This is a genomic window from Flavisolibacter tropicus, assembly GCF_001644645.1.
GTDB lineage: Bacteria > Bacteroidota > Bacteroidia > Chitinophagales > Chitinophagaceae > Flavisolibacter > Flavisolibacter tropicus.
Map to the genome: position 1 here is coordinate 2,191,516 of NZ_CP011390.1, position 93,485 is coordinate 2,285,000.

86 protein-coding genes, 1 tRNA gene, 2 rRNA genes, 1 pseudogene and 1 riboswitch (2 of these 91 only partly in view) are annotated in these 93,485 nt (G+C 40.3%); of the genes and pseudogenes, 34 read left to right on the top strand and 56 right to left on the bottom strand.

All coding sequences use genetic code 11. The features are described 5' to 3' along the window. The 13 genes from SY85_RS09150 to SY85_RS09205 form a co-directional block, all read right to left on the bottom strand. Positions 1-3,818 carry the 5' portion of an AAA domain-containing protein gene (locus tag SY85_RS09150; protein WP_066403794.1) on the bottom strand. It extends 3,112 nt beyond the left edge of the window, so the window shows 3,818 of its 6,930 coding nt (coding positions 1-3,818); the start codon lies at positions 3,816-3,818; its stop codon lies off the left edge, out of view. A 104-nt stretch (positions 3,819-3,922) separates the two neighbouring features. Further along, positions 3,923-4,762 (bottom strand): hypothetical protein, encoded by an 840-nt coding sequence (locus SY85_RS09155; RefSeq protein ID WP_066403795.1) that lies wholly within the window; start codon positions 4,760-4,762, stop codon positions 3,923-3,925. Positions 4,763-4,844: 82 nt separating this feature from the next. After that, the gene (locus SY85_RS09160) at positions 4,845-5,558 is read right to left on the bottom strand and encodes a hypothetical protein (RefSeq protein WP_066403796.1); all 714 of its coding nucleotides are present in this window, start codon (positions 5,556-5,558) and stop codon (positions 4,845-4,847) included. A 4-nt stretch (positions 5,559-5,562) separates the two neighbouring features. Then, complete coding sequence (locus tag SY85_RS09165) at positions 5,563-6,402, bottom strand: hypothetical protein (protein ID WP_066403797.1); 840 nt, start codon at positions 6,400-6,402, stop codon at positions 5,563-5,565. A gap of 11 nt (positions 6,403-6,413) precedes the next feature. Beyond that, a complete protein-coding gene (locus SY85_RS09170) occupies positions 6,414-10,295 on the bottom strand; it encodes an Eco57I restriction-modification methylase domain-containing protein (protein WP_066403798.1) in 3,882 nt (1,293 codons plus the stop codon). Positions 10,296-10,298: 3 nt separating this feature from the next. Further along, complete coding sequence (locus SY85_RS09175; protein WP_066403800.1) at positions 10,299-13,139, bottom strand: helicase-related protein; 2,841 nt, start codon at positions 13,137-13,139, stop codon at positions 10,299-10,301. 4 nt (positions 13,140-13,143) lie between these two features. Then, the gene (locus SY85_RS09180) at positions 13,144-18,300 is read right to left on the bottom strand and encodes a DEAD/DEAH box helicase (protein ID WP_066403802.1); all 5,157 of its coding nucleotides are present in this window, start codon (positions 18,298-18,300) and stop codon (positions 13,144-13,146) included. Between the two features lie 71 nt (positions 18,301-18,371). Next, entirely contained in the window at positions 18,372-18,548 is a 177-nt protein-coding gene (locus tag SY85_RS25615; protein WP_158512956.1) for a hypothetical protein, read from the bottom strand. 570 nt (positions 18,549-19,118) lie between these two features. Then, a complete protein-coding gene (locus tag SY85_RS09185) occupies positions 19,119-20,159 on the bottom strand; it encodes a 3'-5' exonuclease (RefSeq protein ID WP_066403803.1) in 1,041 nt (346 codons plus the stop codon). 217 nt (positions 20,160-20,376) lie between these two features. Continuing rightward, positions 20,377-21,444 (bottom strand): site-specific integrase, encoded by a 1,068-nt coding sequence (locus tag SY85_RS09190; protein WP_066403804.1) that lies wholly within the window; start codon positions 21,442-21,444, stop codon positions 20,377-20,379. A gap of 303 nt (positions 21,445-21,747) precedes the next feature. Continuing rightward, positions 21,748-22,302, bottom strand: coding sequence for a hypothetical protein (locus tag SY85_RS09195; RefSeq protein WP_066403805.1), 555 nt, complete (start codon positions 22,300-22,302; stop codon positions 21,748-21,750). Positions 22,303-22,528: 226 nt separating this feature from the next. Beyond that, complete coding sequence (locus SY85_RS09200) at positions 22,529-22,795, bottom strand: HIRAN domain-containing protein (protein WP_066403807.1); 267 nt, start codon at positions 22,793-22,795, stop codon at positions 22,529-22,531. Positions 22,796-23,024: 229 nt separating this feature from the next. Next, positions 23,025-23,657: a hypothetical protein gene (locus SY85_RS09205; RefSeq protein ID WP_066403809.1), complete on the bottom strand. Its 633-nt coding sequence runs from the start codon at positions 23,655-23,657 to the stop codon at positions 23,025-23,027. A gap of 523 nt (positions 23,658-24,180) precedes the next feature. Here SY85_RS09205 and SY85_RS09215 point away from each other — a divergent pair. The 4 genes and pseudogenes from SY85_RS09215 to SY85_RS26205 all read left to right on the top strand — a co-directional run. Further along, entirely contained in the window at positions 24,181-24,504 is a 324-nt protein-coding gene (locus tag SY85_RS09215) for a hypothetical protein (protein WP_066403812.1), read from the top strand. A 53-nt stretch (positions 24,505-24,557) separates the two neighbouring features. Continuing rightward, positions 24,558-25,517, top strand: a complete 960-nt coding sequence (locus SY85_RS09220) for a helix-turn-helix domain-containing protein (RefSeq protein WP_066403814.1) — start codon at positions 24,558-24,560, stop codon at positions 25,515-25,517. A 90-nt stretch (positions 25,518-25,607) separates the two neighbouring features. Continuing rightward, positions 25,608-25,763: a hypothetical protein gene (locus SY85_RS25620; protein ID WP_158512957.1), complete on the top strand. Its 156-nt coding sequence runs from the start codon at positions 25,608-25,610 to the stop codon at positions 25,761-25,763. Between the two features lie 13 nt (positions 25,764-25,776). Beyond that, positions 25,777-26,694: pseudogene (locus tag SY85_RS26205) on the top strand (recombinase family protein); the annotation flags it as partial. A gap of 571 nt (positions 26,695-27,265) precedes the next feature. On the opposite strand, the gene SY85_RS09225 reads toward SY85_RS26205, so the two are convergent. Beyond that, positions 27,266-27,339, bottom strand: a tRNA-Ala gene (locus tag SY85_RS09225). 75 nt (positions 27,340-27,414) lie between these two features. On the opposite strand from SY85_RS09225, the gene SY85_RS09230 reads away from it, so the two are divergent. The 4 genes from SY85_RS09230 (at position 27,415) to SY85_RS09245 (ending at position 30,274) form a co-directional block, all read left to right on the top strand. After that, on the top strand, positions 27,415-28,278 hold the full coding sequence (locus tag SY85_RS09230) for an SDR family oxidoreductase (RefSeq protein WP_066403816.1): 864 nt from the start codon (positions 27,415-27,417) through the stop codon (positions 28,276-28,278). 101 nt (positions 28,279-28,379) lie between these two features. Then, positions 28,380-28,476: riboswitch (TPP riboswitch) on the top strand. Positions 28,477-28,888: 412 nt separating this feature from the next. After that, the gene (locus SY85_RS09235) at positions 28,889-29,308 is read left to right on the top strand and encodes a VOC family protein (protein ID WP_066403818.1); all 420 of its coding nucleotides are present in this window, start codon (positions 28,889-28,891) and stop codon (positions 29,306-29,308) included. 7 nt (positions 29,309-29,315) lie between these two features. Next, complete coding sequence (gene nudK, locus SY85_RS09240; protein WP_066403820.1) at positions 29,316-29,894, top strand: GDP-mannose pyrophosphatase NudK; 579 nt, start codon at positions 29,316-29,318, stop codon at positions 29,892-29,894. Then, positions 29,894-30,274, top strand: coding sequence for a DUF4406 domain-containing protein (locus SY85_RS09245; RefSeq protein ID WP_066403822.1), 381 nt, complete (start codon positions 29,894-29,896; stop codon positions 30,272-30,274). The genes nudK and SY85_RS09245 overlap by 1 nt, the downstream gene beginning before the upstream one ends. Positions 30,275-30,381: 107 nt before the next feature. On the opposite strand, the gene SY85_RS09250 is transcribed toward SY85_RS09245, so the two are convergent. The 6 genes from SY85_RS09250 to SY85_RS09275 all read right to left on the bottom strand — a co-directional run bounded on the left by SY85_RS09250 (position 30,382) and on the right by SY85_RS09275 (position 36,812). Then, a complete protein-coding gene (locus SY85_RS09250; RefSeq protein ID WP_082886349.1) occupies positions 30,382-31,602 on the bottom strand; it encodes an AI-2E family transporter in 1,221 nt (406 codons plus the stop codon). Between the two features lie 56 nt (positions 31,603-31,658). Then, positions 31,659-32,552, bottom strand: coding sequence for an SMP-30/gluconolactonase/LRE family protein (locus tag SY85_RS09255; protein ID WP_066403824.1), 894 nt, complete (start codon positions 32,550-32,552; stop codon positions 31,659-31,661). Between the two features lie 22 nt (positions 32,553-32,574). Then, entirely contained in the window at positions 32,575-35,298 is a 2,724-nt protein-coding gene (gene ligD, locus SY85_RS09260) for a DNA ligase D (protein WP_066403828.1), read from the bottom strand. Between the two features lie 226 nt (positions 35,299-35,524). Beyond that, a complete protein-coding gene (gene ku / locus SY85_RS09265) occupies positions 35,525-36,298 on the bottom strand; it encodes a non-homologous end joining protein Ku (RefSeq protein ID WP_066403830.1) in 774 nt (257 codons plus the stop codon). Positions 36,299-36,309: 11 nt separating this feature from the next. Further along, the gene (locus SY85_RS09270; protein WP_148661143.1) at positions 36,310-36,558 is read right to left on the bottom strand and encodes a hypothetical protein; all 249 of its coding nucleotides are present in this window, start codon (positions 36,556-36,558) and stop codon (positions 36,310-36,312) included. Beyond that, positions 36,555-36,812: a hypothetical protein gene (locus SY85_RS09275; protein WP_066403833.1), complete on the bottom strand. Its 258-nt coding sequence runs from the start codon at positions 36,810-36,812 to the stop codon at positions 36,555-36,557. The genes SY85_RS09270 and SY85_RS09275 overlap by 4 nt, the downstream gene beginning before the upstream one ends. Positions 36,813-37,009: 197 nt before the next feature. Between SY85_RS09275 and SY85_RS09280 the strand changes: the two genes are divergently transcribed. The 3 genes from SY85_RS09280 to SY85_RS09290 all read left to right on the top strand — a co-directional run bounded on the left by SY85_RS09280 (position 37,010) and on the right by SY85_RS09290 (position 39,231). Continuing rightward, a complete protein-coding gene (locus tag SY85_RS09280) occupies positions 37,010-37,573 on the top strand; it encodes a YciE/YciF ferroxidase family protein (RefSeq protein WP_226999056.1) in 564 nt (187 codons plus the stop codon). A gap of 68 nt (positions 37,574-37,641) precedes the next feature. Further along, on the top strand, positions 37,642-38,148 hold the full coding sequence (locus SY85_RS09285; protein WP_066403836.1) for a low affinity iron permease family protein: 507 nt from the start codon (positions 37,642-37,644) through the stop codon (positions 38,146-38,148). 3 nt (positions 38,149-38,151) lie between these two features. Further along, on the top strand, positions 38,152-39,231 hold the full coding sequence (locus tag SY85_RS09290; RefSeq protein ID WP_066403838.1) for a DNA topoisomerase IB: 1,080 nt from the start codon (positions 38,152-38,154) through the stop codon (positions 39,229-39,231). A 96-nt stretch (positions 39,232-39,327) separates the two neighbouring features. Here the strand turns inward: SY85_RS09290 and SY85_RS09295 are convergent, their stop codons facing one another. Together SY85_RS09295 and SY85_RS09300 are read right to left on the bottom strand one after the other, a co-directional pair. Next, entirely contained in the window at positions 39,328-39,573 is a 246-nt protein-coding gene (locus SY85_RS09295; RefSeq protein WP_148661144.1) for a hypothetical protein, read from the bottom strand. Between the two features lie 25 nt (positions 39,574-39,598). Next, positions 39,599-39,979, bottom strand: coding sequence for a DUF6496 domain-containing protein (locus SY85_RS09300; RefSeq protein WP_066403843.1), 381 nt, complete (start codon positions 39,977-39,979; stop codon positions 39,599-39,601). A gap of 143 nt (positions 39,980-40,122) precedes the next feature. Here SY85_RS09300 and SY85_RS09305 point away from each other — a divergent pair, with 143 nt between their 5' ends. The 3 genes from SY85_RS09305 (at position 40,123) to SY85_RS26250 (ending at position 41,550) form a co-directional block, all read left to right on the top strand. Beyond that, the gene (locus SY85_RS09305) at positions 40,123-40,593 is read left to right on the top strand and encodes a ferritin-like domain-containing protein (protein ID WP_066403845.1); all 471 of its coding nucleotides are present in this window, start codon (positions 40,123-40,125) and stop codon (positions 40,591-40,593) included. Positions 40,594-40,876: 283 nt separating this feature from the next. Then, positions 40,877-41,227 (top strand): hypothetical protein, encoded by a 351-nt coding sequence (locus SY85_RS09310; protein ID WP_082886351.1) that lies wholly within the window; start codon positions 40,877-40,879, stop codon positions 41,225-41,227. Between the two features lie 29 nt (positions 41,228-41,256). Then, a complete protein-coding gene (locus SY85_RS26250) occupies positions 41,257-41,550 on the top strand; it encodes a four-helix bundle copper-binding protein (protein ID WP_472342636.1) in 294 nt (97 codons plus the stop codon). Between the two features lie 243 nt (positions 41,551-41,793). Here the strand turns inward: SY85_RS26250 and SY85_RS25420 are convergent, their stop codons facing one another. Then, a complete protein-coding gene (locus tag SY85_RS25420) occupies positions 41,794-41,940 on the bottom strand; it encodes a lmo0937 family membrane protein (protein ID WP_148661145.1) in 147 nt (48 codons plus the stop codon). A 193-nt stretch (positions 41,941-42,133) separates the two neighbouring features. Between SY85_RS25420 and SY85_RS09320 the strand changes: the two genes are divergently transcribed. Then, complete coding sequence (locus tag SY85_RS09320; RefSeq protein ID WP_066403848.1) at positions 42,134-43,057, top strand: YihY/virulence factor BrkB family protein; 924 nt, start codon at positions 42,134-42,136, stop codon at positions 43,055-43,057. A 236-nt stretch (positions 43,058-43,293) separates the two neighbouring features. Here SY85_RS09320 and SY85_RS09325 read toward each other — a convergent pair whose 3' ends face one another. From SY85_RS09325 to SY85_RS25425, 6 genes are all read right to left on the bottom strand, one after another. Next, complete coding sequence (locus SY85_RS09325; RefSeq protein ID WP_066403850.1) at positions 43,294-44,742, bottom strand: hybrid sensor histidine kinase/response regulator; 1,449 nt, start codon at positions 44,740-44,742, stop codon at positions 43,294-43,296. 2 nt (positions 44,743-44,744) lie between these two features. Then, on the bottom strand, positions 44,745-45,269 hold the full coding sequence (locus tag SY85_RS09330) for a hypothetical protein (RefSeq protein WP_066403852.1): 525 nt from the start codon (positions 45,267-45,269) through the stop codon (positions 44,745-44,747). A gap of 2 nt (positions 45,270-45,271) precedes the next feature. Beyond that, positions 45,272-46,339 (bottom strand): sigma-54 interaction domain-containing protein, encoded by a 1,068-nt coding sequence (locus SY85_RS09335; RefSeq protein WP_226999057.1) that lies wholly within the window; start codon positions 46,337-46,339, stop codon positions 45,272-45,274. 98 nt (positions 46,340-46,437) lie between these two features. Further along, a complete protein-coding gene (locus SY85_RS25945) occupies positions 46,438-46,776 on the bottom strand; it encodes a response regulator (protein ID WP_226999058.1) in 339 nt (112 codons plus the stop codon). A 43-nt stretch (positions 46,777-46,819) separates the two neighbouring features. Next, a complete protein-coding gene (gene rpoN, locus SY85_RS09340) occupies positions 46,820-48,241 on the bottom strand; it encodes an RNA polymerase factor sigma-54 (protein WP_066403854.1) in 1,422 nt (473 codons plus the stop codon). A gap of 260 nt (positions 48,242-48,501) precedes the next feature. After that, positions 48,502-48,699: a hypothetical protein gene (locus SY85_RS25425; RefSeq protein ID WP_148661146.1), complete on the bottom strand. Its 198-nt coding sequence runs from the start codon at positions 48,697-48,699 to the stop codon at positions 48,502-48,504. Positions 48,700-48,932: 233 nt separating this feature from the next. Here SY85_RS25425 and SY85_RS09345 point away from each other — a divergent pair, with 233 nt between their 5' ends. After that, positions 48,933-49,100: a DUF1328 domain-containing protein gene (locus SY85_RS09345; RefSeq protein WP_066403855.1), complete on the top strand. Its 168-nt coding sequence runs from the start codon at positions 48,933-48,935 to the stop codon at positions 49,098-49,100. A 260-nt stretch (positions 49,101-49,360) separates the two neighbouring features. Here the strand turns inward: SY85_RS09345 and SY85_RS09350 are convergent, their stop codons facing one another. The 4 genes from SY85_RS09350 to SY85_RS09365 form a co-directional block, all read right to left on the bottom strand. Continuing rightward, positions 49,361-49,606: a hypothetical protein gene (locus tag SY85_RS09350; RefSeq protein ID WP_066403857.1), complete on the bottom strand. Its 246-nt coding sequence runs from the start codon at positions 49,604-49,606 to the stop codon at positions 49,361-49,363. 230 nt (positions 49,607-49,836) lie between these two features. Then, positions 49,837-50,250 (bottom strand): hypothetical protein, encoded by a 414-nt coding sequence (locus SY85_RS09355; RefSeq protein ID WP_066403858.1) that lies wholly within the window; start codon positions 50,248-50,250, stop codon positions 49,837-49,839. Next, positions 50,243-50,584, bottom strand: a complete 342-nt coding sequence (locus SY85_RS09360) for a phage holin family protein (RefSeq protein ID WP_066403860.1) — start codon at positions 50,582-50,584, stop codon at positions 50,243-50,245. The genes SY85_RS09355 and SY85_RS09360 overlap by 8 nt, the downstream gene beginning before the upstream one ends. A gap of 52 nt (positions 50,585-50,636) precedes the next feature. Next, positions 50,637-50,873, bottom strand: coding sequence for a YtxH domain-containing protein (locus tag SY85_RS09365; RefSeq protein WP_066403862.1), 237 nt, complete (start codon positions 50,871-50,873; stop codon positions 50,637-50,639). 203 nt (positions 50,874-51,076) lie between these two features. On the opposite strand from SY85_RS09365, the gene SY85_RS09370 reads away from it, so the two are divergent. Beyond that, the gene (locus SY85_RS09370; RefSeq protein ID WP_066403864.1) at positions 51,077-51,421 is read left to right on the top strand and encodes a response regulator; all 345 of its coding nucleotides are present in this window, start codon (positions 51,077-51,079) and stop codon (positions 51,419-51,421) included. A 183-nt stretch (positions 51,422-51,604) separates the two neighbouring features. Here the strand turns inward: SY85_RS09370 and SY85_RS09375 are convergent, their stop codons facing one another. Both SY85_RS09375 and SY85_RS09380 read right to left on the bottom strand, forming a co-directional pair. Beyond that, on the bottom strand, positions 51,605-52,930 hold the full coding sequence (locus tag SY85_RS09375) for a citrate (Si)-synthase, eukaryotic (protein WP_066403866.1): 1,326 nt from the start codon (positions 52,928-52,930) through the stop codon (positions 51,605-51,607). A gap of 113 nt (positions 52,931-53,043) precedes the next feature. Then, on the bottom strand, positions 53,044-54,135 hold the full coding sequence (locus SY85_RS09380) for an LptF/LptG family permease (protein WP_066403868.1): 1,092 nt from the start codon (positions 54,133-54,135) through the stop codon (positions 53,044-53,046). Positions 54,136-54,893: 758 nt separating this feature from the next. Here SY85_RS09380 and trpS point away from each other — a divergent pair. Beyond that, positions 54,894-55,895: a tryptophan--tRNA ligase gene (gene trpS, locus SY85_RS09385; RefSeq protein WP_066403870.1), complete on the top strand. Its 1,002-nt coding sequence runs from the start codon at positions 54,894-54,896 to the stop codon at positions 55,893-55,895. Positions 55,896-55,964: 69 nt separating this feature from the next. After that, complete coding sequence (locus tag SY85_RS09390; RefSeq protein WP_066403873.1) at positions 55,965-56,597, top strand: deoxynucleoside kinase; 633 nt, start codon at positions 55,965-55,967, stop codon at positions 56,595-56,597. Positions 56,598-56,761: 164 nt separating this feature from the next. On the opposite strand, the gene SY85_RS09395 is transcribed toward SY85_RS09390, so the two are convergent. The 3 genes from SY85_RS09395 to pckA all read right to left on the bottom strand — a co-directional run bounded on the left by SY85_RS09395 (position 56,762) and on the right by pckA (position 59,154). Then, positions 56,762-57,055 (bottom strand): DUF922 domain-containing protein, encoded by a 294-nt coding sequence (locus SY85_RS09395; RefSeq protein ID WP_066403874.1) that lies wholly within the window; start codon positions 57,053-57,055, stop codon positions 56,762-56,764. After that, positions 57,043-57,369, bottom strand: coding sequence for a hypothetical protein (locus SY85_RS09400; protein WP_066403876.1), 327 nt, complete (start codon positions 57,367-57,369; stop codon positions 57,043-57,045). The genes SY85_RS09395 and SY85_RS09400 overlap by 13 nt, the downstream gene beginning before the upstream one ends. 180 nt (positions 57,370-57,549) lie before the next feature. Next, entirely contained in the window at positions 57,550-59,154 is a 1,605-nt protein-coding gene (pckA, locus tag SY85_RS09405) for a phosphoenolpyruvate carboxykinase (ATP) (RefSeq protein WP_066403878.1), read from the bottom strand. A gap of 620 nt (positions 59,155-59,774) precedes the next feature. On the opposite strand from pckA, the gene SY85_RS09410 reads away from it, so the two are divergent. From SY85_RS09410 to SY85_RS09440, 7 genes are all read left to right on the top strand, one after another. Further along, positions 59,775-61,064 carry an aminopeptidase P N-terminal domain-containing protein gene (locus SY85_RS09410; RefSeq protein WP_066403884.1) on the top strand — a complete coding sequence of 430 codons (1,290 nt, stop codon included), beginning with the start codon at positions 59,775-59,777 and terminating at the stop codon, positions 61,062-61,064. 69 nt (positions 61,065-61,133) lie between these two features. After that, a complete protein-coding gene (locus SY85_RS09415) occupies positions 61,134-61,919 on the top strand; it encodes a CDP-alcohol phosphatidyltransferase family protein (protein WP_066403886.1) in 786 nt (261 codons plus the stop codon). Between the two features lie 64 nt (positions 61,920-61,983). Further along, positions 61,984-62,229 (top strand): phosphoribosylformylglycinamidine synthase subunit PurS, encoded by a 246-nt coding sequence (purS, locus tag SY85_RS09420; protein ID WP_066403887.1) that lies wholly within the window; start codon positions 61,984-61,986, stop codon positions 62,227-62,229. A 103-nt stretch (positions 62,230-62,332) separates the two neighbouring features. Then, positions 62,333-63,064 carry a 16S rRNA (cytidine(1402)-2'-O)-methyltransferase gene (gene rsmI / locus SY85_RS09425; RefSeq protein WP_082886352.1) on the top strand — a complete coding sequence of 244 codons (732 nt, stop codon included), beginning with the start codon at positions 62,333-62,335 and terminating at the stop codon, positions 63,062-63,064. Between the two features lie 81 nt (positions 63,065-63,145). Continuing rightward, on the top strand, positions 63,146-63,469 hold the full coding sequence (locus SY85_RS09430; RefSeq protein ID WP_066403889.1) for a DUF3592 domain-containing protein: 324 nt from the start codon (positions 63,146-63,148) through the stop codon (positions 63,467-63,469). Between the two features lie 245 nt (positions 63,470-63,714). Next, positions 63,715-64,989 (top strand): PQQ-dependent sugar dehydrogenase, encoded by a 1,275-nt coding sequence (locus tag SY85_RS09435; RefSeq protein WP_066403891.1) that lies wholly within the window; start codon positions 63,715-63,717, stop codon positions 64,987-64,989. A 5-nt stretch (positions 64,990-64,994) separates the two neighbouring features. Then, entirely contained in the window at positions 64,995-65,918 is a 924-nt protein-coding gene (locus SY85_RS09440; protein ID WP_066403894.1) for a c-type cytochrome, read from the top strand. Between the two features lie 151 nt (positions 65,919-66,069). On the opposite strand, the gene SY85_RS09445 is transcribed toward SY85_RS09440, so the two are convergent. Continuing rightward, positions 66,070-66,621, bottom strand: coding sequence for a M23 family metallopeptidase (locus SY85_RS09445; protein WP_066403898.1), 552 nt, complete (start codon positions 66,619-66,621; stop codon positions 66,070-66,072). Between the two features lie 279 nt (positions 66,622-66,900). On the opposite strand from SY85_RS09445, the gene SY85_RS09450 reads away from it, so the two are divergent. From SY85_RS09450 to SY85_RS09465, 4 genes are all read left to right on the top strand, one after another. Beyond that, entirely contained in the window at positions 66,901-67,902 is a 1,002-nt protein-coding gene (locus SY85_RS09450; RefSeq protein ID WP_082886353.1) for a T9SS type A sorting domain-containing protein, read from the top strand. Positions 67,903-67,937: 35 nt separating this feature from the next. Continuing rightward, positions 67,938-69,407 (top strand): tail fiber domain-containing protein, encoded by a 1,470-nt coding sequence (locus tag SY85_RS09455; RefSeq protein ID WP_066403902.1) that lies wholly within the window; start codon positions 67,938-67,940, stop codon positions 69,405-69,407. A 112-nt stretch (positions 69,408-69,519) separates the two neighbouring features. Continuing rightward, positions 69,520-69,966, top strand: coding sequence for a hypothetical protein (locus tag SY85_RS09460; protein ID WP_066403905.1), 447 nt, complete (start codon positions 69,520-69,522; stop codon positions 69,964-69,966). A 219-nt stretch (positions 69,967-70,185) separates the two neighbouring features. Beyond that, positions 70,186-72,189: a M1 family metallopeptidase gene (locus SY85_RS09465; protein WP_066403907.1), complete on the top strand. Its 2,004-nt coding sequence runs from the start codon at positions 70,186-70,188 to the stop codon at positions 72,187-72,189. A gap of 203 nt (positions 72,190-72,392) precedes the next feature. On the opposite strand, the gene SY85_RS09470 is transcribed toward SY85_RS09465, so the two are convergent. From SY85_RS09470 to SY85_RS09490, 4 genes are all read right to left on the bottom strand, one after another. Next, positions 72,393-72,950 (bottom strand): cob(I)yrinic acid a,c-diamide adenosyltransferase, encoded by a 558-nt coding sequence (locus SY85_RS09470; protein ID WP_066403908.1) that lies wholly within the window; start codon positions 72,948-72,950, stop codon positions 72,393-72,395. A gap of 33 nt (positions 72,951-72,983) precedes the next feature. Then, positions 72,984-73,685, bottom strand: a complete 702-nt coding sequence (locus SY85_RS09475; protein WP_066403909.1) for an ABC transporter ATP-binding protein — start codon at positions 73,683-73,685, stop codon at positions 72,984-72,986. Positions 73,686-74,109: 424 nt separating this feature from the next. Continuing rightward, positions 74,110-74,661, bottom strand: a complete 552-nt coding sequence (locus SY85_RS09485; RefSeq protein WP_066403916.1) for a DUF1003 domain-containing protein — start codon at positions 74,659-74,661, stop codon at positions 74,110-74,112. A gap of 60 nt (positions 74,662-74,721) precedes the next feature. Further along, positions 74,722-76,485 carry an ABC transporter ATP-binding protein gene (locus tag SY85_RS09490; protein ID WP_066403917.1) on the bottom strand — a complete coding sequence of 588 codons (1,764 nt, stop codon included), beginning with the start codon at positions 76,483-76,485 and terminating at the stop codon, positions 74,722-74,724. A 113-nt stretch (positions 76,486-76,598) separates the two neighbouring features. On the opposite strand from SY85_RS09490, the gene SY85_RS25625 reads away from it, so the two are divergent. Continuing rightward, positions 76,599-76,751 (top strand): hypothetical protein, encoded by a 153-nt coding sequence (locus SY85_RS25625; RefSeq protein WP_158512958.1) that lies wholly within the window; start codon positions 76,599-76,601, stop codon positions 76,749-76,751. Between the two features lie 50 nt (positions 76,752-76,801). Here SY85_RS25625 and SY85_RS09500 read toward each other — a convergent pair whose 3' ends face one another. Further along, a complete protein-coding gene (locus SY85_RS09500; RefSeq protein WP_066403919.1) occupies positions 76,802-77,569 on the bottom strand; it encodes a HEAT repeat domain-containing protein in 768 nt (255 codons plus the stop codon). 208 nt (positions 77,570-77,777) lie between these two features. Beyond that, a complete protein-coding gene (tgt, locus tag SY85_RS09505; RefSeq protein WP_226999059.1) occupies positions 77,778-78,941 on the bottom strand; it encodes a tRNA guanosine(34) transglycosylase Tgt in 1,164 nt (387 codons plus the stop codon). Positions 78,942-79,012: 71 nt separating this feature from the next. Between tgt and SY85_RS09510 the strand changes: the two genes are divergently transcribed. Then, positions 79,013-80,137, top strand: coding sequence for a glycosyltransferase (locus SY85_RS09510; protein ID WP_066403920.1), 1,125 nt, complete (start codon positions 79,013-79,015; stop codon positions 80,135-80,137). Between the two features lie 81 nt (positions 80,138-80,218). Here SY85_RS09510 and SY85_RS09515 read toward each other — a convergent pair whose 3' ends face one another. Then, positions 80,219-80,773: a YciE/YciF ferroxidase family protein gene (locus tag SY85_RS09515; RefSeq protein ID WP_066403924.1), complete on the bottom strand. Its 555-nt coding sequence runs from the start codon at positions 80,771-80,773 to the stop codon at positions 80,219-80,221. Positions 80,774-81,005: 232 nt separating this feature from the next. Between SY85_RS09515 and rsmG the strand changes: the two genes are divergently transcribed. Further along, positions 81,006-81,668 (top strand): 16S rRNA (guanine(527)-N(7))-methyltransferase RsmG, encoded by a 663-nt coding sequence (gene rsmG, locus SY85_RS09520; protein ID WP_066403925.1) that lies wholly within the window; start codon positions 81,006-81,008, stop codon positions 81,666-81,668. 307 nt (positions 81,669-81,975) lie between these two features. Here rsmG and SY85_RS09525 read toward each other — a convergent pair whose 3' ends face one another. Continuing rightward, positions 81,976-82,650, bottom strand: a complete 675-nt coding sequence (locus tag SY85_RS09525; RefSeq protein WP_066403926.1) for an ABC transporter ATP-binding protein — start codon at positions 82,648-82,650, stop codon at positions 81,976-81,978. A gap of 206 nt (positions 82,651-82,856) precedes the next feature. Between SY85_RS09525 and SY85_RS09535 the strand changes: the two genes are divergently transcribed. Beyond that, on the top strand, positions 82,857-83,078 hold the full coding sequence (locus SY85_RS09535; RefSeq protein ID WP_066403929.1) for a DUF2795 domain-containing protein: 222 nt from the start codon (positions 82,857-82,859) through the stop codon (positions 83,076-83,078). 290 nt (positions 83,079-83,368) lie between these two features. On the opposite strand, the gene SY85_RS09540 is transcribed toward SY85_RS09535, so the two are convergent. The 9 genes from SY85_RS09540 to SY85_RS09580 form a co-directional block, all read right to left on the bottom strand. Beyond that, a complete protein-coding gene (locus tag SY85_RS09540) occupies positions 83,369-84,184 on the bottom strand; it encodes an enoyl-ACP reductase FabI (RefSeq protein ID WP_066403931.1) in 816 nt (271 codons plus the stop codon). A 60-nt stretch (positions 84,185-84,244) separates the two neighbouring features. After that, positions 84,245-84,451 carry a hypothetical protein gene (locus tag SY85_RS09545; protein WP_148661147.1) on the bottom strand — a complete coding sequence of 69 codons (207 nt, stop codon included), beginning with the start codon at positions 84,449-84,451 and terminating at the stop codon, positions 84,245-84,247. A gap of 27 nt (positions 84,452-84,478) precedes the next feature. Next, positions 84,479-85,735, bottom strand: coding sequence for a tetratricopeptide repeat protein (locus SY85_RS09550; protein ID WP_066403935.1), 1,257 nt, complete (start codon positions 85,733-85,735; stop codon positions 84,479-84,481). Beyond that, positions 85,735-87,039, bottom strand: coding sequence for an ATP-binding protein (locus SY85_RS09555; protein WP_066403937.1), 1,305 nt, complete (start codon positions 87,037-87,039; stop codon positions 85,735-85,737). The genes SY85_RS09550 and SY85_RS09555 overlap by 1 nt, the downstream gene beginning before the upstream one ends. A gap of 55 nt (positions 87,040-87,094) precedes the next feature. Beyond that, complete coding sequence (gene recN / locus SY85_RS09560; protein WP_066403939.1) at positions 87,095-88,753, bottom strand: DNA repair protein RecN; 1,659 nt, start codon at positions 88,751-88,753, stop codon at positions 87,095-87,097. 589 nt (positions 88,754-89,342) lie between these two features. After that, positions 89,343-90,098, bottom strand: a complete 756-nt coding sequence (locus SY85_RS09565) for a zinc ribbon domain-containing protein (RefSeq protein ID WP_066403941.1) — start codon at positions 90,096-90,098, stop codon at positions 89,343-89,345. A gap of 100 nt (positions 90,099-90,198) precedes the next feature. Further along, the gene (locus SY85_RS09570; protein ID WP_066403943.1) at positions 90,199-91,299 is read right to left on the bottom strand and encodes a Nif3-like dinuclear metal center hexameric protein; all 1,101 of its coding nucleotides are present in this window, start codon (positions 91,297-91,299) and stop codon (positions 90,199-90,201) included. A gap of 136 nt (positions 91,300-91,435) precedes the next feature. Then, positions 91,436-91,547: ribosomal RNA gene (gene rrf, locus SY85_RS09575) — 5S ribosomal RNA — on the bottom strand. Positions 91,548-91,622: 75 nt separating this feature from the next. Then, positions 91,623-93,485, bottom strand: a 23S ribosomal RNA gene (locus SY85_RS09580); it runs 1,019 nt beyond the window's last position.

Below are 93,485 nucleotides of genomic sequence, written 5' to 3' on the forward strand. Positions count from 1 at the left end.
CAACCTTTTACAAATAAAAATCTGGGAGCTATTATATCATCTTCACCTTCCCCATAATTAAACACTTCCAAATCATTAAGCTGTAATAAGGATTGCAAATCATTATATTCTCTATTTAGTAAGTAAGAGCCATGTATATAACTTTGATTTTCTTCTGAAAAAATTATTATTGGTTTCTCTATAGTATACCATTCATCATTATGGGACTTAAGCTTATAATCCTTAAAATTTTCCTTTTCAAATCTACCAGACAATAAAACAAAGAGCAATTGATGTGAGTTTACCAATTGATTATCGCTTAAGTTAGCAGTAAACCGAGATACTAGCTCATCAGTAATACCCACATCAGACAACTTGAAAAGCTTATCTGCACTTGTTTGACTAATTAAATCCCTCTTTTTAGCTTCATCATGAAAAGCTTGAATTAACTTAATATTCTCAGCACTTTCAAGATTCAAGATTTGGGACTGGGACAATATTATTTCTTTATCCTCTCTAAACACTTTTATTGAGTCATGAGCACTATCTATGTCTCCTATTATAATTTGTTGGTCATCTTTATTAATTACTATTTTATTATGGATTTGAGACAGTTCTTCTGAAGAGATGTCACCCTCTACAACTTCTTTTAAAAGTTTTATATACAGCTCATTTTCTCTTACCTCCTGCCAATTGGCATCTAAAGTTGTATATGTAAGTTTCTGAAGCAATTCCTTTTTATCATCAAAGCGCTCCGGTAGAACAATTTCAACTAAATCCAACTCTTGCTCTAGATTATCATCCTCACTAAAAATGTCAATCAAATGAGATATTAATTTGCTACCCGATAACTCTATTTGCGATTTATAACTTTCAAAGCTGTTAGGTATAAGTATAAAATCATCAGAATAATACGTTTTAATATATTTTTTTACTGCTGGTTTGGATGTAGCTATTTGTACCTTTCCAGAAGAGCTTACATAGTATTTACCATCAGAAAGACTAATATGGTTAGATGCAAAAAAGTCAAGGTTACAAACTTTAGAGAACAGCAATAAATCATTTATCTCTTCTAAGCTGCTAACTGTCTCCTCGATATCTAATTGAATGCTATATGGGGTATAAGAAAGAGGTAACTTATCCAGATAAGGCAATACATACTTATCCGGTATATGGCAATCAAAATATTTAAGTACTGATAATTGAATATTTTTAAAATCTTCATCAGTAAGATTTAGCAAGTCATTATTGTAGTATATCTTTTCTGATTCAAGGACCTCAGCGTTAAATATTGCCAGTTTAGAATTATGAAGTAGAAAATTTGACTTTTCTTGCCAAGTACTTTTCTCATATGCATCAATAATAGATTCTAAAACTTCTTTGGCCATTTTATGATTAGAAGCTATGTAATTAGCTATCTGATCCCAAAATGGTAGTATAATGCCTTGGTATAACGACTCTGGCTTGTCAAGAAGGTAGCTTTTATAACTAGCATTATCTTCAGAACTATTGATACAAAACTTCTGTAACCAAGGGGCAGTAGACTTGGCATACAAATTCTTGAACCGTACATGAACATTATTGTTGTTTCTAAACAACTTCAGTTCTCCCATCCTATCGCCTGGCGAATCATTTAAAGTCCTGAAGGCTTCGAAAATTCTATGCTTCTCACCAATAGTCAACTTTGCCAACTGATCATCATCGACTACTTGACTGAACAACTTTGTTAATATCGTATAACTCTTAACCTGAGACTCGTTAGCGAAAAAACCGAAATATTTTGGATTGAAATTGTAGTCATCAAAGTTATCTTTCGTATAAAACAAACCGAGCTTTTGTAGTAAATCCCGAATATCATTGAGCTTATTAAAGATAATGAAGTACCCATCTTTTTCTTTTTCTTGAAATTCTGTTATAGCGAGAATCTCCTCATTATTGAACTTCAACAACTTTGTAGCAAAAAGATTTTTTTTGAACGTTTGATCTTTAATTAGCTCGCCATCCAGAAATTTAATTTCCGATAAGATAGCTTTGGCTTTAGCATGATCATTACCTATCCAATTATTCAAGTGAGTGCTTATAGTGTCATTGGAAGTAAGTAAATTATAAATTGCAAAACCTTGCACACCAAGCTTCAAATCTGCATTAATTCGTATTGATGGCTCTGCATCTTCTCCCCAATAAAACCAATTAACATCTTTTAAGCCCCACTCATCAGTATCAATATCAACGTTCGTTTTCTTTATAAAAACACTCTCGGGATTATCAGTTATTTCAAAATCAGTTGATCCATTTGATGACTTAATAGGGATATACTTCTTAATTACTTTGTCTATCTGGTTTATATATGGGTCTTCGATCCATTTCCTGTCCTGGTTTAAGCTACTACCAGATGTTAGCAACGCAGCATAGAAATCAAGGAACAATTCTCTTTCATCCGGGATTGTAGAAGTGGAAAGACGATTTAGTTCACTATCTATCTTTTCTACAATAGTTTTTAACAAACGCTCGTTTATACCGTCTTCCTTGCTACTGCCCTTATGCAGGAAAGTACGAGAGCTGCCTTTATAGAATGCATTAGAATGTAGTATATAGTTAAAATTGTGGACCTCCTCTGACAAAGGAAAATAGAGGTATAAATTAGGTGCTCCTTGAAAGTAGTCATGTATTTCATTATGCCTCCTAAATCCAAACAGCGCTTCAATATTTGCTTCTTCTTTAATTTCTTTCCTTTGTTCTTCTGTTAGTTCTTCAAAATTCTGAACACCAAAACGCACATATGCATACGTATCTTTTTCCGTCTCTTTATCAACCGTAAGCTTTATAAACTTCAAATCAGGGTAAGTAATTGGATCTTCGTTATTTAACTGTACAGTTCGAAGAACTTTGTCTTTTCTCATCTCTACATCTGCCGTTTCCCTCAGAATGGCTAAAGCAAACCTTACTCCCCCTTTTAAATTTTTCTCAGCCAGTTCTGTTTCCTTACCAGTACCTAACTTGATAAAAAATAAAGACCCCTCATTATAAACTTCTTTATTTAAAATGTGGCTATTGTTCTTGACCCAACGAGATAAAACTTCATATTCCGATTTACTAAAAGGAGACAGTTGCGCTTTTTCGCCAGTTACCATTTTAGGTAAGTCTTGTATTAATGGGTTTTCCGGCAAACAGGGAAAGCAAGTGATTAATATCTTAAAAAGCCAGGGATTTTCGTCTTTAATAAGAATTTCTCCTTTTTCGTTTTTAGCTATGCTCAATTCTTTTGGAATTGGATTAGAGCCCGCTGCCAACTTTGCTAACTCATAATTTTTCCAACTAAACAACAAGGGGCCTGAGCTTTCATTGATCAACTCGTGCAGACCATTGTCTTTACCCACTAATCTATGTGCTAGCTTGAAGCCAATTCCAAACTTACCAATGGTTCTACTGTCGGCACTTTTAGTAGATGAACCAACATTTAGTATAGAACGAATGCTATTCGGGCTAAACATTTCACCGTTATTAGCAACAAGCAAATAGTAATTACCATCTATTTCATCTTTGCCCCAAACCATAGTATAATGGGTACTGCCGGCATCTACAGCATTTTGCAGAAATTCATAAACAGCTTGTCCATCCTTAGCCATATCCAAGAAACTTTGCAAAAAGTTTTTAATACCTGCTTCAGGAGTGCTAAAGCCATCTCTATCCCCATGATACATGGTAAACCAACCAAAGTTCTTTTCACTAGTGGCTTCTTCAATATAGTAGTTACCTATAAAGTCTTCTTCCAGTGAAGTAGAAACTGGACGCGTTGTTTTATAAAAGCTCCGATACTGTTTAATGTTTTTGATTTCCATGGCAGTTATGTTTTGATAGATGCTTTTGAATTATTTAGTCGTTTTCTTTAAGATTGTGCGAATTGGCTCTCCCCATTTATGTTTTTACAACTTACTTTTTATATCTAGGATGAAACATTGTTTGCAAATGAGAACCTTAATGCATTTTCAAGTTCCTCTATTTTAACAGTAGCCTTCCATAAGTCATTTAACGCACCGCGACTTTTTACTAAACTTTTATTTGGATGCGCAATGCCATTTCTAAGTGCTTTTAATTTACCAGAGCTCCTCTCAAATGTTTCTTTTGTTTTGTAGCCTAATTTTTTATACAACTGGAGCTCTGATATCAAAAGGAAAAGATCACTTAAGTACAAGTATTCAATAATGCTGCTGTCCATGCCCTTTTTGGCATCTTCCTTAAATCTTCTTGCTGAATCCAATGCAGATGGAATATCTTTTTCCTTTCCCCAAAGTTCCAATGAATCTAAAATCTGACTTGTCTCCAAGCTATCACACACAAACTTTCCTAGCTCTCGTTCTAAGGAGCAGATAAGATTATAATAATAGATAGCAACATGCTTACAGTTCAAATTGCCTATGGTAATCAGTCCAATTACAGTTGAATGATTGGTAAGGAAATAAAAGTCCCTATCATTGTCACTCATCAGCCTAATTACATCTTTTATGTGCGTCAGGTAATATAAGCAGTCTTCTTGCTTTATTCTGCTCCATTTGATGTCCTGAACAGAATACTTACCCCACTCTTCTGTATGATAAAAGGTATTTACGGTTCCGTCTTTATTTATTTTAGGCAGAATATCAAAGCCATATTCTACCATCTTTTCATAAGCATCAGATAAGGTTTCATTTGACTGAGTACATATCCACTCTTTTTGCGAAATGCCTACAATAGCCGCATGAATTTCAGGAGTACTACCCTGACTGAAATAGTGATATTCCATCATTTTTACTCTCGTTTAACAAGCTTATTAGTTCACCATCAATTGTCCTTTCCCTTGTTCCTAGTGTGCACAGGCACCAAAAGCATTATGGTATCACATTAAAAGTTTTACCAACAATAAATTCCCCTACCTGCTTTATACAATCAACCTTGCAAGCATCTTTATGTTTATCTAAAACAGAGGCATTTGACAATAAAGCATTTGCGTTCAAGTCTTTAAATGAACCAAAGTTCAACTTTACATTTTGCGACTTCCTGGCTCTTAGTAAAACTTCAACAATGTGACTAAATTCATTTATTTGTGATACCGAAATTTTTCCTGGCTCTTTTGGCTTTCCATTCTTTCTTTTAGGATATACATATTTTGCGTCTAGCAATAACACAACATCATCACCAGCAGGATCATCATTTTTGGGAGCGGATGGCTTTTGAAAAGAAATGTCAGGATGATGTATGGTGTCAGGCGCATCTTTTCGCTTAATGCCAGTTCCGGCACAGACTAAATATAATGGCTTGCCTTTATTATCCGTAATTTCATAATAGGCCCAATTTTTCTTTTTAGAGGAAGGTGCCGCCGGGAACTTCCGAGATCCTCTTAGATGGACCTTCTGATTTGGAACATTATTGATTTCGCAAAGTATTTTTAAATAACACCAAAACTCATAGACGTAATTTTCCTTTGTAGTCTTAACTATATGACCAAAAGGTTTCTTAGAACCTTTCCATGATGATACATTTTCAATGCTTTTCGCAAAGGAATCTATTTCTTTAAGCAAAGTAGTCCTAGTAGAGGCCGGCATATATTTAATTTAGTGATATGGGTAATGGAATTGAATTGAAAGACGCACCAAATGATGCCTCATCGCTTGCAACAGTTTGTATCTCATTTAATAGCGCTGTCAAATAGTTTTCGCCAAATTCTGATCCCAAGAAAGTATTGCAGATACTTACCTGTTGCATAATATTATCGTTCCTCTCTCTTTTCCCATGCTCAGAGAACTCCAGAGTATGGGCACTATTTTCATCAAGCCTTAATAAATAGTCACCTATCTCGCGCATCATTTCAATATCAGGATATATATAATCCTCAATATATTCCTTGAGCATCTGAAATGCCTCTATATAATTATTACCTCTTCTAAATAGCTGAGTATTATCTTGTATAATCTGCTGAAGAAAAGACTTTCGATGTTCCAAATGCAGGCCATTCACGACTTTCCCAAAAGCTGTTCGCGAGATGAAGATCTGGCTATTCGTTATCGCTTCATAATCATGGTCAGGTAAGTGGCTGTATGGCTCTCTAAAGTGCTTAATTGGGTCATTAAACCATTTATTAATTTTCAAAAGCGTATAACTAAAATCTTTTAAGCTGTTTGGCTCAGACAATGCTTTGATATCAGTAACAGTTACTTCAAAAAGGATTTTTGTGTTTCTAACACCTTCAGAGTTTGATCTTCTGATTTTAGAAATAGTTCCCTTATGTGAAAACCTCCACCTACTATTATCCAATAAAAAGACAACTTGGTCGCCTTCAGCACCACCGAAGTTTCTTTTTTGTAAGAACGAATAAACAAGTTCAGGTCTATTACTGTTTAATGTTTGAATTATATTAGGGTCTGTCGTTTTAAAAGCCCAATATTTCATAAGTACGAATTTTAAAATAGTTCTTCCTGCCCTTCTATTTCTTTCGCCTTCTTTTTTGATTTCTTCTTATCCCATAACCCTGCCTTTACTTCCTCTTCATGTATTTTATGGTTTAGCTCAAGCAACCGCTTTAACACTTCTTTGCGGGCATCAGGGTGGATAGTAAAGCGAACGCGATCATTTTCAGGTAGATAATCCACTTCATAGAAGTCATGGCGAAGCTGTATATCACTCCAGCCATAGGCATCCAGTACGGAATTGTCCATTTGCACATGTAATTCACGAAGTTTTTCTATATTAATGATCGCTTCTTCTAGTGTGCAAGTGCCTAATGAATTGTGCAAATGATTCCAAAGATTCCACACTTCTTTGCCGTACTTTTTTTCTATATCCTTTTTAGTCAAAGACTTCAATTCATTAGATGTGACCTTATAATGAACCTCCTGTGCATGAAAAGCATTATAAGTTTTAGTCAGCCCCAATTGCATAGATAACATAAGTTGACGACGATGTTCATCATACTGTCGCCCAATATTTTCTAAAACTTCCCCTATTGTAATTAGTTCTTTTTGAGGGAACGGGAATGTTTCAAATACATCAGAAGGTGTATATCTTATATCTGACTTCAAAGCCGAAGCATATTTATGTACCCACTCCTTATGTATAGTTGACTGCAGATAAGAAAGCCATAAGTTGCTCTCAAAAGTTAGAGCTATACACATCATTGATATGACTTGATTGGTAGGAACAAACACAAATCCAAGAGTTTTGCTTACTTGTGCTACTACCAAAACCCTTTGCATTGGTTTCAAAGCACTATAAAGAGCGGGTCTTTTCTCACCATAAATCCACCATTTTTCAGGAAGGGGCTTCCTCAATGCATACTCCCCAACAATTTCATTTCCATCTTTATCTTTTGCCCAGCGTTGTCTTTCTGGCTTAACTAACTTCTCAACAATACTATAACAGGCTTCATATTCTTGAGCTTTTTCTTCCGTCCAATCAAAATAATTAATTACCCATCGACTCGCGCTTTGATCTGGACTATTGTTCAAATCCTCACCGCTTAAATAAGGCATTAATACCTCCTTATTAGTCTGATCCTGATTAATAAGATTGCTCGCTTCATCTGGCTCTAATAAAAACCCTTTCCCAAGAACTATACTCCCTTGGAAACTTTTTCCTTGATTTTTAATTAGGGTGAAGGGATTACCAATTGTTTCTGAATCATCTAAATAAGGTGTAATAGTAGTTACTCGTCTACTTGAAAGAAAAAGTTCGCCTTTCCAAGATTTTTTAGTGATAGTGACCAATGAAACTTCAACAGCCGCCTGCCCAGGCCATTTCATACTTCTAACAGCATGGTTAATTTTACCTCCACTTTTTACAATTATATCTAAACCATCTTCGCGAGCCTTTCCCTGACTTATGGTATTTGTTGAAATCAACGATTGAAAACCATTATTATTTATTATTGAGAATATCCTTCTGAAGAAATATGTAACTAAATCAACCGCACCAATAGGCTCAAACTGTTTTTTTATACATTCTAAATAATTATCTCCGAATGTTCCAGACAACTTCTGGCCACCTAAAAATGGAGGATTTCCTAAAATGCAATCAAACCCACCTTGTTCAAATACTTCCGGGAACTCTAAAAACCAATGAAAAAACCTCTTATCATTAGATACTTGCTCAGCTTTTGCCAGCTTAGAACTTTGTAATATTCCTAAATGTTTGTTTACTTGTCGTAAGAAGCTGCGATATTCAGTATCCGTTATTAAATAATGTTTATTACTATCTGTTTTAGTAATAAAGAACTGTGCTATTTGTGCATCTGCTAGTTGACGTAATCGTATCCTATGATAATCATGCTCAAACTTTCGATATTGTTTTTCTTTGTTTGCGACTTCATCTGGTGTACGTTCAGGTAATTTTTTAAACAAATTATATTGTTCAATGATCGCCTCGACTTCGGCGTTAACATCTACACCAAAACCTAGCTCTGTCTGTTCCTTTTGTTTGCGTTCAGCTTTGTTACGTCTCAAATAGGCAGCTGCGATCCCCTTATCATCACCAGGCAATGTTTTAAAGGCCTCATCAGCAATACCTCTTTCTAGCTCCTCCCTGTGCGCTAAACCTATAATAGCATCCCCACATTTAATGTGATGATCCAAAAAGTTAAGTGGTTCACCAGGATTATGAGCTTCCAGCCACATTGCTACTTTACATAGCTCTACTGCCAATGGATTCTGATCAACCCCATATATACAGTTATTTATCACATCTCTTATGGCTAGCCTCAATACTGTTGGCGAAGGTTGATCTTCCTTACTGCGTAGCTTGGCTAATTCAAAGCCAATGCGTCTAGCAGCAGAAAGCAAAATATGACCACTACCACAAGCTACATCGCAAACCTTCAAAGAGAGTAAGGCCGCTTCTGGATCTTTCTCCTTCAACTTGTCTACAATTAAGTGATCCAACGAGTGTTGGATTAGTGGCTTTACCAATTCTTCTGGTGTATAATGGCTACCGCTTTTGCTACGTTCATTTCCTTCTTTAAATATAAAATGTGGCTCTCCTCCTAAATCTACTAGCTGTGGTTCATACTCCAACAACCCTTCGTATACCGAACCAAACTCTTCTACATCTAGATCAGCATAGTTTACGCGTACACGCTGGCCTGTTTCACTTTCAAAGGTTACAAGATTGCGCAGGACTTTTAGTACCGTTTCATTGTCCAGCATCTGCTTGCCCATAATACCTAACGCATCTGGTGCAAACAATCCCGAGCCAAGTGGTGCAATGCCAAGTTGTGCGCTGTACTTACTGTGCTCAAATAAAGCAAAGCAGGTTACCAACGACTGCCATAAATCTGTTTTCTTAGGATCTACATAAACTGTTTTTTCCACTAGCTTGCTTAAGCGCTGTACGCTATAGTAGTTATAATAAATAGCCCTTTGCTGTTCCAGCTTTTCATTACGCTCTGCCGGAAAAATGAGCTTACGCTCTTCGATCACCATTAAAAAGAGCACCCGGTAAATAATACGCAGGTTGTATAGGTAATAGTCTTTAGCATCTAAATGATTGGCTATTGCTGTACGCAGGCTTTCATTAGCAGTATGATGCAGGAATCCATTTGCCAGTTCTTTTATAGATGTTTCTACCGCTATGCTCAATCGCTCCCTAATACGTGATCCCGAAGCCAAGGCTTCCTGATGGTAAAACTCCAATATACTATCCGGGCCCGCATCCATCTTTTGTGGCATGCGGCTGGCATGCAATACGCGGTATAGCAAAGCAAATTCAGCATAGAGGCTTTCCTCCATCATTTGCTCCAGGTTAAACTCAATATAGCTTAAGCGGCTAAGCCGGGTAGCATCGCGCAACAGACGCAAAAACTTACCATTGCTTACTAAGGCATACATGTGCTCTTGGTTATTAAGGTATTCTTGCGCCAGCGCATGCGGAGAAAGGCGGGGCCCGCCAGACTCTGCCCTGGCATCCAGTGACTGGTTGATACCTACCACATGTACGGGATAGTTCCCCAGGTTAGTAGCACGGAAGGAAATAGCGTAGCTTTTTCCATTAATGATTTCCGCAGTGGCAGCCGATAATTCATACCCAAGAATACCCATCAGGGGTTTCATCCAATAGTTGCGGGTTTCCGTTGTACCGGTATCCGTTGTAAAGAGTTTATCTCTTTTTTGCTTAAAGGCCTTCCAGTGCGAAAGGGCCAGCGACCAAGCCAAACTGATCTCATCACGCACAGATGCTTGGGGATCAAGGCCAAAGTCTTTGGCGTTTTGAAAGCGAATATCTTCGGTACGGATCTTTTCCAACACCTCGCTACTGAGGATATTGCCTTGTATGTTGATAGCAGAATAATTCATGGTTTACAGGTCTTTTGGTTTTGGCATCAGCATATACACACCTATTACATCGGGCGGCAGTACGGGCGTTGCTTTTTCATAACGTCGTCCGCCTATTAACTCTTTGAAGCGGCTGTGCGCTGCTACGAGTTCGTCGGCTCGTATGCTAGCCAGTTCTAAGAACTGGTGCTTCAGGTCCTCAAAGCGGGCCATTTCATTTTGTATATCGGCTTGTTGCCGCTCTACTGATAAGTTGGATAAGCTCTTGGAATGCAGCAGCAGTTCTTTTGCTTCTTTAAAGTCCAGGGTTTCTGTTTTACCACCTACAGATCGGTAGCCCCATAGATACATTTCTTCAGCAATGCTTTCCTTTTTGGATGCTACTTCTTTGATCACATTTCGTACCCGGAAAACAACTAGTACCGTCTTAGTAGAGACTGTATTGGTTTGTACCTCACACACTCTAGCTATTCGGCCATGCTCACTTCTAGGCTCAAACGATAAGGCAATTAAAAACTGACATAGTAGCTCCGTAAACTTATGGTTGCGGCCTATGTAAGTGTAACCTTTTGGAGTAGGAGAGTCAAAGCTTACTTTAATGCTAGCTGCATTGTTGAAACACCGACTGATATGCGGCGGCAAATTTTGTAAGCGGAAGATATAGCCACCATTACTATCCTCTTCACAAGAGCCGCCCAACTGCTGTACAGCACTGCACACAAAATGCTCAACCGTTTGTATATCACCTATGGCTTCATCCACTGCTTCTAAATCAGCTTTAATGGCATCTGGATTAATAGACTCATGAGCAAATATGCTACGGATGTTTTCCCCTTTTTTACGGGCTAACTCCAGTTCATTAGTGATGGTCTCGTTGGTATCTCTAAATAGCTCTTGCTGAACCGCATCCTTTTTGGCATCAAATAGTAAGCGTTGTGCCGCCTCACTCATGATGGACTTACTGTTTTCACCAATACTGATAGAGACTCCGGTTGAGCGTTGAATATCCCTTACTTTACGAATTAGTACTTCCAGGATAAACATATCCATATCATTGTTCTCGCCATAAAGCAAATAGGTTTTTACGGTTGGAGCCGCTTGTCCGAAGCGGTCAACACGTCCTTCCCGTTGTTCGATACGGTTTGGATTCCAAGGAAGATCATAATGCAGTACGGCCGTGAAATGCTCCTGCAGGTTAATACCTTCACTCAAACAGTCGGTAGCTACCAATACCCTCTTCTCACTTTTCCCCATCAGATCTATCTTCTCCTTCCGTTGTTCATCGGCCAGATCGGAAGTAATGGCCTCTATATGAATACCTTTTGGCAAGGCTTCTCTTAATCTTTCCGCTACATAATTAGCAGTAGGTATATAATGACAAAAAATGATAGGAGCAAAGCCCTCTTTAATCCACTCTTTAATCAACTTGATGGTAGTTTCAATCTTTTGATCAGCGTTATTTTTTAGAATAGATTGTGCTTCATCATGCAGTTGTTCCAGATCTCTTAACTCATTCCGGGCAAATTCCAGGCTTTCAATTAAATCCTGGCGTGGCACATCCGACACTTGATCCAGTTCCTCAAACAAGGTATTTTCAATTTCACTATCACCATTTACATCTATTTCTGCACTTTCTATTTTCTCTTTTCTTCGAGTAAGCATCTCCATGGCCATAGCTGGACTAGACATGGCGCCTTTGATCAACGAAATGGCTGCCCATGAACGCAACAATTGTGTATGCGTGCTTATTGATTCACTAGCCGTAGAAATTCCTTTTGCGAAATGGAGCAGATTGTTGTAAAAAAGTAGGTATTCGTTGGTTAACGAGAACCCTAGCTCTCGTGAGTCCCTATCTGGAAACTCTGTATTTTCTTCAACTCCTGTACTTTCATATATCCAGCGTTTTATATTATCTCGCTTTCTCTGCACAAAATGACGGGCTAATTTTTTCTTTTCTGCACCATCAATCTTTTCAAAGTTTAAGCGCTCAAACTCTGGCTTTAATAATCCTAGTAAAGAGGCAAACTCACTATCCTTTCCACTGTGTGGCGTAGCCGTTAGTAAAACAATTTGACGCTGGCCATCTTTTGCCAGATCATGAAGCAAGGAATAGCGTTGTTGTTGTGATTTACTTTTTGATCCTGCTGGCAAGGTACAGGTATGCGCCTCATCTACGATAATAAACTCTGGACAATCATTGATAAAAATCCCTCGACGCTTATCAGCCTTTACATAATCTATGGATACTACCTGGAAAGGCACGTGATGGAAAACACTCTGATCATCCGGCAGTTGGCGGTCAAGCTTTGCGGCCGTACTGGAGCGGATAATTTCAGCATCAATATCCAGTTTATTCTTTAGCTCTTGCTGCCATTGCTCACATAGATGCGGTGGACAGATAATGGCAAAACGTTTTACTTCTCCGCGCTCCATTAACTCTTTCAGAATAATAAGGGCTTCCACCGTTTTACCGATACCCACATCATCTGCTATTAATAAACGCGCAGCATCTAGCTTTAAAGCCATTACTAATGGAACTAACTGGTAAGCTCTTGGACGGAAAGATAACTTACCCATACAGCGGAAAGGGCCAGATGCATTTCGAAACGAAAGACGAAACGCATCATATAGAAGCCTTGCTGTTTCAAAAGAGCCAACTTGTGTAGGATCAGGCTCTGGAAATTGAGCCGATCTAATCTTTTCAAATGGAATTGCTAGTGGGAGAAAGACAGCTGTCTCCTCTTCTTCTGATCCACCCAATGGCTTTATGCGTAATAAATCTGGGTTTTCAGAGGGCAGCACCATCCAATCGCGCTGGCGGTAATGAACCAATGTTCCCGGTTTATGTTGTGTAGTTCCTGACATGTTATTATCCTAATATTTTAAAAACGTCTTTTCTGCTATTAACCAATTCCTCTAGTGGTGTTTTGTAATGCCATACGATGACATCGTATCCTGCTTCATTCAACAAGGCTCTTTTGTGTTGATCATCTACTTGTACCGACTCCAGATCATGTACTGATCCATCACAAAAGACTAACACAGGCCCATGGCCATTGTTATAAACAAAGTCGGCACTGATATAAAAATCATCCAGCCGCACCTGCGCTTTGTGTGGCAAGGCCAGTTTGTTTTGATACAGGTATTTTAAAAAGGGCAACTCTGAGTTACTGTTTTTATCGTAGTTGTCAAGCAGGTATTGGTATTGCTGGTCATAATCTTTTCCTTGCGTCATGGTAGAAACATTGCAGTCCATTAAGAACTCCAATGCTTCTTTTATACTCTTACGATCTAGTATCGTGTGATGGCGCTGGTTATAATAGGAAAGCAGGTCTTCATAAGAGGCTTTCGGCAGTGTCTTTCCATAGTCTGTTTCCTGCCTTGTATCTGGATCGAAGTGGAGGGCCTTGTAAGCGGTAACAAAGAGCTCTCTCAACTTAAGTGGCTCGTCTATCAGCTGCGACAAGATGCCTAGGCTTCCTTGTGCGGCTTCATAAATGAGGATATTGGGTGCATCTTTTTTCCCTAAAACACTTACACCAATTTCACTGCTCTCTACCTGGAACTGAATTTCAATAGCACGCTTTAATGCATAACTCAGTGTAATAACCTGATCACCGCTAAGGCGCAAGGACTCCAATGGCTGCAGATAAAGCGTATCAGCCGTTTCTCTTACAAAAAGCAGTACATCCCTTTTATTGTTGAAAGTTTCTTGATTTTCCAGCTCTTTTTGTGTGAGCCATTTGCCATTGCGTGTATCCAAAGCAAAGCCTTCCGTTTCAACATCTGCACGACGAGCCCTTCTATTTAGCTTGATCAACTCAGTGGCCTGACCGTATACCAGTTTCAATAGATCGGAATCCGCTCTTTTTATTATGGCATTTTTGGTATGATCAATACCCGATGGGTACCGGAAATACTCTTCGATTATATATCCTTTCGATGATCGTTCTTCTTCTATACAAGAAATCCGTTCTCTGGGCCGGGCTTCTGTTTCACTCAGCTCAATCAGGTTGGTTTTGAATTCTACATTGGCACCTCTTAATTCTGTTAATGTAATTGGGTCATTATTCGCTGCCTCTGCTTCATCATCAAGAAAAGCATAGCCTGAATTCGTAGATATCTTTATTTTACGTTGTAGCTCTTCAGAGTTTAGAATGCTCATCCGGTTCACTTCATATTTGCTACCATTGTGATATAAAACATTATGAGGACCGAATTCACTTAATGCCACAGAACGGGAGCGGGAGATATACTCGCCCTGATCTGCATGTTTGTATCCAACAAAAGTGCGTACTGGAAGGCGCGTAAAGTTGTAGCCAGGCAAGAAACCTTCGGAGGCAAGGTAGCGGAATACATAGAACTCTGACTCATTACCAATTTCTCTTTGAGCATCGTTCAATAAAAGTTCAACCTGCTTTAAACCAGCAACATGCCTTCTTTTGGCATCCTTTTTCATGTCGCTATCTTGCTTGATTGTAACATCATCCAGTATGGCTCTTGAAGCCTGAATCATCTTCCTGGCAGACTTGTACAAATGGATCCAACGGGTAAAGGATGCTTCAAAGTGGCCTTCAAAAGAATTAATTCGCTGTTCAATCCAGTTATCGTTATACCACCAGGCCCTGCTCAAATCTGGTAAGATAGATGCAATAATTTCTTTGAAGTGTGCAATCCATGTTTGTTTTTGCGTTCTGATGCCATTGGCTATCGCATCTCGGATATTTTGCCTTACAGTAATATTGTTTTCATTGCTTAAATCCAGCAGGTCCGCCACTGACTTACTTAAATCCCTAAGAGATAACTCCATTAGGATATAAGCATTCAAGTGTCCTGTTAATAGCTCTTCATTGATCAAATCAATACGTGGAGGAATAACTGAGCCTGCTACCATTTTAGCAGCAGCATGGAAATAGTTCTGATCGTGTGGTGACCATGCCGAACAATAGGTGACAACGACTGCCGTTTGTCCGCCCCGTCCTGCACGACCACTGCGCTGTGCATAGTTAGCAGGACTAGGGGGCACATTGCGCATGTGCACGATGTTAAGGTTAGCTATATCGATTCCCAATTCCATGGTAGGCGAACAAAACAAACTAGCCAGCTTGCCTTCCCGAAAATCATCTTCCCGTTGAATTCTATCATCAGAACTTAACTGGCCAGTATGTTCTCGGCCAATCAGCTCTCGTTGATATTGTTGAAAATCTGTTTGATATAGCTCTTTAAAGAAAGGGTTTGGCCTTAAGTTTAATGCCTTATAAGAGTTTATGCGCGTTTGATCAACTACAACGGTTTGTCCATCACCAGGCATCCAACGGATACAATCGCTTCGTAGTAAATAACCGTCAACTGTACCTCGCTCACCTCGTAATCCCTCTTTCTTAATTAAGAACCCAGTGTTGGCTAATAGGTCACATAAGGTTTCAATATAAGTTCTGAAGTTATCCTGACTTAATGGATTAAGACCTACTGCGCTAAACTCTCTTTTCAAGTATCTTCCAAAACCAGATCTAGCTCCCATTGTCGCAAAGTAGACGCCTCTTTGCTCACTCCTTCCAGGCCGCACTGAAACCATGTAGGTAGGGCGATCCAACTTTTCACTATGGTCAAGTGACCACAGCTTATTTTCGTCAAGTCGGTTTCGCAAAAGGTTCTCGGTTTCTGCAATATCCTCCACTAAGTAGCGGTGATAGATGGCATAGTTGGTTCGGAAATAATTTAGTAATTGGGTGAGTATCTCTTTTCGCTTCTCAGCTGAAGCCTGATTCAACAATGCTAAACCTTGAAAACGGTCATCAAGATTTGAAAGCTTATCTAACCGGAAATAGTCAACTTTTAAAAGGGCAGTTTGCTCCAGGTTTGGTAAGGTATATCGCCAGCCCCTTTTTAGATCTTGGAATATCCGGATCAAAATATAGCTCTTGATCGCTTTTTCATTCTCCAACTCCGGAAAGTCTGGATCTTTACTCATGAAGTTTGGATTGGCATAGTCAGTCTCTTTTAACTTCAATTCATCCAATACCCGTTCAGCAATGTTATTAATCTCTAGACCAGCCGCATTTTTTACAACGGCAGCATACAAGCCAGCTCTCAGTCTTACTGAGGCAATAAAATCATTGAAGTGACCGGCTTGTAATGCCGCATCTTGTCGGTTATCAGTAAAGCTTAACAGCTTTTGATTCTTTATTTCTTCCTTTTGTTCCAACAAAGATTGAACGACAGCATACGAAAGAATGGTTGTAGCTGTACTTCTACCTTCATGGCCTAGGCTCATTAGCTTGGTCCCCTCATTGGTCTTTGAGTCTTCATAGAAAACACCTGCTGTAGGATCCACTCTCAGTTTAACCGGTAGGTAGTAGCCTTTTAGCGGATAGATAGGCTCGCTTGAGTATTTACCTTCCGAATTAAAGTAAATACGTTTTGGCATGTGCCAATCATAATACGGTCTGAATGCTGTTTCTGCATTATTTAACCAAGCCTCGGGAGCTAGATCGAGTAAGTCATCATTCCAAAAAGCTTCACCTTCATCCAATACCAGATAACCAAACCTTAGATTATGTTCATTTAAATTATCCCCTGTCAACTCTTGTTGGCTACGTGTGGGTACAGGCTCTTCCGGATTTCTTGGAAGTAAGACTTGTTCGTTTGTGTTCTTCTCCACACAAATAAAGTCAACACCTGAATAGCGGCTGAATAAAACCGGGTATAATGTTTTTTCACCCTTTTCGTCTTTTACGTAACGGCCAGCTTTAATAGTTATGACCCTGTCTTTTCTAGACTCTAAGGTGACAGAAACAGTACTTGTTTGAGAGATAAACTGATGAAACCGGAAAGGCAGAAAGCTTTTACGCGTTCTTGCTAATCTATTTTTCTCATTCAGCTTTTCTGTCCATTTTAGTAAAGCAACAACTGTTTCGTAGGCCTGTTTAAAATTTACCTCCGTTTCTGTCCTTAGCTTTTCTGCAATGTCTTTTATGGATAAGGGCTTACCTCTTTCCAGCTTTCCTTCATTGTTTCTGAGTGCTATTTTCAGCTCTAGCCAGTTACTCAATTTGTGATCAACGAAAGTTTGCTCGGCAGCCTCTGAATCAATAGGAGTAGTAACCGCTTGTCGTAATTCTACAGCATTGGGCAATACACCGTTTGTACAAGCCTTTAAGTATTCATCAACAATTTGATCTTGTGTATATAGCTGGCCAAAAATCTTTGTAGCCACATCTGCCACTGCTTGTTTCTTTTCGGCAGGCGTGCCGCTGGATGCCATCGTTGCCGAGGTACCAATGCAAATCAAATCCTGTTTACAATGGCTCTTGATCCGGCGGATCAGCATACTTACATCAGCGCCTTGCCTTCCTTTATACGTATGCAATTCATCAAAGACAAGAAACTTTAAATGATGCTTCATGGAATCTCTTAACCAAGATTCAGATGCTCTGGTCATTATTAATTCCAGCATCATGTAATTGGTAAGAATGATATCAGGCTGTAGCTCACGGATACTTTCTCTTACATCCTGCTTTTCCTGACCTGTATACTTTTTATAGGTTATTGGAAAGTTGGGACCAAAGTTTTCCTCAAACTTTTTTATCTCTTCTTCTTGTGAGTTAATCAGGGCGTTCATTGGGTAAACCAAGATGGCTTTTACCCCTTTAGTCTTATTCTGACCCTGATTAAAAATATCATTGAATATGGTAGATAGGTATGTCAACGACTTACCAGAACCGGTACCGGAAGTAACAACAAACCCTTTTCCCTGAAGGCCAATCTTTAAAGCTTCAACCTGATGCTTATATAAGTTATAAGAGCCAAATGCCTTTGACAAGTTAGAGTGTACATTCAACTCACTTAATGATTCTCCGGTCTCGTATGCCGGATTGAATTGTACTAATGGCTCTGGAATGAAGCCATCACTTTCAAACGCTTTATTTACCTCTTCTTTTATTCTTTCGTCATCAATGGAAAGAAAGGACTTTAGATAGTTGCGGTAGTTTGAAACTATATGATTATGTGTTACAAATGCATCCATGTTAACTGAAGATTGGATTTATTGTTTGCCGTAAGTAAATTTTATCTATTAACCATTTTCATCTATGTTTCTTAAGAAGTAACTATAAACGTATTAGTTGAGGAATGCAGCCGAAAATATGTTTGAGGGAACACGCCAGCACCATGGCATGTAGTTACTTTAATGCTATTTCCTTCATTTAATAAAACGCTTCCTTGACGAGCCTTGTATTGGCGCAAAGAAGAAATATGAACAAGAAATACTTTCATTACTAGTTAGTTTGGTGAAATTAAAGAAGCCGTAAAGTAATATTATTATTAAAACCCAGCAAATCTAACAGTATGATTTTCATTAGGAAAGGCTTAAATACTAAATAAGTTACCAATCAACGATATGTACGACAATTGAGCTTCAAATACATTAACATAAACTTATTCTAGTAAAATCAACCGGCACAATCTGGAATATTCCGATTGTACCTCTTGTTATAACCAATAGATTATCTGGAACTTGTCAGAATATTCCAGATAATTTGAAAATATTCGTGGAAACCAACGTTTTTAGAGCAAAAAGAAAACACTTTTCTTATACACTTGAATAATATAACTCTTTTGCATTTCCTACCTTTTCCTATCTTGAAAATGCTAGCTGATACTTATTATATTCCATGTATTCATACAAAAGCAATATTATTTTGAAATAATATGCTTTACACGTAATAATTGGGGCATTACACTTGCTTTTTCAGTTGACAGCAATTAAGAATTGCTACAACAAAAAGCTATCCCAAGAAAAGAAAACTTTATTTGGAAGTGGTAATAGTTAAATCAAAACAGCAATTACTGATGACTTTTATTACCACTTAAAATATCTTCCAAATGGTTTAGAAGTAATTTTATAGCATCAGGATGAGAAAGAATATAAGCGGAAGGGGGCTCTGTCAGATAAGTAACCGTTACCTTTTCCCCCTCACTATTTGTAGCAAATGGGAACATGTCTCTTCCAAATTTTATCGTAGTATACAAAGCGGAGGCTACCGCTTCATTCTGTAAGATCTTATTTGCTTGCAGCCACATTTTGATCTCAGTTTCCCATACACAATTCATATAGACTTTCTTTGCTACCATTTTGGTGTCAATAGGAAAATCACCACTTAACATCCACTTCAAATATTCAAGTTCAGTACAAGCCAGCTTACCTCTGTGCATCCCAAAGTTGAATACAACTTCACCGTTTTCATCACGCACGAACTTTCCGCTAAAGTCTACCAGACTCCCACCACTGAGATAATCATGCAGAAAGCTTGTATTAGGCTCCAAATCCTCATATCTGAGAAGTTGGTGCTTTAAAATATCAATGGTGGCCAGCACATCGGCCTTGGCAGAGTGCGCGTCCTCATGTTCTCGTTCACAATAAAATCGTACAGCAGAAGACAAGTCTCGCTTTTCCTTGCTATGATAGATTACCATGGCATCTACTAACTTCACCTCTGTGTATATAATAGGATATTTTTTAAAACGGTGAAACTCCTGCATCAACATCGGCACATCAAAACGTTTAATGTTGTATCCCCCGAGGTCACACCCTTCAAAAAAAGTAGTTAATTCATCTGCCAAGTCACCAAAAGTTGGCTTATCAACCACCATTTCATCCGTAAAACCATGGACTGCTGATGCTTCCGGTGCTATTGGGACAGTTGGATTTAGTAATTGATACAGCTCTACTTGACTGCCATCTGGCAGCAATTTAATGGCGCAAATTTCAATGACCCGATCGTATGATGTATTAGTTCCGGTTGTTTCGAGGTCAAAAAATATGATGGGTCTGGTAAGCTTTAAGAAATGGTTTTGGGTCTGAGGAATATAATAGGGCTGCTCCATGGATTAATAAATACCGGCTTGATTAAAGGTCGGTTTTCATTTTAAATATAATTAATCCATTATTTAATGTTATGAAATTTATAGATGACGTGTAGTAACGGTATTACCAACAGAAGTATAAAGGCCTATTTTTCTCCTTACAATCTTGTAAGTACGTTGGTTCAAAAAAGCAAGTTTGATGTACTCTTTATTTAACTGTGTTTCATAACTTTTATAACTAAGCAAGTTCTGGCAAAGCAACTGTAACTTTCTCTTTGTGGTAATAGTTGGCTATTACTGTCTGTAGGTTATCGCCCATCAAATACGCCACTTCATGGGCTTTTATTCCAGCCAAAACTGCTCTAGTAGCAAACGTATGCCGACAGGCGTATAAATCGCGTTCCTGAATTTTCAGCTCTTTCAGTAAGGGCTTAAACGTTCGGCGTTGAAACATGCGGTCATCGATCATTCGCCCTTGTTCGGTTGTAAAGACCAAGTCGGTCCCCTTTTTATCAATACAAAGTGGTTTCAGCAAATCCGTTAAAAAGGCGTTCATTGGAATAAAGCGAACATTATTGGTCTTCGTACCTTTTTCTTTACGCGCTGCTTCATTGGTGCCCTTACTCGTACGAGCAAGTGCCCGGCAAATCGTTATTTCGCCTGTAGACCACAATACATCTCTAACCTGTAACCCTATAGCCTCCGCATTGCGAACACCGGTTTGAATCATAAAGGCCACAAAAGGATAATACTGGGCATGGGAATACCGGGAATATTTCTTACGGAACCGATCCGTTTTTAACGCCTCTAAAATCACAGCTACTTCCCGTTCGGTAAAAGGTTTGCGTTGCTCCGCATTTCGCTGGCGCTTTTTAGCGCTCACATCAGCCAGGGGATTGTCCGACAACTTTCCTTTTCGCACTAGCCAGTCAAAAAACTTAAAAAGGCAATTCCTTCGGTCATTAAACGTTTTAGGACCAAAGCGCTCTCTACTTAGCAAAATCGATGTATCGTTAGGATCAAAAGAACCCCACTTTTGCAACATGGACCTGGTCTGGGTATAGTAACTGGACAATTCTTCTGAATGTGGATCCATGGATTTAGCAGCTAAATAACGATTAAAATATTCCAGAAGAGGGATTGGTGGTTCAGGTGAAGCTAGGGCCACTTTATGTAAAGTTTGATTAACAGGAATATTGATGAGACCATCTTTGCAGGAATGCTGTTGTGACAACTGCGCTACCAACGCTTTGTACTGCTCGAAGCTTTCATTGAGGGTTTTAGTCACCATATTATTTGCAATCATTAGGACAATCGGTTCTGAGAGAAATAAATTGGTCTTCCTATATAGAAATAACGATATAAGTACTTTTTATACTGAATGCTGTCTCACTTGTTATGTGCTTAATCGTTACTGAGCCTAATAGATATAACCCATAGCCCATCCCTTTTACATGGCATTGAAGATAAAATAGGACTTCACCTGCACACGCATTGAGTTTGTGTAAGATAATACAATAAAAGGCCATTTAAAGTTGAGCCCCTAATTCAATACTACGTCAGCTTTAGTGGATGAAGTTGGTTACAATTATTTCCATAAAACCACAGATTATTTACAACTGGATATTAAATCGCTTAACTCATTCATAGTCGTGCGGTTACTTTTGAGTAAAGCAAAATCTATTTTATGATTAAATCCGGTTTTAAGTAGTGCCAGCGCAAACAGCATGGCTTCAACATTTACGACATCTTTCACCACTTCTTTTCTATTGCAACTGGGATGAGCAAAACACCAGGGACCAGCAATGTTGGTAGTGCATAAAAATTCACCTCCCCAGTCAAACAAAAAATAATTCACCACGTCACTTAAGAGCTCTGTTTCGGCTTGAGTAAATTGGCAATAGCCAGAATACTGTAGCGATAGCTTCGTGAGTAAAGTGTAACAATGATTGGATCGTTGTTGTATATCAAACACCCACTCACCTTCTCTTACCAATCGATGGATCGCATCTTCGTTTACTGCATTGCCTTCTGCATCTACCATTTCATAAGTCTCCAAACCGGCTAATGCTAACATCTCTTCCTTTTTTCCATTGGCAATGTCATACATCAGCAGAGAAACCAAAAAGGCATTTTCTCGTTCATCAAAATATATTTCAATCATAAGAGTAAGGTTTTTACGTGGCGAAGTGGTAAATGTAGACGGACTACAATTGAAAAAAATTTTCCAACTGGATTTTTATACTAACGCTAGTGCTTATAGTAGGCTATATCTTTAGTAAGTAGGTGTTTGTTCAACTAACAATTGTGCTTTTTAATTCCTGAAGGAACACTGCTTTTTGCCATTTTATAGAAGGCACAAACTTGGAGTTCTATTACTATCCGAACCTTTAGGCCAGCTCGATATAAACGATCATCATACCACCCAATACTGTTACTACTGTAGCTGATACTTTTTGTTTACGTAAAAGGTTAAACACCTTACCGTTTACATCATAACTTTTAGAGACATAACCCACCTTTTCACTTTGCTGGTTATACACTGCAACGGCTTTGGAATCATAAGGGTTGCTAGGCTCTCTTTTTAATATAACCGTTTCGTTTGATTGGGGCTCTTTAAAAGTATAATACCTCAGGCCCATTACACCTACAGTCATTTGCTTAGGTTTTGAAGTGAATTAAAGTTTTTAGGCTTTGCGCTTACTTTTATTAGGAAAAGGATATTTACTATCTATTCCAGGAACTTCGTTTGCTACGATTTTTAGACATAGAATCGTTACATTTTATAAGTTGATCGGATTATAATATTGGGCACTCTAATTCATGCTTACTGTTATACAATAGTAGGCCACTCCCTACTGAAAAGTAAAATCAACTTTCCAAGTATTATTCAATACCATTTTGCCTGTTATATTCCTTGATTATTTTCAGCAACTCCTCAATGCGGTTATTATAATTAGCTATGGATTGAAGCAGGTTATTTCTTTTATAATACGATTGTAAGAAAGAGTAAAGATCTTCTGCTGCTTTATATTCCTGGTTAATGAAGTCCGAATCCATATTGCTTTTAATAAAGCCATCCCACACGCCATTGCTATTGGCTTGTTTTAAAAAAGGGATATATTCATAAATATTAAAGTCTTCACCTTCATCCGGTAATATCGATATTAGGGAATCCAAAAACTCGGCTATATACATGTGTACCACATTATGTAGACATTCCACTTCAGCTACTGTCAATTCTATATATCCGGATGATATAGTGCCGACTTTGCTTGCAATTAACCTTGTTTGCTGTACCATTTCTTCAATTACCGATAAAGCGATTCCGTGCTGAATGGCCCTATCGATTGCATCTGATGAGTCATCATAGTCTATATATCTTAACAATACACTCTCGAAGCCTTGGATATCACCATCATAAATCATTGCATAATCTGTCATTACCAGATCTAACACACTAACAAGGGCTCTATTTAGAAGCAATACATTGCTATAATGGAAGAATATTTTTACCATATAATATCTTTTTATTTAGTGCATCAAATATGAAGTATCCACCCTTGGAAAAAAATTTTCCGTTATCCACATTCGCTGTAAAAACCTGCTATCTTAGCACCAGTAAGCATTTCAAAGGCTTAACTTTTTTTTCGCCTTCTTTTAATTTATTATTTCAACGTAATAAAATTTCAAGCACCTTTTTCTGGAATATCAGTTATGCATGCATCATCGACAGCCTTAATTGCCTATACTTTTTTTTAAAAAGAAGCAATGAAGCCAAAGTGTTTAAAGGACTGTTAACTCCGTAACGCCTTCGGCTGTTTAACATATCCAACAATATCTCATACGGCCACAACAATAAGTGTATGAATACCAATATGAACAGAGATTGCAAATTTCAGTAAGAGTATCTAAAGATGAACTGCAACAACTGTATACGATTGTGGCAAATAATAGTTTAAACTCCTCATTTTCTGTGCTTTACTTCGTAAGTGAAAGATGTATACACCAACCGTATACTTTAACTATCAACCCAATTTGTATGCAATCAAAAGTCGTTTCGTTTCGCTTACCAGTTAAAGACTACGCACAGTTATTATCTAAAGCTGCGGATCAAAACATGGCTTTGTCGGACTATGTACTCACCAAGCTGTATAAGCCAGAAACCACCACAATCCATACCACAGTGCCCAGGCCCTCCTATTATTTCCAATACAAAGAATTGCTGCAGCGGCTTATTCAAGCAACAGAAACCAACAAAGACATCTTGAGAATTGAAGCGCAGTATGGAAAAGGTACCCGCGTAGTTGTAATGAACGCTGAAATTGTCCAGGAACTAAAGGAGGCATTAAAAAATATTAAATAAGGTTTCTCATATTTAACCAAAAGTGTACCTTTAGGTACGTTTTTTTCAAAACAATGAACATTCAAACCATACAACTCGATAAATTAACCGGTAAAAGCTTTGAGGAGTTATATAGTAATCACCTAATTGATTTACTGGAAATGCAGCGAAACCTAAGGGTATCACAATTTGCTATTAAGGATACAGATATAGAGCACCGCACTATTTTACATTGGGAACAGGAAGGACTCATTGAAAAACGAGAAGCCAAAGAGGGTACCTGGCGAAAATTCTCTTTCGAAGAGTATGTATGGCTCAGGATTATCAAAGAGCTGCGAGTTTTCGGCACCCCCATTCCCTTGATTAAAGAAATAAAAGCCTACTTATTTTCTTCAGCTGATTTTACTAGTATATCAACCATTGTTAATGAAGACCTATTAGAGCATCTAAAAGCGTCCTTTAAAGACCAAGAAAATATTGACCAGGACCAACTGGCGGCATTAGATATAAAGCAGCTAAAAGAATCTCTTAAGGAAAAATCTTCTATAACCAACTTTTTTGCTCTTCTGGTTGAGATTATTTACAGCCGTCCACCGGCATACTTACTGGTCAATGCCAAGGGAGAATTTGCTCCAATTTTATTAAATAAAGTGAAGACTGAAGAAAAACTGCATATCCTGTTAGAAGAAATGCAAAAAAGCAGTCTATTAAGCATCAACATTACCCAAATCATAGAAGCCTTTTTTTCTACTACCCATTTTAGCGGCAGTGTGTATTACAATCTGTCTCCATTAAGCAGAAAGGAAAAGGAAGTGCTGGATATAATCCGGTTGCAACGGGTACACCGAATTGAAATTGACATAAAAGAAGAAGGTCCTTACAAAGTAGAATTTAAACGCTACAGGCCTACTAAAGGCACCATTGACCAAATAGAAAAAATAATTGCTAAAGGCAAGTATGGCAACATTTCCTTGCATATGGCAGAGGGAAACATTTTGCAATTTGTTGAAACCGAAAAACGAATAATTAAATGACAAATAAACAACAACTGGAAATCCCAGCTTGCATTGTTCATCCGTCTGCTGACCTGAGAACCAGGATGCTGACACTACAACTGCTGTTGTATGATCGACGCTGCAATCTGTCGAAAACTCCTGGAAGAAGATGGAAACCATTATAGTGAGCAGGAACTTTTAGAAATCACCAATTTGTTATGGCAATTAGCCCAATTAACTACTGAACACAATTTAAATAGCAAAAGCAATGGTAACGCAGAATAAACGCGCAATTTTAATGGCGAGGGTCAGCTCAGATGAACAAGCTAAAGGTTATAGCCTGGATATTCAGGAAGAAAAGCTGATCAACTATTGTAAACGCCATAATATTGAAATTGTAAATATTTATAGAGAAGACCATTCGGCGAAAGATTTTAACCGTCCCAAATACAAACAGATTCTACAGTTTATTAAATCTAATAAAGGATTAGTAGACTTATTATTGGTTGTTTCTCCTGATCGTTTTTCTAGGGACATGATGGAGGCCTTTGTAGAAATTAAAAGATTAAAAAATTATGGAGTAGAACTTCAAACAACCGATCAGCCACTTGACTATAACTCCCCTCAGGGAGTATTTTCATTTGCTATTGGTTTTGCCACTCCGGACTCGGATAATCGACTAAGAAAAATAAAGATCACCGAAGGGGTAAGAAAAGCAAAATCCACTGGCCGATATTTAGGCATTGCACCGTTTGGCTACAAAAATGCTAGAGACACGGAAAACAAACCCGTTATTATTCCTAATGAAAAAGCTTCTGTTGTTCAGCATATCTTCCGGTCCATTGCAGGAGGTAAGAGCCAGGCTGAACTTCGTGCGGAATTAAAACGCCAAGGTTATAATTTTTCAACCAGTACGTTATCCGACTTGCTTCGAAAAAAAGTATATATCGGTAAGATATTTATAAAGGAAGATGACGGTTGTGGGTATTTTGTCAAAGGACTACACGAAGCTATAATAGACACCAATACCTTTGAAAAAGTTCAAGCCATATTTGAGCAATACAAACGAAAGAAAAACTTTGTAAAAGCAAAAAGCTTTTCTGAGGCATTTCAACTACGGGGTCTGCTTTTATGTGATACTTGTGGCCGCAAAGTGACTGGAAGCAAATCTAAAAGCAGAAACGGCAGCCTTCACTCCTACTACCATTGCAACCACTGTAAACAAGTACGGTTGAAGACGGCTGAAGTTCACCAAAAGGTAGAAACTATTTTAGAAGAAATCAAAGTATCCAAGGGTGCTAAAAAGCTCTTTGATCTGATGGTCAAAAAACTCTTTGAAAAAGAATCTATCAAGAAAAGACCTGTAAAAAAAATCGAAGAAGAGATAGAGCTATACAAAAAAAGGATTGTAAAAATCCAGGATGATTATGCTGATGGTTTAATCACAGCAAAAGCATTTAATGAGAGTTTAGAAAGATTTGAAGCCATTAGTGAGAAACTAAGGAAAGAACTTTCGGATAATAACAGCCATTTAAGCGAGCACCAGCATTATTTAAAAGAAGGGATTAATGCATTAGAACAACTACCCCTATTTTACAAAACAAGTTCTATAGAAGTTAAAAGACAAATTTTTGGTTCGATCTTTTCAGAAAACTTAATTATTGGTAAAGAGAAATGTCGAACCACTAAAATCAATGAAGCACTTTGGCTGATAATGGCTACAGATAAGGATTTAAACAAAAAAGAAACCGGACAACCCTTCAAAAATTTAGAGTTGTCCGGTGAGGTGGAGAATACCGGAGTCGAACCGGTGACCTCTTGCATGCCATGCAAGCGCTCTAGCCAGCTGAGCTAATTCCCCGAGCGAGGTGCAAAAATAGGATTTGAAACAATACGGACGGCATAATAATTTCTCTCTTTCCTTAAATTTTTGGTTATGCAGAAAGGTGGAGAAAAAAAGCAGGTAAAACCGGCCCAGAAACAAACTATGCCGGGCTCAGAACAAGAAATGAAACCAAAGCCCAAATCTGAACGCCCCAAGGAACCTCTCAAGTTGGAAGGCAAGGTTGCTCTCATTACCGGTGGCGATAGTGGGATAGGAAAAGCAGTAGCGATCCTTTTTGCCAAGGAGGGCGCTGATGTTGCTATTTCGTACCTCAGCGAGCATAAAGATGCTGAGGAAGTAAAACGCATAATAGAAGAAGACCATGGTCGCAAATGCATACTGATGCCTGGCAATATTCGTAAGGAAGACTTTTGCAAGAAGATTGTAGAAGAAACAGTAAAGAAGCTAGGAAAACTGGATATATTGGTAAATAATGCCGCAACCCAAACAGAACAAAAATCGCTGGAAGATATTTCTACCGAGCAGCTGTATGAGACTTTTGAGACAAACATTTTTGCCATGTTTTGGATCACCAAACAGGCTTTGAAACATTTGAAAAAAGGTGCTTCTATTATTAATACAACTTCCGTTACGGCCTACCGCGGCAGTGGAGGTTTACTGGATTATTCCTCTACTAAAGGAGCAATCGTATCCTTTACACGCAGTCTGTCGGCCAACCTGGTAGAGAAAGGCATTCGTGTAAATGGTGTAGCCCCCGGCCCTATCTGGACGCCATTGATTGTTGGTTCTTTTAATGAAGAGAAAGTCAAAACATTTGGTTCCGATGTACCTATGAAACGCCCCGGCGAAACGGCTGAAGTAGCGCCATGCTATTTGTTCCTGGCCAGTGAAGATGCCTCTTATATGTCAGGACAGGTGCTACATCCTAACGGTGGTGAAATTATTAATGGGTAATAGAACTTTGATTTAAAAGATTTAAAAGATTGAGAGGAAGGATTAAAAAGATAACTTATACGATTAGAAGGGTTGGCATTATTTCTGTTTTTACTACCACTTATAACTCTCTGGGGTGGTTTAGCAATAAACCTGAGATCATACCCATACTACCTGATCTGGGTAATGCCAGCGCAGGGATGAGAGAAAAAGGTTCAGGTATTATTACTTGAACCTTTTACATTATAACTACAAGCAATGTATTTCTGTTTCACTTTCACCTCTTTTTCTTATCAACCTCCTCTACCATATTACAAACACTAATCATTACTACTATACCCATCTATTTGCTTACCCCACTCTTGAGCCTAGGTTTGTTCTGACCAACTCCGTAACGTTACGGAGTTGAGTAAACTTTCGGCAAATAGTAACCAAGCTTTACATAAGACATTTGGAAGGCAAAGGCATGCCTTCCATACACTTTGAGTAGGGTAAGGCATCAACCTTTCTCAAGGAGCACGTACGGCTACATATTTAATAATAAGGAACTGTGAAAATTGTTTATAATCAAACTTGCTGTTGGGAAAAACCACACCTTTAAGCTTGAACCACCAACACTAAAGATTAAAAAATGACTTTAGAGCATGTAGCCATTTGGACAAACCAGTTGGAAGAACTAAAGACTTATTATCAAACCTACTTCAATGGTGTGCCTAATGACAAGTACACCAACGCTACCTCCCAATTTCAGAGTTACTTTCTAACGTTTAAATCTGGCGCGCGTTTGGAATTAATGTCTAAGCCAGATGTACCGGTAAACCGGAATGATACCATTCACCAACAATACCTGGGAATTATTCACCTGGCGTTTGGTGTTAATACTATGGAAGAGGTAGATCTGAAAGCAAAAGAATTGGCAGCAGCCGGCTATCCTATCCTGCGTGGTCCGCGCCGGACGGGTGATGGTTATTATGAGTTTGAAACACTGGACCCCGATAACAACCGCTTAGAGGTAACGACAAAATATATAATGCCTGACGGGCTCAAATAAAAAGAGTATGAAAGACAAAATAAAAAATGTAAAGACAGATGTGCTTTCTGACAACTGGTATAAGTTGGAAAAAGTAACATTTGATTACAAGAAGAATGATGGCAACTGGCAAACACAAAGCCGTGAAGTATATGATAGAGGCAACGGTGCTACCATACTCCTATATAACAAAAAGAAACAAACGGTTGTACTTACCCGCCAGTTTCGTCTTCCAAGCTATCTTAATGGCAACCAGGAAGGCTATTTAATAGAAACCTGTGCCGGCCTGCTGGATGAAGACGATCCTGTAGCCTGCATACGCAGGGAGGCTGAAGAAGAAACCGGTTACCAACTGGAAGAAGTGCATAAAGTGTTTGAGGCCTATATGACGCCGGGGGCAGTTACAGAGATCCTTTATTTTTTTGTAGGTGAATATGCACCCTACATGAAAGTAGCAGAAGGCGGTGGAGTGCCCCACGAGCATGAAGAAATAGAAGTACTGGAAATGCCCTTTCAAAAAGCTTACGACATGATTGCATCTGGCGAGATAAAGGATGCTAAAACAATTATGCTTCTTCAATACGCTAAACTTAATAATCTCTTCTAATGACAACCAAAACTTCGCTTATGATTTTAGTGGCTGGCCCCTATCGCTCTGGCACTAATGACGATCCGCATCTTATTGAAGCCAACGTAAAAAACATGACTGACACAGCGTTGCTGTTGTATCGCAAAGGGCACTTGCCAGTATTGGGCGAATGGTTCGCCTTACCCTTGATAGAAGCGGCTGGTTCAAAACAGATCGGTGATGCTGTTTTCAATGAAATCTTTCATCCTGTAGCTGTACAGCTCATTGATCACTGCGATGGTGTATTACGCATTGGTGGACCATCCTCTGGCGCTGATGAGATGGTAAATACAGGTAAAGCGAAAGGCAAACAGATCTTTTATAGCCTAGAGGAAATACCTGCAGCAGCAACGGTTTAAAAGTTTAAAGTTTAAAGTCTACTATTTAAGGTTATTGTAAGAACTAGTCGACAATTCAATTGTCTGCTTACGATAACCTTAAACTTTACTTCTTAAACAAATAAACATTAAAGCTTTTTGTCGTCATTATCAGTTTTATTGCTTTCATCCGTTTTCTTTCCAGCCTCTTCATTTTCATTAGTTGGCTCTATTTTATTTTGTACTTCCAGTTGTTCCTGAACTTCCTTGCTTTTAGAGCGCAATATGGGAAAAGCCAACGGGCTATGAGCAGGACGTTCATCACCTAACAATACGCCCCACTGTTTCATATTATCCGTACGATCAAAAATGATTTTCATAACGGCTATAACGGGCAGAGAAAGAAACATACCCGATACGCCAGCCACTGCGCCTGCTACTATAACACCTACGATAGTGGCCAGTGCATTTATTTTCACCTTAGATCCAACAATACGCGGCATCAAAATATTATTGTCGAGAAACTGTACAAAAGCAATAGTACCCAAGACAGCAAAGATGGGCCAGATCTCTTGGGAAGAAGTAAGCGTTAGTAAAACACCAATGATATTTCCAATTAAAGCACCTATATAGGGTATAAGGTTTAGAAAAGCAAAGATGACTCCGATAAGAATGGCATGTTTAATACCAATAAAGAATAGTATACCTCCAAGCAAAACTGTGATATAGGTAATCTGAATGGCCAACCCAACTAAATAACTCTTGATGATCGTTTGGCTCTCACGCACTGCTTCTTCAACCTTCTCATGTGATTGTTTAGGAAACCAGAGGAATACAAAACGCAACAGCAGGTTTCGATAAAAGAGCATCAAAAAAATATAGATCGGCAACAACGCCACAAATACAAACACCGATGTTATAGAACCAAAAGCACCTGAAACCATTCCACCGGCATAGTTCATCAACTTGTCACTTTGCTCATTGATTATTTGAACTTGTTTAGCCGTCGTATAATTGGTCTTAGAACTGATCCAAGCACTGATCGAATTCAGATGAGCCGTTACATTTTGCTTAATTACAGGAAAGTCGTTTACCAAGCTACTGATCTGTGCTGAAAAAAACCATACAAGTGCAGCCATTACTATAATAAGTAACAACAACGTCAAAAGGATTGAAAACACCTCTGGTAGCTTCTTCCTATGAAAAAAGCGGAATACAGGCAGCAGCATGATAGCCAGGAAAAAGGCCATTAGCAGCGGCATGATAATGTCTTTACCCACAAGAATAATTGCGAATAAATAATAAATACCTACCAACTCAATAGCGCGCCTTACTGTTACCGGCAATTTTGCATACTGTTCTTGTATCATGGTATAAATATAATCTCTCTAACGGCTCAATAAAACTGAGCCTTGCGAACGCTACATTAGCGGGACTTTAAAAGTTGGCGAATCAGGAAGATGTTTTGACGGGCAGTAATAAGAAGATCGTTTCCTTCAGCCCCACCCCAACAGGCATTGGCTGGGATAGTAGGCAACTCTATTTTCCCCAACCGGTTACCTTCACGATCTAAAATAAGAATTCCTTCTTTGCTGCATAAATAAAGATTTCCATTAGGATCGCATTTTATACCATCACTGTTTTCTTGGGCTGCAATCTTTAAGAACTTCCAACTATGCGCATCAAATGCTAGTACTAGTTTTTCAAATGGCTTATTGGAGCAACAATACAGCACATCTTGATTGGGGGACAAACAAACGCCATTGGGATAATGCAGGTTATCTTCTATCAAAACCACTTCTCCATTGCGCCAGACATAAACCCCAGCCAATGGCTGAAATGAAGCCGGCACTAGCTTTTGATCTTTTAATCCATACGGAGGATCAGTAAAGAAAACGGTTCCATCATTATGCGCCACAATATCATTCGGGCTGTTAAAGCGTTTGTCATTATACGATGCAATTAAGGGCTGCACCTCTTTACCATCATATCTACCTATAGCACCATTGCCGTGCTGACACACCAGCAGGTTACCTTCCCTATCATAAGTCAAACCATTCGAGCCAATTTGCTCTGAAAGAAAAGAAGTATCCAGCAACGTACACCCACTAGCTACTATATATTTTTGTTTAGGCTGATCGGGTGACACTTTATAAATTGAGTTTAAAGGAATATCACTGAATAAATAATAGCCTTCCGTATTCCACACTGGCCCTTCAGAAAACGAACAGCTATCATCCAGCAGTTCTATTTCAAAGGCTGTATTTATAAAGTCCGTTAGTTCTGGTCTATAAATGGTCAATGCTGGATGTGTGGCCACTTTAAATGTTTTTGTTATTATGTTACAGAATCGTAATCAATTGCTGGATCACTTTTTCCAAGTTAATACCTCTTCCTAAAACTGGCTTAAATAAATCACCTTCAGCCTTCACCCTTTCATAAATATTTTTGATAGTATAGTCAGTAGGTGCAAGTCCTTTTTTTACTTCATCCCAATGTAAGGGGGTAGAAACAGAAGCCCCCTGCCTAGGACGGATAGAGTATGGGGCAGCAGCTGTTTGCGTTTCCTTATTTTGCAGAAAATCCAGATACACTTTTTCTTTGCGCTTAGCAGGACTGCGCTCCATGCTGGTACTATTGGGCATCTCCTGTTGCACTAATTTACAGATCAATTCTGCCAACTGCTTGCTTTGGTCAAAATCATACTTTGCGCCCAATGGAATATAAATATGCATACCTGTGGCGCCCGATGTTTTACAATAGCCTTTTGCGCCACTTGCATCCAGAATCTTCTTAATTACCTGTGCCACTTCAATTACCGTATTAAAACTTACGCCTTCAGGATCCAGGTCAATGAGACACCAATCTGGATACTGCCAGCTATTAACTCTGGAATGCCAAGGATTCATTTCAATACAGCCCAAATTAGCCATATAGATCAGCGACGCTTCGTTTGTACATACCAGGTATTCTACATTAGTCTTAGTAGACTCGCTATAGTCTGTATAGGTTTCCAACCATTGAGGCTGCTTACCTTTCATATCTTTTTGAAAGAAATTCGGAGCCCCAATACCGTTAGGATGACGATTTAACGAGTGGGGCCGGTCTAGCAAAAAAGGCAAGATATATGGCGCCATTCGCAGGTAATGATTAATTGAGTCGATCTTTTGAAAACCTTCATTTGGCCAATAGATCTTATCTAAATTGGTTAATGATAAGTCTATTTTATTTATTGTTACTGTTTGGTTAGCGCCATTCTCAAGCTGTAATTGCAAGCCAGATATTTTCTTAGAATTTTTAGATAAAGAAGACTTCTTTTTAGTCGTCCTTTTAACAGGTGTCTTGGTTTCCTTTTTTCCAGCCGCTTTTTTTACTATAGTGCTTCGCTTTTCTTCTTTTTCTACACGGACATCTTTAGCCTTCTTATCTGTACGCAGTCCCATAAAAATGGGATGCCGGGCAATATGTTCTTTGGTCCACTCAGTAAACTTGATCTCACAAACCAATTGCGGTTTTACCCAAGTGGCAGGCATATTAGTCTTAGGCACTTTTTTAAATGGGCTTTTATTCGTTACCAAGGGCTGTAAGCGGTCATAGATCTCTTTCAGGCTTTTGGTATTAAAACCGCTGCCTGTATGGCCTACATACACGAATTCATCATCTTCGTATACACCAAGCAGTAAGGCTCCAAAGAACTTACGGGTTTTGCGTGGCACTGTAAATCCTGCAATTACGACCTCTTGTCTTTTATTCACTTTAATCTTCAACCAATCAGCTGTACGTTTTCCTGCTTCATAAATACTATCGGCGCGCTTAGCCATTATCCCTTCTAATCCTTGTTTCAAAGCCGCTTTATAAAAAGCACTTCCATTCCCAATTACATGATCGCTATAGCGCAAAATCAAATCTTTTGGAGGTATTAACTCGCACAAGATCTTTTTACGTTCTATTAAAGGCAGCCGCGTAAGATCATATCCATTGAGCCAGAGAATATCGAATACATAAAACTGCAATTGCACCGGCGCATTTTGCCAGTTTTGTAAAAGCTGAAAGTTTGCTAATCCATTTTTATCAATAGCCACGATCTCTCCATCAAACACAGCGTTTATCCCTAATTCTTTCAATGCCGCTGTTACCGGCGCATACTTATCGGTAAAAGGCTTATTATTTCTTGAGATTAACTTCACTTTAGTATTATTCAAATACGCTAAAGCTCTATAACCGTCCCATTTGATTTCATATAGCCATTGGGGATCACTAAAAGGTTCATCCACCAAAGTAGCAAATGCAGGTTTTATATTAGCAGGCATTGGTTGTGCCTGAATGAGATCTTTATACGATTTTAATAGTGGAGATAGTACCCCAGCTCTCTTCGTTAGGCTTATCTTCTTTGCACCGGCAGCTGTCTTCACCGCAGTAATAGCTTTCTTTGCCCCCTTCTGTTGAGTGGCATTTTGTTCTTTGGGGTGATTCAGTTTTACGCCTTTTTTCGCTGCTATATCGGCCAATGTTTTTCCTGACTTCACCGAAGCCTCTTGCGCTGTAACATCATCATCAGTAGCATATTCGTCTTTACTCTTTATTAATAACCAAGCCTTCTCCTCTCCTTTTCTCATCCTTCTCAACGTGTACACACCGTTCAATTTCTTTCCATAAAGAATGAATTTCAGGCTACCCATCTCTAGCTCCTTCAACAGAATTTGCTCCTGCTCTTTCCTACTTAGCTGCTCGCCGGCCACTGGTGTATAATATCCCTCATCCCACACGATTACAGTACCAGCACCATAATTTCCTTCAGGGATTACGCCTTCGAAATTTCTATAGTCATATGGATGATCTTCTACCATCATTGCTAACCGTTTATCAGCAGGGTTCAATGAAGGTCCTTTGGGAATAGCCCAGCTTTTTAGCACCCCATCCATCTCTAAGCGGAAATCGTAATGCAGGCTAGAAGCGTCGTGCTTTTGTATCACAAAGCGTAACGTAGACTTTGAAGTTTTTGTCTTTCCAGAAGGCTCTGGCGTCTGTGAAAAATTGCGCTTTTTATTGTATAAAGAAAGGCCCATGCTTTTTACAAAATGGGCTAAAATTGTGTGCCAGAAAGAATTGCATAAGAGAGCTATAAGCTGAACGCTTCACGCCGTAAGCCGTTAGCTGTGAAAGGATGATTTTTCAGTCGGTCTTTCTTTGCGTGTAGCGTGAGGCGTATAGCTTGCAGCGTACTTAACATCTTACAAAATAAAAGTGTGGCATTAACCACACTTTATTTCAAACTGTATAACAAAACAAACGCTAAGCTCTTTTCTTGCCTTTTTCCAGGCTTCGTTTTAATATATCCATTAAATCTTTTACAGTGGCCGTTGGCCTTTCTTCTGGTTCGGCTATACGTATATGTTTGCCAGCAGCCTTTGCTTTAATTACCTTTTTCAGTTCTGCGATATAGGTATCCTTAAAGGCTGTGGGGTCAAATGTTTCTGTTAAATTGGTTATCAGTTTTTTAGCCAACTCTAGTTCTTGCGCAGTCACTTTTGTACTCTTGGCAGCTTCAGGCACTTCTTTAATTTCCTCCTGATAACGCATTTGATCTAGCAAAAGCACGTTCTTGTAGGGCTTAATAGCACATACATGCTCACGATTACGTAGCATAAATTCAGCAATCCCTACGGATTCGGTTTCTTCTAAAGCTTTTACTAAAAGACGGTAGGATTTTTCACCTCCCTTTGCGGGGACGATGTAATAAGGTTTTTCGAAATAGATTGGATCTATTTCATCGCTTTTGGCGAACTGGAGAATATCTATAGAGCGTGATTTTTGTGGACTTGCTTTTTCAAAGTCCTCTTCGTCAACTACCACATATTTGCCTTTAGCATACTGGTAGCCCTTCACAATATCTTTCCACTCGACCTCGTTTCCTGTTGCTGTATCAATACGGGCGTAGCGTACCGGCGCCAGGTCATCTCTAGACAACATATCAAAATCAATAGCTTCTGATTGAACAGCGCTTACAAGCTTTACTGGTATATTCACTAATCCAAAACCCAACGTACCCGACCAGATCGCACGCATGTCACAAGAATTTATGAAGCAGGGAAGTAAGTGCTGGTGCCCACATGATTGGGGTTACGAAACCAAGCGGTCATTGCCCCCATAGCACTGTGCCACCAGGAGTTCTTTGTACGCAACTGGGTTTCGTAATATTCCGCTTTCAGCATTTTTACTTTTACCAACACCATATCTTCCAGCTGGTTTGACTGAATATCATTAAACATTTCTAAAAAGGTGCTTTGCTCTTCTGGGTCAGTAACTACCCAGCCCTTTCCATTCACCTGCAAAAAGTAATCAACCCCTTTTTAAAGAAATCCATACGCACAGGAAATTCATTATCAAACTCTTGTAAGTTCTGTTTAGGCTTTTGTACAAAAAACCACATGTATCCGAAATCGTCTACCTTGATGTTGGATACTAAAGAAGTGGGAAGCTTTAGCACAGACTCACTTTGGTTAAAGAAGATGGCGCTTCCAATTTGTTCGATTTTCTCTTGGAGGAAAGTTAATTGTTGCGTTTGTTGACTTGCTGACATAATGTAAGTTTTGATGAGTAATCAAAGGAACTTATAGGAACAACTCCAAATTAAATACCACAAAAAACAAAGGCCAAAATGCCGTTTCCGTCTATTGCATGGGTAAATTCATCCACAAGCCAATTGAATTAACAGCCTAGGGACTGGCACCATTTTCGGGTAGTATTGGTATTACTCACTGATAAACCACAATCTTTATGGCAAAGTCGATATTGGCTACACCTACTAGGTCACAGCCTGCCACTAAGGTAAAAGACGACAGGACACTGCTAAAAGAATTGCTCATAGACGAGTTACGAGACATTTATTGGGCGGAAAAATACTTGACTAAAACAATGCCCCGCCTATTAAAGGCCGCAACGTCTCCCCAATTGGCCCATGCATTTGAAAATCATCTGATGCAGTCGCTGGACCAGATTACCCGCCTCGAGTTGGCATTTGAAATGATGGAGCTACATCCCCGCGCCCGTAAATGTGAAGCCATGGAAGGATTAGTAAAAGAATGCCAGCAAATGCTGCAGGATATGCCCAAAGGCAGTTCAGCACTAGATGCCGGGTTGATCATTTGTGTGCAAAAGATTGAACATTATGAAATTGCAGCTTACGGCAGCCTGGTGCAACTAGCAAAAACAATGGGAAGAAAGGATGTAGCAGACATTTTACACTTAACATTGGTAGAAGAAAAAGAGACTGATGAATTGCTTACAGAGTTAGCAGTAAGTGGCATCAACCTGGATGCTGTACATGAAGAAGGGCAATAAACGCCTGTATTCGTTAAGGGGAAAGGTCAGATTTTTGGTCTGACTTTTTCTTTTGACAAAAGAAAACAATGACTAGTTCATTAAACACCTCTAGGAAAACGGGCTTTTCTGCAAAGTTTGAAACAATAGCCAACAAAGTAACCCGTCTTGCCGGAAGCTCTTATGCCTTTTTAATTGCGTTTGCATTAATCCTGCTATGGGGTATAACGGGACCTTTTTTTCATTTTTCAGATACCTGGCAGCTCGTTATAAATACCTCCACCACTATTGTCACGTTTTTAATGGTATTTATCATTCAGCAGTCACAAAACAAAGACTCAATTGCGCTACAACTAAAGCTCAATGAACTTATTGCCTGTAATGAAGCGGCCAGTAACCGGCTGATAGACGTTGAAGACATTACCCAGGAAGAGCTGGATACTTTAAAGAACTTCTATGTTAAGCTGGCTACATTGGCAAAAAAAGAAAATGAGCTATTTAGCTCTCACTCCATTGATGAAGCAGCAGATATTCATAATCAGAAAAGCCAATTTGCGAAAAACCGTGTAGCTAACCGGAATATAAAACCAGAATAACCTATGGAAGTAGTACAACTCACGCATAAAGAATTTTTAAAGATCGATAAGGATTATAGCCAAGCAGCTAAGATCGCCGACCTCCATTACGTAAATGACAAACAGGCTGGTATACAACGTATCAAAAAAGGGCAAGGCTTTAGCTATATCTATAACGATCAACTGCTAACTGATGAAGCGGAGCTGGAGCGAATTAAAAAGCTGGCTATTCCGCCAGCCTGGACTAACGTTTGGATCTGTCCTAAGTCCAATGGTCATATACAGGCTACCGGGTTTGATACCCGTAGTCGGAAACAGTATCGTTACCACGAGCAATGGCAAACATTACGCAACGAAACAAAGTTTCACCGCCTTTATGAATTTGGAAAGCTTTTACCCTCTTTACGCCTAAAATTGGAAGAGGACTTTTCAAACAAGGAGTTAAGTGAAGAAAAGGTTATTGCAACAGTTATTAGTCTTATGGAGCGCACCTATATACGAATTGGCAATAATGAATACGAAAAAATAAATGGGTCGTATGGATTAACCACCTTAAAAGACAAACACGTCAAAATTGAAGGTGATAAAATCCGCTTCTCTTTTAAAGGAAAGAAGGGTATTGACCATGACATTAGCCTTCGTAGTCGTAAACTAGCAAAGGCCGTTCAAGCTTGTCGAGATATTCCGGGCAAAGAACTGTTCCAGTACTACGACGTAGAGGGCAACAAAAAACCTATTGACTCTGGATGCGTGAACAATTATATAAAAGACGCTACAGGAGGTGATTTTACAGCAAAGGATTTCCGCACATGGGCAGGCACTTTAAATATCCTAAGAGCTTTTAGAACTTTGGGGGAAGCCCCATCTGAGACCGAGTGCAAAAAGAATGTGATTAGTGCCCTGGACGAAGTAAGCAAGAAACTAGGTAATACTCGAACAGTTTGCAAAAAGTACTATGTACACCCCGGCATTATAAAACTTTATGAAGGCAATAGCCTTAATAAATACCTGAAAGAGCTGGATGAAATTGAAAAGGCAGATTTTCTTACTGGTCTTACTTCAGAGGAAAGAGTATTAATGAAGATTCTCCAACAGTTGGTTTAAATGAACTTTACCGCCTTAAAAGTTTACAAGCTCACGTTTGGAGTATTTACTAAAAAGAAAAGGTGAACTTGTAAACTCATAAACTTTAAAATCTCATCACTTACCTTTTCTTTCTGGTACTCCAGATCTTCCTGGAGCCTTGTTTGAACTTCCCTTACTATCCGCACTACGGCTACTACCGCCACCACGACTAGTACTGGTACCGGCACCGCTTCCTCGTCCTCTAACACCCGACGTAGCAGGCGTTTTACTACTTCCGCCACTTGCCTCTTTTCTTCCCTCACTGGAAGTTCTATCAGTCCCGCCATCAGTGCGCCCTGAAGCATTTGAACGTATTGCCATATTATGTTTTTTACGTTACAATGAATTACGCTTTTTTAGCTGTACGCTTTCGAGGAGCGGCTTTTGAACCTCGCTTAGTTGCTGTTTTACGTGCTGTAGTCTTTGTAGCGGTTTTACCTCTTGATGACTTCGCAGCTGTTTTACGTGCAGTGCTTTTGGCAGCAGTTTTACGGCCAGTACGCTTAGTTGCTGTTTTAGATGCAGTTTTACGTCCAGTACTTTTTGAAGCGCTCTTTTTCGCAGGCACTTTTGCGCCGCGTTCTCTGGCTTCAGAAAGTCCAATAGCAATAGCCTGCTTACGTGAGGTTACTTTTTTGCCACTGCGACCACTTTTCAGTTTACCTTCCTTCATTTCATGCATGGCATCTTTTACCTTTTTACCGGCAGTTCTTGAATATTTTGCCATATGTCAGAATTTTAAATGAACAATAAAATAGTACTGTAATTATCGGACCAGTTTGCATCAGAACTAAATGCAAAGAGCCTTTTATCACATAAACAATTCCGTTTGGGTACGATTTTTTAATTCAATTCCTGAAATAAACAGCTATGGAAAGAAATGAAAAAGTAGTAGACATCTTAAATGACCTGATCCGCATTAATCATGACCGTATTGTAGGTTATGAAAAAGGTATTGAAGAACTTAAAGATGGTGATGCTGATTTAAAAACATTGTTTAACCGTTATATACAGGAAAGCAAACAATACGCGGGGGAACTTACACACGAAGTAAACCGCTTAGGTGGCACCCCTTCCGACGGCACTACAAACTCCGGAAAGATCTATCGTGTTTGGATGGATTTAAAAGCAGTGGTTGCAGGTCATGATCGCAAAACAGTTCTTGAAAATTGTGAATTTGGAGAAGATGCGGCTCAAAAGGCGTACGATCTTGCACTAAACAATGAAGATGCTCATTATGAGGCTCCGCTGCGTGATATTATCGTTCGCCAGAAAGCCCAATTAAAAGTAGGACATGATGAAGTAAAACGATTACGTGATATGTACAAGGCATCTCATTAATTAGAAGAACTGAAATAATTCTCATGCTATACTGTTGCGCTATTATAACAATAATAAAGCGATCATTTTATAGCACCGATTAGGTACAGCATGAGATTTCAAAAAAAGTAAAGAAGGCAAGCACTGATAAGTAAAATTTACAGTTGCTTACATTCCAACACTAATTGAGGCTGACTTATTTGTCAGCCTCATTCTTTTGGGGAAAGTGATACTCAGCGAACGGTCTTTTAAGCACTACTATTTTGGCAAACTATTTTATTTATATGCCTTATAAAAAATAGTTATGCTGGTAAATGAAAACAACAGCATGCCTTATATGAAGAGCTTGGTTACTTGCTTAAACCGGATGATAACCGACGGGTATACAGAAGACTTTAAAGTAACAGACAATGGCTTAGAGGCATTACAGGCAGGTAAAATATATAAAGCAGATGAGGTGTCTGTTATTAATTTCTTCCGGTTCGAGGGAGCCTCTGACCCGGAAGACAATGCTATTTTATATGTACTTCTAACAAAAGATGGATTAAAAGGCACTCTCATTGACGCCTATGGATTATACAATGATCAACAAATTAGTCGTTTTATAAGTCAGGTAACATCGATTGCAAAGAAATCGACAAAAGCCAACTTATGATTATAACCAACTACCATAAACAGGCATGTATGGAGGCTTGGCTAAATTGTGAAAACCTCCTGATTTCGATCACACAAAAACCGACATCCTACTCACAATACACCTTAAGGGTAATAAATGAATGCGCGGACATTTGCCTGGCCGCACAGGAAGCTTTAAAATTTAAGTACGCGAACATTGGTGAATTAGCCTTGCTTTGTATAGGTATTTGTGAAGAATGCGCAGATATATGCGAACGGTATAGCGGTGTCCAATTTAAAACATGTGCATCTACCTGCCGCTACTGCTCTAATGTATTTGCTTCACTGGCTTTGAACGCTTAATAAGGCCAATTGTACCAGCAGCTTCCGTAGCCATAAATATGCATACATGGTACTAGCTTGTTGAAAAGTTTAAATTTTGGTTTCTAGGCTAATTACTAATTGTTAGTTGCGGCTAGTAGACCTATCAAACCACCCCAAAAAGCGAATCCATTAACACCAATCCGTTAATCAGTAATAAAAAAATGGCCACAGTAGATACTGCAGCCTTGCTGATAGAATGGACCGTGTATATGAGAAAGAGATTTATGCTCTTCGTATTATGGCTAATAAAATAGATATGATAGCCAGTATTATCAATATATGTATTAGCCCTGTAGCACTCCAGTAAAACACTCCCAATAACCAACCTATAATGCAGATCACAGCTAATATGTAAAGTAGACTACGCATAAGCTTTATTCACTTAAATATGTATTAAAAAAACATTGCCAACCAGTTATAAGCAGAAAAGTAGTAGCGTTTATGTAGAAGCGCTTATATGGCGGCGGTGTTGTGTGTAGCAATTTCCACAAGCAGAGTTTACTTCAGTTTTATAAAATCAAGCGTGGCACAGCTTTCTATATGTATTTACAAACAATTCGAAATGAAAAGGGCACATTCCATTTGGAAGGCTTTTAAAATGGCAGGTGCTGGTTTTTTTGAAGACAATGCCTTTAAACTCAGTGCCTCGTTAAGTTATTATACGGTCTTTGCATTAGGCCCCTTGATTATTATGATCATTTCTTTAGCAGGCCTTTTCTTTGGACAGGAAGCTGTACAAGGCAGGGTTTATATGCAGTTAAATGGCTTAGTAGGAAGTACAGCGGCTTTACAGATTCAGGATATCATTCGAAATATTCAATCATCAAGACTAGGAACGGCAGGAGCCATCTTTGGTGGTATCGTATTATTTATAGGGGCAACCGGAGTGTTTACTGAAATGCAGGACTCTATTAATTACATATGGTCTGTAAAAGCCAAACCTAAAAAGGGATGGCTAAAGTATTTATCAAACCGCCTGCTATCCTTTTCACTTATTGTCGGGATCAGCTTTGTATTGCTTGTATCATTGACTATTAATGCCCTGCTAAACTTATTGAGTGATAAATTAGCCCGCCTTTTACCAGCCTATACCTTCCAGTTATTTCACATCATCAACTCACTGATTATTATACTTGTAATAAGTGGATTATTTACCGTTATATTTAAGATACTTCCCGATGCAGTCATTAGCTGGAAAGACGCCCTTTTAGGAGCCGTATTCACCGCTCTACTCTTTTTATTAGGGAAATTTCTTATCAACTATTATATAGGCACTTCTAACTTAGGCGTAACTTATGGTACGGCAGCTTCTATTGTAATTATTCTAACCTGGGTCTATTACTCCTCTATCATTCTTTACTTTGGTGCGGAGTTTACAAAAATGTATGCAATACAATCTGGCTCAGGCATACATCCAAAAGAAACAGCAGTCTTTATTATTAAGAAAGAAGCCAAAGAGATTCCTCCTTCCCATTTAGATACCTAGAGTATGACTCTATAATTTAAAAACTCCTGCTTACTATACTTTTATGGTCTCTTTTGATTTTAGAATATTGCCGCCAAATTGTTCAACAAAGCCATTAGCTCTATTATTAACTACAAAATAAACCGTTTTAGGAGTCGGTAACAGCTCACTATCAAAAACAATTTCACAGTACCTACCCCTATTACCAGAATTATTAATTCAAATACAATAGAGATAGGCCTAATAGTGATAATTAATTACAGGGAAGGAAAACTTATTAAAAATGTGGTACCGCTGTTTACAACGGAAGTAACATCTACCTGCGCTTTGTGTGACTGCAGGATATTTAATGTAGCTGCTAAACCTAACCCCATTCCGTTTCGCTTGGAGGTAAAATAAGGTTCAAATAAGCGAGATATATGTTCTTCAGGAATACCACACCCATTGTCTTTTACTTTTACGGAGTGCATGCTTCCTGTAGAATCTATTTCAATATCCAACTCACCACTGCCATCATTAGGCATAGCTTCTACTGCATTTATGATGATATTCAGAAAAGCGATCTTCAGCTTTTCCTTATTAGCCATAATATAGCAAGGCTCATTGTAATATTTGATCTGCATATTAATGCGCTGTAGGGTAATACGATCCAACGCATCGGCAATACTATCATCCATTACAGATTGTAGGGTGCATCTTTCAAAGCTAAGCTCACTTGGACGGCTGGTATCTAACAACTCGGTAATCAAATCACCTATCCGTTTACTATTACGCTGAATAATATCAAGGTAAAGTGCGTTTTCATCATTCTCTGCTTCTGTGCCGATCAGCTGCTCTACCGACATATTAATGTTGTTCAAGGGGTTCCGCACTTCATGCGCCAGTGTACGTACTAAACGGCCTGTTGCACCTAGCTTTTCAACCATCAGGTTGGCCTTTTCAGCACGACGCAGATTAGTGATATCATGCATCAACCCCTGATAGTAAATATGCCCGGTTGCATCTAATGGAGCTGTCAAAGAAAAAATACAGATCTTCTTTTCACCTAATTGAGTCTGCACCTCTAACTCCAGATCATTCACTTCACCCTCTTCATACAAGAGTTTTTCCAACAGCTTCTTATCTACATCTTCTGAAATTACATCATAGATGCTTAGCTGTTGCATTTCCTCTCTTGCATAACCTAATAAGTCTTGTGTAGCAGCATTAAAGTCACGAAACAATAATGCTTTATCAGCTATAAAAACAGCATCTTTAGACAGTTCAAATATGCTCCGGTATTTACGTTCATTAGCACGCAAAGCCTTCAGGTAAGAAGTTCTCTCCAATGCATATCGCAAACACCGCTCAAGCTTATCGGCATTTAATTCCGTTTTTACAAGATAGTCTGTAGCACCTATCTGCATCGCTTCAATGTCAATCTCTTTGTTTCCCTTACCTGTTAATAGCACGATTGGCTCTTCACAGCCTAAACGAATAGCTTCCTTTAAGAAGTCCAAACCAGTTTTTGCACCTAAGCGATAGTCTACGAAATAAATATCATAACCACGACTCTTTACATGCTCTATTGCATCAGAATATTTATAACTCCACTCAATGGTAAGCGAATATTCTTCAATTTGACGTAAGTACTCTGAAGTGATAAAATAATCATCCTCATCATCATCAATAATTAAAATACGAATGGCGGGTTTATCCAATGGCATGGCTAAAATAGTTTACCAGGCAGTGTAAGCTTAAAAAGGCAATCAGAACTACCAGATGCAGAAACTAGCGTTCCAGAATATCGATTACAAATACGATTACATTCTGTCAACACGCGCTCGTGGGTAGCTTGCCATGAAACATCATTACAACTGTTGGTATGGAAACAGATATCATAGAAATGTAGCCGGCAGGAAGCGATTGCTGGCAACACTTCTTTTTCTAATGAATTGCACTTTATATAAATAAACAACTTGCTTTTCTTTGGCGAACGAGGCAATAACAAATGGATCAAGAGTTCGCACAACCGTCGCATGTCATTTTCACTTGCATACACATGTGGCAATGCATCACAACGGATGATAGCGTTCAACCGATCCAAACGCGCTCTTTCCTCATTTAAGAAATCCTGTATGATACCATTAAAATCTACAAACCGATAACCACCATCCACATCTATTGCCTGTGCAGCAATAGATGTGGTGTTTAAAGGTTTCGGTTGTTCAGGCGCCTGAAAAACGTTTATCATGGTTACTGATTATTGAACTCCTGGTACTGCTTCATTTTGTTATAAAGCGTTTTGCGGTCAATGTTCAAAAGCTTAGCGGCTTTACTCTTATTAAAATTCACTTTTTTCAATGCCCGTAAAATCATTTCATATTCGGCATCAATACTTGCGCCTTTCAGAGTAGTTTCAGAAATGGTACGAGGTGTTTCTGTTAGATCATCAATGGTATTTGGCACGGTATGTACAGCGGCAGGCTCCGGTTGTTTATCAAACTGCAGTTTATTAAAGTGCGAAATCTCAAAAGGTAAAGAGCTTGCTTCTACCTGCTCACCATCAGTTAATAAAGTGGCCCGCTTGATCACATTCTTTAATTCACGTAAGTTTCCGTACCATACATAACTTTTAAATATACTCTCAACCTCAGCACTATAGCGAGTCACGTACTTGCCTAATTCAGCATTAGTTTGCTGCAGAAAATGGTTAGCAAATAGCATAATATCATCAGGGCGCTGACGAAGCGGTGGCACATCTATGCTGAATTCATTAAAGCGATGGTATAAATCTTCCCGGAACTTTCCTTTGCGAGTAGCATCCCAAAGCTTTTCGTTAGACGCTATAATAATTCGCACATCCAGTTCAATATCTTTCGTTCCACCCACCCTGCGCATTTTACGTTCCTGCACTACACGTAATAAAGAAACTTGAATGTCATATGATAGGTTTGCTACCTCGTCCAGGAATATAGTACCAGAATTGGCCAGTTCAAAACTTCCTATTTTCTGATTCAGAGCACCTGTAAATGAACCTTTTTCATGTCCAAAAAGCTCACTACCAGCCAACTCTTTAGATAAAGCACCGCAGTCGATTGCTACAAACGGTTTTCCTTTTCGCTTGCTACGCTTGTGTATTTCCTGTGCAATGGCCTCTTTACCACTTCCACTTTCACCATAAATTATAACTGAGTAGTTAGTAGGGGCCACTAAGTCAATCTGCTGTAAGATTTGACGGAATGTAGGAGTATCGCCAAATATGTATTCACCAGATTGAACCAATGGAGGTTTTACACCAGTAGAAAGTGCTGGAGCAGACATAGGAGGCGCTGACGCAGCAGGAGTTGGACGCTCTTGAGCAGCGGGCTTTTCATGTACTACACCAGTATCATGTGTAGTAGCAGCTTCTAACGCCTTCTTTATAGTAACAAGTATTTCATCTGGAAACAGTGGCTTAGTGATATAATCATAAGCCCCATCTTCATTACTTCCACAGCTATTTTAATATCACTGTAGCCCGTAATTATGATCACCGGCACCGGCGGATACTTTTCTTTTATCTTACCTAGCAACACATTACCTTCCATGTCTTCAAGGCGGAAATCGCACATTACCAAATCTGGCTCTACAGTTTCCAATAACTCCAGCGCTTTTTTGCCACTGTAAGCTTCAAGTACTTCAAATCCATGACGAGTTAAAAACCTTTTCAATAAAAGGCACATATCTCTGTCATCATCAATAATTAAGATTTTCTGCATGAGTAGGGTTTCTATTTATTAGTTCGAAATTAATTGTTTGCTATTATGCCCACAACCCACGTACATGGGAAACGGGAATTTGTAGCTGTTCTCTATATTTAGCAACTGTACGTCGAGCAACAGAAAAACCTTTCTGAGAAAGGATATTAACTAATTGCTGATCTGTATAGGGATTATGCTTGTCTTCGTTTTGAATTACATCCTCAATGGCCGATTGTATAACCTTGTTACTGATCACTTGTCCTTTTTCATTGGCTATACCTTCCGTAAACAGGTCTTTCAACAATAATAAACCAAATGGTGTCTCAATATACTTATTACAAGTAATTCGTGAAACAGTAGAAATATCTACACCAACCATTTCTGCCACATTCTTCAGGATCATGGGCTTCAGCAAATTAATATCTCCCGTCAGGAAGTATTCATATTGCAAATGCAAGATAGCTCTCATGATCTTCAGCATAGTAGCTTCCCGCTGTTGAACAGCATTTATAAACCACTGTGCCGATTGCAACTTATTCTTTAAATATTGTAGGGCTGACTTATCAGTAGTAACCTGTGTGCTACCCTCAGCCATTTGTTTCCATGAAGCGTTGATATTCAAGCTTTCTGAACGATACTTATACAATTGCACCTCTAGTAAATCCCCATTTTGCACGAGAATAAAATCAGGTATAATGGTATTAGTAACATTTACGCCATCTTGTTGCTCACATACAGGCTTCATCTTTAAAGAAGCTATCAAGCGCAGCACAATCTTAAGCTCTTCATCATCAAGCTTAAGCTGATGCTTGATCTTATCCATATTCCGGTTGTGCAGATCCGTAAAATGATTCTCTAACAACCGTACAGCTAAAATTACATCCGGGCGCTTCTGATTAAACTGTTTCAGCTGTATTAAAAGACATTCTCTAATATTACGAGCCCCAATACCAATAGGTTCTAATAGTTGAATCTTTTCTAATACCAGTCCTACTTCGTTGGGTTCTACCCACTTGTTATACTTAAAAGAGATATCCTCTGCCAGGTCTTCCAGGCTTTGATCCATTAAGCCATGATCATTGAGCGAATCAATAATGTATTCCGCTAATTCAATTTCACGCTCATCCGCATAGTTGACTTTAAACTGTTCTTTCAACAAGATCCGGTAATCATAACCACTAGCTATTGGCCGCTCCGGTAGCTTATCATTATGCAAATAATTGCCATACTCCAACTTATAATCAGGTACATCATCATAGCCATGCTCTTCCCAATCCTGGTAATCCTGCACAGCATCCTTATTATATTTTTCTACTAACGGCTCAAACTCGCTTTTTTGATCTTCTAACAAAGGGTTTTCTTCCAGCTCTTGTTGTATACGCTGCTCTAATTCTAATGTGTTCAGATGAAAAAAGTTCAGCAACTGAATCTGCTGAGGCAGAATTTTCAAACGCTGCTTCTGTGCTAAACGCTGATTGATCATGGTGATGATTTTGGCGTGCTGTTACTAAAACAACCTTAGCACCAAAAATCACAATTACTAAAATTTCATTTAGCAATTGATTTTCAACCACTTATAAAACATGCTCTTTTCCCAAGAAGTGAGTAATAAAAGCGCTCTGCAGTAAAGTATATGAAATTGGGGAAAACATTCCCCATCAGCCCTCAAAAAGATGAGCTTTAGAGGTCCAAAAACTGAAAAAACGCGGTGACCCGCGTTCCTTGCTAATGAGCTTCTATTTTTTATAATTGGTTATAACCGATGCCTCTAACCCGATAATCAAAAAAACCTGGTCGTGGGTATCGATTCCCCAACGATGTTGAAGAAGGATCACTTCGTTTCCATACTCCCAATTGTTGACGACCAATTATTGGAGCAGTTGGCTGAGCACTACCCCGCTGTTGAGATGATTGTGTCGTTGTCAACTTTAAACTACCCATCTTTCTGTTGATTTAATTAACTGATTACTTTGCTTTTCAAGGCTATAGTGTTAGAAAATCGTACCAAACCAACATAGCCTAAAAATCGCTGAAACCCGCTACAGCAGTGGATTATTTTCCTCATCCTTTTAAATCAAGGGAAAAATTGGCGAAATTCAATAGATTGGTATTTATGGTACGGTTCTTTAATATTAATCTATAGGAAAATTTGTTAACCTATAAAACTTATAGTTATGTTACGTTGGACAGTTATCTTTTTAGTAGTAGCTATCATTGCAGCTATTTTTGGTTTTGGTGGCATAGCTTCAGGTGCTGCCTCTATTGCTAAGATTTTGTTCTTCATTTTCTTAGTATTATTTGTACTAAGCTTAGTTGCTGGTGGCTTTAGAAGGGTTGACTAACCACAAATTGCTTTTCTCTTTTTAGGCAAAGGTGTAGTGTTATCTACACCTTTTTTGAGCCTGACTAACATATACAAACGAAAAAGCCCTGTCTATAGACAGGGCTTTTTACTAAACCCTACTGATGACAAAAAAACAATTAATAAGAAAACCTCCCGGCTAATTCCATCTCACATCCGCCTTTCATCTTACACTACACCAGGAGGTTATACTCTTACAGCCTGTCTATTGTTCATTGCCTACCCAAACCTTCCAACTGCTTAAAACACTTCTTCATCACTACTTTCCGTCTCACTTGTATGTGCTGCAGTTTGAGAAGGTGCATTTACCGTCTTTTGTCCTCGCTGTTCATTTACAATTACTTTTTCATCTGCACGACTGGCTGTTGCATCTGTCTCTGCTAACGCATCATCACCGCCTTCACGGCGAGGCGTTTGATCGGCAGGATTTTCAGTTGATGGCCCTGCTTGTCTACCAGGCTTATTTCGAGGATCTATATTTTCCATTAGTTGCTGTTTAGGTGTTATGTATTTTCTCTATAGTTAGAAAAAACCGTACCCATTCCTACTAGAGCTAGGCGACTTCGGTAAGTACGAAACATTTTCCTCACTAACCACTCTTCAATGGAATTCCTTCCACACGCACACCGACAAATCCCATTTAAACAATTGATTACCAAATAGTTTATCGTAGAGCTCTGACAACGAAAAAGAGACAATGAATGCCTCTTTTATACTTATTGATCTGTGGCCATTGGATCCGGCCTTGGTTGAGAAGAGGGACGCATTTTCTTAAATAAGTTCTTCAACTTTTTAATAATAAACTCCCTTTTCTCCTCTCCCAATATATGAGAAGTATAATTCTTTACTACAAATGGAATAATGATCTTGGTAAACCAACCTGCTTTTGATAAGAGTAGTTTGCGCATCAATAAATCAATACCCATTTCCAATCCAATATTTAGTACAGGCACTCGGTTATCGCGGGTAGTTAATTTATTGATGGTATCCATTGCTGCCCCTAAAGGCTTTAGGTTTTCTTTTAATCCGGCAATGTCTGTTCTGATTGTACTCTCCTGAGTTTTCAAAAGGCTTAGTAAACGTAACTTTTCTTCTTCCAGGTCTTCGTATGTCTTAATCTTTTTATTCATATACTTTACTGATAATCATATTACGTATCATTGGTACAATTACTTTTTTCCTCAACGCAAATAATAGAATAAGTATCAGGAGAAAAAAACCAGCTACAATAAAGAAGCCGCCGGCCCGGCTTTCCAGCAATGATCCAAGCCAAAGAGCGATACCACAAAAAAGAAAGATCATAAAGAAAAGGCTAAAAACCAATGCTGTCACTCCAATTGCCACACCAGATGCAGCAGTCGATGCATTCTGTGTAACTTTAGCCTTAGTAAGTTGTATATATGTATTTACGTAGTCGCCTACGTGGGTTTTTAAATCTTGCGCGTTTGCTTTTAGTCCTTCCATGAGCAGGGGTTTAAATAGAAAAGCAGGCTTGCATTACAAACCTGCTTCTTAATTAGCTGTATCTGTTCGCTGTGTCTGAGGCAACATTAGAGCCTTTTTTTGCCATGTTTTTAAGCTCGCCTTTTGCATTTGCCAGAACATCAGTCAGCTGATCAGCCCAGCCGCCAGTTTTTTTGGAAATGCGGGTTCTCAAATCTGCACCTTTTTCAGGGGCTAACAACAAAGCAATAGCTGCACCTGCAGCAGCAGCTCCTACAATTCCTAATATCACCTTTGTTCTACTAGTCATAATTCACCGGTTTTAATGTTAAAAACTTAATACCCATGGAGTTTAAATAATCGTACCAAGCAAATGGTCTAACAGCTATAAATACCCCTTCTTCCCTCCGTGTAAAAAAATCTACACGCAATGCTTTATATTCATGCCTTGATACTGAAGTGTAGCACTAGAGTTTGGTATAATAATTACTGTATTAAAGCGGAATTACTTATATGGAAATGAGGAAGAAGGTGTTGATCATTGACGATGAAGTCGACTTATGTTTGCTCATGAAATCATACTTCCTTCGTAAAAATTACGAGGTTTATATTGCGCACACACTATCCGACGGCTTACATAGACTCAATGAAGTAGCACCAGACTATTTATTTATTGATTATAACTTACCCGATGGATTGGGCTGGGATAAATTACCCGAAATGTACCGGAAACATCCCAACATACACTTCCATCTCATAAGTGCTTTTCGCCCTACGATGCCAGCCGACCTTGACGGCTCTAAATTGACTATTTGGGAAAAACCCATTAGCCTAAAGGCGTTGGATCATTTTTTCTAAGGCCCCCAGTTCCCCGAAGGGAGAACTTAGATCTGGGCTGTCCTTTTATCTAAAACATTCTTTACTTATTATATTGAAATAAGAAAGCCTCCCACTGGGAGGCTTTCTTATTTGTCTTCTAAAATGATAGTTGTAAACAAGAGAAATATGAGACCTATGTTCCCCCTTCGGGGACAGGGGGCCTTATTCTCCCCAAATCTCATCTTCCCCTTTCAGCCATTTTTTCACGGCATCGTGGGTTACAGATTTCGGACGCTCCAGCGGGAAGCCAAGGGCTCTATCCCAGCTAAGGCTGGCTAATACACCCAACGCACGGCTCACGGCAAATAATACAGTATAAAACTCATATTCAACCATACCATAGTGTACCAATAAAGCACCACTATGTGCATCTACGTTAGGCCAAGGGTTCTTGATTTTACCTAGTGACTGCAATACCGGTGGTACAGCATCATAGATATTCCAAACGGTCTGTACCAATGGATCATTCGGCATATGTTTCTTACCAAACTCCATTTGCGCAGTAAAGCGTGGGTCTGTTTTGCGCAATACAGCATGACCATAACCTGGAACTACCTTACCAGAATTCAATGTTTTTTGAACATATTCAGTAATCTGTTCTTTGCTTGGCAATTCTGTTTTCAACTCCTCGCGCATTTCAAAGATCCACTTGATTACTTCCTGGTTAGCCAAGCCATGTAAAGGACCAGCCAAGCCGTTCATACCTGCTGCATAGCTTAAATAAGGATCGCTTAATGCTGAACCCACCAGGTGTGTGGTATGCGCAGACACGTTACCACCTTCATGGTCAGCGTGAATGGTCATATATAAACGCATCAATTCTTTAAACCCATTATCGCCATAACCCAACATATGGGCAAAGTTACCAGCCCAGTCCAGCAAGCCATTTGGTTGAATATGCTCACCATTTTTGTATTTACGACGATAGATATAGGCAGCAATGCGTGGCAGACGTGCTATCAGATCCATAGCATCGTCAAACACAGCATCCCAGTAATCTTTTTTATTCATGCCAGCAGCATAACGCTTTGCAAACTGACTTTCAGTTTGCAGGGCCATTACACCTACTACAAATTGGGTCATAGGATGAGCCGAAACCGGTAAGGCTTCAATAGTAGCAAATACATGATTAGGTACATGGCTACGACGCTGCCATACAGAAGTTACGTGTTGAACATCCTCATCAGTTGGTAATTCGCCAACCAGCATTAAGTAAAACAAACCTTCAGGCAACGGCTCAGAACCGCCATCAGCTTTAGGCAAACGCTCTTGTAGCTCAGGAATAGAATAACCGCGGAAACGGATACCTTCCTGTGCATCTAACAACGAAGTCTCAGTTACCAAACCAGTCATACCACGCATCCCTTGGTAAATCTGCGCCAGTTGCACTTCACCAATTTTTTTGGTGCCATGGTCTTTTAAAACATCTTTTATGTCAGCTGCTACTTCATCAGCCTTCCCTTTGAACCGTTCTTTAATGATTCCCATTTTCTAATTATTTCGAGTATAATGAAGGAATTGAGTTAATACCGGTAAAGGTATGGATTGAGCGTTGAGCAGCAAAAAAATCGCCGTTTCAACACCGGTATATTACAAAGGGATTACTTTGGAGCCTTCTTATACAGGTAGATAGCTACAAATATGAAGATGAAATTGGGTATCCATGCCGCAATAAAAGGAGGCAGGTTTCCCTTTGTAGAAAAAACAGTAGAAAAGCGATCCAGGATAATAAATATGGCCGCCGTAACAATACCAATTGCCAAATGCACCCCACTACCACCGCGGGTTTTACGACCAGCTATTATAGCTCCAATAATGGTTAATAATAATACAGATACGGGGGTGGCCGTTCGGCGGTAGCGCTCTACACGCAGGGTGTTTAATCCTTCTGTACCACGCAACTCTTCCATTTGTATGTTTTTAACCAATGCCGGCGTGCTCAGCTTATCTTTTAAGTAGGAGTCTTTATGCAGATCGTCTGGAGTAAAATTGAGGTTAATCGCCATGCTATCCATTTGGCGAATCTGTTCCCGGCTGCTATCCAAGTCACGTACCGTTACATTCGTTAGTTTCCATATTTTCTTTTTAGCATCCCACCGAATATTATCTGAACGTACATTGTACACCAGACGGTCACCTTTCAGTCGGTTTAGGAAAAAGCTGGTGCCTATCTTAGTACTGGTATCAAAATACCGCATACCGACATAGGTGTTTAGGTCTGTACGTTTGTAATGCGCCGCGGAATAATTCGTTTCGCCTTTTGACGCATCCCCTTTTTCTAAATAGGTAGTTTCAAACTTACTCCGGATCTCATTGGCCTTAGGTATACCATACCGGGCAGCAAACCAAAGGACTATACCAAAAAATAACCCTCCTACTACATAAGTGGCTAACCAACGGTTATAGGTGATCCCTGTTGCATAAATGGCTATCACTTCAGAGCGGGAGGCCATGCGGCTGGTAAAAAATATAACGGCAATAAAAACGAACAAAGGATAAAGAATACCCCAGATGTTGGGAATAAAGCCTGCATAATATTGCTTTAGAATTTCCCAGGTACTCAACCCCGATTTTACAAAGTCGTCCGTCTTTTCACTACTATCTACAGCTACAGCAATAACCGTAAACAGCATCATACAGAAAATAAATGTGACCACAAATTGTCGCAGTATGTACCAATCTAGCTTTTTCATCTTGCCGTCGCGAAGTACGGAATTTCTTTGTTATGGTTTTTAAAAAGCCCTGACAAGAAAGTTTCGGGTTTCAAGTAACAGATTTCCAAGGGTGTAATTCAGCTTTTCCCTGTATCTTTTTTAGCCCCGATGACCAAGCCTGTTCAAAGGGAGTTTAAAGAACTATAAACCAGCAGCTAAGAGTGATTTGGGATTAAGCTTGAGAAAAGAACAATTGCAGCCGTTCGCTATTTAATGAAAGTCAAGACTCACAATACAAGCTTTTGGTTGTGGCGTTTTATGGCAGACTTTCTTGACCAGGTAAGACACAGGAGTCCTTTTATCCTTTGCAGGGGTTTTGCTGTGCCCACCTTCGACCCTTCTTCGAAAATGCTTCGGGATTTCTTCGGGGCGCTTCGAAGAAGACTCGAACAATACCCGAAGAAATCCCGAAGCCGTCACGGAGATAAGTCTAGGAAAAGGTTATACTGTAGGATTCTAACAGGATGCTTTACGCTACAGTTGTAAGGTAAATAATTATGCTGGCTGCTGTTTGGAGCAGACTGTGTCAGCTAGTATAAAGCACCTATAGGCGTCAGAGATAGGCTTTCGCTTATAGCTATCGTTTATTAGCGCCAATCCTGCTGGCTCCTGACTATAGTTTTGAATCAAATGCCAGGCATCTTGCTTTTTCCAACAAGTAATAGCCGCTTTTCTGCAAGAAAAATTTTAATCCAACCCCTCTCAAACTCTTTTGGACAAGCTATCTTCGCCCCCTTATGCCACAACACAAGGAAATCGTAGTAAGCGGTATCAGACCTACCGGCTTTTTACATTTGGGAAACTACTTTGGAGCCATACGTAATTATATACGTATGCAGGAAGATTTTGATTGCTATTTTTTTGTAGCCGATTGGCATTCCCTGACTACACACCCCGATACCAGAGAGTTACAGGATAGTGTGCTGCGCGTATTGGCTGAAAATATTGCTGCTGGCTTAGACCCCGAAAAGGCTTGCCTGTACGTACAAAGCACTGTGCCAGAGATCGCTGAACTTTACCTACACATAAACATGATGGCCTATAAAGGTGAGCTGGAAAAAACAGCCACTTTTAAAGAAAAAGTGCGCCAACATCCGGATAACGTTAATGCCGGCTTGCTGACCTACCCTGTTCTGATGGCTACAGACATCATTATTCACCGGGCGAAATATGTACCTGTTGGAAAAGACCAGGAACAACACCTGGAAATGACCCGCAACTTTGCCCAGCGTTTCAATCACCGTTATGGTGAACTATTTCCAGAACCACAGGCCTTTAACTTTGGTGCCGAACTGGTAAAAGTACCTAGCCTGGACGGTGCCGGTAAAATGAGTAAAAGCGAGAACCAGATGGCTACTCTTTACCTAGCCGATGACGACGACATGATCCGCAAGAAGGTAATGAAGGCTAAAACGGATAGTGGCCCTACAGAGCCCAATAGCGAAATGCCTGATTATATTCAGAACCTGTTTCAGCTAATGAGTTTTGTAAGCGAAGAGAGCACAATCCAGAAGTTCCGTGACGACTTTAATGGTGCTAATATTCGCTATGGCGATATGAAAAAGCAGTTGGCAGAAGATATGGTGAAGTTTATTTCGCCTATCCGTGCAAAAGCAGAAGGCATCTATAACGACCGTGCTTATTTAAAGCAAGTAATTGAAAAAGGTGCTGAAAAAGCCAGGGTGAGCGCCAAGGCAACCATTGAAAAAGTAAGAGAATTGGTAGGGCTGAACTATTAAGCCTTACGCTGGGAATCTGATAATATCCTAAATTTAAACACTAAAAATCCAACCCCTGTGGGGGCTGTTATGAAGAATAATAAACCAAAACACATTGCTATAGCTGGTAATATCGGCGCTGGCAAAACCACGTTAACAGAGTTATTAGCCAAGCACTATAAATGGATACCTCAGTTTGAGGACGTAGAACACAATCCTTACCTGAACGACTTTTATGAGGACATGCCCCGTTGGAGCTTTCAGCTACAGATTTACTTCTTAAATAGCCGCTTACGCCAATTACAGGATATTGCCAGCGGTACGGAGACTGTTATTCAAGACCGCACAATATATGAGGATGCGCACATCTTTGCTCCTAACCTGCATGAGATGAACCTGATGACGCAGCGTGACTTTGATAACTATTTTGTGTTTTTTGAAACGCTGAAGAAGATGGTACAGCCACCGGATTTATTGATCTACTTGCAAGCTTCTGTACCTACCCTTGTAGGCCAGATTCAGAAAAGAGGCCGTGAATATGAAGAAAATATACGCCTGGATTACCTGAAGCGCCTGAATGAATATTACAATAAATGGATAGATGGCTATACCGAAGGCCCGCTATTAATTATTAATGTAGACGAGAACAAGTTTGGTGAGCGAGAAGAAGATTTTGGAAAGATCATCTCTAAGATCGATGCACAGCTTTATGGTTTATTCTAAACAGTAACATGCTTTATAAAAGAAAACCGCTTCTCAAACAGAAGCGGTTTTCTTTTATAAGTTGATCAATTCCTTTTTCTCTTTATCCCCCTTTCAATTAGCAGGAAATAATCAAAATTGGATTTCGATAGCTTAATTTTTCAAATTTGCTAAACAGAAAGCTATTATGGGTACGCAGCGTAAGGTGCTGTTTCTGCCAGTAGCTTATTGATTTTATCTAACCATTCCGTCTGCAGCTTGCGCTTGCGGCTGTGATCAGTTTCGCCATCATAAGCCTTCTGCATAGCTTCTTTACCTTCTACAATATTGTTATAAATCTTACCAATATCACGTTGGTAATTCAAACGGTCCAGCTTATAAGTTGATAAAGCCAGGTTTAGCTTACGGGCATAGATCTCGGTAATATCAAAATGCGCTTGCTCATGGGCCAGTATATAATCTGTTCTTAAAGAACCCAAGAGTTGGGCTTAGAAAAGGTACAGGTGATCTGGTAAACCAGCTTGCCATCCAAAATCTGGTAAGAAATGCCTAGAGAGGTATTGGTAGAGGCCACAGCATCTGTATTTTGTTTAATGCCTCCCTGGAAATCGTCCCAAGATAAAAGGCGCTCCTGTTGCCAAGGAATATATTCTGCTGTTTCTTCTTTTGAATGCACAGGACTGGCAACAGGAGCAGCACTTACTGGAGTTATTGGTTTTTTCACAGGTGCAGCTATTCCAAATAGGGTAGCAGCAAATATCATTAGAATAGGAAACTGGTACAGGTTAAGCATATACTCTTCAATAACGGTATTGGATGTTGAAAATTATCGCTGCTTTAATAGCTGATCGTTAATGTTTTTCTAAAGCTGATCAGCAACTAAAGCAATGAATATTAACTACTTAAAAATAAAAACTCCTCTGCTATTTTTAGCAGAGGAGTCGATAAAATGAAGAGTATAATCGGTGAACGACTATGCTTTGGGGGCAGCAGCTAAAATCTCAGCAGATACACCAGTAGCATACTTCTCGAAATTCTTTACAAACAAGCCAGCAAGGTATTTAGCCTTCTCATCATAAGCCGCTTGATCAGCCCATGTATTGCGTGGCGTCAATACTTCTGTTGGCACGCCAGGTACTGCTGTAGGAATAGCCATACCAAAGATTGGATCTGTAGTGGTTTCTACATTATCCAGTTGGCCATCTAAAGCTGCTGTAATCATAGAACGAGTATAAGACAGCTTCATACGATTACCTACACCATAAGGACCGCCAGTCCAGCCGGTATTGATAAGCCATACGTTTACATCATGTTGCTGCATTTTCTGACCCAGCATTTCTGCGTATTTACCAGGATGCAGAGGTAGGAATGGAGCACCAAAGCAAGCACTGAATGTAGGCTTAGGTTCAGTTACACCTGCTTCTGTACCAGCTACCTTAGCTGTATAACCAGAGATGAATTGGTACATGGCCTGTCCTGGAGTCAACTTAGAAATAGGAGGCAATACACCAAAGGCATCGCAAGTAAGGAAGAAGATATTTTTAGGAATACCACCAATAGAAGGTTCTTGTGCGTTAGAGATAAAATCCAACGGATAAGAAACGCGGGTATTTTCTGTAATAGTACTGTCGTCAAAATTGATCTGGTTAGTACCAGGGAAGAACTGAACGTTTTCTACAATGGCACCCGGACGGATAGCATGGAAGATTTCTGGCTCTTTCTCTTCCGTTAAACCAATCAATTTAGCATAACAGCCGCCTTCAAAATTGAAGATACCATCAGCTGTCCAACCGTGCTCGTCGTCACCAATCAGTTTGCGATTAGGATCAGCACTTAAAGTAGTTTTACCAGTACCGCTTAATCCAAAGAAAATAGCAGTATCACCATCTTCACCCATGTTGGCTGAGCAGTGCATGCTCAATACGTTTTTCTCGTGTGGAAGAATATAGTTCAGGATGGTAAAAATGCCTTTCTTGGTTTCACCTGTATAGGCAGATCCAGCAATTAAAATGGTTTTATGCTTAAAGCTTACTACAGCTGCATTGTGCTGCCGTGTACCGCATTCAGTTGGGTCTAAATGCAATCCAGGTGCTGATAACACTTGCCACTCAGGTTTGAAGTTTTCCAACTCTTCTTCTTCTGGGCGCAAGAACATGTTATAGGCAAACAGGTTGGTCCAAGGCTTTTCAGTTACCACCCGGATATTTAAACGATAACGAGGATCTGCACATGCAAAGCAATCACGTACCCAGATCTCTGGCTGCTCATTTAAATAATCAAGGATTTTCTTTTGAATAATGTGAAAATACTTTTCTTCAATGGGAATGTTGAAGTTGTTCCAATGTACGGAGTTTTCAGTGGTCTCGTCTTTTACAGTGAATTTGTCGTTTGGAGAACGGCCTGTAAACTCACCGGTCCTGATAGCCAACGCGCCGGTGTCTGTCAAAACACCTTCGCCTAAACGCAAAGTGTCTTGAATTAATTCCTCTGGTGTGGATTGATAGTGTATGCTTTCTGTATTCCTTAATCCAATCTGCACGAGGTTCCCTGTAGGGATAGAAATTGTTGGTACTGACATAAAAAGCAATCGTTTAAAATTAGGCTGCAAAGTTACAGCAATAAAGGAAATGGTATTTTAGCTAGTGTGTTTAATACACATTGTTTTGAAATCAAGTATCAGCGCATGTTTCTAAAATAATCATACCAAGTTTTAACACGTTAAATTCTCTACTAGTATAGTAGGGAATCGTGAAATTTTTCCTGCTTTTTCTATAACGTCTCAACCATATAAAACGTATACAAACCTTTAATCAAAGCTTTGTTTAACTTAAAGAAACACTCCGTTTATTAAATTACACCCCTTCTTAATTATTTCCTACTATCGGTTAAACTATTATCAACCATAACAACTATACATATCATATATAGTATGTACTAGAATAAAGACAAGTTGTAGATAAGAGAGATATTGAAGAAATTGCCAGTTAAAAGTAGCCATGGGCCACCATTTTAGTAGTCAATTTCTTACCACTCCCCGTTTGTTAATAATCCAAAATAACCATGCAGTTTATAATTCACCAATTTGATTATAGGAAACTTTTACTGTTACCGGCCAAATGTTAAATACTAAACTTCAACCTAAAGCTGTATCACCACCATTATAAAATTGTTTACTTTGCTGACTTACAATTTTTCATCATGAAACATCTTCCTATAAACTCGGAGTTATTTAAGACGAACAGACAACGGTTTGTTGAACGTATGAAGCCAAATAGCATAGCCATTTTCGTAAGCAACGACGAAGTGCCGCGCAATGGAGATGCCATCTATACTTTTCAACAAAACAGCGACTTGTATTGGTTAAGTGGTGTTATGCAGGAAGACAGCATGGTCATTTTATTTCCCGACAACCCAGATCCTAAATTCCGCGAAGTCTTGGTACTGGTACGCCCCAATGAAATGAAAGAAAAATGGGATGGCAAGCGTCTGCGTCGAGAAGAAGCAACAGCTATTAGTGGCATTTCTACAATTGTATGGCTAGACAGCCTAGAGGCAGTACTTCAAACCTGGATTCACCTAGCCGACAATATTTATTTAGACACAAATGAAAACGATCGGAAAGCCAGCCTGGTGCGTACCCGCGACTACCGCTTTGTAGACGAAATGAAGGAGCGCTACCCCCTACACCAATATGAAAGAGCTGCCAAATTGATGAAGGAATTGCGCGGCATCAAAACTCCTTATGAAATTGAGGTGGTTAGGAAAGCCATAGAGATTACTGGCAAAACGTTTGACCGCGTTATGAAGTTTGTGAAACCAGGGGTAATGGAATATGAAGTGGAAGCTGAAATTGTCCATTCTTTCCTTAGCCAGCGGGCAAGTGGCGAAGCCTATGGTAGCATTATTGCCAGCGGCGACCGCGCCCGTACGCTACACTATGTTAGCAATAACGAAGAGTGTAAAGATGGTGAGTTATTGTTAATGGACTTTGGCGCTTTGTATGGAGGCTACGCGGCCGATTTAACACGTACCATCCCAGTAAACGGCAAGTTTACAGAACGTCAAAAAGAGGTGTATAATTCTTGTTTGCACTTGCACAACTATGCTAAAAGCATTTTGAAACCAGGTATCAGCATCGTTGATTATACCGAGAAAGTGGGAGAAGAAGCCACTAAACAATTCTTGAAAATAGGCTTATTGAAAGAGGAGGAGGTGAAGAATGAAGATCCAGAAAACAGGGCTTATCGTAAATATTTATATCATGGTATTTCTCACCACCTAGGTATCGATGTACACGACTTAGGCACACGCACGGCACCTATTGAGGCCGGCATGTTGTTTACCGTAGAACCAGGTATTTACATTGAAGAAGAAGGCATGGGTATTCGCATTGAAAACAATTTATGGATCACAGAGAATGGCAACATTGACCTGTTTGAAGGAATTCCAATTACAGTAGAAGAAATTGAAGCGGTAATGAAGAAATAATAAAAAGCCTCTCCTTGTGAGAGGCTTTTTATATTTGTCACTTTCTAACCAAAGTCCATTATCACGAGCATGAAGCAAATTCCCAATCTCTTTACACTTCTGAACTTGGTGTTTGGCTGTATAGCCATCGTAATGATCTTACAAACGGGAGAAACGATAGTTGTAATGGACGATGGTGGTGCTACACAAGTAATGCTGCCAGAAAGAATTACCTGGGGTGCCTTATTCATTTTTGCAGCTGCCGTAGTTGATTTTCTGGATGGTTTCCTGGCCCGACTGATGAAAGCCCAATCCGCTATGGGAGAACAACTGGACTCTTTAAGTGATATGGTGAGCTTTGGCGTAGCGCCTAGCATGATCTTATATCAATTACTGCGTATCAGTTTTGCGCAGGAGGAAAATGGACTAGATGTATCGATCGCTGCCTTATTACCGGCATTTCTTTTCGCAGGTGCGGTTGCCTGGCGCCTGGCCAAGTTTAATATCAGCACTACGCAGAAGTACAATTTTGAAGGTGTACCCTCTCCTGCTGCTGGTTTAGTAGTAGCCTCATTGCCCCTGATAATTTTATACAACAAGTTCAATATTCAGGCTCTGTTTATTAATAAATGGTTGCTGTATGCTACAATCCTGTTATTAGCTTACCTGATGGTAAGCAAGGCTCCCTTTATGGCTTTGAAGTTTAAAGATTACTCATTCAAAAACAACCAGTTAAAGTATTTGCTGGTAATCATCGGTATTGTTGCAGCCGTTACTTTACAGTGGTTGGCGGTACCAGTTGTTTTTATAGTTTATGCCATTGTATCGCAGGTAACGAAAGAGCCTAAAACCCTTTCTACACCTTCACATTCCTGACAAATCGATTTTCTAGTTTTTCAAACGGCAGGCATTTCTTAGGTTTGCGCATAAATTTTCCGCAATGAAGTTCACAGTACAAGTAAAAGTGATGCCGTTGAAAGAATTGTTAGACCCTCAAGGTAAAGCTGTCATGAGTGGCTTGGCCAATTTGGGCATCAAACAGGTAGAAGACGTACGCCTGGGTAAGAATATCACTTTACAGGTAGAAGCAGCTTCTGCTGACGAAGCAAAACAAATTGCTGAAGACGCGAGCAAGAAGTTGTTAGCCAACCCGGTAATGGAATATTTTGAAGTAGCTGTTATCTAAAAGGTGAATGATCAGTGGTGAATGGCCACTACATTAAAACATAATTCTCAAATTATAGAAACGGGAAGTAATTAATTATTCATTATTAATTACTCTTTCTCTTATGCAGCACAACGAAACGGATAAAGAAAGCTCAAACCCAAGTTCCCCCTTTAGGGGGACTGGGGGCGGCCTATACATAGTCCCTACCCCACTGGGCAATTTAAAAGACGTTACTATCCGTTCCCTGGAAGTGCTGCAAGCTGTGGATTTTATCTTGTGCGAGGACACACGCACCTCTTCTAAGTTCTTATCGCACTATAATATTCAAAAACCGCTTTCGCCCTACCACCAGCATAACGAACACAAGGTGGTACAACACCTTGCAGAACAAATACAGGCTGGCAAAAACATAGCCCTGATCACTGATGCTGGTACGCCTGGAATATCTGATCCGGCGTTTTTACTGGTAAGAGAATGTGCCAAGTTGAATCTTAAAGTAGAAACTCTACCTGGTGCAACTGCCTTTGTTCCTGCTTTAGTGAACAGCGGCATACCTACCAACCGCTTTGCTTTTGAAGGCTTTCTACCACTAAAAAAGGGCCGCCATACACTGCTTACCCAACTTGCTACAGAAGAACGCACGCTTGTATTTTATGAATCGCCTATGCGGCTGGTAAAAACGCTGGCAGACTTCATCCAATACTTTGGTTCCGATCGCCCTTGTAGCGTAAGCCGCGAACTCACCAAGATGTTTGAAGAAAATGCTCGTGGTACGTTACAAGAAGTACACGATCATTTTAAAAGCAAAACCGTTAAGGGTGAGATCGTGATAGTAGTGCAGGGGAAAGAATAAGGATAAACAGGCAACATTGGCATCTAGACAACCCGCGCAATACGAATGTATGTTCTAAACTAAGCACTAGAATTAGCAAGTATGGAATTCCTTCTATTTATTATGCTTATCGGTCTAGTAATTTATTTCTTTTTGGGAAAGGATACAGAACATGCATTAAAACAACACGGCATTAGGACTACTGGCATTATCATCTACAATAAAGAGTCTGCTTCGAAAAGTATGTATAGATTAGGAGGAAATATCAATCATCCCACAATAAAATTCATCACAGAAACGGGAGAAGAAGTTGTCGGTCAACCTATCAGTGGTTTTATCTCCCAGTACGAAGTTCTCGTTCCAAGCCAAGTCAAGATTATTTATGACAAAAGGGTTCCCAAAAGGTTTTGTATTGATGCCAATTAATGGATGAGGATGCTAGGTCAGAGATGCTATTAGACTGATGGCTAATGTTATGTAATTATAAATCTCCCGCTCAGGCGCATGTTCCCACATGCCCCCATTATGCCTAGCTTATTGTAACCAAGCATTTGCCTAAAGCAAATCGTTTTACCTCATCCGTTAGTATCAATCCTTTATAGATGGGCCTGACCAAGGCGTAAAATTTGATAGAATTACTTGTGTAAACATCAAAGTTTTAAAACTCATGTATGTTTTGGGATAAACCTACCACTGTTTGCTTGCTGATCTTTTCCCTTGCCTGTAACAACAGTAACAATAACACAGCTGCTGAAAATCAAAAACTAGACTCTTCAGCAAGTGCTGAATCCAAAATTGTAAATGATTCAATTACGCTGCCTATGCCCGATACTACGAAATCAGTATCAAAACGTAGTACAGTGATTGGATGGAAAGAGAACAAGATGCCAATGGCCCCTCAGGGCTTCCAGGTAAGCAAATTTGCAGAAAACCTTCAACACCCCCGCTGGATCTATATAGCCGGTAATGGTGATGTATTTGTATCACAGGCTGATAAAGATAAAAGCCCCAATAACATTTTACTATTTCGAGATGCCAATAATGACGGTGTACCTGAAAGTCAAACTGTTTTTTTAAAGAACATGAACATGCCTTTTGGCATGCTGATACTGGGCAATAAGTTTTATGTGGCCAATACAGATGCCCTGCTTGTTTATGATTACACTCCAGGAGCAGCATCCATTACATCAGCAGGCAAGAAAATCGCTTCCTACCCAGGGGGCCCTAGACACTGGACAAGAAATATTATTGCTTCTAAAAACGGAGATAAAATTTATATCGGAGTGGGTAGCAGTAGTAATATAGGTGAAAATGGAATGGATAAAGAAGTTAACAGAGCTTGTATTATAGAAGTAAATAGGGATGGCAGCGGCGAAAAGATATATGCCAGTGGATTGCGTAATCCTGTAGGTATGGATTGGGCACCAGGAACCAATCAATTATGGACAGCCGTAAATGAGCGGGATGAACTAGGTGATGATGTACCACCCGACTACCTGACGGCAGTGAAAGAAGGCGGCTTTTACGGATGGCCCTATGCGTATTTTGGTCAGCATGAAGATCCACGCTTAAAAGGACAAAAGCCAGACCTGGTACAAAAAACAATAAAGCCGGACGTTATTCTAGGTCCGCATACAGCTTCATTAGGTCTTACATTTTACACTCAGAACAACTTCCCTGAACATTATCGGGGTGGTGCTTTTATAGGTCAGCATGGCTCTTGGAACCGTTCTAAATTCTCTGGGTATAAAGTAGTGTTTGTTCCCTTTTCAGGCGGTAAACCATCTGGCAAGCCTGAAGATTTTTTAACCGGTTTTATTGCCAATGAAGAAAAGTCTGAAGTATATGGCCGTCCTGTTGGTGTGGCCGTTTTAAATGATGGCTCATTACTAGTGGCTGATGATGGAGGAAGAATCATTTGGCGAGTACATTATACTGGGAAATAAAGGCTATGCAAAAGCGAGTAGGAATCAATAAAAAAATAGTAACCATTGTGTTACTGGCTGGCTCCATTTCCAGCTGCCGATTTTATTTTGATACAACTACAGATGCACTTACCATTGATGAAACATCCAGGTCGCTGGAAAATGGGAAAAACCTTGCATATAATGTTTGTGGCAGCTGCCATTACGACCCCAAGGTTAATCGCTTTATTGGCAAACCATTAAATGATCTCCCTAAGATTGGCGGCAAGCTCTATTCTGCCAACCTCACCCATTCCAGTGCGCATGGCAGACCTGGTCAATATAGCGACGCAGAACTTTTTTATCTCCTAAAAACAGGAATTTCCAAAAATGGAAAGTTCATGCCATTTATGATGCGCCCCATGATGGCCGACGATGATATAAAAGATATTATAGCGTACCTGCGATCCAACGACCCTGCTGTTGCAGCCTACGATACCTCTGTTGGGAAAACCCATATCAACTTCATTGGGAAAACAGGAATACGTTTTTTGACAAAGCCCCAACCCTATCATAAAGGAGTAACGGCTCCCGACAAAAAAGATTCGATTAGCAATGGACGTTACCTTGTGGGTGTTATTGCCTGCTATCATTGCCACTCAAAAAAAGTAAAAGGTCTTGATTACTTGGAACCAGAAAAATCAAAGGGATACCTTCAAGGCGGCATCAAGTTAAAAACGCCTGAAGGCAAAAAACTACGTACCCCCAATCTGACACCAGATCAGGAAACCGGGATAGGCAGTTTTAGTATTGTAGATTTTACAAATGCAATTAAAGAAGGTGTTGACCCATCTGGAGGAAAGCTTAGTCCACCTATGCCCAAATTCAAGCATTTAACAGAAAGTCAGGTGCATGCTATCTATAGCTACATGAAATCATTACCGCCGGTTCATCATAAAATATCTAAATAATTTTCAACTACCAGTTGTGGAATTGCTCTAGGATATCATCTTTCTGCAAGACAAGCCTTGGCATGCTTCTCACGTGACACTTTCATTACTTTATTATCATACCGATGAATAAAAGGCAAAGCAGATTACTCATTTCAAGAATGCCAGGCACTTATCGTCTCGCTCTTTTTGTCGTCTTATTTGTTGAGGGGCTCTTTACTACCACTTTGGTAGCACCTTTTACATATGGCAAGGGGTTCACCCAGCTTCCGCCTTTCTTTACTCCAAAGTGCAAGTGTGATGGAGTGGTGCGAGCATTGCCGGTGTTACCAACGGTGCCAATTACCTGGCCTTTGCGCACCCACTGGCCTTGTTTCACAAATTGCTTATCTAAATGCGCATAATAAGCCGACCATGTGTTTTTGGGTGATTTCAACCAAAGTGTCTTTCCTCCAAAGCCCCCATTATCGCGATCAGAAATTACGCCATCACAAACAGCCACCACTGGCGTTCCCTTCCGGGCATGTATGTCAATACCTTTGTGCTTTCGTATACCCCCAGCCCGACTAGCTCCCCACTTGTCCTTGATTACACTTCGATTTCCTGCAACTGGAAAGACCAAAGCACTACTAATAGATGTTGAATAAGGCTTTACAGAAGGGCGTGAAACAAAGGAAAAGGAAATTGTGGCAATAGCCACAAAAACCAGCAAAAGGTTCTTCATCGGCTATGGTGTTTCTTACATAACACACTATTGCCTCCAATATTTTATAGCAACTGCTAAGGAAATCTTAATTCACTCATTACGTTTTTCCCAAATATCTCTGCCATAATGCTTGCCTTTACCCTCTTTATGCCTTTAGATTGACCGCCTCAATCAGACCATTCACTCCATAATGTGGGTAATTCATACAAGTAAAACTACCAGTCAGTCAAAAACTATTGTACCACTGACAATGACAACAAACTTTATAGTCCACAACCAAAACTAAATGTTTGCTTTATGAGTAAACTATCCTTACTCCTATGCGGGCTTTGCCTTGCGCTATTTTGCCATGGTCAGTCAGGATTAAATATTACAGGCGCGTCCTCATTTTCTATAAAGGCAAATACAACAGTTATCATTGATGGATTGACACTAACCCCATCAGCACTATACACAATATCCAGCACAAATAATTTAAAACGTACAGCTACACTATCACACCCTTCAATTACACCATCCATTAATAGATCATTTCAATGGAATACAACATTGACCGCCTTTACTGGCAACATTGGATTTTATTATAATGAGGCTGAGCTAAACGGACTAGCAGAACCAGATCTCACACTGAATGTGCATGATGGTAGCCAATGGCAAGCTTACACAGTTGGGGTTATAAGAAATACGACCACCAATTTAGTTACTACTCCTGTTACTAATATTTTCTTGAATGAAATAAGCCTGGCAGCGGAAGTCCACCCGCTTCCATTAAAATGGGGTCATGTAACAGCTACTAGAGAAAAAGAAACAGCTCGTATAAACTGGGAAACCTATAATGAATTTGAAGTAAGCTTCTTCACCATTGAACGCAGTATCGATGGCTTGCACTGGTATACTATTGAGAATCAAATACCCGCCATAAATAAACCAGGCTTACACCCATACTACTTTTATGATAATACGATATCTAACAGTAAAACCTTCTATCGCATTAAACAAGTAGATAACAACTTGCAGTATAGCTATTCGCCGGTTGTTCAAGTAGCAGCGGTGCCTTACCAGATAGCAATTTCAATCTTTCCTAATCCTGCCACTCAACAAGTTTTCATACAAAGCAAAGACAAGTTGATAAAGACCATACATGTTTACAGCGCCAATGGTCAATTGCTTTTAACGACAAATGTACTTTCTATAACCCAACATACTTTACCGTTAGAAGCATTTTCAAAAGGCGCTTATACAATACAGGTAACATACACGGATAACACGACATCATCTGTTTCATTTTTAAAAAACTAAAACCAAACAACTACTTAAACGATCTCCATTTGATTATGATAAAACAATTTTTCTGTATAGGGCTGTTAATTGCATTTACACAGTTACAGGCTCAAGTGGGTATAGGCACTTCTACTCCCCACAATAGTGCTCAACTAGAAGTTACGTCCATTGATAAAGGCCTATTGATACCACGCATGACGGCATCTCAGCGTACGGCCATAGTTTCACCAGCTACCGGGTTGCTAATTTATCAAACCGACAACCCAGCAGGGTTTTACTTTCATAATGGTACGGCCTGGGTACAACTGGGCATTAACAACGGATGGAGCCTTACAGGAAATGCAGCTACAACAACATCAAACTTCATTGGCACCACAGATTGGCAGCCACTGATTTTCAGAGCCGGCAATAACTTAGTAGGCCAACTTTATCCTGCAGGTGACAATACATCCTTTGGACAGTTGGCACTAAAAGCAAGTACTGGCAAATACAATACGGCAATGGGTACATCCAGCTTAGAATACAATACTTCAGGAACATCTAACACCGCTACCGGTGAAGCTTCTCTCCGAATGAATGCTTCAGGAAGCTTCAATGTTGCCAATGGTTTAAATGCCCTCTATACCAATACGGCTGGAAACTATAATACAGCAATGGGGTTTCATGCGCTTTATTTTACTGCCACTACTTCTGGTAATACGGCGGTAGGCTCCGAAGCCCTATATAGCAATAAAGCAGATGCCAATACAGGTCTTGGCTACCTCGCCCTTTTTTCAAATGCAAATGGCGCCAACAACACCGCAGTTGGTTATCAAGCGCTTTTCTCCAGCACCAACCGGGGGCAGAATACCGCTGTAGGTAGTACTGCCCTTAAATCTAATACCATTGGCGAGTTGTCAACTGCTGTTGGTTCTGGTGCATTGTTAACAAACACAGACGGCACAAAGAATACTGCCGTTGGAGCAGCAGCTGATGTTTTATCCAGCAGCCTAACCAATGCTACAGCTATTGGCTATGGGGCTATTGTTGATGCCAGCCATAAAGTACGTATTGGTAACGCAAGTGTTACCTCTATCGGTGGCCAAGTGGGTTGGACCACATTTTCCGATGGCCGCTTTAAAGATGATATTAAAGAAGATGTACCCGGCCTATCATTTATAAAACGTTTACGCCCAGTCACCTATACCGTAAATAAAAATAAACTTGCTACTCATTTTGGACAGCACTCTGATAACATCAACTCAACCCCAAAAAGGAACTATCGCGAAACAGGCTTCATTGCACAGGAGGTTGAAAAGGCAGCAAAAGAACTCCACTATGACTTCAATGGCGTGGATATTCCGTCAAACGATTCTGCTCTTTATGGCATCCGTTATAGTGAATTTGTAATGCCACTGGTAAAAGCCGTACAGGAACAACAGCAAATGATTGAGGTATTGCAACAGGAAAACAAGACCTATAAAGAACAGTTAAAAAGCATAGAAGATCGATTAAAAAAACTGGAAGCAATTATTCACAAATAAGCAGAAACAGCAGCAATAGGGCTTCTCGCGTGAGGCTTACCTTTTATCCACAACGCAGAGTGTAGCATACTTTTTGAACATTTGGCGCCGTTATAAAAACCAAATAAGATTTATGAGACGAAAAAGTATACTGACTGCTGTTGTAATGATGTTATTATTTACCACAACAAAAGCACAACTAAGAGAAGTACCTGATGTAGTAGAACAAGCATTTGCAAAGCAGTATGCCGGTGCCCGTGACATTGATTTTAAAGACCACCTACTAAACGTAAAGGTGCACTTTAACCTGAAAGATGACAAGATGATAGCCACGTATACCAATAAAGGCGTGTGGAAGGAATCGGAAAAAGAATGGATGTTTGACCATTTTAGTGCAGATGTAAAAGACGGCTTTGAAAAAAGCAAATATGCCAATTGGAACATTACAGAAGCAGCCATACTTTACCGTCCAAACAATTTAGAACTCTATCGCGTGCGGGTTGTTAAGAACGAAGTGCAAAAAAAGTACTTGGTATTCAATCCTAAAGGTCGCTTGCTGGAAGAATCAATAACGCTCTAACAAGACAAGTAATATAACTTCCTTAAAGACAAAGCCCTCTGTATAGAGGGCTTTGTCTTTTCAAACTGTACAATTGTTTTTTCTCGTAACGCCGATTTAACGACATTTACAGCTAAGAGATGAAAGAGAAAAAGGAGACAAAGAGGAATTTCTCTTTATCTCTTTCCACTCTTTTACCTCTTAGCAATTGACCCCTATTTAAAAGAAGAAGCACAAAAAATGAAACATCTCTTTTTCTCTTTTTTACTATTAGGAGCTCTAAGCGCTTCAGCACAGCCCGACCGTTGGCAACAACGCGTTAAGTACACAATGAAAGTAGACATGGATGTACAGAGCAACCAGTTTACTGGCAAACAAAAACTAGAATACTGGAACAACTCGCCCGACACATTAAAAAGGGTGTTTTATCATTTGTACTGGAATGCATTTCAGCCCAATAGCATGATGGATGTACGCAGCCGCCGTCAAGGAACCATTGTATTGCGCCAGGATAGAAATGGCCGCGATATTGTGGATTGGGATGGCCGTGTGCAAGACCGTATTGCCAACCTTTCCAAAGAAAATATAGGCTACCAAAAGATCCTAACATTAAAAATGGACGGTCGCCCACAAAAGTTCAACTACCATGAAACCATTCTGGAAGTAGTACTGGACCGCCCTATTCTACCCAAGAGCAAAGTAACCTTTGATATGGATTGGGAAGGTCAGGTGCCTGAGCAGATCCGCCGCTCCGGACGTGACAACCCCTCAACCGGCGTTCGCTATACTATGACACAGTGGTATCCGAAGATGTCAGAATATGATTATGAAGGCTGGCATCCTACGCCTTACGTAGCACGTGAGTTTTATGGCGTTTGGGGTGACTATGATGTTACCATCAAGATCGACAAGAGTTACGTATTGGGTGGCTCTGGCAATCTGCAAAATCCTAATAGCGTAGGTTATGGCTACGAAGAGAAAGGTGCTAAAGTAACACGCCCTGCCGGCGACAAACTAACCTGGCACTTCAATGCCCCTAATGTGCATGATTTTGCCTGGGCTGCAGATCCTGAGTACAAACATATCAGCCGGAAAGCAATAGATGGTATTACCATCAACGTATTGTATAACGGTAAGCCTACACAGGAGGCATTTGACAACCTGAGCCCGGCAGCTAAAGCCGATTATAAAAACGACTACAATAATTACGTAGCGGGTTGGGACGCCCAATGGGAAGCCGTTGCTGATGCAGCTGTAACTGTTTATCCCTTTATTAAAGCACACTTTGGTGCTTATCCTTATAAGCAATACTCTTTTATTCATGGTGGTGATGGCGGTATGGAATACCCCAACTGTACTATGATTGTTGGCCCAGGACTCGGTACCGCTTTCCATGAGTGGATGCATACCTGGTATCAAATGATGCTGGGCACAAACGAATCATTATATCCCTGGATGGATGAAGGCTTTACTGAGTATGCTACCAACCTGGTAGAGGAATATTATCGCCAGCAAGTAGTTCGCAAAAACCTGGCAAATAATCCTACAGCTTTACGCAGGTCAGATTCAACGTTCCAGAACTCCTTACCATTATATCAAGCGCCCAATTATGGTGGCTATCTGGCATTAGCCAAAAGCGGCAAAGAAGAACCACTGACCACACATGCCGATCATTACAATACTAACTATGCTTATACCAACGCTGCCTACAATAAAGGAGCTGTATTCATGGAACAGTTAGGATACATTATTGGTGCACCTGCACGTGATAGAGTATTACTAGACTACTACCGTCAATGGCATTTTAAGCATCCAAACGTAAACGACTTCATGCGTATTGCTGAAAAACAAAGCAATATGCAGTTGGATTGGTACCGCATGTATTGGGTAAATACAACTAAGAAGATTGATTATGGCATTGATAGTTTATATGAGCAAAATGGTGCTACAAATATCCGTTTACGTCGTGTAAATGAAATGCCTATGCCAATAGATGTAAAGGTGACCTTTAAAGATGGTACCAGCGAATGGCATTACATACCTATGTATTTAATGTTTGGCGCAAAGCCAGCTGAAGAAGGTCAGTCTCCACGCACGGTTTATGAATCCTGGAAATGGACACATCCTACCTACGAGATTCAAACCAAGCGTAAACTATCTGACATTACAACTGTTGAAATCGATCCATCACAGCGCATGGCCGATATTGATAGAAAGAATAATAAGCTGGAATTGAAGTGGTAGAGGGACGGCCCTCCTAAATCCTCCCGAAGGGAGGACTTAGCTGCCACACATACCCTCAGATACAAACAGTACTACATAACAAAAAGCACTCCCTCAGTGGAGTGCTTTTTGTTTTATAAAGCTAATTGCAAATAATAATACTTGTTGCTAAGCAGGCCTTGTGCCATGGGTCTCCCCCCTTCGAGGAGGCCGGGAGGGGCCGCTCAAACCCTCGGCTTCCACTTCACTTCTTCTGCCTTCAGCAAATGCCCTGCATACCGGGCAACCACAAACAAATAATCACTCAGACGGTTCAGGTATTTCAATACTAAGGCTTCAATTTCTAACTCTTCCTGCTGCATCGCTACACAAAGTCGCTCCGCTCGCCGGCATACACAGCGGGCTACATGAGCAAATGAAACGGCAGGAGCACCGCCAGGCAATATGAAGGAACGCATGGGTTCCAGTATTTCATTCATGCGGTCAATCTCTTTTTCTAAAAATTCCACATCACTCTCGTGTAGGTCTGGGATCTTAAGCTTGGGTTCTTTATCTGGATCACAAGCCAATGAGGAACCAACGGTAAAAAGACGATCCTGTACTTCTTTCAATGTTTGTTTAGTAGCACTATCCGTGAGATGATCACTCACTACTCCTACCCAGGAATTCAATTCGTCTACCGTACCATATGTTTCAATACGAATATGACTTTTTGTAACCTTAGTGCCACCTATAAGAGAAGTTGTTCCCTTATCGCCAGTCTTAGTATAAATCTTTGCCATAATATTCCAGTTGTAAAAATTGAGAAGAAGGAGTTACACGATTACAGACAATTCTCTACGCTTATCCGTTTCAATAACACCGTCGCGCAGCCGTATAATACGGTGTGCATGTTTGGCTATATCTTCTTCATGGGTTACCAATACTACGGTATTACCTGTAGAATGGATCTTTCCAAATATATCCATGATCTCATATGAGGTCTTAGTATCAAGGTTACCTGTAGGCTCGTCTGCCAATATTATCGAAGGGTTGTTCACTAAGGCCCTGGCAATGGCTACCCGCTGGTTTTGTCCGCCACTCATCTCATTCGGCTTATGATGACTACGATCAGCCAAATTCACCTTTTCCAAAACGGCCATTGCACGCTCCATCCGCAGCTTTTTAGGTACACCGGCGTAAACCAGTGGCAGAGCTACATTTTCAGCAGCGGTAAGGCGAGGCAGCAGGTTAAACTGTTGGAAAACAAACCCAATTTCTTTATTACGTACATCCGCCAGATCATTGTCTTCCATTTTACTGACGTCTTGACCATTCAGAATATAATTGCCTGCGGTAGGCGTATCCAAGCATCCCAATATGTTCATGAGCGTGCTTTTACCAGAACCTGATGGTCCCATCAATGCCACGTAATCTCCCCTTTTGATAGATAATGAAATGCCTTTTAGCACCTCAATGACTTGTTTGCCGAGATAGTAATTTTTACGTATGTCGTGTAATTCAATTATGCCTTGCATGTTGATGGGTTGCTTCTTCAAATATAAGTATTCAACTCTTGGTCAAAGCAGTAAAAACCGAGCCCTTTATTGTAAACGTATCCTTATATTAATTGTAGCTGACAATAATGGCTCACTGGCAGTACCTTATTTCATAAATTGAAAGGTAATAACGACAATGACCAAAAACAATGTACAAAGGCCTCCCATAAAAAAATAATCAGCTACGTCTTCAAGTCGGCGACTTTTTAGTTCCTTATGGGACTTTATAGAAAGAAACGACAAAATGCTACTGACCATAAATGCTAAGGCTGCTACTGATACGACTTCATCAATTATAGTTTTCCCACTTACATCAAGCAATCGAATAGACGTAAGTACTAAGAAACACAACCCTAATAAATTAGACGATGTGTTTAATATATGAGGAGACGTTTGGTTTGAATCATTGTTGTTCATGGGAGGCCAGCTTTGACTGGATTTGATTTAGCAGATCCATTTGTTTTTGCTGAATTTCATATAGTGTTTTCATTTGCTCTTGTAGCAATAGATCAATCTTTTGGTGCAGACTTCTAATCTCCAATTCAGCCTTCATATTTACCATATAGTCATTTTGTGCCCGTTGCCGATCCTTTTCTTCCTGTCGGTTTTGACTCATCATAATGATCGGGGCTTGCAAGGCCGCAATACAAGACAATACCAGGTTCATCAAAATAAAAGGATAGGGATCAAAACGCTCATTATTCGGCAATAATGAATTATACACGATCCATGCTACAAGTATCAGCAAAAAGGTAATAATGAAAGTCCAGCTTCCTCCGAAACGAGCTACTTTATCAGAAATCGTTTGACCGGGAGTAAGAATTTCTTGTGGTGGGTGCAAAAGGTTTTCAACAATCGACTCTTCATCTTGCATGGATTGCTTAATGATATCATGCAGTTTGTGCAACTGTTCTTTCTCGGCTTTAAAGAGATGGTCTATTTCTTCCTTTTTCATTAGCTGAAAAGTTTAATAAGAGCGGTTCTTTAAAAATACACAACTTTCTAAAGCGTTCAGCTATGATACGCGCTCGTCGCTAACACGTCGCTCTCCTACTTGCTGTCGCCACATGGCATAGTAAAGCCCTTTCTGGTTGATCAGATCATAGTGTGTCCCTATTTCTACTACCTTGCCGCGCTCCAATACATAAATCACATCGGCATGCATGATAGTGGACAAACGGTGGGCTATCAGTATGGTCATTTGTTCCCGGCTAGCCGAAACCTGGCGAATCGTATTAGTAATGTCTTCTTCTGTAAGAGAGTCTAAAGCAGATGTTGCTTCATCAAAAATCAGTAGCCGTGGATGGCGCAAAAGTGCTCTAGCGATAGAAATGCGTTGCTTTTCACCACCAGACAGCTTCATACCATTTTCCCCTAGCATGGTATCAATACCATGTGAAGAGCGGGCTAACAGTTGCTGTGTAGAAGCATGATTCAAGGCTTGCAAGATATCTTCATCAGTAGCGTCAGGCTTTACAAAGAGCAAGTTCTCTTTAATGGTACCGGCATACAATTGTGTGTCTTGCGTAACAAAGCCAATCTGTCTCCGTAATTGATTATATCGTATGTCAGAAAACAATTCATTATTGAAATAAATAGCCCCGCTTACCGGCTTATATAGTCCCACCAATAACTTCACCAGCGTTGATTTTCCTGAGCCAGAAGGCCCCACAAAAGCAATAGTCTCACCGGCCTTAACCTTAAAGGATATTCCATCAATTGCATTATGGTTAGCCGTTTTATGCCGAAAGACAACGTTCTCAAATTGAAGACTGTTCAACTCTCCAATCTCCACAGGATTCTCAGGCCGTTCTTCGATAGGCTTATGCATTAGTGTATCAAAACTGTGAATTGATGCTTCCACTTCCCGGTATTGAAGAATAATATTACCAAGGTCTTGCAGCGGTCCAAAAATGCCAGTAGAAATAAACTGCATGGTTATCAATTCACCGGTAGTCAACACATTTCTGAATATTAGCCAGAGCAAAATAAATAGGATCGATTGCCGTAGCAGGTTCAGTGTGGTTCCTTGAAGGAAAGAGAGTGTACGCACTTTGCGCACTTTTACCATTTCCAGATCAAAAATCTTCTGTGTTTGCTCGCGCAAGCGGCGTATCTCTGGGAATGTAAGTCCAAGACTTTTTACCAGCTCTATATTCCGCAGACTTTCGGTAATAACACCAGACATTTTATTGGTTTCCCGGTTTATGGAACGCTGCACGGTTTTAATGCGTTTGGAGAGCAAGCCGGTAAGTGAACCCAGGACTAAAATACCAACAACAAATACAGGGATCAGCAACCAGTTTTTGGTAATGCTATACCAAATTAGAAACCCAATACCGACAATAGAAGAAAAGAGAACGTTGATAAAGGAGGAAACAAAGCGTTCTGTATCGGTTTTTACTTTTTGTAAAATGGACAAAGTTTCACCACTGCGACTCTCTTCAAACTCCTGAAAAGATAAACGCAATGTTTGTCGAAGACCATCATTAAAGATCTGCATACCAAACCTTGCTACTGCCAAGCGGGTAGTATAATCTTGAAATGCCTTTGCCAACCTTGCCAGTAGGGCAATGCCAATAGCTACACCTAACCAAAGTAGTACACCGTTGATGAGCTCTTCTTGCGGCCTGCTATGAGCATTAGTAGCATAGTCATCTATGATCTTCCCGAATATTATGGGGTCAATTAAACTTAATAATTGAGCTGCTGCAGCTAGTAGTAAGGAATAGAAAATTAGGGTTCGTTGTGGTTGTAGATACTTCCATAAAATATACATGGAAAGTAGGCATCAAAAAACAGACCGATGAGGAGGATTAGCTGATTAGCTTATGTGAAAATTTGCTAGTGATAGCTGCGAGCTGTGAGAAGGAAAGGAATAATGAACAAGGAATGATGAAGGAAGAAGTAGAGGAAATGTTCAATACGGATAGACAGCATGGTGGAAAGAGAGACAAATATTTCACGCAAATTGGCAAAGAAGCAAAGACGCAAAAGAAAGCTGGATTAAAAGTTGGGAAGTTGACTGACTGGGAAGTTGACTAACTGGAAAGTTGACAAGGATAAAAAACTGGTATCTAATACCCACTGATGATTTAATGGTTTTGAAAGTAGTGCAGGTCAATATAGTCCTTAGCCTGTTTCTGTGTTAATGCAGAAAAGTCTTTATAGCGATCGTGAACGTCTATTATTTCGTCCAATGCTTTTTTTACAACATCTTCATTCTCCCAGGTTTTCAAGTGGAGTATTACGGTTGCCAGGCAGTCTTTCTTATAACTGATTTGCCCCAGCACATGTACCAGCGTATTTCGCACTCTGGCTGTTTTATCATGCTCCAGCTCTTTTAGTAATGGTAGAATATCCTGAGGATGGGTACGGCCGCGCAGCTCAATGCCATGACAAATCTCCCGGCGTATCTCTTTATCCTCATGATGCAAAAAACGCTTGGCAAATGCAAGCACTGGTTCAGGGTTCTTCTCCCCCATTTTCTTTATGGATCCAATAACCGCATTCCGAACCGAATGATGTGCATCAAACAATCCCTTCTCCATCAAATGCTCAATGGGTGCAAAGTTAATGATCCCAATTTCACCGGCAGCATTGATAGCCGTTTGTCTTATTTTCTCATTCGCATATTCAGCAAGAACCTCTAATACTCTTAGAATGGCAGACTGAAGTACTTTCTTTGTTTTGTAGATTTTACCAACAGCTAAATAGGCTGTCTTCCGGATGTAAGTATCCTCATCGGAGAAATACGTTATCAACTGATCATCATGCCCCAATTGCAGATCATCAAAAATAGCCCGATTCATTTCAGCCACCTTTTGCTGCCGTACTTCTTTCGATAGTTGATAAAAGCCCATTAATAAGTTTTGGTTTAAAGAAGTAAATAATCAAGTAAGCGCTTACTTTCCTTAATAATTATTGATTATTAATTATTTCATTCCATCACTTCTCTCAATTCCAAATTCCAAACTCCAAACTCCAAATTCCAAATTCCAAATTCCTTCTCTATCAACTATCAGCTAATTCCCGTCTCCTCCTAATCCCTCCTCTCCTTTAATCCTAGTTCTATAATCTGGTTTTTAATACCGGCACCATTTCATTCTTCCACGCTAGGAAGTCGCCTTGTTGTATATGCTTACGCGCCTCCTTCACCAGCCATAGGTAGAACGCCAGGTTTTGTACTGATGCAATAGTTAATCCCAATATCTCGCTGGCCTTAAACAGGTGCCGCACATAGGACTTGCTGTAATAATGACTCCACTCGCAATCAATACCATCATCAATTGGAGAGAAATCATACTCCCACTTTTTATTGTCAATATTGATGATGCCTTTAGACGTAAACAGCATGGCATTGCGCCCATTGCGGGTAGGCATTACACAATCAAACATATCAATGCCCAATGCTATACATTCCAAAATATTCCAAGGCGTGCCCACTCCCATCAGGTAGCGAGGCTTTTGAGTAGGTAGGTTTTCACAGCAAAGCTGACAGATCTCGTACATCACCGGCTCCGGTTCACCCACGCTTAATCCACCAATGGCATTACCTGTAGCCTCTTTAGAAGCAATATATTCACACGATGCCTTACGCAAGTCATGATGTACCGCCCCTTGAACAATGGGAAAAAGGTTTTGAGTATGGCCATACTTATCAGGCGTTGCATTAAAATGTTTGAAACAACGATCCAGCCAGCGATGCGTCAGGTTCATAGAATTCAATGCATACTTGTATTCCGCATTAGCGGGCGGACACTCATCAAAAGCCATCATGATATCAGCGCCAATCGTGCGCTCTATATCCATTACCTTTTCTGGCGTAAATAAATGTTTACTACCATCAATATGGCTTTGAAACATCACACCTTCCTCATTGATCTTCCTGTTGCCAGCTAAAGAAAATACCTGGAACCCACCACTATCCGTAAGAATAGGCTTGTTCCAATTCATAAATTGGTGTAAGCCGCCGGCTTTCTCCATTACCTGCATACCCGGGCGTAGATATAAATGATAGGTATTTCCCAAGATAATTTGAGCCTTTATGGGATCTGCCAATTGCTGCTGGGTCACTGCTTTCACACTACCAATAGTACCCACCGGCATAAATATGGGTGTTTGAATGGTACCATGGTCAGTAGTAATTGTGCCGGCACGGGCGGCACTTTTGGCATCGGTTATTTCTAATTGAAACTGTAAAGCTGGCATAGCGCCGCAAGATACGGCGAGCATTGTACTTTCTTCATCGATTTAGCAGTTAAATTGGTTAAGAATACCGTACATTCGACCCCTCGCTAACGTTTATGAGTATTGATATTACCTGGCAACTGGTACTGTTTGCCGTGTTTGTCTTTGTTATTCTGATCCAGTTGTTCTATTATGTTTTCTTTTTTAGAAGGGTGGCTAAGTACCAGCCCCAAGAAAAAGAACACAATCAGCAACATCCGGTTTCAGTAGTAATTTGTGCCCGTGATGAAGATGAAAACCTGGCCCGCCATTTACCCGGCGTGCTGGTACAGCGCTATCCTACCACCCACGAAGTAATTGTGGTCAATGACAACTCTGTCGATGACAGTAAGTACCTTTTAGCCGAATTACAGAAAACATTTCGTCACTTACAGGTCATTGACCTAGAGCAAGAAGGCAAGCTGATTGCAGGTAAAAAGTTTCCCCTATCTATTGGTATTAAGGAGGCCAAGCACGAGGTGGTATTATTGACCGATGCGGACTGTGTACCTGCTACAGAAGACTGGATGTACTCTATGCAGCATGCATTCAGTGACGGTGTTGAAATTGTATTAGGCTATGGAGCGTACAAAAGGCTACCAGGTTTTTTAAATAAGGTCATTCGCTTTGAAACCTTCCATACCGCCCTGCAGTACTTTGGCTACGCACTGGCAGGTAAGCCTTATATGGGCGTTGGACGCAATCTGGCCTACCGGAAATCACTCTTCTTTAAGAATAAAGGCTTTTCGTCTATCAACCATATTCCCAGTGGTGATGATGATTTGTTTATCAACAAAGTAGCCACCAAGCACAATACAGCAGTGGTACTAGACCCAGAGTCCTTTACCGTTTCCCAACCCAAGCAAACCTGGAAGGACTGGAAGCGTCAAAAAAACCGTCACTACTCTACAGGCAAGTTTTATAAAAAGTCGCATCAGTTTTTATTAGCACTTTATACTGCTACCCTTTTCTTGGTGTACCCGCTGTTCATAGCGTCCATGATCTTTTTTGACTGGCGCTGGACTTTAATACCTTTTGTAATTCGCCTAATTGTAGTAGCAATAAACTGGAAGAAAACGATGAAGCGGTTAGGCGAGGAAGACCTGTTCCCATTGTTTCTATTCTGGGATATTTGGCTTTTCTTTTATTATATCCTTTTTGCCCCAGCAGTATGGCGCAAACCTAAAAAGACTTGGCAGTAACGTAATAGCCAATTAAATAACTTTAATACAAGGACGCCAGTAGTTAACTACTGGCGTCTTTGTATTATCTACGAGCTAGATTTATTCCTCTTCTTCTGCAGCCTCATAATTGATATTGTTTTCTGCAATATCTGTCAGCTTAAGATCTGTTTCTTTTTCTTCATCTAAAGTCTGCTGCAGTAATTCAACGGCTTCGGAATAACCTAAGGTTTCAGCTAATTGACGCAGCCCCCCATACGTAGCAATTTCATAATGCTCTACCTTTTGAGCTGCAAGGATCAGTCCTACATCCCTGGTTGAAGTGCCCTTATCCGTATCTTCTATAATACTTTGAGCCTCTTTGATCAAGCCTTCAATAGCATCGCATTTCTTGCTACGCACTTTTTCATCAATAGATTCAAATATTTGTTCCAAGCGTCCAACTTGTCCTTCAGTTACTTCCAAGTGCTCTTCAAATGCTGCTGCCAACTCTTGTGAAGTGGCCGCTCTTTTCATCTTTGGAAGCGCCTTTAAAATTGCTTTTTCTGCGTAATAAATATCTTTCAGAGAATCCAGGAACAATTCCTGTAATAAAGAATCATTTGCTCCCGCTCCTGCATTTTTGGCTTTCTTCGTTCTTGAACTTGTTCTTGCCATACCAAATTTTTGAGGTGTAGACGAAAGACTATGCCTATTTTCTTTTAACTATATAGGACAGCCTTTTATTCAGCATTTTGAACTGGATTCTAGACGTAAAATATCCCTCGCTCATTTTCAGAATGGCAAATTGATACTAACAAACAGGCGCCCATTGAATAATTGTAGCAGCACTTCCTCAGTTTCAGGCTTCATTACTTATGCTTCAGTTTACAAGTCTTAGTTTTGCGGCATGAGTGCACCTACCGTTGATATTGTATTAAAATATTTCTCTGATTTTTCTCCTAAGCAAGTAGATCAGTTACGCGCGCTAGGCGATCTATATACCGAGTGGAACGCTAAGATCAACGTCATTTCCCGTAAAGACATTGAGAGCCTTTACGAAAAACATATCCTGCACTCACTAACTATTGCAGCCATATTCGACTTTCCCAAAGGCCTTCAAATCATTGACATTGGTACAGGCGGCGGGTTTCCAGGCGTACCACTAGCCATCTTTTTTCCAGAAGTACAGTTTCACCTGGTAGATAGTGTAGGTAAAAAACTAAAGATCATTGAAGCGGTGAAAGAGGCCATCAACCTGCCCAATGTAACCACTCAACACACCCGTGTGGAAGAGATTAAAAACCGCAAGTTCGACTTCGTAGTAAGCCGTGCTGTAGCTCCTTTAAAAGATCTTTGGACCTGGAGTAAGCCGTTGTTAAAAAACACTCAGTTTACGGTTGAAGGCCCTACAAGCGATGAGGTATATAAATCCGGCCTTATTTGCCTTAAAGGCGGTGACCTGGCCCAGGAGATCTCCGAAAGCGGCACGCGCCCCCGAATGATCGAGATCAGCAGCCTTTTTGATGAAGAATACTTTAAGGAGAAGTATTTGGTGTATGTAAAAGCCTAAATGAAGAGGAGCGCTTCGCGCTATTTTGTTTCGCACAGAGGAAGGAGAAAAGGAGGAAGGAATACTGAACAAGGAAGGATGAAGAAGGGGTGACAAGTTGACAAAATGATAAGTTGACAAGGAAGGAGGAGTTTCACGCAAAGGAGCTAAGATTTAAAGACGCTAAGAAAGACCGAATTAAATACAAAAGCCCCCACAAGTGGAGGGCTTTTTCTTTTATAGACATTTTGTATTCTTCTCCTTTTCTCTGCGCCCTCTGCGCGACACCATACAGCGCGAAGCGCTCTCCTTTATGTGTAGGGGTGCATTAGGCCACGGCCGAAGCATCCAGTATCTTTCCATCTTTCATGTGTACCGTGCGATCGCTCAATTGAGCCAGCTCTTCATTGTGGGTTACAATCAGGAAGGTTTGTCCAAAGTTCTTACGCAGGTCAAAGAATAACTGGTGCAGCTCTCTTGCATTGGCAGAGTCCAAATTACCAGTGGGCTCATCGGCAAATAAAATATCAGGGTTATTTATCAGGGCCCTAGCTACAGCTACCCTTTGTTGCTCCCCACCAGACATGGCATTGGGTTTATGATCCAACCGGTGGCTCAAACCAAGCAAGCCCAATAATTCTACCGCCCGGTCCTTTACAACCTGCTTCTTTGTGCCTGCCATCCAGCCTGGTATGCATACATTTTCCAGAGCGGAGAATTCAGGGAGTAAATGGTGAAACTGAAAGACAAAGCCAATGTGGTGGTTGCGAAACTGAGCTAGCTTCTTACCTGTTAGCGCTGTTACATTTGCGTTATTGAGCATTACCTGCCCTCGATCCGGCTTATCCAGCGTTCCCAATATATGTAATAAAGTACTCTTACCTGAGCCAGAAGGCCCCACAATACTGACAATTTCACCCTTTTGTATGGATAAATCCACTCCTTTTAAGACCTCAACCGTGCCAAATCGCTTATGAATATCTGTTGCTACTAATACACTCATGCTTACCTTACTGTATCCTCAAATATCAGTAAACAATGCCGTTCAGCAAAGCCTTTATTGCCTTCTATCCTATCTTACCAGGAACACATTTGGTAAATTGGTGAATAACCCTACTTTTGCGGAAAATTCAAAAGGAATATTTCCTTTTGGCATAGTAATTATTCTTGGAATCATACCGTTTTCAGTACCGATAAAACTTTACAACAATGTTTTGGACACTTGAACTTGCATCATACCTGGAAGACGCTCCTTGGCCTGCAACCAAAGACGAATTGATCGACTATTCAATTCGTAGTGGTGCGCCCATCGAAGTAGTTGAGAACCTTCAAGAGTTGGAAGACGAAGGTGAAGTGTATGAAAGCATTGAAGATATTTGGCCAGATTATCCTACACAGGAAGACTTCCTGTTTAACGATGACGAATATTAATAGTCTGGAAAAGAAATTGAAAGGCCACTCTTTAGAGTGGCTTTCTTTTTGCACCTGTCCCCCTACGGGAAGGCCCCACCCGGCCTCCCCGTAAGGGGAGGAGCCCCATTGCACAAGGCCTGCTTTTCGACGAGGTATTACTAAGAGAAATCTTGAATAAAATAAAAAGCACTCCATTTAGGGAGTGCTTTTCTTATGTAATATTATTTGACCTTCTGGTGCTGTGCGGCAGCGAAGTCCTCCCTTCGGGAGGATTTAGGAGGGCCTTTTCCTTCGGGGACGGAGGGCCGTTATTCGCCGCCCATTCCTTCTACAATAGCCTGGCTAACGCCTGTAAAGCTAAAGCCACCATCGTGGAATAAGTTCTGCATGGTTACAAAACGCGTCATGTCACTGAAAAGAGTAACACAATAGTTAGCGCAATCTTCTGCACTGGCATTACCTAATGGGCTCATTTTCTCAGCATAGTCTACAAAACTATCAAAGCCTTTTACACCGCTACCCGCAGTAGTACGAGTAGGAGATTGAGAAATGGTATTTACGCGCACTTTACGCTTTACACCATAGTGGTAACCAAAGCTGCGGGCTACACTTTCCAATAAAGCCTTTGCATCGGCCATTTCATTATAATCAGGGAATACACGCTGAGCAGCGATATAGGATAAAGCTACTACACTACCCCAATCATTTAATGCATCCATATCCCAGGCTGTACGCAGCACACGGTGCAAGCTCATAGCCGAAATATCCAGTGTTTTCTGATTCCACTCGTAGTTCATTTCAGTGTAATGCTTACCCTTACGAACATTCAAACTCATACCAATAGAGTGCAGAACGAAGTCGATCTTACCACCAAAATGAGCCTGTGCTTCTTCAAATAACTTCTTCAAATCATCCATATTGGTTACATCGGCGCCAATAACAGGAGCATTTATGGCTTCTGCCAGCTTGTTGATCTCTCCCATGCGTAAAGCCACAGGAGCATTCGTTAATACGATCTGTGCCCCTTGCTCATGACATTTCAACGCTGTTTTCCAAGCAATTGATTTTTCATCAAGTGCCCCAAATATGATCCCTTTTTTTCCGGCCAATAAGTTATTAGACATAGACTTTTATTAATGTTTTAGTACTGTTTTATTTGATTTCGGCGGGGTAAAAATAATCCTTTATCTATTTGCCTGCGGAAAGACTTGTGTAATAATCCAAACCAACAGGAAAGTATAGACAAATACAAAGGCAAAGCAAGTGAGGATATACAACATCAATTGAACAAAAGAGCGGCGTGGCTGAATGATCTGTTGTAACCACCGGTTTACATAAAAAGCTGGAATAAGAGCAAGTAAAATAATTACCAGTATTAATAATCGTTTCACCCGCATATTATAATAAGATTATGCTACTTATTTACCAATTCCAGTCCAGTTATAAATCATGAAGCCTAGCAAGTAAATAATACTCAATCTATAACCTGTATCTGGGGCAATTGCTACCACCAGTAATGTTAGTAATCCGGTTACCAACAACAACTTCGTAAATAACTCCCTCTTGTTTTTGTTTTTATAGTGTATTGGATATTCCATTACACCTAATGGAAGTGCTAAAGAAATCAAGATCAGACCGGCTATAAAATATTGTCCGCCCTCATCCCCAGCTATAAGCCATTCACTGGAGCCCAATAAACACAATCCACTTATCATAGCCGCTACTACCGTTATGGCTGACCATTTTTCTGAGTTTGTCAACGCATGCTTTCCCAACGGATGAAAAAGCAAGGTAAAGTTGGCAATAGAGTTTATACTCCAGGAGGTAACTACAAATAACAGGTATATACCCCCCAATGTCCATGCAAGACCTGATGTAGTATCGTTAGTTTTAAATACAGTAATCAGTACACGAAATGCGATGAATAGAATGATGGGCATATATTGAGCCACCTTCTTTCCGCTGTTATGCACCCAAAAGCTATACTGCAACAGCCATTTATAGGGTGGCACTTTCGATTTCAGCGATTCTTTCAAGCCTGTTTTCGCATTATTATAATTAGGTTCAACGCGCAATGCTTCCAGGAAATGTTGCTGAGCATCTTTATGCCGGCCTTTCTCTAAAAAGTTCCAACCCACAGTGGAATGAGTAATTGGGTTGTCCGGGTCTTGCGCCAGTGCATTTTGCATGGTGGCAATAGCATCTTCAGTACGCTTTAATTTGTTAAGCGCAATGGAACGGGTGTTTAAGCAAGTAAGGTTTTCAGGATCAATTGCCAGCCCCTCATTTGCTTTGTCTAAAGCAGCCTCGAATTCTTTTTCCTGTAGCAGCACATGGGCCATCATGCCGAAATACTCAGGATGATATGGATTTAATTCTATAGCCTGGCCTAGCTGCTCCTTGGCTGCTTTATAAGCGTCGGTTTGATAATATACAAAGCCGAGCAAGTAAAAGTAAAAGTCATTATTTGGACGTAAAGCAATGGCTCGTTGTATAACAGTTACGCCTTCGTTATACCGCTTTGTATTTATATAGCAACGCCCCAGCATGGCCAGCGCATAATCGTTATTTGGATCCAGTTGTAATACCTGCTTTATACTGTCCTCTGTATCTTTATACCGCCCTTGATCTAACAAGATGTCCGCACGGTCAAGCAATACGCCAGTGTCCATCATTACTTCTTGATTTTAAGATGCTTTAAGATATCATCATACAAGCCCGACTCATTTGCATACAGGGCATAGTTACGCGCGGACGCAAACCACTCCAAGGTACTTGGGCGGTGCTGCTTTACGGCTTTCAAAAGATCCTTCGTTTGTATTGGTTGGATTGTTCCCTTTAGCATGGATTCCTGCAGCTTTTCTTCTACCGCCATGTCAATAACAGCTTTCAAGTCGGCACCTGAATAGTTGTTCGTTTCCCTTGCTATTTTATCTATATCAACTTCACCAACCGGCTTTTCTTTCAGAATACTATTTAGTATTTCAGCACGGGCTCCTTCATCTGGCGGCTCCACAAAGATGATCCGATCAAAACGGCCTGGTCTTCTAAATGCCGGATCTACACTCCAAGGCGCATTGGTTGCTGCCAAAATCAATACGCCTTCATTATCAGAAGAGACGCCATCTAACTCTGAAAGAAATTGATTGATCACATGACGCATAGCCGATTGCTTCAGATCAGCGCGGCTAGCCCCTATGGCATCTACTTCATCGAAGAATAGTACGCAAGGCTTGTTATTCCGTGCCATTTCAAAAATAGCGTGCAGGTTTTTTTCACTGTTGCCGATCCACATGTCAAGGATATCGTGTAAACCGATGGCTATGAACTTAGCATCAATTTCACCAGCCGTAGTCTTTGCAATAAAGGTTTTACCACAACCAGGAGGACCATACAACAAAATGCCTCCACCGATCTTTTTACCAAATGCTTTATATAAATCAGGGTTCTTTAACGGCTGAATGATCTTCATGCTGATCTCATCCTTCACCCGTTTCATTCCGCCCACATCCGCAAACTTCTCTTTTGGCTTTTGCATGAAATAAGAACTGTCATCTGACTCCATATCATCCGCTACTCCTACCACTGGGGTACGTAAGTAGGTATCGATTTCTTCATCCTTAAAACCAGGATGCATAACAATCAGACCCTGGTAAATTTCAATTGCATGTTCTAATGCATTCTCTTTAATCAGGCATTTTACATAAAGCACCTGATCCTGAAAAGTAAGATTCTCTTCTATTTGCTCATAGATAATAGTGGCCGCAGAAAACTTCTGTAAATGATAATAACACATAGCCAATCCAGAATGTGCCTTGATATTACCATATGATTTTTCTAAAACAATTTGAAACTGCTCGGCTGCTTCTGTATACGCTTTATCATTTAAGAGTAATTGAGCAACCTGTAAGCGCAAAGGAATATTATCGGGTGAGTGCTGAAGCGCCTCAAGAAGATTATCAATCATTTCGTTTCTCATAGAAATCAGTTTACTATCATGATTGATAGTATGTATTATAAAGATTGAAATTAACTTAGTTCATCACCATTTCCCTGGCATTTTCTAAAGCAGCAGCTGTGGGTTTTTCACCGCTCAGCATTTTAGCAATAGCTACTATACGCTCGTCTACGTTCAACAGACGGACTCCTGTTGTAATGCTATCACCTTTTACAGCTTTGTATACCAGATAATGGGCATCTGCCTTGCCGGCTATTTGTGGCTGGTGTGTAATACAAATTACCTGACGAGCACCGGCCAGCTCTTTCATGATCACACCTACTTGTTTGGCCGCCTCACCCGATATACCTGTATCGATTTCGTCAAAGATCAACGTAGGTAGATTCATTGACGTTGCTACCAGCGATTTAATACAGAGCATTAATCGGCTTAATTCCCCACCAGACGCCACCTTACGTAATGGCTGAAACTGGTTGCTCTTATTGGCGTCAAACAGGAACTCAATTTCATCAAAACCTGCATCAGAAAGATTCGTTTTCTTTATAGCTACCTGCAAGCGTGCGTTGGGCATTCCCACTTGTGCCAGCATGATATTCACTTTCTTTTCCAATGGAGCTATTTGTGCATACCGCGCTTTTGATATTTTATCTGCCATTTCATCTGCCTGCTGTATCTGTTGGGCAAAGTCCTTTTCAATGGCAGTAATTTCATCGTCAATATTCAATACAGCCTGTAGCTTTTCCTCCAACTCTCTTTTTATGGCAAGTAATTCTTCAGTTGTCTTGACGCCATGTTTTTTCAAAAGCTTATATCCTAGCGATAACCGATCGTTGATCTTTTCAATCAAGGCAGGATCTGCACTAATATGATTACTGATCCGATCTGTTTCGTCAGCAATATCCTGAAGCTCAATATATGCTGATTGCAAACGTTGTATAAGTGATGGTATATCCGCATGGAGGTCACAGTAAGGTTGCAACGCATTTACCATGGTTTTTAACTGGCGAATAATTGGTTCTTCACTTTCCTCTAAGCCATGATAAGTTTTACCCAATGCCAGGCGAATTCCTTCTGCATTGGTCTGCGTTTTCAGCTCTAGTTCTAAATCTTCCAGTTCATTCTCTTTAAACCCAGCTTCCTCCAATTCATTAAATTGAAATTGGTGGTAGTCAAACTCTTTGTTGAACTGGTTCTTTTGCTCACGAAGGGTATCTAACTTTCTACGTGTAGCTTGTAATTGACTAAAATATTGACGGTAAGTTTTTAATAAAGGGAAATTGCCGGCCAACGCATCGAGCACTTCGCGCTGGAAGTCGCTTTCACCTATTTCTAACGTATCAAATTGTTGGTGTAGGTCTACCAATAAACTGCTTAGCTGATTGAGCTGTGAAAGGTTTACCGGTGTATCATTTACAAATGCCCTGGACTTACCGTTAGGCGCAATCTCTCTACGCACTACTAACTCGTCCAGAATGTCCAGCTCGCGTTCCTTTAAAAAAGTAGTTACATGATCATCCAGCAACTCATTTTTAAAAGTACCTTCTACAATACATTTTTTCTCCCGGTTCTTTAAGGCGCCACTATCCGAACGCCCGCCCAGGATCAATCCTAAAGCGCCAAGAATAATTGATTTACCGGCTCCTGTTTCACCGGTAATGATATTGAGGTTGGAAGAGAAATCAACGTCCAATTCGTCAATAATTGCGTAGTTCTGTATAGATAGTCGGCTCAGCATAAATCAGGGAACAAATTAAAGCAAATCCATTATGCTACGATTAAAATTGACTAAATATTTTAGCGATTAAGGGAAAGCCCGGCAAAACGTGAAACGTGAAATAGGTCCACAGCCGACAGACAACAGTCAACGGAAGGTAGCGTTTCGTGCTTATTGGTTTCACGCAGAGAAGCAGAGAGGGGGAACAACAGAGGCACAGGGGCAAGGAGGGGCACAGAGGAAATGGCTGATGTAGGGATGGCTGATTTTTAGTTGACGGGTTAAAAAGTTGAGGAGTTGACAAGGAAGGGAATAATGAACAAGGAACAAGGAAGGAGGAATAATGAGTGAGGAGGAATGAATAAGGAGGGAATGTTCAATGCTCAACGCTCAATGTTCAAGGGGCAAGGAAGGGAAAGGTGTGAGTGATGAGTAAGGGGAGAAGAAATGTTCAATGCTCAATTTTCAATACTAAATGTTCAATGAAGAGAGATGAAGTTGATAAATGAAAATGCACCCCATAGTGGAGTGCATTTGTTATATAGAATAAGATTATGCAATTAGGGACTCATTTCACGTTTGACGTTTCATGAGCCTTGTACACTGCAGCTTACTTTACTTCAACTGAATCTACTAGTTCAGCGTCAACCAAGATACGACCGCAGTTCTCACACACCATTACTTTCTTGCGTTGTTTGATCTCGCTTTGTTTTTGAGGAGGAATAGAATAGAAACAACCACCACAAGCATCACGCTCTACCGGCACTACGGCTAAGCCATTACGATAGTTCTTGCGAATCTTTTCATAGCTAGCCAACAAGCGATCATCTACATGACTGCGAGCAGCTTCAGCTGATTTTAAGAATTGCGCTTCTTCCTTTTCGGTAGATGCAATGATCTTTTCTAACTCACCCTTCTTGCTGTTTAAAACACCTTCTTTTGTATTTAAAGCCTTTTTCGCTTTTTCTAAAGCTTGTGCCTTTTCAGCAATTTCTTCATTAGCATCTTTGATGTGCTTTTCACACAACTTGATTTCAAGTTGCTGCATTTCAATCTCTTTATTGATAGCTTCAAACTCACGGTTATTCTTTACATTCTCGCTATCTTTTTCATATTTCTTCAACAAGCCCTCAGCTTCTTTTATAGCCTCTTTCTTTTGAGAAATAAACTCGGTAATACCGTTAATTTCTTCTTCAATACGCAATTGACGTGCGTGCAAACCTTGGATCTCATCTTCCAAGTCTGCCACTTCCATTGGTAATTCACCTTTCAGGATGCGGATTTCATCAAGTTTGCTATCAACTTTTTGAAGATTAACCAGTGAAGTAAGTTTCTCTTCTACAGAGTATTCTTTAACGTTTGCCATTATTGAGATTGTAATTTTAAGTTTGTGGTCTATAAATATATAATACCAGCTTTATTTCTTTATACATCAACCCTGTTTATCCCAAAACTTCATTCTCTTCTTATACAAAATACTGTATGGGATTCGTGTTGATGCTTGTTTTAAGGACGGCAAAGGTAGGGAATTTTTTGGCGATCAAATCATGCAATAACTCCACTGTATATTGCTCACTTTCATAATGTCCAATATCTGCGATCACCATTTTCCCTTCAGCATCAAAAAACTCATGGTATTTAACATCGGCTGTAATATAAAAGTCAGCACCATCACTTAAAGCTTTTTTAATAAGAAATGCCCCTGCTCCACCGCACAAGGCTACTTTTTTTACCTTTTTACCTGTGAGCGGTGTATGCCGAACCGCCCCACACTGGAAAGTATCTTTTATTTGCTTCAGGAAATCATTTTCTTCCATAGGAAAAGGTAGCTCCCCAATAACACCCGACCCAATGCCCCAATGAACATTTTCCATGGTAAAAATATCATACGCTACTTCTTCGTAGGGATGATTTTCTATTAACGCTTTTACCACTTGCTGCTCTAAGTAAAAAGGATAAACGATCTCAATCTTTGTTTCTTCTTCTTCATGCAGTTTTCCAATCTCTCCTACATAGGGATCTGCACCCTTTTCGGCTTTGAAAGTTCCAACACCTTTGCTATTAAAACTACAATCTGAATATTGACCTATATGTCCAGCACCAGCAGCAAAAACAGCATCACGTACTTCATTGGCCTTATTATTAGGCGCAAAGGTTATCAGGCGGCGTAATATCTTTTGCTTAGGACTTAAAACAGCTGTATTGGTAAGTCCCAGCTTTTCAGACATTTTACCATTAACGCCTAATAATACATTGTCCATGTTGGTGTGAGCCGCATAGATAGCTATATCGTTCTTAATAGCCTCCATGATTACCTGTTCAACATAGTTTTTACCTGTAATGCTCTTAAGTCCACCAAATATGATAGGATGATGTGCAACAACGAGATTACAACCGTTTTCTTTAGCTTCCCGCAGGACGTCCACGGTGACGTCGAGGGTGGTGAGCACCCCGGTGCAGGCGGTGTGGGGGGTACCGGTGAGCAGGCCACAGTTGTCGTACGCTTCCTGCAGGGCGGTGGGGGCAAACTGCTCCAGGCTGTTTACCAATTCGTGAATGAAAACCATGCCGGCAAGGTAGGGGATTTTGGGGGAAGTAACGTCTCCGGCGCGCTGCGGGGGGAAAAGCCCCTTTGGCAGTCGGGGGGAAGGGGGGGTAAACGAAAAAAGCCTCCGTGCGGAGGCACGAAGGCTTTTAAAAGAAATATGGCAGCTACCTACTCTCCCGCATTGTGGTGCAGTACCATCGGCCATGAGGGGCTTAACTTCTCTGTTCGGTATGGGAAGAGGTGAACACCCTCGGCAAAACCACCATAAAAAGGTCAGTCTGTTTCGAGACAATAAGGTAACATATTGGAAAAAAAGTTGGTAGCCGGAGTACTATAAAATAAAAATTAAAGCGTACGAGCAATTAGTACTACTCGGCTTTGCTGTCGCCAGCTTTACACCTGTAGCCTATCAACGTCATCGTCTTTGACGGCTCTTAAAAGTAAACTCATCTTGAGGAAGGTTTCACGCTTAGATGCTTTCAGCGTTTATCCTGTCCGTACATAGCTACTCAGCACTGCACCTGGCGGCACAACTGATACACCAGCGGTACGTACGACCCGGTCCTCTCGTACTAAGGTCATGTCCTCTCAATTTACTTGCGCCCACCACAGATAGGGACCGAACTGTCTTGCGACGTTCTGAACCCAGTTCACGTGCCACTTTAATCGGCGAACAGCCGAACCCTTGGGACCTTCTCCAGCCCCAGGATGTGACGAACCGACATCGAGGTGCCAAACCTCCCCGTCGATATGAGCTCTTGGGGGAGATCAGCCTGTTATCCCCGGAGTACCTTTTATCCTTTGAGCGATGGCCCTTCCATACAGAACCACCGGATCACTTCAGCCGGCTTTCGCCCCTGCTCGACTTGTCTGTCTCACAGTCAAGCTCCCTTATACTGATGCGCTCTACGTACGATTACCAACCGTACTGAGGGAACCTTTGCAAGCCTCCGTTACTTTTTAGGAGGCGACCACCCCAGTCAAACTACCCACCATGCACTGTTTCCCTTGTGGGGATTAGACTCTAAACAAACGAAGGTTGGTATTTCAACGACCGCTCCACATGGCCTGGCGACCACGCTTCATAGCGTCCCAACTATCCTACACATCGGTTGTTCAAAATCAATGCAAAGTTGTAGTGAAGGTTCACGGGGTCTTTCCGTCCCGTGGCGGGTAACCGGCATCTTCACCGATACTACAATTTCACCGGGCTCGTGGAGGAGACAGTGTTCAACTCATTAGACCATTCGTGCAGGTCGGAACTTACCCGACAAGGAATTTCGCTACCTTAGGACCGTTATAGTTACGGCCGCCGTTTACTGGGGCTTCAGTCAGGAGCTTTGGCCTTTCGGCCGAACACCCTTCCTTAACCTTCCAGCACCGGGCAGGTATCAGGCCCTATACGTCATCTTTCGATTTTGCAGAGCCCTGTGTTTTTGTTAAACAGTTGGTTGAACCATTTTACTGTGCCCTGCCGAAGCAGGGACGCTTTATCCCGAAGTTACAGCGTCAATTTGCCTAGTTCCTTCTCCACGGCTCACCCGAGCGCCTTAGAATTCTCATCCCGTCTACCTGTGTCGGTTTGCGGTACTGGCAGCACTAGCCTAACCTTAGAGGTTTTTCTTGGCAGCTTTTAGGTCCACTCACCGCAGCCGAAGCCTTGGTGTACTTTCGTACTTTGCCTTTCTCCATGGATTTGCCTACAGAGAAACTAGCTACATACTTAACCGCACTATTCCGTAAGTGCGGGGAACTTTCAATACTGCGTCACCCCATCGAAACTAATGCTGGTGCTGGAATATTAACCAGCTTTCCATCAGTTACCCCTTTCGGGTTCACCTAAGGACCAGACTAACCCTGATCCGATTAACGTTGATCAGGAACCCTTAGACTTTCGGCGACAAGGTTTTTCACCTTGTTTATCGTTACTTATACCTACATTTTCTTTTCTGGCCGCTCCAGCAATGGTCACCCATCACCTTCGACGCCGGCCAGAATGCTCCCCTACCGTATACCACCCAAGGTGGCAACATAAAGCTTCGGTTCGTAGTTTGATGCCCGATTATTTTCCGTGCAGGGTCTCTCGACCAGTGAGCTGTTACGCACTCTTTAAATGAATGGCTGCTTCCAAGCCAACATCCTGGCTGTTATAGAAACCCCACCTCGTTTGATCAACTTAACTACGTATTAGGGACCTTAGCTGTT

Excerpts from the sequence above, each read along its gene's own strand:
- SY85_RS09155 (WP_066403795.1), bottom strand. The coding sequence starts at position 4,762 with ATGATGGAATATCACTATTTCAGTCAGGGTAGTACTCCTGAAATTCAT.
- SY85_RS09160 (WP_066403796.1), bottom strand. The coding sequence starts at position 5,558 with ATGCCGGCCTCTACTAGGACTACTTTGCTTAAAGAAATAGATTCCTTT.
- SY85_RS09165 (WP_066403797.1), bottom strand. The coding sequence starts at position 6,402 with ATGAAATATTGGGCTTTTAAAACGACAGACCCTAATATAATTCAAACA.
- SY85_RS09170 (WP_066403798.1), bottom strand. The coding sequence starts at position 10,295 with ATGAATTATTCTGCTATCAACATACAAGGCAATATCCTCAGTAGCGAG.
- SY85_RS09175 (WP_066403800.1), bottom strand. The coding sequence starts at position 13,139 with ATGTCAGGAACTACACAACATAAACCGGGAACATTGGTTCATTACCGC.
- SY85_RS09180 (WP_066403802.1), bottom strand. The coding sequence starts at position 18,300 with ATGGATGCATTTGTAACACATAATCATATAGTTTCAAACTACCGCAAC.
- SY85_RS25615 (WP_158512956.1), bottom strand. The coding sequence starts at position 18,548 with ATGAAAGTATTTCTTGTTCATATTTCTTCTTTGCGCCAATACAAGGCT.
- SY85_RS09185 (WP_066403803.1), bottom strand. The coding sequence starts at position 20,159 with ATGGAGCAGCCCTATTATATTCCTCAGACCCAAAACCATTTCTTAAAG.
- SY85_RS09190 (WP_066403804.1), bottom strand. The coding sequence starts at position 21,444 with ATGATTGCAAATAATATGGTGACTAAAACCCTCAATGAAAGCTTCGAG.
- SY85_RS09195 (WP_066403805.1), bottom strand. The coding sequence starts at position 22,302 with ATGATTGAAATATATTTTGATGAACGAGAAAATGCCTTTTTGGTTTCT.
- SY85_RS09200 (WP_066403807.1), bottom strand. The coding sequence starts at position 22,795 with ATGACTGTAGGTGTAATGGGCCTGAGGTATTATACTTTTAAAGAGCCC.
- SY85_RS09205 (WP_066403809.1), bottom strand. The coding sequence starts at position 23,657 with ATGGTAAAAATATTCTTCCATTATAGCAATGTATTGCTTCTAAATAGA.
- SY85_RS09215 (WP_066403812.1), top strand. The coding sequence starts at position 24,181 with ATGCAATCAAAAGTCGTTTCGTTTCGCTTACCAGTTAAAGACTACGCA.
- SY85_RS09220 (WP_066403814.1), top strand. The coding sequence starts at position 24,558 with ATGAACATTCAAACCATACAACTCGATAAATTAACCGGTAAAAGCTTT.
- SY85_RS25620 (WP_158512957.1), top strand. The coding sequence starts at position 25,608 with ATGATCGACGCTGCAATCTGTCGAAAACTCCTGGAAGAAGATGGAAAC.
- SY85_RS09230 (WP_066403816.1), top strand. The coding sequence starts at position 27,415 with ATGCAGAAAGGTGGAGAAAAAAAGCAGGTAAAACCGGCCCAGAAACAA.
- SY85_RS09235 (WP_066403818.1), top strand. The coding sequence starts at position 28,889 with ATGACTTTAGAGCATGTAGCCATTTGGACAAACCAGTTGGAAGAACTA.
- nudK (WP_066403820.1), top strand. The coding sequence starts at position 29,316 with ATGAAAGACAAAATAAAAAATGTAAAGACAGATGTGCTTTCTGACAAC.
- SY85_RS09245 (WP_066403822.1), top strand. The coding sequence starts at position 29,894 with ATGACAACCAAAACTTCGCTTATGATTTTAGTGGCTGGCCCCTATCGC.
- SY85_RS09250 (WP_082886349.1), bottom strand. The coding sequence starts at position 31,602 with ATGATACAAGAACAGTATGCAAAATTGCCGGTAACAGTAAGGCGCGCT.
- ligD (WP_066403828.1), bottom strand. The coding sequence starts at position 35,298 with ATGGGCCTTTCTTTATACAATAAAAAGCGCAATTTTTCACAGACGCCA.
- ku (WP_066403830.1), bottom strand. The coding sequence starts at position 36,298 with ATGCGTGCGATCTGGTCGGGTACGTTGGGTTTTGGATTAGTGAATATA.
- SY85_RS09275 (WP_066403833.1), bottom strand. The coding sequence starts at position 36,812 with ATGTCAGCAAGTCAACAAACGCAACAATTAACTTTCCTCCAAGAGAAA.
- SY85_RS09280 (WP_226999056.1), top strand. The coding sequence starts at position 37,010 with ATGGCAAAGTCGATATTGGCTACACCTACTAGGTCACAGCCTGCCACT.
- SY85_RS09285 (WP_066403836.1), top strand. The coding sequence starts at position 37,642 with ATGACTAGTTCATTAAACACCTCTAGGAAAACGGGCTTTTCTGCAAAG.
- SY85_RS09290 (WP_066403838.1), top strand. The coding sequence starts at position 38,152 with ATGGAAGTAGTACAACTCACGCATAAAGAATTTTTAAAGATCGATAAG.
- SY85_RS09295 (WP_148661144.1), bottom strand. The coding sequence starts at position 39,573 with ATGGCAATACGTTCAAATGCTTCAGGGCGCACTGATGGCGGGACTGAT.
- SY85_RS09300 (WP_066403843.1), bottom strand. The coding sequence starts at position 39,979 with ATGGCAAAATATTCAAGAACTGCCGGTAAAAAGGTAAAAGATGCCATG.
- SY85_RS09305 (WP_066403845.1), top strand. The coding sequence starts at position 40,123 with ATGGAAAGAAATGAAAAAGTAGTAGACATCTTAAATGACCTGATCCGC.
- SY85_RS09310 (WP_082886351.1), top strand. The coding sequence starts at position 40,877 with ATGCTGGTAAATGAAAACAACAGCATGCCTTATATGAAGAGCTTGGTT.
- SY85_RS26250 (WP_472342636.1), top strand. The coding sequence starts at position 41,257 with ATGGAGGCTTGGCTAAATTGTGAAAACCTCCTGATTTCGATCACACAA.
- SY85_RS25420 (WP_148661145.1), bottom strand. The coding sequence starts at position 41,940 with ATGCGTAGTCTACTTTACATATTAGCTGTGATCTGCATTATAGGTTGG.
- SY85_RS09320 (WP_066403848.1), top strand. The coding sequence starts at position 42,134 with ATGAAAAGGGCACATTCCATTTGGAAGGCTTTTAAAATGGCAGGTGCT.
- SY85_RS09325 (WP_066403850.1), bottom strand. The coding sequence starts at position 44,742 with ATGCCATTGGATAAACCCGCCATTCGTATTTTAATTATTGATGATGAT.
- SY85_RS09330 (WP_066403852.1), bottom strand. The coding sequence starts at position 45,269 with ATGATAAACGTTTTTCAGGCGCCTGAACAACCGAAACCTTTAAACACC.
- SY85_RS09335 (WP_226999057.1), bottom strand. The coding sequence starts at position 46,339 with ATGTCTGCTCCAGCACTTTCTACTGGTGTAAAACCTCCATTGGTTCAA.
- SY85_RS25945 (WP_226999058.1), bottom strand. The coding sequence starts at position 46,776 with ATGCAGAAAATCTTAATTATTGATGATGACAGAGATATGTGCCTTTTA.
- rpoN (WP_066403854.1), bottom strand. The coding sequence starts at position 48,241 with ATGATCAATCAGCGTTTAGCACAGAAGCAGCGTTTGAAAATTCTGCCT.
- SY85_RS25425 (WP_148661146.1), bottom strand. The coding sequence starts at position 48,699 with ATGGGTAGTTTAAAGTTGACAACGACACAATCATCTCAACAGCGGGGT.
- SY85_RS09345 (WP_066403855.1), top strand. The coding sequence starts at position 48,933 with ATGTTACGTTGGACAGTTATCTTTTTAGTAGTAGCTATCATTGCAGCT.
- SY85_RS09350 (WP_066403857.1), bottom strand. The coding sequence starts at position 49,606 with ATGGAAAATATAGATCCTCGAAATAAGCCTGGTAGACAAGCAGGGCCA.
- SY85_RS09355 (WP_066403858.1), bottom strand. The coding sequence starts at position 50,250 with ATGAATAAAAAGATTAAGACATACGAAGACCTGGAAGAAGAAAAGTTA.
- SY85_RS09360 (WP_066403860.1), bottom strand. The coding sequence starts at position 50,584 with ATGGAAGGACTAAAAGCAAACGCGCAAGATTTAAAAACCCACGTAGGC.
- SY85_RS09365 (WP_066403862.1), bottom strand. The coding sequence starts at position 50,873 with ATGACTAGTAGAACAAAGGTGATATTAGGAATTGTAGGAGCTGCTGCT.
- SY85_RS09370 (WP_066403864.1), top strand. The coding sequence starts at position 51,077 with ATGGAAATGAGGAAGAAGGTGTTGATCATTGACGATGAAGTCGACTTA.
- SY85_RS09375 (WP_066403866.1), bottom strand. The coding sequence starts at position 52,930 with ATGGGAATCATTAAAGAACGGTTCAAAGGGAAGGCTGATGAAGTAGCA.
- SY85_RS09380 (WP_066403868.1), bottom strand. The coding sequence starts at position 54,135 with ATGAAAAAGCTAGATTGGTACATACTGCGACAATTTGTGGTCACATTT.
- trpS (WP_066403870.1), top strand. The coding sequence starts at position 54,894 with ATGCCACAACACAAGGAAATCGTAGTAAGCGGTATCAGACCTACCGGC.
- SY85_RS09390 (WP_066403873.1), top strand. The coding sequence starts at position 55,965 with ATGAAGAATAATAAACCAAAACACATTGCTATAGCTGGTAATATCGGC.
- SY85_RS09400 (WP_066403876.1), bottom strand. The coding sequence starts at position 57,369 with ATGCTTAACCTGTACCAGTTTCCTATTCTAATGATATTTGCTGCTACC.
- pckA (WP_066403878.1), bottom strand. The coding sequence starts at position 59,154 with ATGTCAGTACCAACAATTTCTATCCCTACAGGGAACCTCGTGCAGATT.
- SY85_RS09410 (WP_066403884.1), top strand. The coding sequence starts at position 59,775 with ATGAAACATCTTCCTATAAACTCGGAGTTATTTAAGACGAACAGACAA.
- SY85_RS09415 (WP_066403886.1), top strand. The coding sequence starts at position 61,134 with ATGAAGCAAATTCCCAATCTCTTTACACTTCTGAACTTGGTGTTTGGC.
- purS (WP_066403887.1), top strand. The coding sequence starts at position 61,984 with ATGAAGTTCACAGTACAAGTAAAAGTGATGCCGTTGAAAGAATTGTTA.
- rsmI (WP_082886352.1), top strand. The coding sequence starts at position 62,333 with ATGCAGCACAACGAAACGGATAAAGAAAGCTCAAACCCAAGTTCCCCC.
- SY85_RS09430 (WP_066403889.1), top strand. The coding sequence starts at position 63,146 with ATGGAATTCCTTCTATTTATTATGCTTATCGGTCTAGTAATTTATTTC.
- SY85_RS09435 (WP_066403891.1), top strand. The coding sequence starts at position 63,715 with ATGTTTTGGGATAAACCTACCACTGTTTGCTTGCTGATCTTTTCCCTT.
- SY85_RS09440 (WP_066403894.1), top strand. The coding sequence starts at position 64,995 with ATGCAAAAGCGAGTAGGAATCAATAAAAAAATAGTAACCATTGTGTTA.
- SY85_RS09445 (WP_066403898.1), bottom strand. The coding sequence starts at position 66,621 with ATGAAGAACCTTTTGCTGGTTTTTGTGGCTATTGCCACAATTTCCTTT.
- SY85_RS09450 (WP_082886353.1), top strand. The coding sequence starts at position 66,901 with ATGAGTAAACTATCCTTACTCCTATGCGGGCTTTGCCTTGCGCTATTT.
- SY85_RS09455 (WP_066403902.1), top strand. The coding sequence starts at position 67,938 with ATGATAAAACAATTTTTCTGTATAGGGCTGTTAATTGCATTTACACAG.
- SY85_RS09460 (WP_066403905.1), top strand. The coding sequence starts at position 69,520 with ATGAGACGAAAAAGTATACTGACTGCTGTTGTAATGATGTTATTATTT.
- SY85_RS09465 (WP_066403907.1), top strand. The coding sequence starts at position 70,186 with ATGAAACATCTCTTTTTCTCTTTTTTACTATTAGGAGCTCTAAGCGCT.
- SY85_RS09470 (WP_066403908.1), bottom strand. The coding sequence starts at position 72,950 with ATGGCAAAGATTTATACTAAGACTGGCGATAAGGGAACAACTTCTCTT.
- SY85_RS09475 (WP_066403909.1), bottom strand. The coding sequence starts at position 73,685 with ATGCAAGGCATAATTGAATTACACGACATACGTAAAAATTACTATCTC.
- SY85_RS09485 (WP_066403916.1), bottom strand. The coding sequence starts at position 74,661 with ATGAAAAAGGAAGAAATAGACCATCTCTTTAAAGCCGAGAAAGAACAG.
- SY85_RS09490 (WP_066403917.1), bottom strand. The coding sequence starts at position 76,485 with ATGTATATTTTATGGAAGTATCTACAACCACAACGAACCCTAATTTTC.
- SY85_RS25625 (WP_158512958.1), top strand. The coding sequence starts at position 76,599 with ATGATGAAGGAAGAAGTAGAGGAAATGTTCAATACGGATAGACAGCAT.
- SY85_RS09500 (WP_066403919.1), bottom strand. The coding sequence starts at position 77,569 with ATGGGCTTTTATCAACTATCGAAAGAAGTACGGCAGCAAAAGGTGGCT.
- tgt (WP_226999059.1), bottom strand. The coding sequence starts at position 78,941 with ATGCTCGCCGTATCTTGCGGCGCTATGCCAGCTTTACAGTTTCAATTA.
- SY85_RS09510 (WP_066403920.1), top strand. The coding sequence starts at position 79,013 with ATGAGTATTGATATTACCTGGCAACTGGTACTGTTTGCCGTGTTTGTC.
- SY85_RS09515 (WP_066403924.1), bottom strand. The coding sequence starts at position 80,773 with ATGGCAAGAACAAGTTCAAGAACGAAGAAAGCCAAAAATGCAGGAGCG.
- rsmG (WP_066403925.1), top strand. The coding sequence starts at position 81,006 with ATGAGTGCACCTACCGTTGATATTGTATTAAAATATTTCTCTGATTTT.
- SY85_RS09525 (WP_066403926.1), bottom strand. The coding sequence starts at position 82,650 with ATGAGTGTATTAGTAGCAACAGATATTCATAAGCGATTTGGCACGGTT.
- SY85_RS09535 (WP_066403929.1), top strand. The coding sequence starts at position 82,857 with ATGTTTTGGACACTTGAACTTGCATCATACCTGGAAGACGCTCCTTGG.
- SY85_RS09540 (WP_066403931.1), bottom strand. The coding sequence starts at position 84,184 with ATGTCTAATAACTTATTGGCCGGAAAAAAAGGGATCATATTTGGGGCA.
- SY85_RS09550 (WP_066403935.1), bottom strand. The coding sequence starts at position 85,735 with ATGATGGACACTGGCGTATTGCTTGACCGTGCGGACATCTTGTTAGAT.
- SY85_RS09555 (WP_066403937.1), bottom strand. The coding sequence starts at position 87,039 with ATGAGAAACGAAATGATTGATAATCTTCTTGAGGCGCTTCAGCACTCA.
- recN (WP_066403939.1), bottom strand. The coding sequence starts at position 88,753 with ATGCTGAGCCGACTATCTATACAGAACTACGCAATTATTGACGAATTG.
- SY85_RS09565 (WP_066403941.1), bottom strand. The coding sequence starts at position 90,098 with ATGGCAAACGTTAAAGAATACTCTGTAGAAGAGAAACTTACTTCACTG.
- SY85_RS09570 (WP_066403943.1), bottom strand. The coding sequence starts at position 91,299 with ATGGTTTTCATTCACGAATTGGTAAACAGCCTGGAGCAGTTTGCCCCC.